The organism is Prevotella sp. MA2016 (assembly GCF_000619825.1).
GTDB lineage: Bacteria > Bacteroidota > Bacteroidia > Bacteroidales > Bacteroidaceae > Prevotella.
This window is the reverse complement of the sequence record NZ_JHUW01000007.1, coordinates 115,344-230,686: the sequence shown is the minus strand read 5'-3', so window position 1 is coordinate 230,686 and position 115,343 is coordinate 115,344. Positions and strand designations below refer to the sequence as shown.

Genomic DNA, 115,343 nt, shown 5'->3' with positions numbered 1-115,343 from the left:
CGGACTGTTGCGCTTTCGTCCACAAAAAAAAGGAGCGAACATCACTGTTGGCTCCTCTTCATCAGTTTCCTGTTTGCATGTTTGCCTGTTTGGGTTTTTCTGCGCTGGGAGCGACATTCTGTATGGGACTCTAAAGAATCTAAAGAAAATCGCAACCCTTCAAAAGGCCTTGCGATTTTTCTTTTATTGTCCTCCTTTTAGCATATTTTAGAGGAAAACCTTTGGCGGTTACATAATTTCTTCATATTTTTGCAGAAAGTTTTAACGACTATACTCTACCAATATGAAATATATAGCCTTACCTACTAACAAAAACCGCCAGCTTTCTTTCTATCTGGCCATGGAGGAGTATGTGGCCAAGCATCTGGATGAGCCCGACTGCTTCTTTATGTGGCAGGTGGCACCCAGCGTGATTTTTGGGCGCAACCAGGTGCTGGAGAACGAGGTGAACGTGGATTACTGCCGACAACATCATATAAATATGTACAGGCGCAAGAGTGGGGGTGGCTGTGTGTATGCCGATATGGACAACCTGATGCTATCCTATGTGAGCGATGGCGATAAGGTGGGCTTCACCTTTAACAAGTTTGTGCAGATGGTGCTGCTGGTGCTGCGCAAGATGGGGGTTGAGGCTACTGGTACCACGCATAACGACATCATGATAGGCGAACGGAAGGTGTGCGGCACGGCTTATTATCAGTTGCCAGGCAGGGCCATCGTGCATAGCACCATGCTCTATGATACAAATATGGAGCACATGCTCAATGCCATCACGCCCGGGCCTGAGAAGCTGGAGAAGAAAGGCATCCAGAGCGTGCGCCAGCGCATCACACTGCTGAAAGAGCACGTGAACCTGACGCTCGACGAGGTGAAGATGCTGATACGCAGCACGCTGTGCGATGGCGAACTGATGCTCACCGACGAGCAGGTGAGGGAGATAGAGGCGATAGAACAGGGCTATCTGAAATCAGAATTCATTCATTTGATACAATAACAATTCTAAAAACAACAATAATCTATGGCAATCAAACAAGAACTTGAAAAGAAAGAAAAGCGTACTTGCTTATACGACAAGCATCTGTCGCTAGGTGCTACGATGGTGACATTTGGCGGCTTCGATATGCCTCTGCTCTACCAGATGGCTGGTATCGCGCCTGAGCACATGGCTGTGAGAGAGCATGTAGGACTGTTCGACGTGAGTCACATGGGCGAGGTAACCGTGAAAGGGCCTGATGCCGAACGCTACGTACAGCACATCTTTACGAACGACATCGCTGGTGCGCCTGTGGGCAAGATCTACTACGGTATGATGTGCTACGAGAATGGTGGTACGGTGGATGACCTGCTGGTGTATAAGATGGGCGAGAACGATTTCTTCCTGGTGATCAACGCCGCCAATATCGATAAGGACTGGGCATGGATGCAACAGCATGCCGAGGGCTTTGATATCGACCTGCAGAACCGCTCTGACTATTACGGGCAGATAGCTGTTCAGGGGCCTGAGAGCGAGCATATCGTTGAAACGGTATTGGGCTTGCCTTGTGCTGAACTGGTATTCTATACTTGTAAGACTATTGGCGATGTTATCATCTCTCGTACAGGTTATACGGGCGAGGATGGATTTGAAATTTATGCCAATCACGACTATATCCGTGAGTGTTGGGACAAACTGATTGCTGCTGGTGTGCAGGCTTGTGGACTGGGATGTCGCGACACCCTGCGCTTCGAGGTGGGTCTGCCATTGTATGGCGACGAACTCTCGGAGGATATCACACCTATCATGGCTGGTCTGGGTATGTTCGTGAAGCTCGACAAAGCTGAGTTTATTGGTAAGGAGGCACTGGCCAAACAGAAGGCCGAGGGGCCTGCCAAGAAACTGGTTGGCATAGAACTCTTCGACAAGGCTATCCCCCGTCATGGCTACACGGTGCTGAATATGGCAGGCGAACCTATCGGTGAGGTGACAACAGGCTATCATACCATCTCTACTGATAAGAGTGTGTGCATGGCACTGGTGGATGCTGCGTATGCCAAGCTTGATACCGAAGTGCAGATTCAGATTCGCAAGAAGGTGTTCCCAGGCAAGGTGGTTAAAAAGCAATTCTATACTAAAAATTATAAGAAATAAATATTATGGCAAAAGTAATTGAAGGACTCTACTACTCAGAGTCTCACGAATATGTAAGAGTAGAAGGTGATTTTGGTTTTATCGGTATCACAGACTATGCACAGAATGCACTGGGTAATGTGGTTTATGTGGATATGCCTGATGTGGATGATGAGGTTGAGGCTGGTGAAGAGTTTGGCGCCGTAGAGAGCGTGAAGGCTGCCAGCGACCTGTATTCACCTGTTTCAGGAACAGTGGTAGAAGTGAACGAGGCCCTCGACGACCAGCCCGAACTGATCAATCAGGATGCCTTTGAGAACTGGATTATCAAGGTAGAGCTCAGCGACAAGACCGAACTCGACAACCTGATGGACGCCCAGGCCTATGCTGCCTTCTGCGAGAAATAATTATTAGGCACGGATTAACACGGCTTTATAAATAAAGACGCGGCTCTTTACAAAAAAACAGTGCCTCTCTAAAGAGAGCCGTGTAATCCGTGCCAAAAATATACTATCTATGGATTACAAATACTTTCCGCATACAACGGATGACTTGCAGGCGATGATGGAGAAGGTGGGGGTGAAAGACCTCGACGGACTCTATGCACAGATACCTGACAGCATCCGCTTTAAGGGCGACTACCAGTTGCCCTCGGAGATGAGCGAGCTGGAGGTGCGCCAACTGTTTGATAAGTTGGGCTCGCAGAACCACCAGCTCACCTGTTTTGCTGGCTATGGGGTCTATGACCACTATATGCCATCTGTTATCCCTAGTCTGTTGCAACGCTCTGAGTTCCTCACCTCGTACACGCCGTACCAGGCTGAGATCTCACAGGGCACACTGCATTATATCTTTGAGTATCAGAGCATGATGACCGAGCTGACAGGCATGGACATCTCTAATGCCTCGATGTATGATGGTACTACCGCTACTGCCGAGGCGATGATGATGGCCGTGGCTGCGGGTAAGAAACAGAACAAGGTACTGGTGTCAGCCGGTTTGAATTCCAAGACCCGACAGGTGCTTGATACCTATGCCCTGCATAAAGGTATCGAACTCGAAACCATCCCCCTGAAGGACGGCGTGACCGACCTCTCATCTCTCATCTCTCAACTCTCAACAGGGAGCGTTGCCGGTGTCATCGTTCAACAGCCTAACGTGTATGGTATCGTAGAGGACTTTACAGGTTTTGCTGAGGCTTGTCATGAGCAGAAGGCACTCTTCATCATGAATAGTGTGGCTGCCGACTTGGCTGTGCTGAAGACACCAGGCGAGTGGGGGGCTGATATTGCAGTAGGCGATGGTCAGAGCTTGGGCATCCCCATGCAGTTTGGTGGTCCTTACGTAGGTTATATGTGTTGCACCGAGAAACTCATCCGTAAGATGCCAGGACGTATCGTTGGTATGACCAAAGATAATCGCGGTCAGCGTGCCTTCGTACTGACGCTGCAGGCGCGCGAACAGCATATCCGGCGCCAGAAGGCCACTTCAAACATCTGTTCTAATCAGAGTCTGATGGCGCTCTTTGTAACTATCTATCTGTCGCTGATGGGTAAGCAAGGTGTGAAAGAGGCTGCCGAGCTGTCGTATGCTGGTGCTCACTATCTCTGTGATGAACTACTGAAGACGGGGCGTTTCTCGTTGGCGTATGAAAAGCCTTTCTTCAATGAGTTCCTGGTGAAGTATGATGGCGACATTGATACCCTCTACCAGCGTTTCATTGATGCGGGCTTCTTAGGTGGTGTGAAGTGCGAAGATGGTATTCTCTTTGCTGTCACTGAGAAGCGTACGAAAGAAGAAATTGATAACCTCGTAAAGATTGCTGCCCTATGAACAACCGACTATATGGAAATCTGATCTTTGAACTCTCCAAGGAGGGGCGCAAAGGCTATAGTCTGCCTAAGAATCACTTTGGCAGTTACGAGATACCGGCTGAGATGAAGCGCGCAGAAGAGGCACAGTTGCCTGAGTGCGACGAGCTTACTGTGGTGCGCCATTATACCAATCTCTCGAATAATAACTTCGGTGTGGACACGGGCTTCTATCCCCTGGGCTCTTGCACCATGAAGTATAATCCCAAAATCAACGAGGAGATGGCTGCCCTGACGCAGTTCCAAAATCTGCATCCAGAGCAACCTGCTGAGACGGTACGCGGTGCGCAGGCTTTGGTGACACTGCTGGAGAAGTCGCTCTGTGCACTGACAGGTTTGGCTCATTTTACCTTTAAGCCTTATGCTGGTGCGCATGGTGAACTGACGGGACTGATGACCATTGACAACTATCACCGCGGGCGTGGCGATATGCAGCGCAAGAAGGTGATCGTGCCTGATAGCGCTCATGGCACCAACCCAGCCTCGGCTGCTGTTTGTGGCTTGGAGATTATCGAGGTGAAATCGAATGCTGATGGTCTGGTGGATCTTGAAGACCTGGAGCGATTGGTTTCTCAAGAAGGTGATTCTATCGCCGCGATGATGATGACCAATCCCAATACCCTGGGACTTTTCGAAACCAGCATCCCTGAGATAGCCAAACTCATCCACGACTGTGGTGGATTGATGTACTATGATGGTGCTAACCTCAACCCCATGCTGGGCGCTTGTCGTCCTGGTGATATGGGCTTTGATGTGATGCATATCAACCTGCATAAGACGTTCTCAACGCCGCATGGCGGTGGTGGTCCTGGCAGTGGTCCTGTAGGTGTGCGTGAGGGATTGCAGGATTGCTTCCCCTTTGTGTCGCCCTATCAAGGCAACTATGGTGTGATGATGCGTGCTTATGCTTATATCCTCTCACTGGGTCGTGAGCATGTCAAGGAGGTTGGTCCGCTGGCTGTGCTCAACGCCAACTACATCAAGGAGTGCCTGAAGGATGTGTATGAGCTGCCTATCGAGGGCTTATGCTGCCATGAGTTTGTGTTCGATGGTTTGAAAGATAAGTCGACGGGTGTTACCACGATGGATGTGGCTAAGCGTCTGCTGGATTATGGCTATCATGCACCTACTATCTACTTCCCGTTGCTCTTCCATGAGAGCTTGATGGTGGAGCCTACGGAGAACGAGAGTAAGGAAACGCTGGATGGCTTTATCGCCGTGATGCGACAGATAGCTGAGGAAGCAAAGACTGATCCAGAACTGGTGAAGACAGCCCCTCACGACACCCCAATCGGTCGTGTGGATGATGTCCTCGCTGCTAAGCATCCTGTTGTGACGTTCCGTCAATTGAAAAATGAGAAAATGTAACAATGAACAAGTCTGATCTCATTATCATCGGTGCGGGCCCTGGTGGGTACCGCGCCGCTGAATATGCCGCCAAACAGGGTCTCAAGGTGGTTATCTTCGAAGGCTCTGAGGTAGGAGGCACCTGCTTGAATGTGGGTTGTATCCCCACCAAGACCTACGTGCATAGTGCTTCGTTTGCTGAGGCTCGCGAACGCATGGCAACAGTTGTTGGTCAGCTTCGTCAGGGTGTTGAGGGCATCCTTTCGCATCCCAATATCACGTTGGTTCGTGAGAAGGGTGTGTTTACAGATGCTCATACCGTTGGCGATTATACTGCCGATAACATCATCATTGCTACCGGCTCTGAAACCAAATGGTTGCCGATAAAAGGTGTTGATACAGATCCTCGTGTAGTCGACTCTACTGGCTTGCTGAATCTCGAAACCCAGCCCAAGCGCTTGGCAATTATTGGTGCCGGTGTGATAGGTATGGAGTTCGCCTCGGTGTTCAATCGCTTTGGTACTGAGGTAACGGTGATTGAGTATCTGAAGGAATGCTTGCCAGCCCTTGATAGCGATATTGCCAAGCGCCTGCGTAAGTATCTTGAAAGGCCACGGGTAGGCGACGGAACGTCGGGAATGAAAGGCGGTATTACTTTCAAGATGAAGACTGCTGTAGAAGATATCGCCGATATCGATGCCGATGTGATTCTGATGGCTACAGGTAGAAAACCTCGTGTGCAGGCTGACTTTGCCAATGCTGGTATTGAGTTCGATGAGCGCAAGGGCGTTACCGTAGATAATCACTTCAAGACTACCGTTAATGGCATCTTCGCTATTGGCGATGTAAATGGCAAGCAGATGCTGGCTCATGCCGCTGAGATGCAGGCCATCCATGTGGTGAATCAGATTATCGGCAAACCCGACAATATCCGTTTTGATATCATGCCTGCGGCCATCTTTACACAGCCCGAAGCCGCTTGTGTGGGTCCAACCGAAGACCAGCTCAAAGCCGAAGGTATTGCTTATGAGTGCAGAAAGTCGTTCTGGCGTGCCAATGGTAAGGCTTTGGCAATGGGCGAAACAGAGGGCATGCTGAAGTTGTTTGTGTCGCCTGAGGATAGTCTTATCCTTGGTTGTCATGCCTATGGCGCCCATGCTGCTGACATCGTGCAAGAAGTGAGCGTGCTGATGTGTAAAAACACCACCATCGCTGAACTGGCCGATATGGTGCATATCCATCCCACACTCTCCGAGATACTAAAAAACGCTGTAGATTGATTTCTACAGCGTTTTTGTTTTATTTGAGTTTTACTTCTATCTGTGCCGTGAAGATATAGGACGGGTCATTGCGTTCAAACAATGTCTGGCGCATGGTGCAGGCCTGTCTCTTTACCTTACCTTTAAAAAGCGTCTTGCCCTGATAGGTAACCGTGACGGGTTTGTCGAGATTCATCATCTTATCATTGAGCGACACGGTGAGTGTGGCATAGTCGCACTTACTGATATTGATGGTGTTACCCTCGTAGGTGGCAGTCACCTCCTTGCCGCGCTCTATCTCGTTGGCAGGTGCGCTGAGCCAGTAGAAATGAGGCTTGGTGACCTCTTCCTGGCGCCATACAATCTTCTTGGGATAGGGATTGCGCTGATACTGAGCCATCCAATCCACAGCTACGCTGTCCTGGCGCTCCATCCAGTGACCTTTGCCCTTTACGATATGACCCTCGTTGATGTAACCCTCTGGATCCTGACTGTGCAGGGTGGCCATCTCAGCGATGCGCTCCTTACAGCGCTGGTCGCGTTCGTAGGCAGTATCCAGTTCGCCGCACCAGATCATGAATGGCACGTTGCGCAGATTTACCAGCGACACGTCGCCTGGGTGTCCAGCCATCATCGAGGCAGCAGCCCAGTAGTCGGCCATGCGTGGTGCCAAGCGCCATACGCCATCGCCACCAGCCGAATAGCCCATCACATAAACCTTGTTGGGATTGACGTCGAACATCGCCTCGGCCATCATGATGATGTTACGATAGAACGCATCTGCCTCGGGAACGAAATGCAGGTTCCAGGTGTCGGTGATGGCACGAGGGCAAAGATATACGGCGTTCTTGGGGTGGTAGAGTCGCTTCTGGTTCTCCCACTGTCCGTCGTTCAGTTCACTGGGAGCACCGCCACCACCATGCAGCGAGATGTACAAGGCATAGCCATCGGCTGGTTTCTCGCCAAACACACTCCAATGCAGTGGCATGGTGTTTGAGCCGATAACCATCTTCTTGCTGTCGTACGTGCTGCTCAGTGCCTGGCGCACAGAGTCCTTCCATTCAGTCAGCAGCTCGCTCTCGTATTTTGCTACGTCGGCTGCTGTCATCTTCTTGCCAGCAAACGCTGATGTGGTTATGGCAGCAAGCAAGAGTGTAGTAAACAGTTTTCCTTTTTTCATAAAATTCTTTTAGTCTTTTCTATAGATTATTCAGTACCTCTTCTATCACTTTTGGATAATATTTCATTTCCAGTATGTGCTCTTTCTCTGCGATATCTTCTACAGTATCTTCGGGAGAGAGCGCCACTTTATATTGGGCGATGATCTCGCCTGAGTCGCACACAGGGGTCACCCAGTGTACGGTCATACCCGTCTCTGTCTCACCAGCCTCTTTCACGGCCTCATGCACATGGTGCCCCCACATACCCTTACCGCCATATTTGGGTAACAGGGCAGGGTGGATGTTGATGATGCGGCGAGGATAGGCATCGATGAGAAAACTGGGTACGATGGGCAGAAAACCTGCCAAGACGATGAAGTCGATGCTGTACTTCTTCAGGAGTGGCAGCATGACGTCGGGGTTATTCAGTTCGGCTTTAGGTGTAACAGCTGTTGGCACGCCTAAGCGCTCAGCGCGAACCAAGGCATAGGCATCAAACTTATTGCTGACCACGAGCGCGCAGTTCACGCGCTCGGAGCCAGCAAAATATTTAATCAGGTTTTCGCAGTTCGTACCGCTACCTGATACGAAAATCGCTATGTTCATTTATACGAGATGCTCAATAAGGTCGGCACGATCACCAGGCAGCATGTCGATAACAGGAATCTCTACCATGGTGTAGCATGCTGGTTCAAGACGCATAGAAGCACGAGCCACGTTTACCAGAACCTGACCAGTGAGGGCAGGGTTGTTGATGCTCATGTTGAACTCCAGACGCTGGTTCTGAGTCTTACCGCTCACACCCTTGCGTACCAGGTTTACACCATGGCCCATATCGCGTACATCATCCACGCTCTCTACCTCGAATACATGTGTCTCGTCGCTAGCGAAGTAAGGGTCAGCCTTGATGGCCTTGGTTACCTCCTCGAGATTAGCACCATCCTCAAGTTCTACATATACCATACGGCGGTGGATACCCTCGCCCAAGGGGATAGTCATGCTCAGAGCGTTCTTAACGCCCTCCTTAGAACGTACACATACGCTATGGCCCATTGACATACCAGGACCGAAGTTGGTGTAGCTCAGACCCTTTGGAGCCAAGCTCTGCATGAGTGTACGTACGATAGAATCTGAACCTGGGTCCCAACCAGCAGCAATCACACTGACAGTGTTGGTCTCCTTGTTCAATTTCATCAGACGCTCACGGTAGCCACGAATCTGGGTGTGGATATCGAATGAATCAACAGTGTTGATGCCCAAAGGCAGAATCTGATTAGCATACTCCTCGCAAGAGCGGGTAGGAGTGGCCAGGATAGCTACATCCACATCTTTCAGCTCGCGGATGTCTTTTACTACTTCATACTGTGCCAGTTCGGCAGGCTTGTTCTCAGCGCCATTACGACGTACGATACCTGCTACCTCAAAATCGGGAGCGGCTTCAAGAGCCTCAAGTGCATACTTACCGATGTTGCCGTATCCAACTACGGCTGCTCTGATTTTTTTCATATCTATCTTAATCTTTTGTTGATTTTTTCTCTGTTTGCGGTTGCAAAATTAATGTTTTTATCTTAAATGACATAACTATTTACCTTAAAAAATATCTTAAAACTTTTATTTTGTGGCGAATTGAAACTTTCTTGGTTAAAAATACAATAAAATGTAAGAACCGAACGTTTATTAAGGTGTATATATACAAAATAGTAAGTTATGATAGAATATATTAAGGGTGAACTGACCGAGTTAACCCCAGCTTTAGCAACCATCGAAGCGGCTGGAATCGGATATGGTTTGAACATTTCACTGAACACTTTCAGTGCCATTCAAGGGAAAAAAGAAGTGAAGCTCTATGTCTATGAGGCCATTCGCGAGGATGCACATCAGTTGTTTGGTTTTGTAAACAAGAAAGAGCGCGAGATGTTCCTCTTGTTGATAACGGTGAGTGGTGTGGGTGCCAACACAGCCCGCATGATGCTCTCGGGCATGAGTGTGGCCGAGCTTTGCAATGCCATCTCAACAGGCAATGCCAAGCTGATACAGAATGTGAAGGGCATCGGTAAAATGACGGCTCAGCGTATCATCGTTGACCTGAGGGATAAGATCGTGACGCTGGGTATCTCGGATGAGATTCCTGCTGGTGGACAGATAGCGGCACCAGTGAACAACCAGGTGAAGGACGAGGCTATTGCGGCCCTTACCATGCTTGGCTTTGCCCCAGCCCCCACCCAGAAAGTGGTGCTCCAGATTCTTCAGGCCCAGCCCGATGCTCCTGTAGAGCAGGTTGTAAAACTCGCCCTTAAGCAAATCAAGTGATAAATATAGGCACGAATTACACGAATTAACACGAATAATTATATTCGCGACATAAATTCGTGAAATTCGTGTAATTCGTGCCAATTATCTTTGGATATGAAGCGGATTGTTGGATTACTGATGGTGGCTTTGTTCGCGTGCGCGGGAGCGTATGCGCAGAGCAAGCACTACCTTCAGCAACCACCTAACCTCCGCGATACCGTAGAATACAACGACTCGCTGAATATCTATTATCTGGGAACCAAACTGGGCTCCTCGTATCTGAGTGTGCCACAACTGATGACACCTCAGGAATACCAGCAGTGGGTGGCTCAAAAGTCGCTGCGCGAATTCTTCAAGAAAAAGAACGATGAGAACACCCAGAATGGTGGTAAGGATAAGTTTGATATGATGGATATGCACTTCGACCTGGGACCTGCCGAAAAGATTTTTGGTCCTGGGGGCGTGCGCATCAAGACACAGGGTACAGCCGAACTGAAGGTGGGTGGCAACATCAAGAAAATAGATAATCCATCGCTGCCCATCCGTAACCGTAAGACGACTGCTTTCGATTTCGATGAGAAAGTGAATCTGAACCTGAATGGTAAGGTGGGCGATAAAGTGAACACGAACCTGAATTATAACACAGATGCCACTTTCGATTTCGATGCCCAGAACCTGAAACTGAAGTATGAGGGTAAGGAGGATGAGATTATCAAACTGGTTGAGGCTGGTAACATCTCGTTCCCATCTAACAATTCGCTGGTGAAAGGTGCCAGTAGCTTGTTTGGTGTGCGTACGGATATGCAGTTCGGACGACTGAAACTGCAGACTGTCCTCTCGCAAAAGAAATCCTCTTCTAAGAGTGTCTCGTCGAGAGGTGGCACGCAGACCACTGCTTTCGAGATGGATGTGGCCGACTACGAGGAAAACCGCCATTTCTTCCTGTCGCACTACTTCCGTAATCGCTACGATCAGGCCATGTCAACCCTGCCTAATCTCACTACTGGTATTGAAATCCAGCGTGTGGAAATCTGGGTGACCAACAAGACCGGTACCACCTCGAATACGCGTAATATCGTGGCTGTGGCTAATCTCGGTGAGAACGGCATGCGTGTGCCAGATAATAATGCCGATGGACTGTATAACGTGCTGACAACGCAATATGCCGGTGCGCGTGATATCGACCAGACCAACAGTGTGCTGGCTGGTGTGCTGGAGAGTGGTAGCGACTACGAGAAACTGTCGAGTGCCCGACTGCTCGCCCCATCCGAATACACCGTGAACAAAGCCTTAGGCTACGTGTCGTTGAAGAGTGGCCTGCAAACCGACCAGGTGCTGGCTGTGGCCTATGAGTTTACCTCGGGTGGTGTCACCTATAAGGTGGGTGAGTTTGCTGCCGATATCACTGATATCTCAAAGGCACTCTATGTCAAGGCGTTGAAGAATACCTCCAACAACCCCTCGCAGGTCAACTGGAAGCTGATGATGAAAAACGTGTACTACCTGGCTTCGAAGGTTGAAAAGACCAAGTTCCGTCTGGACATCAAATATCAGAGTGATACGGCGGGTGTTTATCTGACCTATATCCCCGATCAGCGTGTGAAAAACACCACGCTCTTGAAGATGCTGGGTTGCGACCGATTGGATAATAACAATAAACTGCATGCCAATGGCTACTTCGACTTTGTGGAAGGCTATACCGTGAGTGACGGACGTGTGTTCCTGCCTTCGGTAGAGCCGTTTGGCGCCTATCTGCGCCAGCAGCTTGTGAGTGGCGGTCTGCCAGCGTCAGAGGCTGAGAAATATGTGTTCAGTGAACTCTATGATTCCACCAAGACCGTGGCCCGACTGATAGCCGAGAAAGATAAGTATATGCTGGTGGGACAGTTTAAAGGCTCTGCCGCGAATGTGATCTCTCTTGGTGCCATGAATGTGCCCCGTGGCTCGGTGGTGGTCACTGCTGGTGGTGTGGTACTGACAGAGGGGTCCGACTATTCGGTGGATTACTCGGCAGGCGAGGTGACCATTCTCAATCAGAGTCTGATAGATGCAGGTACCAATGTCAACGTATCATTGGAGTCAGACACCGAGTATGGTATGCAGCGCAAAACCATGTTAGGCGTCAACTGGGAGTATGAATTCTCCAAAAGCCTGACCGTTGGTGGTACACTGATGCACCTGAGCGAGCAGGCACTCACCTCGAAGGTGGCGATGGGCGAGGAGCCATTGAGCAACACCATCTGGGGCTTGAATATCAACTGGAAACAGGAGAGCCAGTGGCTCACTTCTATGCTCAACAAGATTCCTTTCCTGCATGTCAAAGCGCCGTCGCATATCTCGTTTACCGGTGAGTTTGCCCAACTGATAGCCGGTCGTGCCCGTGGTACGCAGGACAATGCCTCGTATGTAGATGACTTCGAGAATACCAAGAGCTATCTCGATATGAGCAACCCCAAAGAGTGGACCCTGTCGAGTGTGCCTTCTATGTTTATGGAGAGTAGCGATAAGACGGGCGTGTCGAGTGGCTATAACCGTGCACTGCTGGCTTGGTATAATGTGGATCCTATTTTTACGCGTCGCAGTTCTACGCTGACGCCTGCTCATATCAAAAGCGACCTGGAACAACTGTCCAACCACTATGTGCGCGAGGTGTATGTGAAGGAGCTCTATCCCAACCGCGACCAGAGCACTTATAATGGTGCTACCTCTACACTGCCTGTCCTGAATCTGGCTTACTACCCTCAGGAGCGTGGTCCGTATAACCTCTCGCTCAATCTGAACAGTGATGGTACCCTGCAGCAGCCGGCTACCAAATGGGGCGGTATGATGCGCAAGATAGAGACGAATGATTTTGAACAGGCCAACATCGAGTATATCGAGTTCTGGTTGCTCGATCCGTTTATCTATACTCGTGAGAAAGGCACTGCCTCCGATTATGCCGGCGACCTGTATTTCAACTTAGGCGAGGTGAGCGAGGATATCCTGCGTGATGGTAAGAAATTCTATGAGAGTGGAATGCCTGTGGATGATAGTCAGAACTTCACTGCCACCCAGTGGGGAAAGATTCCCGTACAGGCCAGTCAGACCTATGCCTTTGCCACTACAACGGGATCGCGCAAGAAACAGGATACTGGCTATAACGGATTGACTGATGAGGAGGAACAGCAGTATGGTGCCTATCACGAGTGGTTGAATGCCGTGGGTGGTGTGGTGACCAATGATAGTACCCTGCAGTCATGGCGCCGCGACCCTGCTGGCGACGACTATCATTATTTCCGTGGCACTGATTTCGACAACGAACGTAAGAGTATTCTGGAGCGCTATAAGCGTATCAATAATCCCCAAGGTAACTCGCCCGAGACAGAAGATCAGACCGAATCTTACGATACCAGCTACAAGAGTGGGCCTGATGTGGAGGATATCAACCAGGACTATACCCTGAATGAGTACGAACGCTATTACCAGTACAAGGTGCGTATCAGTCCCGACATCTTAGAGGCCTATCGCAATGGTGCGCCTCCAGCCGACTGTTTTATCACCGATATGCGTACCAGCAGCGTGAAGTTGCGCAATGGCGACACTACCAGTGTGAACTGGTATCAGTTCCGCATCCCACTGACGGAGTATGAACGTAAGGTGGGCTCTATCAGCGATTTCACCAGTGTGCGCTTTATGCGTATGTTTATGACGGGTTTCCAGAAGCCCATCGTACTGCGATTCGGTTCGCTCGACCTGGTGCGTGGCGAGTGGCGCGTGTATAAGCAGAGCTTGGGCACAGGTGCTGATGGCGGTGTGCTCGAGGTGAGTGCAGTGAACATTGAGGAGAACAATGATAAAACACCTGTGAACTACGTGCTGCCACCAGGCATCAGTCGTGTCACCGACCCCTCGCAGCCCCAGCTGGTTGAGAACAACGAGCAGGCGCTGAATATGGTGGTGAAAGACCTGCAGCGTGGCGAGTCGAAGGCTGTATATCGTAATATGAATCTCGACCTGCGCCAGTATAAGCACATGCAGATGTTTGTGCATGCCAACCACCTGGTGCCCGATGCCACCCAACTGCGCGACGGACAGTTGGCTGTGTTTGTGCGCCTGGGTAGCGACTACAAGAATAACTACTATGAGTATGAGATTCCGCTTTCGCTTACCCCCGACCGTAGCGACTACAGCAAGTATGCTACAGCCGATCGCCGTATGGTGTGGCCAGAGGAGAATATGCTCGACATTAATCTGGATGTGTTTACCAAACTCAAGAAACAGCGAAATCAGGCCAAGGCGCAGGGCATTGGCAGCTTCAATCAGTTATATTCCGATATCGATCCGCGTCGCCCTGCTAATAAGGTGAGCGTGATGGGTAACCCCACACTGGGCGAAGTGAAAGTGATGATGATTGGTGTGCGCAATGTGTCAGACGAGATGAAGTCGGGCGAGGTATGGGTGAATGAGCTGCGCCTGATGGATGCCAACAACAACGGAGGTTGGGCTGCATCGGGCAATATGAACGTGCAACTCTCAGATTTTGGTACTGTCAATCTCTCTGGTCGTTATATCAGTGATGGATTTGGCGGACTGGAAGAGAGCGTGATGCAGCGTTCTACCGATACGCAGAAGGAGTATGCCTTCACAGCCCAACTTGAACTGGGCAAGTTCTTCCCTGACAAGGCAAAAGTCAGTGCACCCCTCTATTACTCTGTGAGCCATGAAGAAGTGCGACCACGTTATAACCCGCTCGATTCGGATATGCGCTTGGATGATGCCCTGGAGAGTGCATCTCGCCATGAGCGTGATAGTATTGAGAGTATTGCTGTGACCAAGACGCGCAATACCAACTTCTCGCTGTCTAACCTGCGCTGGGGCTTGAAGACCAAGCGTCACCCCATGCCTTACGACCCAGCCAACTTCTCGTTCTCCTATAGTCACTCGCATCGTAACACCTCAGGCAAGACCACCGTCTATGAGAAAGAAGACCAGTGGCGTGGCGCGCTCAACTACAGCTACTCGCCAGTCTATAAGACATGGGAGCCTTTCAAGAATCTCAAGGGAAAGTCGAAGTGGCTCAACTTCCCCAAGGCATTGGGCTTCAACTATCTGCCACAGAATGTTTCGTTTAATACTGAGATGACCCGTAATTACTACGAATTGCAGGAACGCGATCTGGAGAGTCTGGAGAACCAGAACCTGCCACTCACCTTCTCAGAGCAGTTCCTGTGGAATCGTGATTTCTCTTTACGTTGGGATTTTACAAAGAATCTGCATTTCACCTTCCAGTCGGCCACCCGTGCTGAGATTGAGGAACCCTATACACCTATCAATAAAGACCTCTATCCCGATCAGTATGTGGCTTGGAAAGACTCGGTTAAGCAGAGCATTCGCAACTGGGGTACGCCGCTCGACTACCAGCAGCAGGTATCAGCTTCGTATCAGTTGCCGCTCAACAAGTTGCCTATCTTCGATTGGGTGAATGCCGATGCTTCTTATACAGGTCGATATACATGGGTGCGAGGCACCGAATTGGAAGATGGCACCAGCTTGGGTAACACGATCACCAGCAACCGTCAGCTCAATCTTAATGTGGCGCTCAATCTCGTCACGCTCTATAACCATGTGAAGGCTCTGCAGAAAGCCAACAAAAACAATAAGGGCTTATTGCGGGTGCTGATGATGCTGCGCAGTGTGAACATCAGTTATCGCACCCAGTATGCCATGCTGCTGCCTGGTTTTATGCCCAATGTGGGCGATATGCTGGGTCAGAATAAGACGGGCAGCACGTTGGCACCAGGTCTCGATTTCGCCTTTGGACTGATGGGAGATGGCTATATCGATAAGGCCCTCAGTCGCAACTGGCTGCTGCAGGCAGATAGCGTCTCTACGCCTGCCAATATTAACCTCAGCAAGGACCTGCAGATAAAAGCATTGCTCGAACCTATCCGCGACCTGAAGATCGACCTCACAGCCTCACGTACTGATAACCGTGCCAAGAGCGTGCAGTATATGTATCCTGGTATGCCCACCACTCTGAGTGGCAGCTTTAATATGACCACCATCTCTTTGCGAGGGGCGCTGGCAGGTATGGGCAATGCCAATAACGGCTATCGCTCGGCAGCGTTTGATCATTTCCGCGAACTGATACCTGAGTTCCAACAGCGGGTAGGGCAGGAGTACTCGGCAGAGGTGTTGATTCCTGCTTTCCTGTCGGCTTATACCTCAGGAGCAGGTAAGTCGATGGCTATCTTCCCATCGCTTACCCGCTTGTTGCCCAACTGGAGCATCCGCTATGGTGGACTGTCTAAACTGTCATGGGTGAAGGAGCACCTTAAAAGCTTGAACTTGAATCATGCTTATAAGAGTGTTTATAGTGTTGGTAGCTATGTCAATACCAGCTATTCTACCGTGAGCATCAACGAGGCTTTCTCGCCGTTGTTGGGTGTTGATGCCACGTTCCAGAACGACCTTACTGCCAAGGTGGAGTATCGCACTACCCGTGTACTTAACCTCTCGATGACTAGCGTGCAGCTCAACGAGTCGCTCAGCAAGGACTGGGTCATAGGCCTGGCCTATAAGATCCGTGATTTTAATCTTTTTGGTGCCAAAGGCAATCGCCGAATAGCCAAAGCGCAGACCCCTAGGTCTGATAGGTCTGGCCGATCAGGCCTGTCCACCCAATCTAGCTCGGCTAGAAAAACCGGCGTCAACCACGATCTGAACTTGCGCATGGATGTATCGCTGCGCAAGCAGGCTGCCATCACCCGAGATATCGCCTCGGGTGTGTCTTCTGCTTCAAGTGGAAACTCTGCTTTTAAGTTCTCGTTTATGGCTGATTACACCTTGTCGCGCCTGCTTACGCTGACAGCCTATTTCGATAGTCAGACCAACACGCCATTGCTTGCTAGCAACAGCTATCCTACTACCACTTACGACTTCGGCTTGTCAATGAAATTCTCGCTGACGAGATAGCTTTCTTAGGGTTTCATAAATACGAAATACACTGCCATCACTAAGCAGAGCGCTGCTGCTGCGTGATTCCAATGCAGTTCTTCGTGCTGGAAACAGAAATTGGCGATAATGGCAAACACCACCAGCGAGATACACTCCTGAATCACCTTGAGCTGCACCAGGTTGAAAGGTCCGCCATTATCCACAAAACCGATGCGGTTGGCTGGCACCTGACAGCAATATTCGAAGAAGGCAATCACCCATGAAAAGGCGATGACCAGATAGAGAGGCCAGTTGGTAGATACGCCCGACTGCTGCAGGCGCAGGTGACCATACCAGGCAAATGTCATAAATACGTTACTCATGATGAGCAATAGTACAGTATATATTCCGTTTGTCATGATGTTTGTGATGTCTTTAGAATGCTTTCAGTTTAAATCCGAACACGAAGTAGGCATGCTCCGAACTGGGGTTGACAGCAATCTGTCCGAATACGGGGATGCTGAACGAGTCGGTAATCTTGATATCGCGGTCGGCTCTAAGTGATATGTTGTTTACACAGAAACCGTCGGTCTCATAATAAGTGGTGGTGTGAGGTACAGCGCCTAATGTAGCCAGCCAGTCGCAGCCTCCCAGTTTGAAGGGTACATTCGCTTCTACATAGCTGCTGTAGGCGCGTTTGCCTTTGCTTGTCAGTCCGTCGGCACCAGCAAAGTTGGTGTACCACTGCAGTGACAGTGGACCGAAGTCGTAACCGATGTTAGCCTCGAACACGTGGTTGGTAGAGTGTGCATTATAGCGCAGATAGCGATTCTCTGGGTCCAGACCATCTGTCATCCAGTAGTCGGTGATACCGATGTTCAGACCACCAGTGGTGTAACCCAGCGTGAGGTCAATCTCGCGATTGTCATCAGCGTTGGTCAGTCCTACGCTTCCCCATGCGCTCAGCGAGAATCCTTTATAACTAACACCCAGTGTAGGTTGGAGTGAAGCCTGTCCCATCTCCAGTCCACGCCAAACATAGTTGCTTACTACGTCTGCTTCTACCGTTGTCTCTACTTCATCTTGAGCTTGCGTAGCTGTTGCACCAAAAAGGCATGCAAAAGCAAAAATTATGTACTTTTTCATCATATTATATACATTTTTGGGTGCAAATTTACAACATTTTGCATAATAAAGCAACATTTTGCAGGTTTTTAATTGCACAATTTGCTTGATTTGTGCACATTTGGACTATTTTTGTGCATTTTATTTGGCTATCTGCTTAAAAAAGTGTATTTTTGCAGCCGATTTTTGAATATACATTATTAATAACATAAATATGGCTTTAAAGATTGTTGTGCTGGCCAAGCAAGTGCCAGACACCCGAAATGTGGGTAAGGACGCCATGACTGCCGAAGGCACCGTAAACCGCGCAGCCCTTCCCGCTATCTTCAATCCAGAAGATTTGAACGCCCTGGAGCAGGCCCTTCGCCTGAAGGAGCAGAATCCAGGCTCAACAGTAGGAATCCTCACGATGGGTCCTCCACGTGCAGGTGAGATTATTCGTCAGGGACTTTACCGTGGCGCCGACACTGGTTGGTTGCTTACCGACCGTCTGTTTGCTGGTGCTGATACCCTCGCTACCTCTTACGCTCTGGCTACTGCCATCAAGAAGATTGGTGATGTTGACATCGTGATTGGTGGTCGTCAGGCTATCGATGGTGATACCGCTCAGGTAGGTCCTCAGGTGGCTCAGAAGCTGGGCCTGAACCAGGTTACTTACGCTGAGGAGGTGCTTTCTGTCAAGGATGGTAAGGCTACTATCAAGCGTGTCATCGATGGTGGTGTGGAGACTGTTGAGGCTCCTCTGCCTGTTGTTATCACTGTAAACGGAAGTGCTGCTCCTTGTCGCCCACAGAATGCTAAGTTGGTGATGAAGTACAAGCGCGCTACCTGTCCTATGGAGCGTCCTGCCGAGGGTACTGCCTACGACTATCTGTACGAGCAGCGTCCTGAGCTCACACTCAACCAGTGGAGCGTGGCTGATGTAGACGGCGATGTAAACCAGTGCGGTCTGAATGGTTCGCCTACTAAGGTGAAGGCCATCAAGAACATCGTGTTCCAGGCTAAGGAGTCGAAGACTTTGACGGCTTCTGATGCTGATATCGAGGGAATGATCAAAGAATTGTTGGACGAAAAAATCATTGGATAACGAGATATGGCTAATAACGTATTTGTATATTGCGAAATTGAAGGTACTCAGGTACAGGAAGTATCTCAGGAGCTGCTGACCAAGGGTCGTAAGCTCGCCAATGAACTGAACGTAGAGCTCCACGCCATTGTTGCTGGTACTGGCATCAAGGGTAAGGTGGAGGATCAGATTCTGCCTTATGGTGTTGACAAGCTGTTTGTTTTCGACGCTAAGGACCTGTTCCCTTACACCTCAGCTCCTCACACAGATATTCTGGTTAACCTCTTCAAGGAGGAGCAGCCACAGATCTGCCTGATGGGTGCTACCGTTATCGGTCGCGACCTCGGTCCACGTGTATCATCATCACTGACCTCTGGTCTGACTGCCGACTGCACAGAGCTTGAGATTGGTCCTTTCGAGGATAAGAAGAATAATAAGGTATATGAGAATCTGCTCTATCAGATTCGTCCTGCTTTCGGTGGTAACATCGTTGCTACCATCGTAAACCCTGACCACCGTCCACAGATGGCTACTGTACGCTCTGGCGTAATGCAGAAGGCCCTGTACGAGGGTAAGGCTAAGAACGAGGTTGTTTACCCTGAGGTAAGCAAGTACGTAAGCCCCGAGGCTTTCGTAGTAAAGGTACTCGACCACCACGTAGAGGCTGCCAAGCACAACCTGAAGGGTGCTCCTATCGTAGTAGCCGGAGGTTATGGTGTAGGCTCAAAGGAGAACTTCGACATGCTGTTCGAGCTGGCTAAGGTGCTCCATGGTGAGGTTGGTGGTTCTCGTGCCGCTGTAGATGCTGGCTGGTTGGATCACGACCGTCAGATTGGTCAGACAGGTGTTACCGTTCACCCCAAGGTGTACATCGCCTGTGGTATCTCTGGACAGATTCAGCACATCGCTGGTATGCAGGATTCTGGTATCATCATCTCTGTTAATAGCGATCCCGATGCACCTATTAACCGCATCGCCGACTACGTCATCGTTGGCACCGTTGAGGAGGTTGTACCTAAGCTGATCAAATATTATAAGCAGAACTCCAAGTAAGATGAAAGCTTTAGATTACTTCCTCATCGTCTGCACCATCGTGCTGCTCGGAATCTCTTATTATCTGATGACGATCGACCAGCATGCAGCTTCTGCAATAGTGAATATCGCTGCTTATGCTTGCGGTGTTCCTCTTGGTGCACGAATCGGAGGTAGAATTTATAAGAAGAATCAAGAAAACAAATAAGGAATTATGGCAAACTATTATAGCGATCATCCTGAGATCGGGTTCTACTTGAACCACCCCCTGATGGCTCGTATCGTTGAGCTGAAGGAAAAAGGCTTTGCTGATGCAAAGGAATATGACTATGCCCCCGTTGACCTGGGCGATGCCATCGAGAACTACAAGCAGATTCTCGACATCACTGGCGATGTGGCTGCCAACATCATCGAACCTAACTCTGAGAGCGTTGACCTCGAAGGTCCACACCTCGAGAATGGCCGTATGATCTACGCCTCTAAGACTTACGAGAACCTTGACGCCACCCGCAAGGCTGGTCTGTGGGGTGTTTCTATGCCTCGTCGTTACGGCGGTCTGAATCTGCCTAACACCGTGTTCTCAATGCTGTCTGAGATGATTTCTTCTGCTGATGCCGGTTTCCAGAACATCTGGAGCTTGCAGAGCTGTATCGATACCCTCTATGAGTTCGGTAGCGAGGAGCAGCGTCAGAAGTATATCCCCCGCGTTTGCGCTGGTGAGGGTATGTCTATGGACCTGACTGAGCCTGATGCTGGTTCTGACCTGCAGCGCGTGATGCTGAAGGCCACTTTCGACGAGAAGGAGAACTGCTGGCGCCTGAATGGTGTGAAGCGCTTCATCACCAATGGTGATAGCGACATCCACCTTGTGCTGGCTCGTTCTGAGGAAGGCACCAAGGACGGACGTGGTCTGTCTATGTTCATCTACGACAAGCGCCAGGGCGGTGTTGACGTTCGTCACATCGAGCACAAGCTGGGTATCCATGGCTCACCTACCTGTGAGCTCACCTATAAGAACGCTAAGGCCGAGCTCTGCGGTAGCACTCGTCTGGGTCTGATCAAGTACGTGATGGCTCTGATGAACGGTGCCCGTCTGGGTATCGCTGCACAGAGTGTAGGTGTTGAGCAGGAGGCTTACAACGAGGGTCTGGCTTACGCTAAGGAGCGTCAGCAGTTTGGTGAGGCTATCATCAACTTCCCCGCTGTTTACGATATGCTCTCTCGCATGAAGGCTAAGCTCGATGCTGGTCGTTCACTGCTGTACGAGACAGCCGCTTATGTGGATATCTACAAGTGCCTCGAGGATATCGAGCGCGACCGCAAGCTTACACCAGAGGAGAAGCAGGAGTTGAAGAAGTACCAGCGCTTGGCTGATGCCTTCACACCACTGGCTAAGGGTATGAACTCTGAGTATGCTAACCAGAACGCCTACGATGCTATCAGCATCCACGGTGGTTCAGGTTTCATCATGGAGTATAAGAGCCAGCGCCTGTTCCGCGACGCACGTATCTTCTCTATCTACGAGGGTACCACTCAGTTGCAGGTTGTAGCTGCTATCCGTTACATCACTAACGGCACCATGCTCAACAACATCAAGGAGATGGCTGCTAACATCGAGTGCTGCGATTGTGTAGCTGGTCTGAAGGCTCGTGTTGAGAAGCTCATCCCCGTTTACGAGGAGGCTCTCGCTGCTGTAAAGGCGCTCGACAATCAGGATGCTCACGACTTCCTGGCTCGTCGTCTCTACGACATGACTGCCGAGTTGGTAATGAGTCTGCTCATCATCCGTGATGCCAGCAAGGCTCCTGAGCTCTTCAAGAAGAGTGCCAACGTATATGTTCGCATGACTGAGGAGGATGTACTTGGTAAGGCTGCTTACATCAAGAACTTCCAGGTAGAGGATCTCGCTAACTTCAAGGCTGCTGAGTCTGAGGCTGAGTAAGATTTTCCGAAATCTATATAAATGGAGCATCCTGCACAAGGGTGCTCCTTTTTTATTTGTTAATCTTCATTAACTATCGCCTGCCGCATTTTACTTTTTGCCTCTTCGGGTGTCAAACAAGTATAATAATAAACCTAACGCTTATTATAAACTTATGAAGAAAATTCTTTTATCAATGGCAGCTTTTGTAGCTGTTTCGGCAAGCGCCCAAGTAACTGAAGACTTTAAGCCTGCAAGTACTAATCAAGAGGGAAAACAGTATCCCATGGTCAATTCACAGCGCATGGTTCGCGCACAGATCTCGGCCCCCGAGGCTAACAGCGTCAAGCTCGATATCGGTGGTGTGAAGTACGAGATGAAGAAAGATGCTAACGGTGTGTGGACTGGTGAGTCGGCTCCTCAGGATGAGGGTTTCCACTACTATCAGCTCAACATCGATGGTGCTTCGGTGCCCGATCCAGGTAGCAAATACTATTATGGTGCCAGCCGTTGGGGTAGTGGTATCGATATCCCTGCTGCCGACGAGGACTTCTATACTGTAAAGAACGTGCCTCAGGGTTCCATCAATGAGGTTTACTATTATTCATCAGTCACTCAGCAGATGCGCCATGGCTACATCTATCTGCCTGCCGAGTATTATGCTAACCCCACCAAGAAGTTCCCAGTACTCTATCTGCAGCATGGTATGGGTGAGAACGAGACAGGATGGAGTGCACAGGGTAAGACAGGTATCATCATGGATAACCTCATTGCCGCTGGCAAGGCACAGCCTTTCATCATCTTTATGGATAACGGTCTGAATGCCCGCAAACCAGGCGAGCAGCCTATGGGCTTTGGTGGTCCTCGTCCAGGCGGTCCACGTCCACAGGGTGGCGCACGCCCACAGGGTGGTCAGCGTCCCCGCATGAGTGGTGCCGACTTTGCGAAGATGGCCCGTCGTATGGGTGGTGCATTCGAAGAGGTATTGATTAAGGATATCATCCCCATGGTTGAAAAGAACTATCGTGTGATTGCCGATGCCAATCATCGCGCTATGGCAGGTTTGTCAATGGGTGGTATGCAGACACATGGCATCACCCTCAATAATCCTAAGACCTTTGCTTATGTAGGTATCTTCAGTGGTGGCTCTATCAGTGCCGACGAGCTGACCGACATACCCGATTTCAAGGCAACCAACAAGGTGCTCTTTATGAGTGCTGGTGGCAAGGAGAAAGGCATGGCCGAAGGCGAGGGTAGTGTGATCAATGCTGCCGAGGGTTTGAAGAAAGTTGGTATCAACGCCCACTCATACATCTCACCCGAGACCGCTCACGAGTGGCAGACCTGGCGTCGCAGCCTCTACCAGTTCGCTCAGCTGCTGTTTAAATAAATTTCAGAATGTTTGATTGTTTGTTAGTAATCCCCTCAAAAACCTTGAGTTAACTCAAAACACTCATCGAATTAACTCGATGCTCTTTCTGACTTAACTCATCGCTAGAAATGAGCTTATATAAAAAATCGCAGCAGATTCCATTCTGTCGCGATTTTTTTATTTCCAATCCTTCAGCGTGCTGCAGATGTTAAGAAGGTGTTCGCGGCGGGCTGATACACGTTCCTTGAAAAGGCTCTGACATTGTTTGATGACTTCCTCGGGAAACGAGTCGCTGATGGCAAGCCAACTGTAGTTGCGTACGCATGCCACAGCTGCTATCTGCTCCTTTCGTAGTGCTACTATATCTGCAGGCAGACCTTCAAAATAGTAGTCGATGGCAAGATTCCAGAGTTGCTCACCTAACGCACGCGACAGACCGAGTGTAGCTTCATAATCGCCAATGAACAGAATCATCGCCGAGTAAGCATGAGCCAGGTCGAGCACAGGGTGACCGTAGCCCACCTCACCCATGTCAATCAACATGAGTTCGTCGCCCTGCACCATCGCATTCTTTGCCTGCAAGTCAAGATGCAGCAAACTGTTACCAGCAGGCACACTATCAAGAATCTGGAGTAGCAAGTCTATGTCCTCCTGTGCGAAGTATCGGCGAATGTGTATCACCTGTTGGCGTTCGTGTTCCAGGGCGTTGGGCACACCACTATCAGCTGGTACCTCGATGGCATGCAGTTGGCGGAATAGGTTGGCATACATGCGGGCAAACTCGTCGATGCGTTCCGGTTGGTGCATGATGAGCGAACTCAGCGTGTCGGCATTGAGCAACTCATAAACCAATCCGTACTGGGTGCCCACTTTCACGATATCAAACGATATGGCTGTTGGCATACCCATCACAAAGGCCTCCTTCGACATCGTTATCTCCTTACGCACCTCGTTGATGGTGGTGCCAGGTCGGAACACCTTTATGATCGTATCATCGTTGATACGATAAACCGTCCCCACGCCGCCAACACCGATGATCTGACAACCATCCACACTCATCTGGCGTAGTGCCCGCTCCACCTTCATAATCTTGACGAAGCCTGTCATATTCAGTACATCATACACCTCGGCATTCACTTCTATAAGTTTGAAGTCAGGATATTGTTTCGTCAACGTTAGCAGGATGCGCAAGCCCGAGCTTGATACGTACTCCAGTTGTGCAGCATCAATCGTAACGCTCTGGATAGGCGCATGGGATGCCAGAAACTGTTCAATGTCTGTTTTAGTCTGCATTGAGCACGACGTGTCGAGTCGTCCACAAAGTGTTATCATGACATGACCTTCGTTATTTGAGAATTGCACTTCCATAATATTTCGTTTTTAGTTATCACGTTGCAAAGATAATACAAAAACTCAAACAATCAAAAAGAATTGCCTGAAAAAAGCACTCTAATAAAAAATCTCATAAAAGTTTGTAAAGTTAGGATATTCTTCTTATTTTTGCAAAGTCAAAAGCAAAAGGAGGTTTAATTTCTGATAGAAAACCTGACAAAGAATCTGGTTTTCAGTCCTTTTGCGAAGATGACTTTCTGAAAAAATGAAGATGATGACAGATAAAGAATTAGATGAGCGCGTGGAGCGCGCAGTGGAGAATTTTATGGCCGGGTATGGCTGTTGCCAGAGTGTGGTGGCAGCGTTTGCCGACTTGTATGGACTTGATGATACGTTGGCCAAGAAGATAGCTGCCGGTTTTGGTGGCGGTGTGGGTCGCATGAGGATGATGTGCGGCGCTGTATCGGGCATTGTGATGCTGGTAGGTCTGGACTGCGGGCAGACTGAAGGTAGCGACCGTGAGGGTAAATCGGCCTGCTATAAGGTGGTGCAGGATTTGCTGGCCCAATCGAAAGCAGAGAATGGCAGTATCATCTGCGCAGAGATACTGGGATTAAAGGGCCATGAAAAGGCGGCAAGCAGCTATGTGGCTTCAGCCCGCACAGCCGAGTATTATAAAACCCGCCCATGCGCAGCTAAGGTGGAGAGTGCAGCAAGGATATTTGCTAATTATCTGAAGGCAAAAGGCTGCTGAGCAGTTTCTCAATCAATCGGGGCTTGGCGTAATCGTCGAGCTCCGATTCTTTTATCCATATATAATCAGCGGGTAGCTTCGGGCGCTCATCTACTTCTAAAAGATAGAAGTCGGCATAGAGCACTCGGTGGGTAAGCACATGCTTGACGTGCTGCCGAAGTGGGATGGCGGCAGGTGGAACTGCGGCTTCTGTTTCTACAAACCACGGCTCCCAAAGGCCTTGCCAGATATCGCCTGCGCCACGACGACGAATGGCTGTCTCACCATGACAACGCACATATACATATATGAGCTGGCGCTCGGTGACCTTGAGCGTCTTGAGTTTCACTGGTAGCTCGTTCACCTTACCATTGCGGAAAGCCTCGCAGGATTCTATCAGAGGACAGAACATACAGTTGGGTGCCTGTGGTGTGCATTGCAGAGCGCCAAAGTCCATGATGGCTTGGTTGTAGGTAGAGGTGATGGGTGTTGGGTGTTGGGTGTTGGGTAATAATTCTTGGGCCAGGGTGGCGAAGAGTTTCTTTCCCTCTGTGGTGTTGATGGGGGTGTCGATGCCGAAGTGGCGGGCGAGCACGCGATACACGTTGCCATCTACCACCGCTGCCGGGATGCCAAAGGCAAAGCTGGCGATGGCTGCTGCGGTGTAGTCGCCCACACCTTTGAGCTGCTTGATGCCCTCAAGGGTGTTTGGAAAACCACCCATGGCAACAATCTGCTTAGCAGCAAAATGCAAGTTGCGCGCACGACTGTAATAGCCCAGTCCCTGCCACTCGCGCAGCACCTCATCCTCGGTGGCTGCAGCCAGTGCATCTACAGTGGGCCAGCGGTGCATGAACCGCTCCCAGTAGGCCCAGCCTTGTTTCACCTGGGTTTGTTGCAGGATGATCTCTGAGAGCCAAATGGCATACGGGTCGCGTGTCTGCCGCCAAGGCAGATCGCGACCGTTTTCTTTATACCATTGTAATAATACTGATGAGAAATCCATTACATCACACCTTGATCACCAAGGTAAGAGTCTTTGAAACCTAAGAAGTAGAGCACGCCATCCAGTCCGATGGTGTTGATGCTCTGTTCTGCATTGGCCACCACACGTGGCTTGGCGTGGAAAGCAATACCAAGACCAGCCTCAGAAATCATTGGTAGGTCGTTGGCACCATCACCCACGGCAATCGTCTGTGCCAGGTTCACCTTCTCAACCTGTGCAATGAGCTTCAGCAGCTCGGCCTTGCGATGACCATCCACGATTTCGCCTACGTAGCGACCTGTCAGCTTGCCATCGTCGCCTATCTCCAGTTCGTTGGCATATACATAGTCGATACCATAACGGCGCTGCAGATACTCGCCGAAATAAGTGAATCCACCACTCAGGATGGCAATCTTATAACCATAACGCTTCAGGGTGGTCATCAGACGATCCACACCCTCGGTGATAGGCAGCTTTTCGGCTATCTCCTGCATCACACTCACGTCGAGACCCTTGAGCAGAGCCACACGACGGGTGAAGCTTTCCTTAAAGTCGATCTCGCCACGCATGGCGCTCTCAGTGATGGCGCGTACTTCTGCACCCACACCATTGCGCTCGGCCAGTTCGTCGATACACTCTGTCTGGATGAGTGTAGAGTCCATATCGAAACAGATGAGGCGACGCATACGGCGGAACATATCATCGCGCTGGAATGAGAAGTCGATCTCCATCTCGCTCGACAGGCGCATCAGCTTCGACTGCATATCTTGACGGTCGGCAGGCTCGCCGCGCAGTGAGAACTCGATGCAGGCACGTGTGTGCTTGGCTGGGTTCTTGATGCTCTTGCGACCTGTGAGGCGGATGATAGAGTCGATGTTCAGTCCTTGCTCGGCAATCACCGAGGTGGCAGCCTCTATCTGGCGTGCCTCAAGGGTGCGACCCATCACCGTGAGGATATAGCGGTTTTTGCCCTGATGGCCCACCCAGTCTTCGTACTCATCGTCGGTGATGGGTGAGAAACCAATCTGTACACCCAGTTCGGTAGCCTTGAAGAGTAGCTCCTTCATTACCTGACCTGAGTTTTTCTCTTCCATACGGATAAGGATACCCAATGAGAGGGTAGAGTGGATATCGGCCTGACCGATGTCGAGAATCTGTGCATCGTATTTTGCGAGGATGCCCATCACCGATGCTGTGAGTCCAGGGCGATCCTGACCTGTAATCCTAACTAATATCTGTTCTTCTTTCATGATAACTTTTAAATACTTAAAACTTCAATTCTTAAACTCTTTAATTCTTCAATTATTTACAAAGTGCCACGCACACCTTGTCCTGAAAATTGCGCCCATCAGCATTCTTCAGTACCCCCTGGTTGATGATGCTGAATGCCAGCACGTGGTTGTTGGCTGCTACAGCATAGCCTGCCAGCGATGAGATGCCTGTGAGTGTGCCCGTCTTGGCGCGCACATTAATCTGAGCGGGCGTATCCTTCATACGCTTCTTCAAGGTGCCGTCTTCGCCTGCTATCGGTAGCGATACGTAAAGATCGCGGTAGATGCGGTCATTACGATAGGCATAGACGAGCAGCTTGGTGAGCAGTTCGGCGCTCACGTAGTTGTAGAGCGACAAGCCGCTGCCATCAGCAATCTTATACTGAGAGCCCGTGATGCCAGCCTTGCTCAGCGTGCGTTTGATGAGCTGTCGGGCATGTGAGGCCTTGGCAGGGCGTGCACCTTGCGAGGCGCCTATCTGAAAAAACATTGATTCGGCGTAGAGGTTGTTGCTATCCTTCATCATGGGGTTGAGCACCTCTTGGATGCTATGGCTGCGCGAACACAGCATGAGCGCATCCTTAGGCAGCGTGCCCTCGCTGACGGGTGCATCAAGGGTGATGCTGTCGCCAACTAAAAGTTGGGTGAAGCGACTCACGAATTCGTCCTTGCCGTCGTAGAGCAGTGGGGTGAGGGTGGGGTTGTCATCATCCCAGCACCAGCCTTCGCCAAGCATCTCGGATTCCTTGAAATTGGTGACTGTCACCAGGCGTCCGCGAACGGTGTGTATGCCCAGAGCCTTGACACTTTCTACAAAGGCATACATGTCATTGCGCCCAAACAGAGGGTCCATGCCGCCCACGCAATACAGATCGCCTGTGAGCACGCTGTCCTTCACTTCACCGGTATAGTAGAGTGATGTGCGAAACTCGTATTTGGTGCCCAGTTGGTCGAGGGCTGCGATGGCGGTGAGCAACTTCATGGTAGAAGCAGGTCGGAGTACCTGCTTGGCCTGATACGTATAGAGCGTAGAGTCGGCAGTCAGGTCGTAAACCATCAGTCCGAGTTGGGTGCGCTCAAATAGCGTGTTATGTGTCAGTGTGTCAAGTCGTTCCTGCACGTTCTGTGGCCATGGCAGTTCATATGGCAGTTCAACAATGGAGTCAATTTCGCAGGTGTCTATATCAAGCGAATCGGCAGTTTGCGCTTGCATACTGCCTATCGAGCTAGCTAATAAGAAAGATAATATCCAATTCCTTATATTCGTCTTCATTTTAATCGTATTACCTAATCAGTTGCGCTGGTAGGTAGAAACCAGCTTGCGTATCGCTTTATCCAGCGACTCTGAGGGTTCAATAATATTGTAGTGCTCCCAATATTCGGGATCCATAAAGTATTCTACCTTGTCGTAGTACGAGTCGCGCGAGTCGAATGAGTTGCGGCTCACAATGGGCTGTACGCCCTCCGACTGACTATCGGTGACAGCCATCTCGCAGGTGGCGGTGAACGATGTGCTGAACAGGCGCTTCTTCCAGTCGCAGTTGAACTTGAAGGTGTTGCGCAGATAGCTGATGCGCGTGATGCCATCGTTATAACGGTAATCTACCACACACGACAGTTCGCGTGGTTTGAATCTCACACCGAGGGGCTTGCGCACCAGCATGGTGCGTGTGGCTTTATCCTTGTCGGTCATGTCGAGACTCAGTTCGATGCGTGTAAACGCCAGTCGCTCATTGTCGATATATAGCTTGCCATGATACAGCGCATAGTCCTTGGAGATAAGGGGCTCCATGAGTACCACCATCTGCAGGCGGTCGTTGATGTATTCGGGGGCTCCCCAGCTATAGCTGTAGGCATCCATATCTTCCTGATTCAGCAGTAGCTCATTGTTCTTCACCACGTCGAGCTGAACCGGCAGTACAGGGCCGCCCATCACCTTCAAGCCCAAGGTGTCGCCTTGCTTCTGACTGAGCAGTCGTCTGCCTTTGACGATAGCCACTCTGTCGCGACCGATGCCGCGTGTATAGCTCGTCTTATACATATCCTCCACACCTTCGGCCACGTAGATGAAGTGCTTGCGCTTCATGGCTGTCTCGCGGTAGAATGCCTTGAGCAGTTCTGGTTGGCGACTGTAGTTGTCGGGTATCTTGCGGATGGCTGTCTCAACCATTTCGCGTGGATTGCCTGTACGTATCACCACCTCGCGCAACTGGATGACTGTGGGCTGGAGCCTGATCTTCAGGTTCTCGGTATCGCCAGCATGCAGTGACACATGCTTGGTCTTATAGCCCAAGTGCGACACGACGATGTTTTTGGGCGCTTGGCCCAGTTTTAAGAGGAAGGCACCATCTTCATTAGTGACCACTGAGATGCGGCCTACTGAAACACTCACCTGGGGCAATGGGCGCCCCGTCTTCTCGTCAATCACGATTCCACCTACGGTAGCCTGTTGTGCCAGCATCACCATCGGAACCAATAACATGAATATAAGCGCTAGTCGTTTCATTTTGTTTGAAGTTTGGTGTCCTATTTGGTGCAAAGATACAAAAAAAACGCTAAGAAGCAAAGATTATTGGAAATTTTAAGTAATTTTGCAGCTGATTAGCGACAATTATTACAACTGTATGGTTTACAAATATGATTTCCTGGTGATAGGAGCTGGTGTGGCCGGTATGAGCTACGCCTTGAAGGTGGCACGTGCCAATAAGGGTAGGGTGTGCATGATTTGCAAGACTTCGCTCGACGAGGCCAACACATCGTTTGCCCAGGGAGGCGTGGCATCGGTAACAAATCTCGAACTGGATAACTTCGAGAAACACATAGAAGACACCATGATTGCGGGTGACTATATCAGCGACCCGAAGGCAGTGGAACAAGTGGTGAAGATGGCGCCTGAACAGATTCGCGAACTCGTGAACTGGGGCGTGAACTTCGATAAGAAAAGTGATGGCAACTTCGACCTGCATCGCGAGGGCGGACACTCTGAGTTCCGTATCTTGCACCATAAGGACGACACGGGTGCCGAGATTCAGCGCGGACTGATGGAGGCAGTGCGCAGTAATCCAAATATCGATATCAAGGAAAACCACTTTGCCGTAGAGATTATCACGCAGCACCATCTGGGAGCGCGCATCACACGTCGTTCACCCTATATCAACTGTTATGGTGCTTATGTGCTGAATCCTGATACGCAGAAGGTGGACACCTATTTGGCAAAGATGACGGTGATGTGTACGGGTGGTTGCGGTGCTGTATATCTCACCACCTCGAACCCCGTGATTGCCACTGGCGATGGTATTGCCATGGTGTATCGTGCTAAAGGAACGGTGGCCGACATGGAGTTCGTGCAGTTTCACCCCACCGTATTGCATAATCCTAACGAGACGCATCCTGCCTACCTCATTACCGAGGCTATGCGTGGCTATGGCGGCATCCTGAAGTTGCCCAATGGCGAGACGTTTATGGAGAAATACGACGATCGCCTCTCGCTGGCACCACGCGACATCGTGGCGCGTGCCATTGATAAGGAAATGAAGATTCACGGTCTGGACCACGTTTGTCTGGACGTTACACATAAAGACCCTGCTGAGACGCGCAAGCACTTCCCCAATATCTATCAGAAGTGCCTCTCGTTGGGTATCGACATCACTACCGACTATATCCCTGTTCGTCCTGCTGCCCACTATATGTGTGGTGGTATCAAAGTGGACCTGAACGGACAGACTTCTATCGAGCAGCTCTATGCCTTAGGCGAGTGCTCGTGCACAGGCTTGCATGGTGGTAACCGTCTGGCCAGCAACTCGCTGATTGAGGCTGTGGTGTATGCCGAGACAGCTGCCAAACACTCATTGGAGCATGTGGATTTCTACGACTTCAATGAGAAAGTGCCTGAGTGGAACGACGAGGGAACACTGACCAATGAGGAGAAGGTGCTCATCACACAGAGTGTGAAGGAGGTGAACCTCATCATGTCAAACTATGTGGGTATCGTGCGTAGCGACCTGCGCCTGCATCGCGCCTGGGACCGCCTGGATATGCTCTACGAGGAGACCGAGCGCCTTTTCAAGCGCGTGAAGGCATCAAAGGATATCTGCGAATTGCGTAATATGATCAACGTGGGCTATCTCATCACACGTTGGGCACTGGAGCGCAAGGAATGCCGCGGCTTGCATTATACTACGGATTACCCTGTTCACGCTTACGACAAGTAGGAGGCTGATGATAGACAGACAAACGATAGACAAGATTCTGGATGCCACGAACATTGTGGATGTGGTGGGTGAGTTTGTGACGCTCAGAAAATCGGGCGTCAACTACAAAGGACTGTGCCCATTCCACGATGATAAGACACCTTCGTTCATGGTGTCGCCAACCAAGCAGATATGTAAGTGCTTCTCGTGTGGTGAGGGTGGCACAGCCATCAACTTCCTGATGAAGCACGAGCAGATTACCTATCCAGAGGCATTGCGCTGGTTGGCTAAGAAATATAATATCGAGATACATGAAAAAGAGCTGACTGAGGAGGAGAAACGTGAGCAGAGTGACCGCGAGTCGATGTTTATCGTCAACGAGTGGGCCATGAACTACTTCAAGGATATCCTTCATAACGATCCCGATGGTGTGGCCATCGGTCGCCAGTATTTCCGCAGTCGTGGTGTGCGCGATGATATCGTAGAGAAGTTTAATCTCGGTTTCTCGCTCAGCAAGCGCGACGCCTTGGCTATGGCCGCTAAGAAGGCTGGCTATCAGGAGGAGTTCCTGCTGAAGACAGGACTCTGCATCAAAGGCGAGAAAGGCGTGTACGACCGCTATGCGGGGCGTGTCATCTTCCCTTGGTTCAATGTGAGTGGAAAGGTGGTGGCCTTTGGTGGCCGATTGCTTGATGCGCGTACCAAGGGCGTGCAGCAGAAATACGTCAACTCGCCCGACTCGGAAATCTATCACAAGGAGCGTGAGCTCTATGGCCTTTATCAAGGTAAGAAAGCGATTGCCAAGGAAGACTGCGTGTATATGGTTGAGGGCTATACCGATGTGATAGCGATGCACCAATGCGGACTGGAGAACGTGGTGGCCAACTCGGGTACGGCGCTCTCTAAACATCAGATCAAGCTGTTGCGCAGATTCACTCCCAACATTATTCTGCTGTATGATGGTGATGAGGCTGGTATCCATGCTGCCATGCGCGGTACAGATATGTTGCTGGCTGAAGGTATGAAGGTGAAAGTGCTCCTGCTGCCTGATGGCGACGACCCCGACTCATTCGCACGTAAGCATACGGCTCAGGAGTTCAAGGCGTATATCGAAGAACATGCCGAGGACTTTATCTCCTTTAAGACCAAACTGACCGTTGAAAACGTGAGCGATCCTGTGAAGCGTTCGGAGGCCATTGGTGGTATCGTGAAGAGCATCTCTGTGGTGGATGACAACCTGTTGCGAGATGAGTATCTCACCCAGTTGTCGCGCCGGTTGGGTATCAAGGAAGAAACGCTTCTCAACTCGATGAACACGCTGATTAGTCGTGACCGAGAGGAGAAAGAGAAAGAATATGATCGCGAACAGGCGCAGAACGCTCAGCAACTGGAGCGTGAGCAGCAAGGCAAGCCTATGGCGATTGGCTTGCACACCATCAACGACCAGATAAGTCAGGTGGAGGACTTGATCATAACGACCATCGTTCGTGATGGTGAGAAGGTGATCTACGAAGATGTAGAGACTGCTGATGGTGAGAAGATCAACCTCTCGGTGGCGCAGTTTATCGCCTATGATATGGGCGAGGATGGACTGAACTTCAGTAAGCCTGTATATAACAAGATACTGCAGGAGGTGGTGGCCCATTGTGGTGAGGAGGGCTTCAAAGCTGAGGAATATCTGACGCGCCATACTGACTATGAGATCAGTTCGGTGGCAGCCTCGATGGCGGTGGATTCCTATCAGCTCAGTAAGAGTTTCCAACCGAAAGAGCGTGAAGGCGGTCTCCGACAGCGTGTGGAGCACGTGGTGCTGGATTACCGCTACTACTGTCTGAAAGAAAAGGTGGCAGAACTGAATCAGGCCGTGAAGACCTGCAAGGACGACTTCATGACTGTGCTGACGGAACTGAAACGTGTGGATGGACTATTTAAGGAAGTAGCAAAGAAATTAGGACGATGAACTGGTTGAATCTCATATTCATAGTGTATCAGATCATTGCTATCATAGCGGTGGTACACGTGATTATGGACAACCGACAACCTGCTAAGACGATGGCTTGGGCACTGGTGATCTATTTCGTGCCAGTGGTGGGCATCGTCTTTTATCTTTTCTTTGGTATCAACCACCGCAAGGAGCGCTATGTGAGCGAACGCTCTATGAACCAGCTCACCAAGCGCTCTATGCTGGAGTTTGCCGAGCAGCAGAATCTGCGACTGCCTGAGCGCCACAAACCACTTATCGACTTGTTTATCAACCAAAATCTGGCATTGCCATTCAAAGATAATGTGGTGGAAATATGTACCGATGGCCATCAGTTCATTTCCAAGTTGCTGAACGATATCGGTAAAGCTCAAGACCATATTCATATCGATATGTATATCTTTGCCGACGACCCTCTGGGAATGTTGATCTCGGATGCCTTGATAGACAAGGCGCAAGCGGGTGTGTCGGTGAAGGTTATCTATGACGATGTGGGATGTTGGAACGTGCATCATCGCTTCTTCGAACGTATGCGCGAGGCTGGTATCGAGGTGCGCTCGTTTATGCCTGTCAGATTCCCGTCATTCACCAGTAAGGTGAACTATCGCAATCACCGCAAGATTATCGTGATTGATGGTAAGGTGGGCTATATAGGGGGTATGAATATTGCGCAGCGCTACGTGAAAGGTACTGGCGACATGCCTTGGCGCGACACGATGCTGAGAATCGAGGGTGGTAGTGTGCATGCTTTGCAACGCACCTTCCTGGTTGACTGGTATTTCGTGGATCGCACGCAGCTCACCGATCGCAGATACTATCCGCGCTGCGAAGATATCACCAACAACTGTTTGGCGCAGGTGGTCACCAGCGGACCAACCACACCTTATCCGGAGATCATGCAGGGCTATGTGCGCATCATCCTGGGTGCCAAGCGCTATCTGTATATCGAAACACCTTATTTCCTGCCTAATGAGTCGGTGCTCTTTGCCCTGAAGACAGCTGCCCTGGGGGGTGTTGATGTCAAGGTGATATGTCCGCGTCGCAGCGATGCTAAGTTTGTGGAATGGGCCAGCAGAAGTTATCTGCGCGAGGTGATGGATGCAGGCGTGCAGGTGGCACTTTATGAGGCGGGATTCCTGCACTCAAAGATGCTGATATGCGATGATGCCATCGCCACCTGCGGATCTACCAATTTTGATTTCCGTAGTTTGGAGAATAATTTTGAGGGCAACATCTTCTTCTTCGACGAAGGTGTGGCCGTGCGAATGAAAAACATTTTTTTGCGCGATCTTGAGCGTTCGGTATGGCTCAAGGATATCTGTGCCAAGACAACACGCAGTTTCCTGGTACGCTTGTGGGAGAGCGTTACAAGGATGCTGTCGCCTCTTTTCTGAAAATAGAGAAGTTTACGCTACCATAGTTGCGATGCTCAACGAAGTGTGGAGCATCCGAGAAGTCGTACTCCTTACCATGCTCAAACACCAGGATGCCGCCATCTTTCAGCAGGTTCTTCTCGAAAATCAAACCAGGGATGGTGGGCAGTTCTTTGAGGGCGTAAGGTGGGTCGGCAAAGATGAAATCAAACTGCTGCTTGCACGATTTGATATAGCGGAAAACATCACCTCTAATACATTGAACATTGTTTCCCTCGAGTTTGCGGAAACATTCCTGGATGAAGCGGTGGTGGTCGCGGTCCATCTCTATGCTTACCACCTGTTCGCAACCACGCGATACCAGTTCGAGCGAAATACTACCAGTACCCGAAAACAAGTCGAGGGCTTTGATACCTTCGAAGTCGATATAATTGTTCAGTACATTAAAAATGTTCTCCTTGGCAAAATCGGTAGTTGGTCGTGCCTTGAACGAGCGGGGGATATCAAAGTGTCGCCCCTTATAGATACCTGTAATAATTCTCATCGTCCGCGTGATATTAGGGTTACTAAGTCGTAGGGCATGCCCTTGATGCTGGTTGCCTTAGAGTCGGGAAACTCTGCTGCAGCATTGATGACGTAAGCATGATGCAAGAATCGCTTCAGCTCCTGCAATAGCCATTCTTCTTCAGGGATGTCGCCTAGGATGTGCAGTTCGTCGTGTTCTGGTTGCAGGCGCAACTGCTTCCACACATACAGCAAAAAGTAGAGTGCATCGTGTGCATGGGCTGCATCAAAACTGTTGCAGAACTTAAAACGGTTCTGCTGGAAACTGAAGATATGCAGTTGCTTGCTGTGGAAGTAGCCATACAGTTTGTTGCGATGCCCTGTAAAACTGCGCTGATGCAGTTGGCGCCACACGGGGGTAAGCGCATGTATGAAGTTGACGCCACCAGGAAAACGATCGTGGATAACCGTATCGAGATTCTTGTTGATAGCGAAGAGGCATACCGCCTTCAAGTCGGGCAGTACGTTGTACAGCATCACACGTTTCTCCTGACCAGGAGGGTACGAAAACGAGAATAGCTCTTCCATCTCCTTCTCGTCGAACTGCTCGATAGGTACTAGCAACGAGGGGGTGTCCACCATGATAAAAACCTTGGTGGTGTCTTCGTCCACGTTATCACCCGCCTTGAATGCTTCGCGCAGATTGGCCGACATCGAGATACCGCCACGAACTACATAAGGACGATAGTCGATGGGGTGCTCGGTGTTGGTTGCATCGAGGGCGGTGAATGAGAGCGTGTTGCGCCCTATGCGTATGATTGTTGTCTTCGCGTTCATCTACTTCACGTTCATCACACTGGCCACGCACAGCGCGAGCAAGCACGCAGCTATCACAGCCAGCAGGATATTCACTAATTTGTTGTTGATATGCATATCTGGCTGCAAAGTTAATAAAAATTCGTTTAATTCGTGTAATTCCTGCCTAAAAAAGTGTAACTTTGTGGCCGAAATGATAAGCGACGAGTTTAAATACCGTATCAGAGAGGCTCTAGGCATGGTGCCTACAGCTGAACAGGAACACGCCATCGACGTGTTCTCGCTCTTTATGACCGACCGCGACGACCGTGTGGTGATGATACTGCGTGGCTCGGCAGGAACGGGTAAGACCACCTTGGCTGGTGCTATCGTGAGGGCGATGAATGTGTTGAAACAGAAAATGATTCTGCTGGCGCCAACAGGGCGTGCGGCCAAGGTGTTTGCACTCAACGCTGAACATCCGGCTTACACCATTCATCGACGTATCTATCGACAGAAAAGTGCAGGTGATATCGCGGCCTTTAATCTGAACTATAATAACAACCGCGATACCTTGTTTATGATTGATGAGGCCTCGATGATTGCTAATCAGGGCTATGGCGACTCGTCGTTTGGTAGCGGTTGTTTGCTCGACGACCTGATGCAGTTTGTGTATAACGGTGCCAACTGCCGGATGGTGCTGGTGGGCGATAAGGCTCAGCTGCCACCAGTGGGCGAGGATGAGAGTCCGGCGCTGATGAGTGATGTGCTGCGGGCCTACGGTATGAAGGTGTATGAGTGCGACCTGAATCAGGTGCTGCGCCAGAAAGCCGATGAGGGTGCAGAATCGGGTATCCTGTGGAATGCCACCCGCATCAGAACGATGATTGACGACTGGATCCTGCCCAAAATCCGATTCCAGGGCTTTGCTGATATCGTGCGTGTGCCTGGTGATGAACTGATAGACTCGTTGGCCACCAGCTATAGTAGGGCAGGTATGGACGAGACCATCGTGATAACCCGCAGTAACAAGCGTGCCAACATCTATAATCAGGGCATCCGCAACATGGTGCTGGATCGCGAGGATGAACTGTGTCGTGGCGACCAGTTGATGATTGTGAAGAACAACTATTATTGGGCGAAAGGTGATGTCACCACCCCCCAACACCCCACACCTATCACCTTTATCGCCAACGGCGATGTGGCAGTGGTGCGCAGGGTGCGCAATGTGCACGAACTGTTTGGCTTCCGTTTTGCTGAGGTGACGATGGAGCTGCCTGATTACGACAACTACGAGCTGACGGCTACCGTGATTCTCGACTCGCTGGCAACAGAAGCACCAGCCCTTTCGCGCGATCAACAGGAACAACTGTATAATGCGGTGATGGAGGATTATGCCGATATCCCCCAGAAGGCCGAGCGTGTCAAGAAGCTGAAGACTGATAAATATTACAATGCCCTGCAGATCAAATTTGCCTATGCCGTCACCTGTCATAAGGCGCAGGGCGGACAGTGGGCCCATGTGTATTTGGACCAAGGCTATATGACCGACGACATGTTGTCGCCCGACTATATCCATTGGCTTTACACAGCGTTTACGCGTGCTACCGAAAAACTGTTCTTGGTAAACTGGCCCACCACTCAGATAGAGGAGAGCACAAACGTGACATGACAGCCAGGCAGATTCTTCTCTGCCAAATCCAACATACCACCTTGCTGTATCATCATGCGTCGGCTTAACGACAAGCCGATACCGCTACCGGTGCGCTTGGTGGTAAAGAAAGGTACAAACAGCGACTGACGGTTTTCGGCTGGGATAGGTGTACCATCGTTGCCGATAAGTAAGGTGATAGGTGATGGGTGATGGGTGTTGGTGGTTTCAATCATGATCTTGGTGGCCTCGGCCTCGATGGCGTTCTTGGTCAGGTTCATCAGTATCTGGCGCAGCATGCCTTTATCGGCATGCACGATGGTATCAGCAGGTACGTTGATGGTCCATGTCAGCTGCTGATAAGTTTTCTGCAGTTCGTCGAGCATGGGCCGCAGGGATACTTCAGCCAGCACAGGCTTTTCGAGTTCCGACATCTTGCGATAATTGGTGACGAAATCGCTCAGGTGGCGCGAGGTGTCGTAGATGGCTTTGATGCCATCTTCGAGTGGTGTGCCTTTCACATCCTGTCTGCTCAGCAGCGACTGACTGATGCTAGTGATAGGTGCTGTGGCGTTCATCATCTCGTGGGTGAGCACACGGGTGAGTCGTTCCCACGATTCCACCTCGTTCTTGTTCATCTGCTGTCGCACATTCTCGCCCAACTCATTGAGCGCTTCCTGCATGGCGCGCTCGCCAGGCAGCAGATCGTTGGTGGGCAGACGGAACGAGAAGTCCTGATTGCGTATAGCCTCCTTCATCAAGTGCGCACGCAACTTCAGTTTACGCTGATGTCTCCAAACGGCCATCCCCGCCCCCAAAATCACTACACCTATTATAATACCCCAAGTAATCATACCTCTCAATTCTCAGTTAACTCAGTCGTTTCATCTTATTATAAAGCGTCTGTCGCGTGATGCCAAGCAGTTGGGCTGCTTGGGTGAGATTGCCATGACAGTGGTCGATGGTGCGACGGATATGTTCCTGCTCTACTTCGTCGAGACTCACAATCTCGTTCTGCATGTCGAGCACATCCTTCAGCTTGCGCAGCAGTTCGTCGTTATCCCAAGGCTTGGTGATAAAGTCGGCAGCGCCGTTCTTCAGTCCCTTTACGGCCAGGTTGATATCGGCATAGGCAGTGAGCAGTACCACGGGTGTTTGTGGGTGCTGCTTGCGGATGGCGCGCAACCAGAACAGTCCCTCGTTGCCATTGTTTACGCCAAGAGTAAAATTCATGTCGAGTACCACGATGTCGATGGTTTGCTGAGCCATCTTTTTCAGAATGTCTTCGGGGTTAGTGGTTGTCAGCACTTGCTCGAAAGTGCCGTCAAGCAGATAGCGCATAGCGGTAAGGATGGCCGCGTTGTCATCTACGATTAATATAGTTCCGTACTTATTCATATCATGTAATTTTTGGTGCAAAGATACGAAGAAATGTATAAAAGTCATACAAATGGGTGTATAAATTTTAGACAATCCGCCCTCTGAGGTGTCTTTTTGCTTGGCTAGTAATAGATATTACCCTATCTTTGCATCAGAAAAAAATGATAAAGCGTATGAAAGCATTATGGATGATATGTTTGGCAATGGCCGTCCAGCAGACTTCGGCTCAGAATGATTGGACGATGCAGCAGTGCATGCAGTATGCGGTGCAGCATAACCACGAGGTGAAGCAGGCTGAATTGGAACTCGATAACTATAAGGCATCGAAGACCAGTGCTATCGGTAAGTTTCTGCCCGAGGTGGATGGTTATATCGGTGCCCAATACAACTTTGGTCGTGCCATCGACCCGGAGACCAATGGCTATACCGATGTAAGTACCTTTTATAATGGTTATCAGCTCTCGGCCTCGTTGCCTATCTTTGATGGTTTCAGTAGGTTGCATGCCCTCAAGGCTGCCAAGGCCAGCGAACTGATGGGGCGTGCCAGTCTGCGCCAGCGCCAGGATCTGACAGCGCTCGACGTGCTGCAGGCCTATACCAATGTGGCCTATTACGATGGACTGGTGAAAATGGCGAATGAGAAAGTTGAAGAAACGTTGTTGTTGCTCAAGCAGGTGAAAGTGCTTGAAGAGGTGGGGCGAAAGAGTGCTGCTGATGTGGCTCAGGTAGAATCGCAGAAGGCTGAAGCCGACTACGAGCTGACGCGCCAGCAGAATCTTTATGCCTCGGCCCTGTTGGAACTGAAAAAGGCCATGAACTATCCGTTGGGGGATAGTCTGAGGGTGATAGGTGATGGGTGTTTGGTGATAGGTGATGGTAATAACCAACCCCTAACACCCATCACCCAACACCCCGAACTGCTGGCAGCCCGTTATCGCATGCAGACATCGAAACATGAGTGGCATCAGGCTCGCGCTTCTCTTTATCCATCACTCTCTCTCAGTGCGGGCCTGAGCACCACTTATTACAAAACACTGCATAACGATGCTGCTGAGACCTTCCGCAACCAGATGAAGAACAACATGGGTGAGTACCTGGGTGTATCACTCAATATCCCTCTGTTCAACCGTCTGCAGACGCTCACCAGCATTCGTAAGGCCAAGAACAACTACCGTATCGCTCAGGAGGCTTACGACCAGAAACAACTGGAGCTGACCAAACTGAGCACTGAGGCGTGGAACGACTGGCAGGGTTATCAGAAGCAGACTATCCAGATGCAGAAGAAGGTGCAGGCCGACTCGCTGAGCTACCAGCTCACCCGTCGCCAGTTTGAAGAAGGTCTCTCGACAGCTATCGACGTGCACACCACATCGGCACAGCTGCTCAACTCGAAAGCCACCCTGCTGCAGTGCCAGCTGATGGCCATGGTGAAAGAACAATTAGTGAGATATTATAAAGGTGAAACAATATGGACAGAGTAATCGAAAAAACTAAAAGTCAGCAATTGCTGAAGAAGTGGCCCTATGCGCTTGGTGCATGCATCATGCTGGTCATCGTGTTGTGGGTGATATTCGGCAACCATGCCTCGACATTGAAAGTCAACAAGGACGAGATGACCATCAACGACGTGCAGCGCGCTGAGTTTAAGGACTATGTGCGTACCAACGGTCAGGTGCTGCCCATCCAGGTGGTACAGATATCGCCCGAAGAGGGTGGTATCGTGATGGAGAAGGTGGTTGAGGAAGGTACGATGGTGCACAAGGGTGATGTCATCGTTCGCTTGTCGAACTCGAACCTCGACCTGCAGATCCTGAATGCCGAGGCTGAGTTGGCCGAGAAGCAGAACCTGCTGCGCAACACCCAGGTGGCCATGCAACAGGATCGACTGAACAACCAAACCGAGCAGGCGCAGTTGGATATGGATACCCACCGCAAGCAGCGTACCTACGATCAGAACAAGCGTCTGTATCAGGAAAAGCTGATTAGCAAGGAGGATTACATCAAGTCGCAGGAGGACTATCAGCTCTCTGCCAAGAAGCGTTCGCTCATCACCAAGCGCCTGAAGCAGGACTCTATCTATCGTACCGTTCAGATGGACCAGATGGAGGACAACCTGCAGAACATGCGTAAGAACGTGGTTCTGGTGCGCCAGCGCAAGGATAAGCTCGAGATACGCTCGGCTATCGACGGCGAACTGGGACTGCTCGATGTAGAACTGGGTCAGAGCATCCAACCCGGCCAGAAGATTGGACAGCTGAACGACCTCTCGGACTACAAGGTTCAGGCCAGCATTGATGAGCATTATATCGACCGCGTTCGTCCAGGTCTTACTGCCACCTTTACCCGTGGCGACAAGCAGTACCAGTTGCAGGTACGCAAGGTGTATCCCGAAGTGCGCGATGGCAAGTTCCGCTGCGATTTCATCTTCAAAGGTGCGCGCCCTGAGAATATCCGTTCGGGTCAGACCTATTATATCGACCTGGAACTGGGGCAGCCTGAGCAGGCCATCATCATCCCTCGTGGTACCTTCTTCCAGACCACAGGAGGACAGTGGATATTCGTACTCGACAAGAGTGGCTCGAAAGCCTATCGCCGTCAGATTCGCGTAGGTCGTCAGAACCCTCAGTACTACGAGATTCTCGAAGGTCTGGAGCCTGGCGAGCGTGTTGTGACCAGCGGTTACGAAGCATTTAAAGATAACGAAGTGTTAGTGATTAAGTAAAACGAGATGAAAAGCTATTTTAAGTTTCTGAGTCGCCATAGACTCTTCACCATCATCAATATCGTAGGTCTGTGCCTCTCGATGGCCTTCCTGCTGTTATTGGGCGACCTTATCTATCGTCAGACATCGGTAGAAAACTTCCAGACCCGTGGTGAGCGTATCTTCGCATTGGGCAACGAGGAGTTTACCATGTCGCACTTCCGTGTGGGACAGAAACTGCAGGACCGTTTCCCTGAAATCGAAGCCTGGTGCGCTGTCTCAGGTTATGATGCTATTTTCGATATCCGAGGCATGGAGGCCAAAACCAAAATCCTGGTGGTGGCGCCTAACTTCTTTGAGTTTTTCGACTACCCGTTGCTGACAGGTGACAAGCACAAGGTGCTGCAGGCTCCCAACCAGATGGTGGTGAGCAAGAGCTTTGCCGAGCGCTATTGGCCCGAGGGCGATGCCGTAGGCAAGGAGGTGGTGCTGGGTGATAAGAACGATCCCGACGGGCATGTCACCTATACCATCAGCGGTGTGATGGACGATTTCGACCGCTCTGTCATCCCCAGCAGTCATGAGTGTGTGGTAAACATCGAGAGTCATAAGCATTTTAACTATTCGGCTTATACCGAGGAGATGACCAATGCCGGCAGTACGGTGCTGTTTCTGATGCAGCGCGAGGGTGCCGACCTGCGCAGTAAGGCCGATGCCATGCGCGAGTATATGAAGACTTTCTTCTGGCTCTATCGCATGGAGGCTGTTAAGAAGGTGGTGCTTACATCGCTGACCAATCTGTATTACGACGCCAAGAACTGCAGTTTCCAGTCGGGCGACCTCGAGCATGGCAATCGCGATATGGCTCACCTCTATGTGGTGATAGCCCTGCTGGTGCTGGTGTTTGCTATTTTTAATTATGTCAACCTGAGTGTGTCGCTCACTACGGAGCGCTCGAAGGAGATGGCCACCCGACGCTTGTTGGGCCTCTCGCGCCTGCAGGTGTTCCTCAAACTGATTGGCGAGAGCATCTTCTTTACCGCCATCGCTTTTGCTGTGGCCTATCTGTTAGCCCTGGCTTTGCAGGATAAGGCAGTAGAGATGGCTGCCTGTCAGATAGATCTGCTCAAGGATACTGGCATCCTGACCATCGTTGGCTTTGTGGTGATGGTAGCTCTGGTGGGTGCGTTGGCAGGTTTCGTGCCAGCTTCGATACTCAGCGGTTATCAGCCTATCGATATCGTTCGCGGCACTTTCCGCCGTCGTGTGCGCCAGCGCTGGAGCCATGTGCTGATGGTGATTCAGGCTGTGTTTGCCATCGTGATGCTCACTGTAACCTTGTTGCTCAGTAGCAATATCCGCGAAAAGATGCATCAGCCTCTGGGTTACGATTACGAGAATATTCTGGAAACCTGGGGTCTTCATAACCTGAGTCTGACACAGCGTCAGAGCTACCGCCAGCAGCTGTTGCAACTGTCTGAGGTTGATGCTGTGGGCTTTGGCTATGGTACACCGCTCGATTTTCTGGAGAACAACACCACCCAGGCCGACGATGGTACGGTGGTAAGTATGCGCTACCTGATGGGCGACAGCTGTTTCTTCAATATCCTGAACCTGCATCCTGAGAAGACTTATTCGGATAATGGAGTAGGTGTGAACCACCAGTTACTGCGCCAGTTTGGTAAGAGCGATGATACCCGAGAGATAGTGAGCACCAGTGGTCACTTCAATATGACTATTTCGGCTGTTTATCCCGATATTATCTATCAGACCGTGATGAACGAGGAGATGCATCCCACACCTATCATGATGTTGAAAACGGATGAATATGTTAACGACACCACCAGTTTTGTGCAGCGTATGTACGGCTCGCCACGTATGACGATTGTGAAATATCATGGCGATCGCGAGCGGGTAGAGGCAAAGATGAAAACCTTGTTCCAGGAGCTGACTGGTCATGAGGCTTCCGAGGTTCATTCGCTGAGTCAGAAGCATCAGGAATGGTATGAGGATTACGAGCGATTCCTGAGTGTGCTCACCGTGTTTACGTTTGTGGCTATGCTGATTGCCATCCTCGGACTGATGGCTATGAACAGCTACTTTGTGAGTCAGCGCCGCCGTGAGATAGCTGTGCGCCGCGTGTTTGGAGCTGAGCTCAGCAGCATCACCCTCCGACTATTGCGCACGGTGGTTGTACAGTCGCTGGTAGCTGCCGTCATCGCCATCCCGTTGGCCTATTGGTTGGCACCTGCCGCAGGCAGTATCTCTGGTTTGCATGTCGAGATGCAGTTCATGCCGCTGTTGCTCTCGCTGCTTATCGTGCTGGTGGTCAATGTGCTCACCGCCGCCCTGCAAGGCTGGCGCGCTGCTACCGAGAATCCTGTCAACAGTATAAAAAACGAATAACCCATAAAACCGCATGAAAAGTTATTTCCGCTTCCTATCGCGCAACAAGCTCTACACATTAATTAATGTGGTAGGGCTTGTAGTGTCGTTAATGTTTATCATCCTGCTGGGCGACTACACCTGGCGCCAGTACAGCATCGACTCGTGGCACAAGAATGCCGATCGTATTTATCTGGTGGGTCATCAGGAGGCTTTTGCCATGTGGCCCGAGGCTGTGAAGAGCATCAAGGATATGTGCCCGGAGGTGGAACAGACCTGCTGTGTGCTCAGTCAGAAGGGTAGAGTAAAGTACGGACAGCAAGAGGTGACCGAGGCTGATGACGAGAATGCCATCATTATGCTGACCGACTCTGCTTTCTTTAAGTTCTTCGACTTCCCTTTGCTGGCAGGCGACAGACTCTCGGCGCTTGATGCACCTGATAAATGTGTGATTACAGAGCGACTGGCCAAGCGCTTGTTTGGTGCGAAAGACCCGATAGGCGAATCGTTGCAGCTTGTAGGCGAGTGTTCGAGCGACTATGCAAAAGAAGATTTCGACACGACGCTGGTTTATACCATCAGCGCAGTAGTGAAGGACTTCGACCATACGGTATTGCCTAACGAGACACAGGTGATAGCCAATATGGCACGTTATCCACAGTTGTTAGGTTATCATTTCCAGAATTATAATTTCGCCAGTACTGCGTTTGGTAGCTGCAAGGCTTTCTTTATGCTCCGTCCTGGCATGACACTCGACAGCAAAACCAAAAACATCGACAACTATATCTCCAAGAACTACCATCCCCTGATGGGTGAGTTCAAAACAAGTATCACCCCCTTGAAGGGTGTGCTGTTTGCACCGCAGAATGGTGGTAAGGATCTGGTGAAGGGCGATAAACAGCGCCTGCACATCTTGTTGGCGGCAGTATTGATTCTGCTATTCTTTGCGATTACCAACTACATTAATCTGACGGTAGCCAACACAGGTTTCCGTGCCAAGGAGATGGCCACCCGGAAGCTGTTTGGAAGTAGTCAGATGCGTGTGTCGCTCAAGCTGATTGTTGAGTCGACATTGATGGTGGCACTCTCGTTTGTGATAGGTCTGTTCCTGGCGGTAAGTCTGCAGGACGATGCTGCTAACCTGTTTCGTGGAAAGATAGCCCTCTTAGAGGATATCAATGTGGTGAGTGTAAGTGTTAGTCTGGCCTTTATCCTGCTAACGGGCATTGTGTCGGGCATCCTGCCATCTATGCAACTCTCGCGCTATCAGCCTATCGACATAGTGAAAGGTAACTTCCGCTACCACTCAAAAATGGTGCTGGGACGTTTGTTTATCATCCTGCAGAGCGTGATTACGATAACCATGCTTACTGCCACACTCGTTGTATGGTTGCAACTGAACCATCTGATACATGCACCACGCGGTTTCGATGCCGAGAACCTGTATTGTATTATGAGTCCTGATGGTAAGAGTCAGACCATCGGAAAACAACTGGCCGAGATGCCGTTTGTAGAGAAGGTTGGTACCTACGAGGGAGGACTGTTTAATTACACCTTCCCTGCGGCTATGGGTATCATGCGGGGCGACAGTTTCATGATGCTGTTCTGCACCACCATGGACCAGGCCTCTTTCGACCTGTTGGGACTGAAGATTATCAAGGATCATGGCTCGAGCAATGGTAGTTATTATCTTACCGAGAATGCGCTGCACCAGCTGGGTTATAATAATGAGACGCGCGTGTTGGATTTTGGTACCGGTAGCACCGCTCCGATAGGTGGTGTGTTGAACGAGATCAAGCTGGCCAATGTGCTCGAAGGCGAAGTGCCGCCTTTTGCTATCTGTATAGATAAGCATAAGACGTTCCCTTATTTCCTGGTAAAGACCAATGGCGATAAGAAGGCCAAGGCTGTTTTCCTGGAGATGGTTAAGAAACTCGAAGATCCTAATGCCCCCAAAGTATTTGGTCTGGAACGTGTGCAGAGCGTTGAAGAAACGATAGCCAAAGCTTTCGAGAACGAGCGTAATACCCTGCGCATCGTGTCGCTCTTCACGATGATTGCCGTTATCATCTCAATCTTGGGCACCATCGGCATGTCGCTCTTCTTCATCCGTCAGCGACAGAAAGAGATCTCTATACGTAAAGTGATGGGCTCTACTTCGGCCGAAGTTCTGTTGTTAATGCTCCGTATCTTCTCAATACCATTGCTGATTGCGTTTGTCGTTGCTGTACCCCTCTCGTGGTATGTGATGACCGACTGGCTCAGCAATTTCAGTTATCGCATCGCGCTCAGTGCCTGGATATTCGTAGCGGCTGGGTTTACCTGCTTCATCATCTCGCTGCTTACCGTTGTTTTCCAGAGCTGGCGCGCTGCATCTGAGAACCCTGTGAACAATATCAAAACCGAATAATAGATTTAGGATATTTAACGTGGCCCCATGCAGGATTCTCCTTCATGGGGCGTTTTTATTGGTGGAATTATCAATATAAAACGTAAAAACATGAATAGATTACTCAAAGTTTCGTTGGGCGTTGTGCTGGCTGTTCTGCCTCTTGCAACCAGTGCGCAGGACATCCATTGGCAGGCAAGAGGTGGTATTGGTCAATCAACATTGTTTGGCGGTGTGTCGAATATCGATGCCCGTACAGGTTTTCATATTGGTGGTGGCGCTGACATCGGACTGTCGAAGAATGGTGTGTGGCGCTTTCAACCTGCCCTCCAGTTTGCTCAGAAAGGATGGAAGTTTGATGGCTATTATGGTAATGAACAGATTATGCCAGCCAAATTCAGTACGCGTCTTAACTATCTGCAGTTGCCCTTGCAGATAGCTGCCCGCCTGAATCTGGGAAAGGAGTGGTATCTCACTTTCAGAACTGGCGCCTATGTGGCTTATGGTTTGAGTGCGAAGACGAGGATGGAAATTCTGGATACCGATTATGATGAGACTTTCGATGTCAACCATTTTAACAAGGCTTTTGATTTTCGTCAGGCTGCCTATGATGAGGAGAAGCACAGCGTGGAATATCCTAAATTCAAGCGCTGGGATGTTGGTGCCATTGGAGGTATCGATCTGACCTATCGCCATTTTATCTTCGGCTATCAGGTAGCGATGGGATTCACCAAGCTCTGCGATGCCGGTTTTATTGGCAACCCCGTTGCTAACATCCTGTCGGCAGCCCTGCTCGGAGGGCATCCCAAAAACATTTCTGCCGAAATATCCGTTGGCTATCAGTTCTGATAGGATGAAGTGTCTAAGAATTATACGAAGGTGTGTATAAAGATTAGACGAACGGCCTCTTGGCACTCAAAAAAGCTTGCATTGAACTAGGAATGATCGTAACTTTGCAATGTGAAAAGAAAAAAGGAAAGTATTAACAATTTAAATAAGTACGATTATGAAAAAGTTTATGATTAGCTCGATGATGTGCCTGATGGCTATGACCTCAAATGCACAAGTAATGACATCTGCAACTGTGGATAAGGTTTACAACACAGTCTCTCAGACTCCCGATGCAGAGTTCGTGTATAACGCTGATCGTGATGCTGATGGAAACATTGCTGAGATGGTGGTTTATCAGGAACAGCCCCAGCGCAAGGGCAGCTTCACCCTGAAGCCCGTACACCGCTACCAGTACACCTATGCTGCCGATGGTATGCTCACCAGTCGTACGAAGTATGTATGGCACAAGAACCAGTGGCAGTGCGCTGGTCGCCACAACTACTCACTCGATGCCGGATTGTTTATCGCTACCTATAGTCGTTGGAACAAGAAAAAGGCGCAGTTTGATGAGCCTGTAGGACAGATTACCTACACCCTGCTGCCCGATGAGAGCATCGCCAGCGTGGCTTGCTATAGTCGCGAGCGCGGTCATGCCGACTTGCAACTTGAGTGGCAAGCATCTGTAGAAAGTCATACGATGAACATGGACCATTATCTGACACAGAAATAACTGCGAAGTGCACTTGTTGTTTAAAAAATGATAAGATGTGGCGTGGAAGCGGATTGGTTTCGGAAAGATTGTTTATCTTTGTGGCGGAATTGATCAATTACTGAAAGATGAAACAGAAATATGCCGTTGTGATATTGTTGGCCCTGATCTTAGCATCAGGGCTGACGAGTTTCAAGAGTTTTCGTGCTACGGAGAGAGTTGTGGCCGAGGATATGGCTTGTGCGCTGACAAAAGCGTTGGACCAGCAGCATAGCGATGTGATTAGTTCTGATACTATCCGCGTGTTTAACAGCTATCTCAAGTTGGACGAGTTGCGTGGCAATGCTGTATTGGCTGTGACCACCCGACAGGATGGTCTGCGCTGCGAACCTAAATGCGCTGCCGCCACCATCTTTGCAATGTCCGATCAGCGTCCGGCTTCTGTCCTGTGGACTATGGCGTTGTTGTGGGCTTTCTTCTGTTTCTGGCATTATCGCAAGCAGGTGTCCCTCGTGGCGTTTGGCGGTCTGGCTTATGCTGAGGCTGAAGGTCGTTTCTACGATGCAAAGGGTCAGCAAGTGAAACTTACGCCCATGCAGCAGCAACTCATGGAGATGTTCTTTCGTAGCGAGTCGCATCAACTCTCGAAAACAGAAATCTGTGAGGCTCTCTGGCCCAAGAAAGATGATGCTAACGACACGCTCTACACCCTGATTCGTCGCTTGAAACCTATCATCGAGGCTCATTCCGACTTGAAAATAGAGTCAGATAGAGGTCGTGCTTACGAGCTGAAAGTCAAATAGTTAGGTGCTTGTCAGTTAATTGTCAGATAAATGTCAGACAAATAATTCGTTATAATAGGAATCTCTTCATACCTTTGCACGAAAAAAGCAAGTATGAGGAGATTTTTGTTTCTTTCTATGTTGGTTTTTATCACAGTCATGGCATGGGTGTCGGTTTATGAGAAGGAAGATGACTCGCCGTTGTCGCAGAAGTTGGAACGTGCGATGAGTCTTACCACGATGAAGGCGTATCATGATGACGATTACGACTATACGGTGCGCTATCCATCGTTTTTTGAACAGACGCCCGACTCGTTATTGGATAAAGGATGCTGTCGATTCAGTTTCTGGCAAGATAGTATCGAGATTGTTCAGACAGCATTTGTAGAGAAGAATCCAGATGATCTCTCGCTCGATCAAGGGATGACTAAATATGCTTCAGAACTTCATGCCACATCCCAGCGAAAAGGGCATGATAGTTTCATTCTTTCAGGTCATATTCTCGATGATAAAGGCCGACTGACAGCCCGTTGCTTTCATGCCAAGTTTGTGAAACATCGTAAACTATGGTTCGTGCAGTCGCTTACTTATCCAGAGGACAGCAAACCATCTCTCAAGCGTCTCATGACAGAAATAGATAACTGGAAAGTGTGGTGAAAGAGTTAAGTTGCGTTAAAATAAGTTTGACTTTGATATGTTTTTGTGTCTTATAGATGTACAGCAGAAATAAAAGATGGACAGAATAGCATTTGAACACCAAGTCCGCACGTGGCGACAGAAAGCGCTGAGCGTTAGCATCAGCTGCGGAGCGGGTCAAGACGAAGCAGAAGACATCGCTCAGGATGTGATGCTTCGCCTGTGGCAGATGCACGACGAACTGGAACAGTATCGTTCGATAGAAGCTATCGTCGCCCTCATGGCCCGGCACATGCTGAGCAACCATCAGCGACGAAAACCTATGGAAGCGCTGGACGAGACCATCACCGTCAGTCTGAACACCAATCCGCACGACGAGTTGGAGATGAGAGAAGACGAAGCATGGTTGACAACCAAAGTCCAGCAGTTGCCCACCACCCAGCGCACCTTATTATATATGCGACAAGTGGAACGGCGCAGTCACGAGGAGATAGCCCAGTTATTGGGTATCGAAACCACATCGGTAAGTACCTTGCTGGCAAGAGCCCGACGAACATTATTAGAAGAAATAAAACAGCGAAACAAACAATGATACAGTACACGAAAGAGGTTATCGAGAAGTTGCTCCAGAAATACATGGACGGCACTTCAACACTCGACGAGGAGGCCATCCTTGCCCAGTATTTTCAGGGCAAGAACATCCCCGAGGAATGGCTCTGCTATCAGCAGATGTTCCAGGAGATTGAAGCGATGAAACCCCAGCCAAAGACTCATCGCCGTTGGCGCGTATGGAGCATCGCTACTGCAGCTGTTGTTGCAGGCGTGCTGTATCTGGCTGTCTCACCGCGTCAAACCGAGCTTGCGCCCACAGCAGCCCTCACAGCTCAGGTTGATACCGTAGCTCAACAGTCTGTTGAGTCTGATGTCCAGTCGGAAACGCGTATTGATACAGTTGCTGCTCATCCCGTAATGCCTGTTGAAACCCCACAGCAACCTGTAAAAAAGGCCAAGAAGCGCAGTATGCGTAAGGCCGAGCCTACGATTCACGACTACGACAAGGCTTATGTGCTGATGGCGGAAGCCGAGCAGGCTAAGACTCGGATGGTGGAGGCCACGGCCCAAGTCGAGCAAGCCAAAGCAAAGATGGAAATCTTTAATGCTCAGATGGCAGCTTACGGCTATGTCCCAGTGATGCAAGAAGATGGTACCATAGTATATATTAACGAACAAGAAAAATTAATTGCATATGAAGAGTAAATATTTTATCCTCGCAGCCCTGTTGTTGGCCATGCCTTCAACGATGATGGCGCAGCAGAATATCAAGAAAGCATTTGATGCACTGCTGAATGAAAAGATCACTGAGTCGAAAACTCAGCACATTTTTGAACGCGATCCTCAAACAGGGCGTAAGTCAGCCCAAGCCGACGTGTACGACTTTGTGATTACTGCTCCCTCTGCGCTTGAGCGCCTGAAGGATATCCGTAAGGCATTCGATAAGGATAAGGAGGCTGCCTATTCGCTCAATTCTGGCAGTCGAAAACGTGCCGACCAGACTGATAGTGATGAAAGCATGTTTAGTATTGTAGAGACTATCCGTAGTCTCGCACCTATCACGCTGGCTGTTGGCGATGGTACAGCTCAGTCGGTATCTATTGGTAGTATGCAGGGCTCCGATTATATCTATGCCTGTTTTACCGATAAGGACGATCCTGACAGCCGTTATCGCTACGCTTATGCTATGGAGTGGGTCGAGAAGTCGAAGAAAACTCATGTTCGCCTGGCTGTCACATATGCTTTGCGTCCAGAAGCACGCGATAACAGCAAAGACAAAAAGAAGAGTAAGATAAATCGCATAATTGTTAATGGCAAAGATGTCAGTGTAGATGAACCTTCTGGGATGTTGGATAATATTTTCAGTAGCGTACTTAATTATAGTACCGATTCGTTATTATTTAATCGCGAGAAAACCCCTGAGTCATGGCTCAGCGAGTTCAACAACTACAAGCGTTTGTTCCTGAAGAACCCTGATGGCGCTACTGCCACACATTACGCCACCTCTATCTACAGCCTCTGCAAGAAATCGGCCATGCTCGAGCCCGAGGAGAAGAAACTCGTCATCAGCGAACTGACAAAACTCAAGGCTGCAGCAAAGGATGAACTCATCCAGAACATCTTTGAAATGAGTATCAAGAAACTAAAATAATAGTTCAGCATAAATATTCTCTCTCTCTTAATAATCTCTTCATACCTTTGTAGCCAAGCACAACTGGTATGAAGAGATCTTTTAAAACAAACATCTTATTAAAAAATGAAGAGTGTAAACGTGATTTTTACATTCCTGCTATTTGTGTGCCCAAATGTAACTATGGCCCAGCAGGATTCAACCTCAGTAAACAGCGATTCCATCACATGGAACAAGGAGTTAGACGGTGTTGTAGTTAAGGCCCAGCGCCAGTTAGTAAAACAAGATATCGACCGCATCGGATACGATGTGCAGGCCGATGAAGAGTCGAAGACGCAGACTGTGATGGATATGCTGCGCAAGGTGCCCATGGTGACAGTCGATGGGCAGGATAACATTCAGGTAAAAGGCAATAGTAATTTTAAGGTATATAAGAATGGTCATCTGGACCCCAGTCTCACCAAAAACGCCAAAGAAGTATTCAAGGCGATGCCAGCTTCTGCTGTAAAGCGCATCGAGGTGATTACTGATCCTGGTGCTCGCGAAGATGCCGAGGGTGTAGATGCCATTCTCAATATCGTTACACTTGCAAATACCAGCATGCAAGGTGTTACTGGCGTTCTTTCAAGCTCTATCAATACCCTTGGTCATTCCAATTTCTATTCCTCACTCACCAGTCAGTTGGGTAAACTGATGCTCTCTGTCGACTATGGTTATAATGGCATGACCAGACATGATAGCTATAATCGTGTTGAGAATTCACGTACCTATCTTGATACAGGAAACACCATGCTTTCTGGCTCTGAGGGCTCTAATCCTGGCGATATTCATTTTGCCGATATCGATGCCAGCTACGATATCGACTCGCTCAATCTGCTCTCAGTCTCGTTTGGCGGCTATTTCTATAAGCTAAACGTGCAGGGCGATGGTTATAACAATATGTATAATCCTGCTGGTCAGCAGCTATACAGCTATAACAACAGCTACTGGATGCCTGGCTACAACCACCACTCATGGAATGGTCGATTCGACTATCAGCATAAAACCCACCTCGATGGTGAGCGGCTCACACTGTCGTATATGCTTGCCCTCACTCGTCAGCATACCGATCAGGAGAGCGCCTACACCGAGTTGCAGAACGTGTCGTTTCCCTATACAGGTTGGTTGATGAACGAACGCGAACGATTCACTGAGCATACCTTTCAGATAGATTGGTTGCGCCCATTAAGCCGCGGACATCAGCTTGAGGTTGGCGCCAAATACATCGATCGTAATAACAACAGCCACAGCGCCCAAACCTTCTTTGGCATCGACGCCGATACCTCTGATGAGTTCCAGCATACCACACGTGTGCTTGCAGGCTATGCCGACTATATCTTCCGTGTTGCTAAATTCTCTGCTCGTGCAGGCTTGCGCTATGAGTACAGTTACATGCGAGGTAGCTATCCCGATGGCAAAAGTGCTGCGTTCGATAAGCATCTGGGCGACTGGGTGCCACAGGCCACACTGAAATATCAACTCACCGATGCACAGTCGTTGAAACTCAACTACACCACCAGCATCAATCGCCCTGGTATCTCTTATCTTAATCCTGCTGTCACCACGTCGCCAACATCCGTCAGTCAGGGTAATCCACAGCTCTCCAGCTCGCACACCCAGCGCATCAGTCTGGTCTATACCTATATCATGCCCAACCTTACGCTACAACTGGCTCCAAGCTATAACGCTTACAACAGCGGCATCAGCTCAATAGTTACGGCAAAGAATGATGTGCGATACTCTACTTACGATAACATCCTGCGCTATCGCCGCTTCTCTGTAGAGCAGTATGTGCAGTGGAAGCCTTTTGATGCCACAACACTTGTGTTCAACAATAACGTGCGTTACGAGCATTACGAGCATCCCAGTCTGTGTTATAGCAACCATGGTTGGAGCGATAACTACAATGTCAGTCTGCAGCAGCGTCTACCACTCAAGCTGCGTCTCAGTTTGAGCGCCTATGGAAAGATTGGTCATAGTCCGTCGAGCGTTTATTATGTTCAGCACGACTATTTCGACTATTACGCCTCGCTGCAGCGCTCGTTCCTCAAGGGAGATCGGCTCACAGTGCGCATCACGGCCAATGCACCATTCAATAAGTATTGGACTATGGAGGCCGAGACCGTTAATGGTGACTTCAAAGGCTATGAACGTTCGTGGAATCGCAACCGCTCGTTCGCCATCTCTGCCTCTTGGCGCTTTGGATCTCTTAAATCAAGCGTCAAGAAGACCGATCACACGATCGACAACAGCGATGTAGTAGGCGGTATCTCGAAAGGAAAATAACACCAACAGACCGTTGGTGTCAAGTAATCATACGCCGAGGTGTCTAATTATTAGACAATCCACATCCGCCAAGGTGAAAAGCCTTGGCGGATTCGTTTTTTAGATGTATTTTTGCATCAGAAATCATAAATTGAATAATGATATGAAGAGTTTTTTCCGTTTCCTGTCGCGCAACAAGCTATATACCTTTATAAATATAGCCGGACTGGTGGTGTCGCTGATGTTCATCATTCTGATGGGCGACTACACCTGGCGCCAGTTCACGATCGACTCGTGGCACAAGAATGCCGACCGGATTGTGCTGGTAGGCGATGAGAGCAATTTCTTTATGTGGCCACAGGCTGCCGACGATATTAAGGCGATGTGCCCTGAGGTGGAGCAGAAGTGCTGCGTGATGAGCCAGAGTGGAAAAATCAAATATGGCGACCGAGTGGTGGAAGATGGCGACGACAAGAGCACCATCTTGCTGGCCGACTCTACTTTCTTCAACTTCTTCGACTATGAACTCACGCTGGGCAACAGGCGTACAGCTCTTGACAAGCCTGATAAGTGTGTTATCACCGAGCGACTGGCCAAGCGCTTGTTTGGCGATAAGAACCCTATGGGTGAGTCGATTCAGATTACTGGCGAACGCCATGTACGTATCGGGCATGACGACCCTTACGACAGTACGCTGGTATATACCGTTAGTGCGATAGCAAAGGATTTCGATCATACGGTACTGCCCAACGAGACGCAGATTATCGTGAACATGCAGCGCTATCCGCAGGTGATGGGCTATCAGCTTGAGAATTACACAGCGGCCTATGGCCCCAATGGTTGTAGTAAAGCGTTCTTCATGCTGCGTCCAGGCACCAGTCTCGATAGCAAAAAGGCTGTTATCGCTGATTATCTGGACAAGAATTACTATGGTAAGTGGGAGGGTGAAAAACTGACTTTTACGTCACTCAAAGACGTGATGTTTGCGCCACAGAACAGTGGATCCGGCATGCAGAAAGGTGATAAGTCGCGACTTCATATCCTGTTGGCTGCCGTGCTGGCCATCCTCTTCTTTGCCATCAGCAACTATATCAACCTGACGGTTGCCAACACCGGTTTCCGTGCTAAGGAGATGGCCACCCGTAAACTCTTTGGTAGTAGTCAGAACGATATCTCGCTGAAACTGATAGCTGAGTCAACCCTGATGGTAGCTGTATCGTTTGTCATTGGATTGGCATTGGCCTTTGCCTTTCAGGAGGATGCTGTAGAATTGTTTAAGGGTAAGATCGACCTCTATGGCGACATCAGTCTGGGTACAGTCAGTGTCTGCATCGCTTTTATCCTGATGGTAGGCGTCATCTCGGGCGTTATGCCTTCGTGGCAGCTCTCGCGCTTCCAGCCCATCGATATTGTAAAGGGCAGCTTCCGTTATCGCTCCAAAATGGTGCTGGGCAAGATATTCATCATTCTACAGAATGTGGTAACTGTGGTGATGCTTACGTCGGCGCTTGTCATCTGGATGCAACTGCATCATTTGATTCATGCGCCGCTGGGCTACAATACAGAGAATCTGTTTGTAATCAACGCTCCCGATGGGAAAGGACAGACGGTGAGAAACCTCTTGGAGAAGATGCCATTTGTAGAGAAAATAGGTATGTTCGAGAAAACCTCGTTGGCCACTGGTAGCTGTAGCATGCAGAGCGTTACGCGCAACGATAAAGTGATCACTCTCTTCTTGTTGGACCTTGACAAGACAGCCTATGAGCTGTATGACTTGAAAAAGAAGAAAGACTATGGACAGACCAGCGACGGCTACTATCTGACGGAGGAGGCTATGCGCCAGATGGAATATACCGACACCACCACACAGACTGTCTGGAATAAGCCTATCGCAGGTGTGCTTTTCGATATCCATCGTACCAATGTGTTGAACGGCGTAGAACCTTTTGTTATCCAAATCAAGGATTCGTTCAACTATCCTTCGTACTTGGTGAAGACCAGTGGCGACAAGCAGGCCAAGGCGGCTTTCATCAACATGATGAAGGAACAAGGTGTGCCAGATATCGATATGGAATGGTATGTGCAGCCGCTGGAGGAAAATATTGCCAAAACCTTCGAGGACCAGCAGAACACGCTGAAGATTATCTCGCTCTTTACCATCATCGCCATCGTGATCTCTATCATGGGCTATGTCGGCATGTCGCTCTTCTTCATCCGTCAGCGACAGAAGGAGATTGCCATCCGCAAGGTGATGGGCTCTACGTCGCGCGAGGTGTTGCTGCTGATGCTGCGCACGTTCTCTATCCCCATACTGATTTCGTTTGTCATCGCTGTGCCTATCTCATGGTACATCATGCGCGACTGGCTCTCAAACTTCAGTTATCGAATCGCGCTTAGCCCCTGGATCTTCGCTGTAGCTGGGTTTACCTGCTTCATCATTTCCATGCTCACCGTCATCATCCAGAGCTGGCGCGCTGCTTCTGAGAATCCGATTAATAATATTAAAACTGAATAAAGCATTGCAAGTATGAACGTATTAAAATCTCTCAATCAGCGTGGTCAGCACAACTGGATCAAGATCCTCTGTCTGGCTGTTGGTCTGGCAACTGGTATCGTGCTGATAGGCAAGGCTGGTTTCGAGCAGTCGTGGGATAAGTACTTTGACACGAGCGACCGTATCTACGTGCTCTATGAGGATGTGATTCGCGACGGCGAATATCAGCATTACTCGCAAACATCGGGTGCTATTGCTCATGGCTTGAAGCGCTACTGTCCCCAGGTTGAGGCTGCCACCCGCTACACTGGCTTTGGTTGGGACCTGCCGTTGGTTACCGAAGAGGATAAGCGCATACGTACCAACTTCTTTTTTACCGATAGCTGTTTCTTCGATGTGTTCCCCTTCCGCATCCTGGCGGGTAATGCCAAGAAGACGCTCAGTCAGCCTAACTACTGCATGATTCCACAGTCGATAGCCGAGAAACTGGGTGGCGACGTGATTGGCAAGAAGGTGTATTATAATAAGCGTGGCAATCTGGCGCTGACCATCGGTGGTATCTACGAGGATATCCCGTTGAATAGCCGCCTGCACGATCTGGAGGTACTGGTATCGATGCCTACACTGCCTCAGGTGACCTGGGACGGTCGCGACAACTGGGTGGGCAACGATCGCTACTTCGGTTATGTGCGCCTGGCCAAGGGTATCATCCCCGACGACCTGAAACCACAGATTGCGAAGATGCGACGCGACAATCTGCCAGCCGACGAACTGAAGAAGGCCGGTGTGGATCTCGACTACTCGCTGCGCCCATTGGTTGACTATCACACGCAGGACGATGCTACACGCCGCATGATATGGATTATCTCGTTGTTGGCTGCGGTGCTGATTGGCTGTGCTGTGATGAACTATCTGTTGCTGGTGATTGGTGGCATTAGTCGCCGCGCTCGCGAGATGGCTGTACACCGTTGCTATGGTGCCGAGGCACGTAACATCTACGGCAGGGTGATGGCAGAAAGTGTGCTGCACTTGCTATTGTCGCTGACATTGGCTGCTATCCTGCTGCTCATCTTCCAGGATACCATTCAGGAGCTTACAGGCACACCGCTCACAGTGATGCTTACCACGGGGCATAATATCTGGTTTATCGCCCTTACCTGTCTGGTGGTGCTGGCTATCACCGGTGTGGTACCTGGTTGGGCTTACACCCACATCCCCATGACTGCTGCCTTTAAGCATTACAATCATTCGCACCGCGTGTGGAAACTGCTGTTGCTGGGGTTGCAGTTTGCTTCGGCCACCTTCCTGTTCGTACTGCTGCTGGTGGTAGGTCGCCAGTATCAGCTGATGGTGAACGATAATCCGGGCTACGACTATTCGACCTTAGCCGACCTGAATACCGACGAACTCTCGCTGACGCAGACCCGACTGGTGGTTGACGAACTGAAGAAACTGTCGGGGGTGAAAGGTGTTACCGCATCTTATGCCTATCTGCCCGAAATGCAGAGTGGTGATAACATCTTCCTGCCAGGCGATGATAAGGAATACATGAATGTGGCCGACCTGTTTGATGTGGGCGACGACTACTTCGAAGTTATGGGTATCCCCGTGATTGCAGGTCGTACCTTTACGCAGCAGACCGACACCATGCGCGAGGCGATGGTAAGCCGTAAGTTCGAGGAGAAGATGAAACAGTTGGCTGGTTGGGATCAGGCCGTGGGCAAGCAGGTCATCTGCACATCTTATAATGGTCCTTACACCATTGTGGGTGTTTATGATGACCCACGCATTGGTAGTATCACCTATCCCGACACGCGTCCAAGTATCTGCTTCTATAACCAGAGCCTGAAGTACACCCATCATATCACCGTGCGCTTTCATGATATGGAGGCACTCGATGCCGCCAACCAGCGCTTGCACCAATTGGTGCCTGAGACACCGGAACTTGCGCTTCGTCCATACACCATGTTGATGACGCAGCTTTATACCGATGCCCATCGCTTCCGCAGTACGGTGATGATTGGTGGCTTGGTAGCACTCATCATCGCTCTGATAGGTCTGATTGGTTACTTGGCTGGCGAGATGGCTCGCCGACAGAAGGAGATAGCCATCCGCAAGGTGAATGGTGCTCATATCATCGATGTGCTGCAGCTGTTTATCACCGACATTCTGCGCTTGGCGCTGCCTGCTGTGGTTATCGGTGCTATCGGTGGTTGGTATGTATCGCGCCTATGGTTGGAGCAGTTCAGTGAGAAGGCTGCCTTGTCGCCAGTGCTCTTCGGTCTTTGTGCCCTGGCAGTAGTGCTGGTTATCCTCTCGGTGGTTTGTGTGGGCTGCTATCGTGTGGCTTGCAGCAATCCTATTGATTATCTCAAAAACGAATAATAATTTTTAAAACGCTATAATATTATGATTAAGCTTGAAAACATTCAGAAGGTGTTCCGTACCGAAGAGGTGGAGACCGTTGCATTGGGCGGCGTATCGCTCGAAGTGAAGAAAGGTGAGTTCGTGGCCATCATGGGTCCATCGGGCTGTGGTAAGTCAACCTTGCTCAACATCCTGGGACTGCTCGATAATCCTACCAGTGGCCAGTATCTGCTGGATGGTCAGGATGTGGGTTCGCTCAAGGAGAGCCAGCGTACCAAGGTGCGCAAAGGCCAGATTGGTTTTGTGTTCCAGAGCTTTAACCTGATTGATGAATTGAATGTGGAAGAGAATGTAGAGTTGCCTTTGACTTATCTGGGTGTGCCCAAGAAGGAGCGTAAGGAGCGTGTAGAGGAGGTGCTGCGCCGCATGGCCATCAGTCATCGTGCCCACCATTTCCCTCAGCAGCTTTCAGGAGGTCAGCAGCAGCGTGTGGCTATCGCCCGTGCCGTGGTGATGAATCCTAAGATCATCCTCGCCGACGAGCCCACTGGTAACCTCGATTCGAAGAACGGACTGGAGGTGATGCAACTGCTCACCCAGCTGAACCAAGAGGGTACCACTGTAGTAATGGTAACCCACTCGGAACGCGATGCTGGTTACGCTCAGCGCACTATCAACCTGCTTGATGGTCAGGTAGTGCCTGAGGTAACCTTGTAAAAAAATAGTCTTAATAAGCTTGTTCATGGACCCCTTTGACTGCTCGGCCAGAGGGGTCGTTTAGGTTTTTAAAGGCCTCGTCCCATTCCAGGGCGATGGCAGTAGAGCAGGCCACGCTGGCCTCGCTGGGCACGCTGAGTGCAGCTGAGTCGCTGGGGAAATGCTCGGCAAAAATAGAGCGGTAGTAGTACTCCTCTTTGTTTTTAGGCGGGTTGATGGGGAATCGCTCGGCGGCATGGGCCATCTGTTCGTCAGTAACCGCTGCAGCAGTCATCTCTTTCAGTGTGTCGATCCATGAGTAGCCTACACCATCGCTGAACTGCTCCTTCTGTCGCCAAACCACGGCTTCGGGCAGCATGTCGGCAAAGGCTTCGCGCACAATCTTCTTCTCCATCGTCTTGCCCGGACACATCTTGGCTTCGGGGTTGGTGCGCATAGCCACATCCAGAAACTCCTTGTCGAGGAAAGGCACACGGCCTTCAACACCCCAGGCAGAGAGACTCTTGTTGGCGCGCAGACAGTCGTAGAGATGCAGTTTGGAGAGTTTGCGAACCGTCTCTTCGTGAAAATCCTTGGCTGTAGGGGCTTTGTGGAAATAGAGATAGCCACCGAAAATCTCGTCGGCTCCCTCGCCGCTGAGCACCATCTTGATACCCATCGACTTGATGACGCGTGCCAGCAGATACATCGGGGTAGAGGCGCGCACAGTGGTCACGTCGTAAGTCTCGATAAAGTAGATGACATCGCGGATGGCGTCGAGACCCTCCTGGATGGTGTAGTTGATTTCGTGGTGAACAGTACCGATGTGATCGGCCACCATCTTAGCCTTGGCCAGATCGGGCGCACCTTTCAGTCCTACAGCAAACGAGTGCAGACGGGGCCAGTAAGCTTTTGTCTTTGAGTCGTCCTCAATGCGATTTTCTGAGAATTTCTCGGCGATGGCTGAGATAACGCTTGAGTCGAGTCCGCCCGAGAGCAGTACGCCATAGGGCACATCGCTCATTAGCTGGCGCTTGACAGCAGCTTCGAGTGCATCGTGGATAGCCTCGACGCTAGCCTCATTGTTCTTAACGGCATCGTACTCAAACCAATCGCGCTGGTAATACCTTTTTAAGTTGTAGGGTTTAAGAGTTGAAGAGTTGAAGTTTTCTTCAATTTTTCCACTTTTCAATTCTTCAATTCTTCCATGAACGTAGTGGCCGGGAAGGAAGGGCTCGTAATGATCGCACTGTCCTTCTAGGGCTTTCAGCTCAGAAGCCACATAGACCGTGCCGTCGGCATCGTAGCCGATGTAGAGGGGGATGACGCCGATAGGGTCGCGAGCAATGAGGAATTCGTTGGAATCTTCGTCGTAAAGGGTAAAGGCAAAAATACCGTTTAGTTCTTCAAGAAAGTTGATGCCTTTATCACGATACAGTGCCAGAATGACTTCGCAATCGCTGCCCGTCTGGAATTCGTATTTGCCGGCATAACGGCGACGTATCTCCTGATGGTTATAGATTTCACCATTAACGGCGAGCACCTGTTTGCGGTCGGGTGAGAATAGTGGTTGGCCACCACTTTCTGGATCGACAATACTCAATCTCTCGTGTGCCAATATAGCCGATCCACCGCAGTAGATACCGCTCCAGTCGGGACCGCGATGACGGATTTTCTGACTCATCTTAAGCGCCTTTTCACGTAGAGCAGGCGTTTGCTCCTTTACATTTAAAATTCCAACGATTCCACACATAATGCTTTTTTATTTTATTGAATTGTAAATCCAAACACGAAGTATGCTTTCTGAGAAGCAGGGTTTGCTGCTATCTGACCGAACACGGGGATACTGAACGAGTCGGTAATCTTGATGTCCTTAGTGGCCTTTAATGCCAGGTTGGTGACTGCAAACCCGTTAACACCGTAGTAGTCGGTGGCATAGGGTACAGCACCCGCTGTGGCGGTCCAGTCACAAGTGGCCAGTTTGAAGGGCACATTCAGTTCAACATAAGAACTGTAGGCGCGCTTGCCGTCTTTGTTCAGTCCGTCATTACCAGCAAAGTTGGTAAACCACTGGATGCTGGCAGCACCAAAGTCGTAGCCTACGTTGGCCTCGAAGATATGACTGGTTTTGTGAGCATCATAGAGGAAATAGCGCTCCTCCGGTGTGTTAAACCAGTAGTCGGTGATGCCGATATTGAATCCGCCTGTGGCATAAGCCAGTGTCAGGTCTAACTCCTTGGCGTCGTTAGTGTCAACCAGTCCGTAACTGCCCCAGGCAGTGAGCGACAGACCTTTGTAGTCGATACCCAGTGTTGGCTGTATGGCTGCACTTCCGCAGTCTAAACCACGCCAAATATACGAGCTTACTACATCGGCAGATACGGTTGTGTTTACTTCGTTATCTTGTGCACTTGCACTCATCGCTGCGATGAACATCATCGCCATTAAAACAATCTTTTTCATAATTCGTTCACTTTTAAATGTTCAATCTTCAATCTTCAATCTTCAATGTTCAATGTTAGTTATAGCACAGCTCACCATGCTCGTAAACATCGAGACCTTCTTCCTCAATGCGCTTGTTGACACGCAGACCATGCAACTTCTTGATGCCGAAGAACAGTACTACTCCACAAACAGCAGCCCAGAGGTCGATGACAAGGATACCAAACAGTTCTGCACCGAAGAATCCCCAACCGAAACCATAGAAAGCACCATTGGTGGTAGAGAGCAGACCTGTCATCAGGGTGCCAAGGATACCACATACGCCATGTACTGAAGAAGCACCTACGGGATCGTCGATGTGCAAACGGTGGTCGATGAACTCGATGGCATATACCAGAACGATACCGCATACAAGACCGATGATGATAGCACCTAAAGGTGAAACAAGATCACAGCCAGCTGTGATACCTACAAGACCTGCCAGTACACCATTCAGAGTGAGTGAGAGTGAAGGCTTGCCATACTTGATGTAGGTGAGGAACATGGTGGCTACACCACCTGCAGCAGCTGCCAGGTTAGTAGTAAGGAATACGTGACTGATGGCAATGCGGTTCACCTCGCCACTGGCTGCCAACTGAGAACCGGGGTTGAATCCGAACCAGCCCAACCAGAGGATGAATACACCAAGCGCAGCCATAGCCAGGTTGTGACCAGGAATAGCACGACTCTTACCGTCCTCACCATATTTGCCCACACGAGGACCAAGTGCGATAGCACCGATCAAGGCCAACACACCACCTACGCTGTGCACGATGGCAGAACCTGCAAAATCGTGGAACACATCACCAAAGGTGGTCATCATAAAGCTGTCGGCAGCATCGTTGCAGAGCCAACCGCCTCCCCAGGTCCAGTGACCCTCGATGGGGTAGATGAACAGTGAGATAACAGCACTGTAAACCAGATACATAGAAAACTTGGTACGCTCGGCCATAGCACCGCTCACGATGGTAGCTGAAGTGGCACAGAAAACTGTCTCGAAAATCAAGAAGCCCTCAACAGGCAGGTCGCTCTCGTAGAAGCTCAGATCGCCCCAGTTGGGCATACCAATAAAACCGCCCAGCGTATCGCTGCCAAACATAAAGCCGAAGCCTAAGAAGAAGAACAGCAATGAGCCAAACATGAAATCTACAAAGTTCTTCATCAGGATGTTTGCGGTGTTCTTACCGCGTGTAAAACCAGCCTCACAGAGTGCGAAACCAGGCTGCATCCAAAACACAAGCATCGCAGCCAACAACATCCATACAGTATCGAGTGATAATCCTATTTCGTTCATAATCCAGAAAATCTTAATGTTTAATTTTTAATGTTTCGCTCGACATCCCAAAGGGTGGCGCTTGCTACCGAAGGGACGCAAGAATGTCGAACTATTTTTTGTCTCTCAGTACGGTATCGCCGTTCTCGCCTGTACGTATTGACCAGGTGTCGATAACGTCGCTTACAAAGATGCGACCATCACCAATTTCACCTGTATGGGCTACTTGTAGAATGACCTTCACCGTTGGATCGAGAAACATGTCGCGGCACACGATGGTGATGGCGACACGCTCGATCACGTCGGTACTGTACTGTACACCACGATAGATACGCTCCTGACGGCTCTGACCGATACCGTGGACGTCGTGGTACTCAAACCAGTCGATGTCGGATGACAGCAAAGCAGCTTTCACCTCCTCGAACTTAGTCTTTCGGATAATCGCTTCAATCTTTTTCATACCTTAAAACTTTTACCTATTAATAATAAAAACCATTTAAAAAATAACAATCTGATGTTTATGGGTGCAAAGTTACGACAAAATGAAAGTAAAACAATACTTTTTGTTTCAATTTGAATAAAATGTTTACTTTTTGTTATCTTTTTGTAATCTAATGTCATATTTTGCTTTTAGATTGAAAGTTATGAGCGTTAAAATACTTACAGATTGTTACTTTTAAATAAATCGAAGATGATTATGTTAAGTGATATGTGGTTTTTCGTGTAATTTGTATTACCTTTGCACTCGTAATTAAAATGGTTTATATTTTATGGCATTAGTTAACGACCACTTCTTGAAACTGCCGAACAATTATCTGTTCGCCGATATTGCTAAAAAGGTAAACGCCTTTAAGGCCATGCATCCCAAGGTGGATGTGATTTCGCTGGGTATAGGCGATGTGACACAACCATTGGCTCCAGCTGTTATCGAGGCTATCCATAAGGCTGCCGACGAGATGGCCACCCGTCAGGGGTTCAGGGGTTACGGTCCCGAGCAGGGCTACGATTTCTTGCGTGATGCTATCTTGAAGAACGATTTCCTGCCACGTGGCATACATTTGGACCGCGACGAGGTGTTTATCAACGATGGAGCCAAGAGCGATACGGGTAACATTCAGGAGTTGGTGCGCTGGGATAACTCTATCGGTGTTACCGATCCTATCTATCCGGTTTATATTGATTCGAACGTGATGATTGGTCGTGCCGGTGTGCAAGAGGATGGCCGTTGGTCTAATGTTCTGTATATGCCTTGTAATGCTGAGAACGGTTTTGTGCCTCAGTTGCCCGACCGTCGTGTGGATGTGATCTATCTGTGCTACCCTAACAATCCAACGGGTACAGTGATTTCAAAGGCTGAGTTGCGCAAGTGGGTTAACTATGCGTTGAAGAATGATACGCTTATCTTCTACGATGCAGCTTATCAGGCATATATCCAGGATGATGAGATTCCTCATTCAATCTATGAGATTCGTGGTGCGCGTAAATGCGCTATCGAGTTCCACTCGTATTCAAAAACGGCTGGTTTCACAGGTATCCGTTGTGGCTACACCATCGTTCCTAAGGAGGTAACGGCTGCTACGCTTACTGGCGAGCGTATTCCGCTCAATCCGCTGTGGAACCGTCGCCAGTGCACCAAGTTCAATGGTACCAGCTACATCTCGCAGCGTGCTGCAGAGGCTATCTACACGCCTGAGGGAAAACAACAAGTTAAAGAGACGATTGATTACTATATGGCTAATGCCAAGAAAATGCTCACCACCCTGCGCGGCTTGGGATTTGAGTGCTATGGTGGTGAGAATGCACCTTACATCTGGGCCAAGACGCCCGAAACTTCCGGATCATGGAAGTTCTTCGAAGAGATGCTCTACGGTGCCCATGTGGTTTGTACACCGGGTGTAGGTTTCGGTCCTTCGGGCGAAGGGTATGTGAGATTCACTGCCTTTGGCAGTCATGAACAAACCGATGAGGCGCTGCACCGAATCGAAAAATGGTTGAAGAAGTAAACCCCAAAAAAGTAGGTCATCTCGACCTACTTTTTTGTTATCTTATCGATGTAATTGATGAATGCCTGGTTGACCAGTCGCGTACCACCGGGAGTGGGGTAGTGACCGGTGAAGTACCAGTCGCCTGGGTGGTTGGGGCAAGCCTTGTGCAGGCCTTCGATGCTCTGGAATACCAGTTCGATGGGAGCCTGCATGTCGGCTGGTCGCAACATCTCAACAATTTTCTTGTTTATCTCATCTACTGTAAACGGCTCGTAAACCGCGCGCACGCAGTTTTGCATTTGCTCCTTCGGCTTCTCCAACTTGCGCTTGCAGGCCAGGTAGGTGTCGTTCACCAGTTGCCACATGCCGCGCTCTTCAATCAATGCCATGGTGGCACGGAAGGCACAGAACTCCTCCAGTCGGGCCATGTCGATGCCGTAGTAATCGGGGTAGCGAATCTGTGGCGAGCTTGATACCATCACAATCTTCTTGGGGTGCAAGCGGTCCAGAATCTTAAAGATACTCTCCTTGAGCGTGGTGCCACGCACGATACTGTCGTCGATAATCACCAGGTTGTCAACGCCGGCCTGCAAACTGCCATAGCTGATGTCGTAAACATGGGCAGCCAGGTCGTTGCGCTCGCTGTTGTCGGTGATAAAGGTGCGCAGTTTGATATCCTTCCATACCACCTTCTCGGTGCGCACGTCGCCGTGCAGCTTACGGAAGCCATCTGTCATCCCATAAAAGGCCACCTCGGCGGTGTTAGGGATGTAGGAAAAAACTGAATGGGATACATCGCCGTCGATGGCCTTTAAGATGGGGTGCGTGAGCTGTTCGCCCAGACGTTTGCGCTCCTGGTAGATGTCGCAGTCAGAACCGCGACTGAAATAGATGCGCTCGAACGAGCAGGCGCTCAGCTTCTGGGCAGGCATGATCTGCTCCAGTTGGCTTTCGCCGTTCTTATGTACTATCAGTGCCTGACCTGGCAGCAGTTCGTGCACGTCGGTACTGTCAATATCAAATGTGGTTTGCAGCACAGGGCGCTCGCTGGCCAGTGCTATGATTTCATCGTTGCGATAGTAGAAGGCTGGACGGATGCCCCATGGGTCGCGCACTGAGAACATCTCGCCGCTACCCGTCAGTCCGCACATCACGTAACCGCCATCGTAGTGCTGCATGGTAGTGCGTAGCACGTTGGCCATCTCTACGTGGTCGTCGATGTAGTTGGTGATGTCGGTACCAGTCAGTCCTTGTGCGGTGGCCTCCTGATAGAGACGCTCTACCTCGCGATCCAGGCGGTGTCCCATCAACTCGAGTGTGATGTATGAGTCGCCATAGATGCGAGGGCTCTGTCCCTGTGCGGTGAGGAATTGGAATACCTCGTCTATATTGGTCATGTTGAAGTTTCCGCACAAACACAAGTTTTTGGCGCGCCAATTATTGCGTCGCAAGAAGGGGTGTACGAATGTTAGTCCGCTCTTACCGGTGGTAGAGTATCGCAGGTGGCCCATCAGTAGCTCGCCCTTCATCTCCTCGGTGACGCGACTGAATATCTCGGTGATGGCATTCTTGCCTTCTGCCTTTTCGCGAAACATATATTCGGTGCCGGGCTTGTTGCTCAGGTTCACGCTGGCTATGCCGGCGCCCTCCTGTCCACGGTTGTGCTGTTTCTCCATCATCAGGTACAGCTTGTTAAAACCGTAGGCCCAGCTGTCGTATTTCTTCTCATAGTAGTCAAGCGGTTTCAACAAGCGAATCATCGCCACGCCGCACTCGTGCTTTAATTGCTCCATCAATTCTTCAATTTTCAATTCTTCAATTTTTCAATTTTTACATTCTCCAATGAAACTCATAAAGAGCGGGTGTGGGTTGAGTACCGTTGATGAGTATTCCGGGTGGAACTGGGTACCGATGTACCAGCGCTTCTCGGGTATCTCTACAATCTCTACCAGGTTGGCGTCGGGGTTGATACCCACGCACTTCATGCCGGCAGCCTCGTACTCCTCCTGATACTGGTTGTTAAACTCGTAACGGTGGCGGTGGCGCTCCTTGATCAGTGTCTCCTCACCATAAGCCTCGTAGGCACGGCTGCCCTTAACCAGTTCGCACTCATAGGCGCCCAGGCGCATGGTACCGCCCATCTCGGTGATGGTTTTCTGCTCCTCCATCATGTCGATTACTGGGTGTTGGGTGTTGGTGGCGAACTCCATGCTGTTGGCATCGGTGTAGCCCAGCACGTTACGGGCAAACTCGATGACCATCATCTGCATACCCAGACAGATACCGAAGGTGGGTATATTGTTCGTACGTGTGTATTCTGCGGCGATAATCTTGCCTTCGATACCGCGACTGCCGAAGCCTGGGCAGACCACGATGCCTGCCAGTCCTTTCAGTTTCTCGGCTACGTTCTGCTTGGTTATCTCCTCGCTGTTCACAAAATGCAGACGGGCTTTCACGTCGTTGTAGATACTAGCCAGGTTCAAGCTCTCGCGAATACTCTTGTAGGCATCCTGTAGGTCGTATTTGCCTACCAGTCCGATGTGGACCTCACGGGTCGCGTTACGCTGCTTGTCGAGGAAGTTGCGCCAAGGCTTCATGGCTGGAGTCTCGCCAACGGGGATGCCAATCTTACGCATGATGGCTGCATCCAGTCCTTGGTGCTGCATGTTTACTGGTACCTCGTAGATGCTGGGCAGATCCTCGCTCTGTACCACGCACTCCAGATCCACATTGCAGAACGAGGCTACCTTCATACGCATAGCGTCGTCGAGATGTTGCTCGGTGCGCAGTACCAGTATGTCGGGCTGGATACCCATACCCTGCAGCTCTTTCACGCTGTGCTGAGTGGGCTTGGTCTTCAGCTCGTCGGCTGCTTTTAAATAAGGTACGTACGTGAGGTGAACGCATACGGCGTTGCGGCCCAGCTGGTAGCGCAACTGTCGGATGGCCTCCATAAAGGGCGCGCTCTCGATATCGCCGATGGTGCCTCCCACCTCGGTGATGATAAAGTCGAAGCCCTCGTTGAGCTCCTGGCGAAGCATGCGTCGTTTGATTTCGTCGGTGATATGCGGTACTACCTGGATCGTTTTACCCAGGTAGTCGCCATGACGCTCGCGATCTATCACCGTCTTGTAGATGCGACCTGTTGTTATAGAGTTGTTTCGTGTTGTGTGTATGCCTGTAAATCGTTCGTAGTGTCCCAGATCGAGGTCGGTCTCAAAACCGTCAGCTGTTACATAGCACTCGCCGTGCTCGTAGGGGTTCAGCGTGCCCGGATCGATGTTGATATACGGGTCGAACTTCTGGATGGTAACTTTGTAGCCGCGTGCCTGCAGCAGTTTGCCAATGCTGGCCGATATGATTCCCTTGCCTAGTGATGAAACCACACCTCCTGTTACGAATATGTACTTTGTTTCCATAAAACCTGTTTATTTTATGGACTGCAAAGGTAGGCATTTTACGGATATGAGTCAATAGTTATGGCTGTATTTAAATCTACATTTTACCTCAAACTATCAACTTGAAAGAAAAAGGTTTCATTTTGCTTTCAGATTATAATTAGTATAACTATCATATGTCAATGATTAGTTTTTTTAATGAATATCAAGTTTTTGCGAGAATTGTGATTTTTACAAAAATATTTGTTGTACCTTTGCAGGCATGAAACCAGCTCAAATTTTTAATCAGTATATCTGGATTATCAATACGCTCAGGGCCTATAAACAGTTGACGTTTGAGGAACTGGCACGTAAATGGCGCAACGACGAAGTGGCCGATGGTAATCCATTGGTACGATCATCGTTCAACCGTCATCGCGATGCCATTGCCGATATGTTTGGTATCGACATTCGTTGTACACCTAAAACATATAAGTATTATATCGAGAACCCTGAAACATTGGGTAATGATAGTTTGGAGCGATGGCTTTTCTCGTCGCTGGCTGTGCATGGCGTGCTGAGCGATAGTGTGTCGATCAAAGACCGTGTGGTGCTTGAGAGTGTGCCTGCTGGCGTAGAGCATTTGGGTACGATCATTCAAGCCATAAAATCGGGTAAGAAGATACTGATACGCTATCAGCGTTTTGGTGGTGAGGCTTATGATAAGGTGGTGGCGCCTTATGCTATCAAACTGTTTTGTCAGCGCTGGTATCTGTTGTCGTTCACTGGTAGGCACTATGCTAACTATGCGCTCGACCGCATGCAGAGTGTGAAGCTTACTGATGAGAACTTTGAGCTGCCTGAGGGTTTCAGTCCGCAGGATTATTTTAGTGAGTACTATGGGGTGATGACTACCGACGAGCCGCTGACACACATGGTGGTAAGGGCACACAGTTGGGCTCCCAACTATCTGCGCACGTTGCCGCTACATCATTCTCAACGCGAACTGCGCTCAGGCAAGTTGCCTTCGGGTAGCGAATATACCGACTTCTCGTTTGATATCCGTCCTACGATAGATTTTCTGAGTCAACTGCTGTCGCATGGCGATGGTATTGAGGTGCTTGAGCCAAAGGAGGTACGCCAGCAAATGCTGAAAATGATTGATGATACCCGCAATCGCTATTAAGAGCTGTTAAATTCGCAACTATAATCTTAATTTTGTTTAACCAATGAGGTGGTGTCCTGACTTATGGGACACCACCTCATTTACTTTGCAGTCAAAATCAAATCATAAATAACTAATAAAAAAAGAAAAAGATTATGGCAAGTTTATTTTTTGTAACCGTTCTGATTGTGGCTCTCAATGAGCTGGTTTCAGATATCATTAAAATTCAAAAGTAATTAATTTAAGTAAAATCTGATTTCAATCTGTAAGCAAAACGCGAGTTATTGCTTACAGATTGTTATTTTTGATAAAAACGAAGATAAAAATGTTAGTAATATAAGTCGGTTTAATATCAAAACGTCATACCTTTGCATCCGAAATCAGACAAACTGTTAGAATAATAAAGGATAATATGACAAAAAGTAATCAACAAGGACTCTATCGGAACAGCTACGAGCATGATGCTTGCGGTGTGGGTATGGTGGTAAATATCCACGGTGGTAAAAGTCATGATCTGGTTGACAATGCACTGAAAGTGCTTGAGAATATGGAACACCGTGGTGCTGAGACACGCGATAAGACCGGTGATGGTGCGGGTATCATGGTACAGATACCCCACGAGTTTATATTGCTTCAAGGTATTCCCGTGCCTGAAAAAGGTAAGTACGGCACAGGTCTGGTTTTTCTTCCTAAGTCAGAACTGGCTCAGCAGCAGATACTGAGTGTGATGATTGAGGAGATTGAGCGTGAGGGCTTGCAGCTGATGCATCTGCGCACGGTGCCCACCAATCCTGAGGTGCTGGGTGTGGCTGCCCGTGAGGTGGAACCCGATATCAAGCAGATTTTTGTAACGGGCGTATCCGAGGATCATGTGCCCGTTTTCGAACGTATATTATATAAGGTACGCAAGCGCATTGAGAATCGTGTTGCCAACGACGATTTCTATCTGTGCTCGCTCTCAAGCAAGAATATTATCTACAAGGGCATGCTGACCAGCGGACAGCTGCGACGCTATTTCCCCGACCTATCGAACGACTATTTTACAAGCGGACTGGCCTTGGTTCACTCACGCTTCTCAACCAATACTTTCCCCAAATGGAAGCTGGCACAGCCTTTCCGACTGCTGGCCCACAATGGTGAGATTAATACTATTCGTGGAAACAGAGGATGGATGAAGGCAAGAGAGAGTGTGCTGAGCAGTGAGGCGCTGGGCGATATCAAGGACCTGCGTCCGATTGTTCAGGATGGCATGAGCGATTCGGCCAGTCTTGACAACGTGTTCGAGTTCCTGATGATGAGCGGACTCTCGTTGCCACAGGCTATGGCTATCCTGGTGCCTGAGAGCTTTAATGACAAGAATCCTATTAGCGAAGATTTGAAAGCCTTCTACGAATATCACTCTATCCTGATGGAACCGTGGGACGGTCCGGCAGCCCTGTTGTTCAGCGATGGTCGCTACGCAGGTGGTATGCTCGATCGTAACGGTCTGCGCCCCAGTCGCTATACCATCACCAAGCAAGGTATGATGGTAGTAGCTTCTGAGGTTGGCGTGATGGACTTTGAACCTGGTGATGTGGTTTCGAAAGGTCGCCTTCAGCCTGGAAAGATATTGCTGATTGATACCCAAGAAGGAAAGATATATTACGATGGCGAGATTAAGGAGCAGTTGGCTAAAGCACATCCTTATCGCGAGTGGCTCTCGGAGAACCGTGTCCAGTTGGAGAAGTTGAAGAGTGGTCGTAAGGTTGATAACGGCGTGGCTGACCTGCAGCGCAAGTTAGTGCAGTTTGGATATGGACAGGAGGATATCGACAAGACCATCATTCCGATGGCTACTGCAGGACAAGAGCCTGTGGCTGCCATGGGTAACGACACACCATTGGCTGTGATCTCAGACCGTCCACAGGTGTTCTTCAACTATTTCCGTCAGCAGTTTGCACAGGTCACCAACCCCGCTATCGACCCTATACGTGAGGAGCTGGTGATGAGTCTTACAGAGTATATCGGAGCTGTGGGAACAAACATCCTCACCCCCGATGCCTCTAACTGTAAGATGGTGCGCCTGCCGCAGCCTGTTTTGACCAATACACAGCTTGATATATTGTGTAACATCCGCTATAAAGGTTTTAATACCAAGAAACTGCCCATCCTTTTTGAGAAGGCCAAGGGTGAGGAAGGCTTGCGCCAGGCACTGGACAATCTGTGCCACCAGGCCGAAGCCAGCGTAGATGAGGGCGTGAACTATATTATTCTGAGCGATCGCGACCTGGACGAGGCGCATGCCGCTATCCCATCGCTGTTGGCTGTTAGTGCTGTTCACCACTACCTGATTAGTGTGGGTAAGCGTGTGCAGACAGCTCTTATCGTGGAGAGTGGTGAGATTCGTGAGACAATGCATGCTGCCCTGCTGTTGGGCTATGGTGCCAGTGCATTGTGTCCCTATATGACTTTTGCCATCCTCGACGACCTTGTGAAGCGTGGTAAGATTCAGGAGGCCTACGAAACGGCTGAGAAGAATTATATCAAGGCAGTGGATAAGGGCTTAAAGAAGATTATGAGTAAGATGGGTATCTCTACCATCCGCAGCTACCGAGGCGCTAAGATCTTTGAGAGCATCGGACTGAGTGAAGACCTGCTGCGCCGCTACTTCGGTACCGAGGTGAGCACCATTGGTGGAGTGGGCCTGAAGGAGATTGCCCGCGATGCCATCCGTCTTAGCGACACTCAACACTCATCACTCAATACTCAACTGCCCAACCAGGGTCAGTTTGCTTGGCGCAAGGACGGCATCAAGCATGCTTGGAACCCAGAAACCATCGCTAAGCTGCAGTTGGCTACCAGAAAGGGCGACTATGAGGGATTTAAGAAATGGGCACAGCTGGTAGATGAAGGGCCACGGGTAGGCGACGGAACGTCGGGGATGAAGGAATCGCCCATCTTTATCCGCGACTTCTTCGGATTTAAGAAGGCCGCTGAGCCTACACCTATCGACGAGGTGGAGAGCGTAGAAAGCATTGTAAAGCACTTTGTGACAGGTGCTATGAGTTTTGGTGCATTGAGCATCGAAGCCCACGAGGCATTGGCCTTAGCGATGAATAAGTTGGGTGCTCGCTCTAACACTGGTGAGGGTGGTGAAGATAATGCCCGCTACCATGCTAAAATAGATGGTGTAAGCCTCTCAAGTAAGACCAAACAGATAGCCAGTGGACGTTTTGGTGTGACTGCCGAATACCTGGTGAATGCTGAAGAAATACAGATTAAGGTGGCACAGGGTGCTAAACCTGGTGAAGGTGGACAGTTGCCCGGTTTCAAAGTGAACGACATCATCGCCAAGACGCGTAATGCCATCCCTGGCATCTCGCTCATCTCGCCACCACCACATCATGATATCTATAGTATCGAAGATTTGGCACAACTTATCTTCGACCTCAAGAATATTAACCCCACAGCTGCTGTAAGTGTGAAACTGGTGGCTGAGAGTGGCGTGGGTACCATTGCCGCTGGTGTGGCTAAGGCTAAGGCCGACCTAATTGTTATCAGTGGTGCCGAAGGTGGTACAGGCGCTTCTCCAGCTTCGAGCATGCGCTTCGCTGGTATCTCGCCTGAGATAGGATTGGCAGAAACCCAGCAGACATTGGTGATCAACGGCCTGCGCAACCAGGTACGCCTGCAGACCGACGGACAGTTGAAGACCGCCAAAGATGTGATTATCATGGCGATGCTGGGTGCCGACGAGTTCTCGTTTGGTACACTGCCTCTGATCGTGCTGGGTTGTGTGATGATGCGAAAGTGTAACACCAATACCTGTCCGATGGGTGTGGCCACCCAGAACCCTGAGTTGCGCAAGCATTTTGAGGGTAGGGCTGAATATGTGGTTAACTATTTCACCTTCTTGGCACAGCAGGTGCGTGAATACCTGGCCGAAATAGGTGTGAAGAGTTTGAAGGAGATTATCGGACATACCGAACTGATTGAGGTGAATACCGCTAATGCTACCGACAAGCAAAAGACCATCGACTTTGGACGCTTGTTGCACAAGCCTGAGACAGACAAAGCCCTCTATTGGGATCGCGGTGCCTACACCAAGGTAACAGGTGTAAAGGACGAGGAGATAATTCGTGCCGCTCAAAAGGCTATCAACGACCAGGAAGAGGTGACGCTCGACTATGCTATAAAAAATACCGACCGTGCTGTAGGTACGATGCTCTCGGGTGCAATTGCTCTGAAATATGGTGAAGAGGGACTGCCCGATGGTACTATCAAGATCAAGTTCAAGGGATCGGCTGGTCAGAGCTTCGGTGCCTTTGCTGTGAAGGGTGTTGATATCCGTCTGGAAGGTGAGACCAACGACTATTTCGGTAAGGGTCTCTCGGGTGGACGTATCTCTATCTTGCCTCCTGCTCGTCGTAGTAACGACTTCAAGGCTGAAGACAATATCATTGCTGGTAACACCGGTCTGTATGGTGCTACTAGTGGCGAACTCTATATTAATGGTAAGGTGGGTGAGCGCTTTGGTGTGCGCAACTCTGGTGCCATTGCTGTGATAGAAGGTGCTGGCGACCACTGCTGTGAGTATATGACTGGCGGTCGTGTGGTAGTATTAGGAAAGACGGGTCGTAACTTCGCTGCTGGTATGAGTGGTGGTGTGGCCTATGTCTATGACCCTGAACACACCTTCGACTACTTCTGTAATATGGATATGGTGGAGCTCTCGCTGGTTGAGGACTCAGTATCGCGCAAAGAACTGCTCGAACTGATCCGTCAGCACTACCTGCATACGGGCTCAGCTCTTGCAGGACGCATGCTTGATGACTGGCATCGCTATATCGAGGACTTTATACAGGTAGTGCCTATCGAGTACAAACGCGTGCTCGAAGAAGAGAAGATGGCGCGCCTGCACGAAAAGATCGCCGATATCCAGCGAGACTATTGAGAATAATGTAAAAATGTAAAAATGAAATAATGTAAAAATGAATTGTTACATTTTTTAATTTTATAATTTTTAAATTTTAAATAAGATGGGAAATCCAAAAGCATTTTTAGAGATACATCGTCAGGAGGCTGGTTACCGCCCCATTCATGATAGAATTCACGACTTTGGCGAGGTGGAGCAGACGCTCAACACGCGCGAACGTAAGTTGCAGGCCTCACGCTGCATGGACTGTGGCGTGCCCTTCTGCCATTGGGCTTGTCCACTAGGCAACAAAGCTCCCGAGTGGAATGATGCCCTGTATAAAGGCGACTGGGAGTTGGCTTATAGACTGCTGAACAGCACAAACCCCTTCCCAGAGTTCACTGGTCGTATCTGTCCTGCACTGTGCGAGAAGGCTTGTGTACTCAACCGTTTTAACCACGAGCCAACCACCAACCGCGAAGATGAGTGTGCTATCACCGAGATGGCCTTTCAGGAGGGTGTCATCCAGCCCAACACCGATATCAAGCGTAATGGTAAGAAGGTGGCTGTGATTGGTGCTGGTCCTGCCGGACTGGCTGCCGCCAACGACCTGAACCACATGGGCTACGAGGTGACCGTATTTGAGAAGAACGAGGCTGCAGGTGGCTTGCTGCGCTATGGTATCCCCAACTTCAAGCTCAACAAGGCTGTCATCGACCGCCGCATCGCCCTGCTGGAGGCTGAAGGCATCGAGTTTAAATATGGACAAGAAATAATGTTCAATGTTCAATGTTCAATGTTCAATGATTACGACGCTGTCGTAATCGCCTCCGGCACGCCTACCGCCCGCGATCTTAAGGCCCCTGGTCGCGAACTGAAAGGTGTGCACTTCGCCCTCGAGCTGCTGTCGCAGCAGAACCGTGTGCTGGCAGGCATCGAGTTTGCAAAGGATGAACGCATCAGCGCCAAGGGCAAGGATGTGCTCGTGATTGGTGGTGGCGACACTGGTTCTGACTGTATTGGTACAGCCCACCGTCAGGGTTGCAAAAGCGTTACCCAGATTGAGATTATGCCCCGTCCGGTAGAAGGTCCCGACGACCCTCAGAACCCCTGGCCCAACTGGCCACGTACCCTTAAGACCACCTCTTCGCACGAAGAAGGCTGCACCCGTCGCTGGAATATCAACACCCTTGAGTTCTTGGGTAAGGATGGAAAGCTGACAGGCGTGAAAGTACAGGAGATAGACTGGAAACCAAATCCCGAAGGTGGTCGTCCTATCATGGTAGAGAAAGGTAAACCCGAGATAATTAAAGCCGAACTTTGCTTGCTGGCTATGGGATTCCTCAAGCCTGAGCATCCTAGTTATTCTAATAATGTGTTTGTTTGTGGCGATGCGGCCAATGGCGCGTCACTTGTGGTGCGCGCCTTGGCCAGCGGTCGCGAAACAGCAGCAAAGGTTCATGCTTTCTTATCAGCATAAGTGGACTATTGCCATCTTTATGCCTACTCAAACTCGCAGATGTAAGCCATCTGCGAGTTTTTTTTACGGATTATTACAAAATAGGCTATTTTGCTTTTAATCTATAACAAATTGTAAGTAAAATAACGCTGTTTGCTTACAGAATGGTAATTTGCATATATTTCTGCAAACAAATCGTTAATAGTTTTTGTGGTATATGGCATTTTGTGTTAACTTTGCACTCAAATAATAATCATTAGGATTGCTTAGGGTATGACAAACAATAAACAAAGCAGAAAGATTCATTTCACCAAGATGCATGGCGCTGGAAATGATTACATCTATGTTAATACCATAGAGTATCCTATCAGCGACCCAGCTCGGGCTGCTATCGCCTGGAGCGATCGCCATAAGGGCATTGGCTCCGACGGTCTGGTGCTGATTGGCACCCCCTCGACACCTGATGCTGACTTCTCGATGCGAATTTTTAATGCCGATGGTAGTGAGGCCATGATGTGTGGCAATGCATCGCGATGTATCGGAAAATACCTCTTTGAGTGTGGGTGGACAGATAAGACAGAGATTAAGCTCGAAACACTTTCTGGCATCAAAACGCTGCAACTACATATAGAAGGTAAGGTGGTAACTTCGGTTACTGTGGATATGCTCGAACCCGTATTGGAGAACGATGCGCAGTTTATCCCTACGCGCTGCTCTGGAAACGGTACTTTTGTATCGATGGGTAATCCCCACTATGTGATTTTTACCGATGATGTGGATCAGGTAGGCGAAAGGGGGCATGTGCTTGAGCATCACCCCGCTTTTCCCCAGCGCTGTAATATCGAGTTTGCCCGCGTGGAGGCCGATGGCAGTATCCGTACCCGTGTGTGGGAGCGTGGAAGTGGCATCACCCAAGCTTGTGGTACAGGTGCTTGCGCCACCGCTGTGGCAGCCGTGTTGACAGGTCGTGCACCTCGCATTTCGCTGATTGTGATGGATGGCGGTACGCTCACCATCGAGTGGCGTGAGAGCGACAATCATGTCTATATGACGGGGCCTGCAACATTCGTGTTCGAAGGAGAAATAGAATATGAAAACGATCATTAAATAAGTTAAATCAACGCAATTATGGAAGCATTAAGATTTCAGGTTGTCGGTGAGGCTTTCAAGAAAAAGCCACTCGACGTAAAAGTACCAAGTGAGAGACCTTGTGAGTATTTCGGTAAGAAGGTCTTCAATCGTGAGAAAATGTACAAGTATCTGCCTAAGGACGTGTACGAGAAGATGATCGATGTGATCGACAATGGTGCCCGTCTGGACCGTACCGTAGCTGATGCTGTGGCTGCCGGTATGAAGCAGTGGGCCACCGAGAATGGTGTCACTCACTACACTCACTGGTTCCAGCCCCTTACTGAAGGTACTGCCGAGAAGCACGACTCGTTTATCGAGCACGATGGCAAGGGTGGTATGGTAGAGGAGTTTACTGGCAAGTTGCTTGTACAGCAGGAACCTGATGCTTCTTCATTCCCTTCTGGTGGCATCCGCTCTACATTCGAGGCTCGTGGTTATTCTGCATGGGATCCCACGTCTCCAGTTTTCATTATAGATGATACATTGTGTATCCCCACTGTCTTTATCAGTTATAGTGGTGAGGCGCTCGACTACAAGGCACCATTGCTGCGTGCCCTGCATGCCGTCAACGTTGCTGCTACTGATGTTTGCCATTATTTCGATCCCACAGTGAAGAAAGTAACCTCTAACCTCGGATGGGAGCAGGAGTATTTCCTGGTGGATGAGGGTCTCTATGCAGCTCGTCCCGACCTGTTGCTCACCGGTCGCACCCTGATGGGTCATGATTCTGCTAAGAACCAGCAGATGGACGACCACTACTTCGGTGCAATCCCCGAGCGTGTTCAGGCTTTCATGAAGAACCTGGAGTTTGAGGCACTGGAGCTGGGTATCCCCGTAAAAACCCGTCATAACGAGGTGGCACCAAACCAGTTTGAGCTGGCACCAATTTTTGAAGAAACTAACCTTGCTGTCGATCATAATATGCTGTTGATGTCGGTGATGAAGCGCATTGCCCGTAAGCACGGATTCCGTGTGCTGCTGCATGAGAAGCCATTCGCTGGCATCAATGGCTCTGGTAAGCACAACAACTGGAGCTTGAGTACCGACAATGGTGTGCTGCTGCATGCACCTGGTAAGACCCCCGAGGCTAACCTGCGCTTTGCCACCTTCATCGTTGAGACACTGATGGGTGTATATCGCCACAACGGTCTGCTCAAGGCCTCTATCATGAGCGCAACCAACGCCCACCGTCTGGGTGCCAACGAGGCTCCCCCAGCCATCGTTTCAAGCTTCCTTGGTAAGCAGGTAAGCGAACTGCTCGACCATATTGAGAAGGCTGATGTTGATGATGTACTGGCTATGGCTGGTAAGCAGGGCTTGAAGATGGATATTCCTGAGATTCCTGAGCTGCTCATCGATAATACCGACCGCAACCGTACTTCTCCATTCGCCTTCACCGGCAACCGCTTTGAGTTCCGTGCTGTAGGTAGCGAGGCCAACTGCGCCAGTGCTATGATTGCTCTGAATGCTGCTGTTGCTGAGGCATTGGTTGACTTCAAGAAGCGTGTGGATGCCCTCATCCCAGCATATACTGAGAAACTGAAGGGCACAGAGCACAGCGCTACCTATCACGCCATCATCGACGTGCTGCGTGAAGATATCAAGACTTGTAAGCCCATCCGCTTTGATGGCAACGGCTACAGCGATGAGTGGGTAGCAGAGGCTGAGAAGCGTGGTCTTGATGTAGAGAAGAGCTGTCCAAAGATCTTTGAGCGCTATCTCGACGATGCCAGCATCCAGATGTTTGAGAGCCTGGGTGTGATGACCAAGAAGGAGCTAGAGGCTCGCAATGAGGTGAAGTGGGAGACCTACACCAAGAAGATTCAGATTGAGGCCCGTGTGCTGGGCGACATCTCGATGAACCATATCATCCCAGTGGCTACACGTTACCAGAGCGAGCTGCTCAGCAACTTGAACCACATGGCTGTGGTATTCCCCATCGATACTGCCGATAAGCTCTCGGCCCGTAACAAGAAGATTATCCAGGAGATTGCCGAGCGCACCTTTGCTATTGAGAAGGGCGTAGAGGAGCTCGTAGAGGCCCGTAAGAAGGCTAATAAGATAGAGTGCGAACGCGAGAAGGCCATTGCCTATCACGATCAGGTAGAGCCTAAGCTCGATGAGATTCGTTATCAGATTGACAAACTTGAGCTGATAGTAGATGACGCTCTCTGGCCATTGCCAAAGTACAGAGAGCTGTTGTTCATCCGATAATAATAAGGACAAGAACACTAAAAATGAAGGAGCCTGCAGTGATGCAGGCTCCTTTTCGTGTTATTCCTGGTAATCAATCATTTTGGAACTACTAATTACTAACTAATATCAACTATATGTGTACCTAAAATTTAAAAATAACGTATGAATCTAATTCAGCTGGAATGTGCATTTGGTTGGGAGCTGATCAGAGGCTGTGCCGATGAGCGCCTCATACTTGCCAGGCTCTGCACACCAGTTGCTTGTTGCCTCGTCATAATAGTTCAAGGCATCGGCACCGATGGTCAGTGTCACCTGCTTTGTCTCACCTGGTTGCAGATAAACCTTCTGGAAGGCCTTGAGTTCCTTCACAGGGCGATCTATCTTGCTCTGTTTGGCTGCGATGTACAGCTGCACTGTCTCGCTGCCAGCACACTTTCCTGTGTTAGTGACGGGCACGGTGAAGGTGATCTGAGTGTTGGGTGTCAGGTGTTGGGTGTTAGCGGTGGCCTTGCCCAGCTTGAAGGTGGTGTAGCTCAGTCCGTGACCGAAAGCGAAGAGAGGCTTCAGCTTCTTGGCATCGGTGTAACGATAGCCTACGTAGATACCCTCCTTATATTCCTCGTCGATAATCTTATAATCCTCGCGCCATGTGCCAGGATAGCTGCCTGTGGCGTGTGCACCACATTGGTCGAGTGAAGCATACCAGGTGAATGGCAGCTTGCCCGATGGGTTTACGTCGCCTGCCAGTACTGATGCGATGGCCTCGCCAGCCTCAGAACCGATGAACCAAGCCTGTACCACTGCAGGCACCTTCTTGATCCAGGGTAGGGTAGCACCGTTGCCCGAGATGTTGACATATACCAGACGTGGGTTCACCTTCAGGATAGCCTCTATCACCTCGTTCTGTGTGTAAGGCAGATCATAGCTCTTGCGGTCGTGACCCTCACAATCCTGATAGTCGCTCTTGTTCAGTCCGCCCACGAAGATCACCACGTCGGCCTCCTTAGCCTTGGCCACAGCCTCGGCAGTAAGCTCTGCCTGCGAACGGGTCTCATACAGTGAGCGTCCTACCTTCACGCCGTTGTAGCTCTGAACGGTGTCGCCCACGTAACCGCGAACGTAATCCACCTCGGCATCAGCAAAGCGTGCCTTGATACCATCGAGAGGCAGAATCTCCTTCTGGGCTTTGAGCGATGAAGAACCACCACCCACAGTCATCATCTTGATGGCGTTCTCGCCCACTACGAGGATGCGTGATGGCTGTTGCAATGGCAGCAAACTTCCACCTTTCAACTCTTTCATTTTTTCATTCTTAAGCAGTACGATACCCTCCTGAGCAATCTTAAGCGCTGTCTGATAGTGGCTCTCGCTGCACAGGAATCCGTAAGGCTTGTTGCGGTTCATCGTGGTGCGATAGAACAGGCGCAACACGCGGCGCACCTTCTCGTCGAGCTCCTTGGTGGTATATTTGCCCTGCTGTATCAGTTTCTTGTAGGGCACTGCCAGATAGTAGTTGTCGTAGGCATTAGAGGTGCCCTCGCTCAGACCGTTGGTCCATGAGCCGAACTCCAGGTCGAGACCGTTGTTGATGGCCTCCTCAGTGTCGTGGCAACCACCCCAGTCGCTGATCACCACACCGTCGAAGCCCCAGTCCTTCTTCAGGATCTTGTTCAGCATCGTGGCGTTGTGACAGTTGTGCACACCCTGATACAGGTTGTAGGCACCCATGATGCTCCAGGCACCACCCTCCTGCACGGCAGCCTTGAAGGCAGGCAGATAAATCTCGTGCAGCGCACGGTCGCTTACAATCACGTTCACCTGATGGCGATACTCCTCGTCGTTGTTCAGCGCATAGTGCTTTACGCAGGCAGCCACACCTTTCGACTGCAGTCCCTGTACGTAGGGCACTACCATGCGTGAGGCCAACCATGGGTCTTCGCCCATATACTCGAAATTACGTCCGCCCAGTGGGGTGCGATAGATATTCACGCCAGGACCCAGCATCACGCTCTTGTTGCGATAGAGTGCCTCTTCGGCCAGATTCTCTCCATAGAGGCGTGCCAGCTGTGGATTCCAGGTGGCAGCCAGACAGGTGAGGGCAGGGAAGGCCACGCACGAGTCGTTGGTCTGTCCGGCCTGTTCCCACTCGTCCCAAAGCACATCGGGGCGCACGCCGTGAGGACCGTCGTCGGTCCACAGGTCAGGGAATCCCAGGCGCTTTACACCAGGACTTGAAAACTTACTCTGCGCGTGTATCACGGCAATCTTCTCTTCGAGTGTCATACGGCTGAGTGCATCGTCGATGCGCTGCTCAATGGGTTTACTCTCGTCGAGATATACCGGCAGGCTCTGTGCCTGCGCCATAGTTGTAGCGCCAATCACGAGTGCTGACATGATAAATTTCTTCATTGCTAATATTCGTTGTTTTCTATGTTATTCACTTCTCAGTTGTCACTTCTCAGTTTTTCTCATTCCCATGCTTAGGATGTATTCTTGTTGAGGAGTGCAGTTCTCAATGCGACAGTTCTCGGCAAACTGCTTCAGTAGCTGGCGGAACTTGGCCTGGTCGGGACGTGCCTCGCGCCATTCTTGATAGGTGTTGCGCGATGTCTCGGCATATTTCACCACGATGCTGTCCCATCCCTCAGGGCGCTGTATGCCCATCATGCACTGGTTGTCCACCTTCTTATATGGCCAGAAGGTGTAGCCGATGTTGTTATCCTTCAGCACCTTCACAAAGTCGCGCTGCCACTCCATGGTGTTATGCCCGAACTCACCCATGTACATCGGACGGTTCACTGAGTCACGGAAGTTGATATAGTGACTGATAGCCTCCTTGGTGGCAGGTCCGCCATAGCGATGACAGGTGTACATCAGTTTGTCGTCGTAGGTGGTGTCGTCCAGCATCCAGAAGAAGCTGTTCCAGTGTGCACCACCCAGCAGGATGATGTGGTTTCTGTCCACCTGACGGATGGCCTTTACTGCCTTTTTATATACCGGCTGCAACAATTGGTAGAGTGAGTCTTTGTTCTCAAAATAGTGGGCGATGGGCTCGTTCATCAGTTCGTAGCCCAGAATGGTAGTCTCGCTACGATAGCGATAGGCTATCTCGCGCCATATCTTGCAGAACAACTGCTGACTCTGCTCGCTCTCGAACAGCCAGGGGTAGCCATGTCCGTCGTCGATGTTGTCGCCCGTTTGTCCGCCTGGACAGTCGTGCATATCCAGAATCAGATACAGTTTGTTGGCCTTGCACCAGGTGATGACCGAGTCGATGCGTGCGTAGCCATCCTTCTTGCCTGTCTGTCCCATGTAATCCTCGTCGCAGAACAGCTTGTAGTTGAAAGGCAGACGAATGGTGTTGGCACCCTGATTGGCAATGAAGTCGATATCCTTACGTGTCACGTAGTTATCCTTGAACTGCTGCCAGAACTCGGCAGTGGCGTCGGGACCCACGGCCTCCTTCATCATCAGGTCGATCATCCACGCCGAGTTGGTACGTCCGAAGCCGAACATATAACCCTCCGGGTTCAACCAGTTGCCCAGGTTGGTGCCCTGAATCAGAAGCTTCTCACCGTTAGGCTTGATGAGGTCGTGCCCCTTGATGGTGACGAAACCATTGGCATCGTTCTGCTTGCCCACGTTGCAGGCCATCAGCAGGAGTGCAAAGAGATAAACGAATGCTTTCTTCATTGTTTTGTTATGATTTGTCTGTTCTGGATGTATATTCCTTTTTTATTGGGTTGCTGCACCTTTCGGCCCTGCAGGTCGTAGAGGGTGCTGCTGTTCTTTTCTGTTGTCTTGGCATGTGTGATACCGGTGGCACTCAACTTCTGGGCGAAGGCCTCCTGCAGATAGGGGATATGAGTGTTCACAAACGCCTTCAGATCGCTGATGTAGCTGTCGTAGTCGTTGTGGTACTTGTGCTTCTCGAAGCTGTACACCTGCTGGTTGATGGGCCACACCTTGAAATTCTGAGCCTGTGTCTGCCAGATGGCACCACGCAAACTGTCGATAGATGCTATCAGGTGCTGCTGTAGTCCGGCTTCTACCAGTGCGTTCAGACGGTCGTTGCAAGCCTTGGCAAACCAAGGGTCGAGCCACAGGCGCTGCAGAATTTTTTCGAATGGACGGTTCCACAAGCCTAAGTAGGCCTCCATCTGTCGCAGCAGACTCTTTTCCGAGCTATTGTCGTAGCCCAAGTCAAGGTCCCACAGCGGTCCGAAGTGCATCTTCTGTTCGTCGGCCTCCTTGTACATGTAGATGCTGTAAAGTGCATCGATGTTGCCCGTGAGCTCAGCGCCTACGTACCAGTTAATAAAATCGGTCTCATCGATATAGGCGCGATAACCTTTCTCGGGGTCGCGGTAGTCATCACTGGCCACTGCTTTCTCGAATGCCTCCAGCCACTGTCCGATGGCGATGCGCTTATCCATGGTGAGCAGCTCGTCATCAGGATTCTTGATGTTGTACATGATGCCGTAGCGGGTGGATGTGATGTAGGGCTCCTCTCGTGAGTTCTCGTTGGCCACCTCCAGCAGCCAACCGTTGTCCTCATCTACCTCAACGCGCTTTTTGTGCACCTGCACCTGGTCGCTAATCTGGTAGGTTCCGCGGTATTTGCCATTAAGATAAAGATCGATGAACTTGGCAGCCGGACAGAACTTCATGCCGATGAAACGTCCGAGTTGATAAGTCAGGGCATTGCGAATCATGGTCTTGTCGCCGTGATTGGCCAGCAAGGTCCAACTTTTGGCTTTCGCAAAGTCCTCACCTAACAGTGTTTGCTTTTTGTCGAACTTAACTCGGTAGGGTTTCTTGTCAGAGTTCCACCACGATGAGTTGCCTCGTCCTCTTATCTGGGTGTTCTCGATGCGGGTGGTGTTGTCGCCGTCCACCATCGTGAAGGTACACTTCAGGTAATTCTCCTTGCTGGTGATGTCCTGAGCGTTCTCCGTCTCGATATACACCGTTGGCACGTCGGTAAGTTGTTTATATTGCTGGGCCGGCGCTGAGCCGACCGCAGCAATAAACAACAAAGTTGAGAGTACTGTTTTTGGTTTCATTTATTTCTTTTGGAATACACGCACGTAATCTACTTCCATCGTGGCGGGCAGTGCACTCTCGTCCACGCCTTGAGCGCCACCCCAGTCGCCACCCCAAGCCAGGTTGAGGATCACGTAGAACGGATCATCGTAGGGCCAGTCGTCGCGACCCAGTCCACGGTTGTCGTAGCTCAGCTGAACCTTACCATCCACATAGGTGGTGATGTTCTTGGCTGTCCACAGGATAGCGTAGGTGTGGAATTCGCCTTCGGCACCATCGCATTTCATCTCGTGGGTCACCTGGGTGTTGTTAGAGTGTACGTGTGCATTGGCATGCAGACTTGATGATACGTAGTTGGGGTGATAGCCCACCTCTTCCATGATATCAATCTCGCCATCAGCAGGCCACGACTTGAAGTTCACTGGCATCATCCAGAAGGCAGGCCATGTGCCCTTGCCCTTTGGCAGTTTGATGCTGGCCTCGATATAACCGTAGGTCCAGCCCTCTTTTACCTTGGCATACACACGACCAGAGTAGATTTTTCCGTTCTCCTTGCGTGCGGTGATGCGCAGGGTGCCGTTCTTAACCTCGGTCACCAACCGGCCCTCTGGCGTTTTTTGGTTCACATAGTTCTGCAGTTCGTGGTTCACCCAACCTGAGTTCTTCACCTCGTGGGTCCAGTCGGCGGCATTCAGCTGATTGCTGGTGCCTTCGAACTCGTCTTGCCAAACCAGTGTGTAGCCATCGGGGGCGTTGTAGGCAGGCTTTGCAGCAGCGGCCTGCGTCACAGTGATATTCTTACGGGCAGTACCCGACATAATGATGACGTTACCTGTACGCTCCGTGGTATTAGGGTTCTCGTCGATGGTCACAGCCACCGCATTGTTAGCATACTGAGCCGTGGCCTTCACAAAGTCGCCCTCGGCATAAACACCCCACTCTTTTCCAGTGGTGGTAACGTTAATTGTGTAGCTGCCTCCTTCGGCAGGTGCATTGATGCTCTCCTGCGATACGGTGATCGTTGGAGCAGCGGGCTGTGGGTCATCGCTGCCCCCACCGCAGCCAGTAAAGACTGCGGTGAGTGCGAGCAATAGAGTGTTAAACATGTAACGTTTCATTAATTATTCAATTTTTTTATTTGTTATGCCTCCTTGAAGACAATCTTACTAATCTTCACCTTTGCGCCAGGTGTTGATCCTCCGAAGTCGAAGAACAGACGGATAGCCGATGCATCGGTTCCCTCTTTCAATGTAGCATTCTTCAGTGTGAATGTGTATGGCTCGTCGGCCTTGATGTCGTGACGACCCTCGCAGAAGAAGTTGCTATCGCCGCTGTCGGTGAGCTTGATAGTTACGCCTGGGCAGTCGGCATCAGCTGTTACTACTACCTGGAAGTGATACTCCTTGTTGGCCTTAGCTGTCAGGTCGGTGTCGATATGGAACTGACCCTGCCACTGGCTGCCACCCATACCCTCAGGGAGTGTGAGCTCAACAGTGTCGCCGTTGCGAGTAGCTACAGGCTGGTTGCCCAGCTCTGTCCAAGCGTCGTTGGCGAACCAGTAGGCGAATGTGCTCTTTACTGAACCATCGTCAACACCCTTCCACAGGTTTGAAGGATCGTCGTAGTTCAGTACTACAGCCTCTTCGAGATAGATCTTGCTGATCTTCACGTGAGTGCCAGCAGGTGTACCACCAAAGTCGAAGAACATGCGCAGAACATCAGCATCAGCGCCCTCCTTCAGTGTCAGACCCTCGCGCTTCACGATGAGTGGCTCGTCGGCCTTAACAGGGATGCGCTCCTCGAGCAGGAAGTTGCTGTCGCCACCGTCGGTGAGCTTGAATGTGATACCGGCACAATCATTGTCGGCCTCTACTACACAGTAGAAGTTGTAGGCCTTCGAAGCACTTGCCTTAAGCTGGGTGTCAATATGGAACTGGCCCTGCCACTGGCTGCCACCGATACCGTCAGGCATGGTGAGTTCGTAGGTGTCGCCACTGTGTGTACATACTGGGCTTGTAATCTGTGTCCAGCTGTCATCAGCAAACCAGTAAGCGAACTCGCTGGCTACTGTACCATCGTCAACAGCCTTCCAGAGGTTGGCTCCGCTCTCATAGTTCCAGTCCATCACAGGCTTCTCTACTTCGCCACCTTCCTTTACGATGGTGCCGTCGTCGTTAGCGTGATCTTTGATAACCACATTGCTTACGTTGATCTTGGTAGCACCGGTAGCATGACCGAAGTCGAATACCAACTTCACCTTAGAAAGGTCTTTACCTGCTATGTCGCTCTGCCAGAATACGATATCCTGACCAGCCTTGAGGTTCACGTCGGCTACGTCGATGATAGCATCGGCATCTGCCTCGTCGGTGAGCTTAACAGTCACACCGTCGATATCCTTATCAGCATTGAAGATAACAGAGAAGTCGTAGTTGGTTCCAGCCTTCAGATTCAGGTCGGTGTGGAGGTGGAACTGAGCCTGCCAGCGGTCTGAGCAAGCATCGGGAACTGTCACGGTGTAGTCGTTGTTTCCACCAGTGTAGCCAGCTTCCATCTCGCCTGTGCGCTCTGTGCCCCAACCTGGGTTGAAGTAGAAGGTAGCGTTAGGCGTGATGCCCTTCCAGAGGTTGAAGTCGCTGTTGGCATCGAATCCCTGCTCCTCTACCAGACGCTCATCGGGAGCGCTTGTCAGGATGTAGCGCCATGCGATACCACGATCAGGAGCATCGTAAACCAGCACCAGCTTGGTGGCTGTGAGAGTCTCGATACGGAACTTAGGATTCTCGTACTGAGCGTCGCTCGAGATGTAGGGGAATGCGGTGTTGTTGGCCAGCTGGATGTAGGTCTGCTTGGTCACGTTGCCCTCAGCATCCTCCCAGTCGTAGATCTCGAAGCTCCAGCTTGAAGTCTGGTTGCCCACTGCTACATCTACGTCGGCATTGTCGTTCTGGGTGTTCCATTTGGTTACGCCCTTATTCACATAGGTGTTACCGTCGGCACCAGCATTGTAGGTATAGCTACCGCCCTTGCGAGTGGTGGCTGTGAAGGTGATGCGGTCGTCGTAAACACCGAAGTCTTTCTTATCATTTGGAGCAGCACTCCACCACTCAGTGGCAGCAGTTCCAGCAGGGCCGCAGCCCAGGTGTCCCTGCTCCTTGTTGGCTATACGTCACTCCTTGTCGCAGATACGACGGAAGTCGGCAGAATAGTCAATCTTAGTTTCGTTGAAGGTGAATGTCTTGCTGATCACACCCTGACTGAAACCATTGCGGTTGCCCAGTTTCATGTCGATGGTATAGGTGCCAGCCTCAGGATTTTGGAATCCCACCTCCTGCAGTGTAGAGTAGGTGTTGCCGTTGATAATCCAGATGGGATATGTGCCAGGCTGTGGTGTGTAGTTGGCAATCATCTGGTTGGTCTCCTGGTCAACGCTGATGCTGAAATCAACACCGCTTACCGAGGGAATGCCGTTGGGGTCAGCGCCGTCGAAGCTGTCGGGCGAGCAGGCTGTCATCAGTGTGCCTGCTACTAGCGCTCCCATTGTATATTTAAACAGATTCTTCATAATCTTCAATTTTTACATTTTTGCATTTTTGCATTTTTACATTTTTGCATTTTTACATTTTAGTAGTTGTTCTGCACCAGTGTTGGGTCAGCATCCAGCTCACTCTGAGAGAGAGGAATGTGCTTCTTGCTTGGTGTCCAGGTGTTAGTGCGATAGCCGTAGGCATCGGGCACGAGCTTCAAGCTGGCCTTCTCAGTGGCACCGCTGATGCCCTCGGCACGTACCAGGTCGAAGTAGCGCTTACCCTCGCCGCAGAACTCCAGGTGACGCTCGTTCAGAATGTCGTCGATGGTCACATTGCTCAGAGCAGCCAGACCGGCACGCTCACGAACCTCGTTTACATAGCCTGTAGCCTCGGCAGCGTTTCCGCCAGTCTGCAGCAGCAGCTCAGCAGCGTTGAGCAGTGTCTCGGCATAGCGATAGATGCGCTTATTGTTGTTGTAGTTCAGGTTCTTTGATGTTGGGCAGTCCTGATTGTTGGCGCTCTGTGGACGATACTTACCGTGCCAGATGTGGGTGTCCTGATAACGCTCGGTGTAGCTGTAGCCACGAACATCCCAGCAGGTCACGTCGCGACGCTTGTCGTTTTCGGCATACATATTGTAAGCCTCGAGTCGCATAGGTAGGAAGCCCCAACCATCGTTACCGCCGTCCCAGCCTTCGCCACCGGCCCAGCCGTTAGGTGAGCAGAGTGTGGGGAATACGGTACCACCAGCGTGCATAGATGTGCCCCAGTCGCGCTGAGCATTGTCATCGTCGTAGGTGATCTCGAAAATGCTCTCTGAGCACATCTCTCCGCTCTCTGCAAACAGATCGGCAAAGTCGGGGTTCAGCTTATAGTTGCTGTCGCCGATAATCTGCTTCATGTAGCTCAGGGCAGTAGGATAGCGTGCAGAGTCGTTCTGATACATTACCATCTCGGCGTAGAGCATGTAGGCCATAGCCTGGCTTACACGACCCTCGTTAGAGGCATCCCAGCGCATGGGCAGTACATTTGAGGCAATGATATCCTCGAGCTCAGGCAGCAGCTGGTTGTAAATCTCGTCGGCTGTGAGCTGAGGGGCCGTGTAAGGCTCGCTCAGGTTCTCCAGATAGAAGGGAACATTGCCGTAGTAGTGCCACAGGATGTTGTAGTAATACACACGGAGCAGACGCGCCTGCATCTCATAGCTCTTGCGGTTGGCCTCGTTGCCGCCACCCCATGAGCAGTACTTAATCACGTCGTTGCAACGCTTGATACCACTGTAGAAGTCGCCCCAAAGGGTACCCAGGGTGTTGTTGCCGTCGCCCTCAAAGTTGAAGAGCTTGTGCCAGTGCTGGTTGTCGCTGATGCTTGAACCACCTACCCAGAAGTCGTCGCCCATAATCTCGGCGTCGCAAGTCAGGTCGTTGTAGGCTGTTCCGTCCCAGTCGGGCCAGTGCAGTGGTGCATAGGCCGAGGTGCAGGCCTCGCTCAGATGAGCATCGGTCATATAGTATTCCTCCAGAGGCTCACCAGTGGGGTTTTGTACCTCCAGGAAGTCGTCGCTGCAAGCGGTCATCGAGATGGCCACCACGCCAGCGCACATCATTTTATATATCTTCGTATTCATAATACTTCAATTCTTTAATTTTTAAATTCTTTAATTTTTCAATTCTTAAAGCGAGAGGTTGCAACCAATAGTGAAGATGCGAGCCTGTGGATATACACCGTAGTCAACACCCATTGATGTGCTGCCAGAACCGATTTCAGGATCGAATCCCCAGTACTTGGTCCAGGTGAAGAGGTTCTCGGCGCGTACATACATGCGGAAACGCTCGATGTTCACCTTCTTGGTGATGTTGCGTGGCAGTGTGTAGCCCAGTGAGATGTTCTTCAGGCGCAGGTAGCTACCGTCCTGTACGTAGATGTCGCTAACAACCCAGTTCTTTGAGTCGCCCAGCTTCAGCATAGGCAGCTTGTTTGAGGTGCCCTCGCCAGTCCAGCGCTGCAGCACCCAAGTGGGGTAGTTACCCGATGCGATATCCTGGCGCCAGGTAGCGTCGAAGATGTCGGCACCTGCTACACCCTGGAAGAAGAGGTTCAGGTCGAAGCCCTTCCAGTCGGCATTGAAGTTCAAACCGAAGGTCCAGTCGGGAGTTGGCTTACCAATCTTGGTACGGTCGTCGCTGGTAATCTTGTTGTCGCCGTTTGTATCAACGAAGATCAGGTCGCCAGGATTAGAGCTTGTGCCATACTTGGCATTGTAGGCGTCGGCCTCATTCTGGTTCTGCAGCACGCCAGCGGTCTTGTAACCATAGAAGTATGGGAAAGGCTGACCGTTCTCGGCACGTGTACCACCATCGCTGAACTGAGAGATACCATAGTTCAGGAAGCCGGTGTCGTTACCCAGGTTCTTCAGCTTGTTCTTCAGATAAGAGGCATTGCCCTTGATAGAGAAGTGAGCATCGCTGATGTTCCACTTGTAACCAAGTTCGAACTCGATACCGCTGTTCTCCATGTCACCTACGTTACCGATAGGCTTGGTCTCACCTACGTATGATGGGATAGGCATGGTCATCAGCATGCCGTTGGTCTTCTTGATATAGTAGTCAACGGTGAATGTCAGCTTGTTGTTCCAGAAACCGAAGTCGATACCCAGGTCGGTCTGCTCTGATTCCTCCCACTTCAGGTTCTCGTTGGCCAGTCCGTTGGCCTTTGAACCGTAGTCCATCACAGCCTGACGACCGAAGTAGTAGTTGCTGGTGCCACCAGTAGTGGTGAGCACTGTGTAGCGGAAGTCACCGATGTTCTCGTTACCGTTCTTACCCCAGCTGGCGCGAAGCTTCAGATTGTTCAGCCAGCTCTTAGTGCTCTCCATGAACTGCTCGTTCATGATGTTCCATCCCAGTGAGAATGATGGGAACACACCATATTTATTATTAGAACCGAAGCGGCTTGAACCGTCGCGACGGATTGTGCCCTGGAACATGTACTTCTCGTCGTAGTTATAGCTCAGACGTGCGAAGAGAGATGCCAGGTGGTGCTCAACGTATGGACCAGCCCAACCGTTAACGAGGCTCTTCACGCCAGTAATTTTACCATCAGCGTCGAGTGTTGTCTCAATGGCGCCGCCAGTAGTGTAGTCAACGTATGGCTTGTTGACATTGATCAGATTCCAGTGCGATGCACCAACATAGTTACCCTTGTACTTCAGTGCGCTCTGACCCAGAACAACACCGATAGAGTGCTTACCAAACTCCTTGTCGTAGGTCAGCGTGTTCTCCACCTGCCACTGTGTGGCCTTGGCCTGCTCGGCAGAAGCCTGAGTGTGGTCGCTGTTGTTGTTACCAGAGAAGTAGAACTTTTCGGTGGTAGCACCTTCGCTGCCCCAGAAGCTCTGCTCGGCGCTCCATGCAAAATGGTACTTCAGGTTGTCCCACAGCTGCAGGTCGATGCTGAACTTAGGCATGAACTTGTGGCTCCAGCCCTTGCTGGGGCGCTGCTGCATCATAGCAATGGGGTTGTTCTGCTCCTGATAGCTGCCCAGATAGCCGGGGATGGTGTAAGGATCGCCGTTGGCATCACGATACAGGTCGTAAGCCGAGTAGCGGTCGATCATATCCTGACCTACAGTGCCAGTCAGTGTTACAGGCAGTGTGGGAGCCAGGTAGAGTGCAGAACCCAGAGGTGAACCCCATGTTGAGTTAGTATCGATACCTGTGCTATGTGTGCGCATATAAGAGAGGTTAGCGCTGATGTCCAGTTTGTTGAGGAAAGAGCGCTCCTTTGAGTCGTCGAATACATTAAACTGGTTGTTAGAGCGGATGGTCAAGCGGTCGTAGTTCGACTTACCGTAGTTACCACCCACGATACCGTCCTGAGTGTAGTAACCCAGCGACAGGTAGTAGTTCACCTTCTCTGTAGCGCCGCTCACCGATACGTCGTGCTGCACTACAGGTGCGTTGTCGTTGAACAGCAGCTCCTGCCAATCGGTACCAAAACCGGTAATCTTGTTGCCGTTGGCATCTGTCAGGTTGTATGGGTCGGCATAGAGAGGAGCCTGACCGCCGTTCACGTATTTCTCGTTCTGCAGGATGGCATAGTCGGTGGCACTGGTCACGTCGCGGTGCTTCCAGGCGCTCTGCCAGCCATAGCTGAAGTTATAGTTGATTTGAGCCTTACCCACCTTACCTTTCTTGGTGGTAACGAGGATAACACCGTTGGCAGCACGTGCACCGTAGATGGCACCTGATGCAGCATCCTTCAGCACCTCGATACTCTCGATATCATTGGGGTTTACGCTCTCCAGACCGTACTGGTCGGCAGGCATACCGTCGATGATATACAGCGGGTTGGTATCATTAATAGTACCCGTACCGCGCACGCGAATCATCGACTGTGAACCAGGCTGTCCGTTGGCCGAAGTAACGTTCACACCAGCAGCCAGACCCTTCAGGGCGTCGTCGGCGCGCAGGCGGGTCTTGCCTTCCAGATCGTCGGCGCTCACCTTGGCGATAGCAGCAGTAACCACGCTCTTCTTCTGCACACCGTAGCCGATCACAACCACGTCCTGCAGTGTCTGAGCATCTTCACGCAAGGTCACGCGCATGTTGCTGGTGGCCTTCACTTCCTGAGTAAGATAGCCAATGTAGCTAATCACGATTGTGGTACCCTCTTTCACGTTGATGGTGAACTGACCATTAAAGTCGGTAATGGTACCGTTCTGAGGATTACCTTTTTCAACGACTGAGGCACCGATTACGGTTTCGCCTTGGTCGTCAATCACAGTGCCCACGATTCCCTGGGCCCAAGATGTCATGGTCACCATAAGTGCCAGTAACATCATTACTAACCTGCTTTTCTTCATACTTTGGTTTTATTAAATGTTAATTATGAGTTAGAATATACCCTTTTTAGGATTTCCGCCGCAAAGTTAGTTAATTTTAATGCACGCGCCCGGCTGCACAAACCGAAAAGTGGACAATGTGACATGTCTCAAAAACTTAAATCGCTGAAAATCAAACGATTAGACAATGTCATGAAACGTAAAAGAGTGGACGAGATATAGAGGTGTAAAAGATACATTTTACCGAGAAACTGCCCAAAAACACCTATAAATTAGCCAAAAACGCCTCCCGCTTTTTTCAGCGAGAGGCGCCATCCGTCAGCTGATGTCTTCGACTAGCGAAGCGGCGTTAACCGATTTGAACACCTGCAGCAGTAGCTCGCGCTGCTCCTAACAAGGCGGTGATCACTGCCACCACGATCTTTGCAATCGTCTTCCAGTCTTTCCACATACTTCCTCCTTTCTTTCGTTAAATGTTTCTTTTTCTTTCGCATTGAAGTCGGCTGCACTGTCGGCGCCCTCGCCTCGATGAGCTCGGTGATAACAGCCACGATATCGGCCTTCTTCAGCGTACAGTTGCGCTGCATGATAGTGGCCAGCATATTAAAAAATACTGTTTTATGGAAAAAGAAGAAATGATGCAATGAGCATGGTGCGGGGAGTGGCTGCCCCGCAGCAAATTAGAACGCATGAAAACCGGCACATACCGCCGGGCGTGCAACCACTGCAAATGGCTCTATTATGTGAAGCCCAGTCGCGAGCGCCGTATTCTGCGCGAACTGGAGTAAAGGAAAAAACTGTGTACGAAAACAACAGTTGATTTGGTTAAACAAGGTTAAAACGTAGTAGAAAATTATGTAAAAGGCTTGTTTGGTCGATTAAAATGCGTATATTTGCACTGAACAAAATTTTTAAACACTCTAGGACAATCTGATCTATTCAGACCTTGGTAACTACTAATATGACTGACACACAAAGTTTAATGTGCACGCATTGAGGATGTAAATTCCAATGTGTGCACAACTTTTTTGTTGCATGATTAAATTTCATCGTGAAGGTTGATACGGTTTTCACGGAAAATGTTTAATTTTGCAGCAAAAATAAAAGAGTAGCGTGATGATAGTACTTTATATCCTGATAGGAATAGCAGTGGGCGCCGTGGTGCTCTATCTGCTGATGGACCGACGTATGGACGCCCTGCGCATAGAGGGTGGCAAGACTGATATGGAACTGAAGCTGAAGAGTGAGCAGTTGGCCGAGAGCACAAGTAGGGTGCGCCATCTGGAGGGTGAGAACCGCGACCTGCACGCCCGTGCCGAGGCACAGATGCGTGAGCTGCAGCTACTGCATCAGCAGATGGCCGACGAGGCACAGCGCCACGAGGAGCGCTTTAAGAACATGGCTCAGCAACTGCTGGAGCAGAGCGCACAGAAGCTCAAGCAGAGTAACACCGAGACCATCTCGGGTATCACACAGCCCCTGAAGGATGCCATCGCCAACATGCAGAAGGCTATCAGCGACAACCAGAAGGAGAATGCGGCCCATTCGGCATCGTTCCGAGAGCAGATGCTCATGATGATGCAGCAGACGCAACAACTGGGTGAGAAGGCTGAGAGCTTGACCAACGTGCTGCGCCGCGACAACAAGGTGAGCGGAAACATGGGCGAGATTATCCTGGGCGACCTGTTGAACAGTCAGGGACTCACTGAAGGTATCCACTATGAGGTGCAGGCACGCCTGCGCGATGAGTTGGGACGCCCGATAAAGCACGACGAGACGGGACGTGAGATGCAGCCCGACGTGATACTGCACTATCCTCAGGGGCAGGATGCCATCATCGACTCGAAGGTGTCGCTCGTGGCCTATGAGAAATACGTGAATGCTGAGACGCCCGAGGACAAGGAGCGCTATCTGCAAGAGCATATCAAGAGCGTGCGCAGCCACGTCAACGAGTTGGCGCGCAAGGACTACTCGAAATATGTGAAAAACGGGCGCGACGTGGTGGATTTCGTTATTATGTTTGTGCCCTTTGAGTCGTCGTTGCAGTTGGCACTGGCCAGCGACCCCACTCTCTGGCGTGAGGCCTTCGAGAAGAAGGTGTTTGTCACCGGCGAACAGAATCTCTTGGGCATCCTGCACATGATACACATCGCATGGGTGCAGAACCAACAGGCCGAGAACCAAGAAAAAGTGTTTGGACTGGCCGAGCAGTTGCTCGATCGCTTGGGCGACTTCGTACAGCGCTATAACGATCTGGGTTCGAAGATTGAGGCCGTGCAGAAGGCTTACGACAATACAAACAACAAACTGATCACCGGTAGGCAGAGCGTCACCCAAAAGGCTCAGGAGCTCATCACCCTTGGTGCTAAAGAAAATCCCAATAGGCGAATTCCTACGCCAGAATTAACAATTGAAAGTTGAGAACTGAGAGGTGAGAACTGAGAGGTATGATTACTCTGATTAGTGAACATATTTGGGATTTCGATTTGCAGGTAGCGCTTGGGGAGATTTCTGAGCAGCGCAGGCAGCAGGCTCTGGCTTTTAAGTTTGAGTTGGGGCAGCGGCAGTGTGTGTTGGCCTACCAGCTGTTGAAGCAGGGGTTGCGTGAGGCGTATGGCATCACTGAGAATCCTATCTTCGTATACAACGAACACGGCAAACCCTCTATTGTGGGGCATCCCGAGATACATTTTAATTTAAGTCACTGCAAGGAGGCTGTAGCATGCGTCATCGATAGCAGTCCCGTGGGCGTAGATGTAGAGAGCATCCGTGAGTATAAGGATGGTCTGGCGTCATACACGATGAATGAGGCAGAGTTGGATGAGATAGCGCAGGCCAGCGATACAGCGGCAGCTTTCATTCGTCTCTGGACGATGAAAGAAGCCACCGTAAAGCTCACAGGCACTGGTATCACCGATAACATCAAGGGGCTTATCAACACCGGTAGGTATAGATACGCTACTGTTTCAAAACAGAAGTATATCTATACTGTTGCAACTTATTTATAAATTCCTTCCTTTTAAATTGTCCTTATATATCTGTCCTTTTCTTCGGCGCGAAGAAAAGAACTAAAAGAAGCATCCACCCTCCCCAAGCCCCTCCCTATATAGAGGGGATGTAGTTGACTACGAGGGAAAACCCTCTCCGTCAAAGTTTTGGTATGGCTCTCCAGCCTTTGCCCTAAATAAGGGTTGGCTTCGCCCACCCATATTTAGGGTTCGCCATATATTGCTTAATGGGGGCAAGACCCCAAACCCCCAAGGCCCCAAACCCCCAGCACTTCGTGCTTCATGTTTTTCGTGAACAATCACTCGAAAACATTCCGCACGAGGAGGTCTTTAGAGGAATGCAAATTCTTTGAATCGATATTGAGTCTCTGATTGCGGAACGCAATCTGAGGAACGAAATACGAGAAGCTGTTTGAGCGAAGCGAGTTCTTCGAGTGATTTGAAGAATTTGTGTTCCGGCCTCCGAGCTCAGGACGTTTTCGCACTCTTTCTTTTGCTTCTGTTTTCTTTCTGGTGACAGAAAGAAAATGAAGGGACATTATTTAATGAGATTCCCGAGGATATCACGGGTGAGCTCCTTGGTGATGGTGCGGGTGGCAGCACTGGTGGCATTCTTCACCACACGACCGGTGCCAGAAGTGCGACGTTTCGTCTTCTTCCCCGTCACCTTGTCACTGATGTAGGTGCCTAACATGGCGGCCAACGTAGAGGTGATGGCCGTCAGGATGGCCTTGCCCACCTTGCCCAGGATGCCTGGCTTCTTCTTGCCTTCGGCTTTGCTCTCTGCAGCAACAGAAGCATCGTCGGCTGTTTCTGCAGACTCTGTAGCCGCCATTAGCACTTCGAAGGCACTCTCACGATCTACAGGGGTGTCGTACTTGCCATAGATGCGACTCTGCTTGATGATGTCGAGACGCTGACCTTCGGTGATGGCACCTATCTGCGACAGCGGGAACAGTATCTTAGCACGCTCTACAACGGCAGGTGCACCCTTCTCATCGAGAAAGCTCACCAGTGCTTCGCCCGTCTCCAGGTTCATGATGGCTTCGTCGGTCTTAAACGCAGGGTTGGCACGGAAGGTGTCGGCAGCCGTCTTAACGGCTTTCTGATCCTTTGGCGTATAGGCGCGCAGTGCATGCTGCACACGGTTGCCCAACTGGCCCAGGATATTCTCAGGGATGTCTGTAGGACTCTGGGTGATAAAGTAGATACCCACGCCCTTGGAACGGATGAGACGTATCACCTGTTCAATCTTGTCGAGCAGTGCCTTTGAGGTGCCGTCGAACAGCATGTGGGCTTCGTCGAAGAAGAACACCAGCTTGGGCAGCGGCATGTCGCCCACCTCGGGGAGGGTGGAGTAGAGCTCGCTTAGCAACCACAGCAGGAAGGTAGAGTAGAGCTTGGGCTGCATCATCAGCTTGTCAGCTGCCAGCACGTTCATAATACCTTTGCCTCCCTCTGTCTGCATCAGGTCGAAGATGTCGAACGAGGGTTCGCCAAAGAATTTGTTGGCCCCTTGGTTCTCCAGCTGTAGTAGGGCGCGCTGGATGGCGCCTACCGAGGCCGAAGAGATATTGCCGTATTTGGTGGTATATTCCTTGGCATGCTGCGACACATAGTCGAGCATGGCGCGCAGGTCTTTCAGGTCGAGGATGAGCAGACCGCGCTCATCGGCGATGCGGAACACGATGTTGAGCACACCATCCTGTGTTTCGTTGAGATCCAGCAATCTACTGAGCAGCTGTGGGCCCATCTGTGAAACCGTGGCGCGCATGGGGTGTCCTTGTTCGCCAAACACATCGAAGAAACGTACGGGACAGCTCTGGAACTCTGGGTTCTCGATACCAAATTCAGGCAGGCGCTTCTCGATAAAGCCAGTCAGCTTGCCAGGTTGCGAGATGCCCGACAGGTCGCCCTTCATATCAGCCATAAAGCACGGCACACCAGCCTGACAGAATGTCTCGGCCATCACCTGCAGGGTGACGGTTTTTCCAGTGCCTGTAGCGCCTGCAATAAGTCCGTGGCGGTTGGCCATCTTACCTGTGATACTCAGTGCGCCGTTAGCGCAGTGGGCGATATACAGCCCTCTCTCCTTGTCGTACATAGCTTCTATTGTTTTTAGGTTAAACCTTTGTTTTTGCAAAGGTACAAAAAAATCCCGTCGGCGTGACGGGATTTCTTATTTTTTTTTAGTTGTATTTCAAAATTTGTCCGGGTCGCAAGCGTATGTTCTTGCCGATATGATTCAGCTTACACAACTTGTCGATGGTGGTGTGGTGTTTGCGGGCGATGGCCTGCAGCGTGTCACCCTTCTTCACCTTGTGGAAGTGTACAGGTGCTGATGTGCGAGGTGCTGTGGCAATCTCCAGCTCGTCGTCCTGATCGCTATCGTTGCTGCTGCTGCCTACACCACGCAGGCGTGTAGCCATAGCCGACTCAGAAGCGTACTTGTTGCGGCGGAACATATAGAAATCGCCTACTACATCCTGATTGCGGAAGTCGAACATCAGAGCAGGGTTGAGGGCAACGCCGCAAAGACGTGTCTCAAAGTGCAGGTGCGAACCTGTGCTGCGACCAGTGTTACCACCCAGTCCGATGGCCTCACCAGCCTTAACCTCCTGATTCTCTACTACCAGCTGCTTTGACATGTGACCGTAGATGGTTTCCAGTCCGTTGTGGTGGCGGATAACCACGTATTTACCATAGCCTCTTGGCTCGTATTTTACGATGCGAATCTTACCGCTGAATGCAGCGCGAATGGTGTCACCAATATAAACCTTGATGTCCAGACCCTTGTGCTGGCGTCCCCAACGGGCACCGAAGTTAGATGTGAGCACACGACTGTCAGTAGGCATGTGGAAACCACGCAGGTCAATACGGAAAGAGTCGGGGAGTGCGGTCTCCTGGTGAGCATATACGTTGTTCCAGTCTTCGTAGAGGTCGGCTGCAGGATTGTAACGCTCTTCCTGCTCGATAATCTTCTTGAGAATCATCGAATCTACAGCTTTCATCTTGCGATCTACTGGGGCCTGTTTTGCCAACAGATCCTGTGCAGACACTGACGTCGACACACAAAACGAGATGGCCAAAACAGATATTTTTTTTAGAAAACTAATGTTCATAAAATAAGCTGGGTTAATACTAATAAAAAAAGATTCGCTGCAAAGGTAAGCAAAATGCATGAAAATCCACAATTTATTGCAGGTTCTTAGACTCTTTTAACACCTTTTTACTCTTCTGGCGCCCACATATCTGCGTGCGTAACCTTGGTCGGTAGAGCTATTGATAACCACACCATTATTGGTGCTGGCATGGATAAACGTGAACGTATCGCTGATGGGATCTACATCTACAACGATGCCTACATGACCCACTCCGCGGCCTGAACGTGGACTGGTGAAGAACACCAGATCGCCACTCTGCAGCTCTTTGCGGCTGATGGGGGTGTTGCGGGCGTACTGATCTCTAGATGATGCACCGATAAACATGTCAGCCTGCTGCTTAAACACGTAACTGGTGAATCCAGAGCAGTCGAAGGCGCTGGGACCCTTGCCACCAGAACGGTAGCGGGCGCCAAGGTGTGAGAATGCCTCACTCATGAGCATCTCGGTTTGTTCGAAGGCCTCGTTCAGATTAGCTTGCTTTCCGTAAATAAAATCGAAATTGCCAATCTCGGCCTCCTCATTCTGGTCAGGAGCCTGGTCAGGGTTAACCTTTCCAAGAGCAAAATCGCTCATAGAAAGCATCAACATCAGGGCAAAAATAAACAATTTCTTCATAATTTCACACTCTAGAAAAAGATCTATGTTGCAAATATACGAAAAAAATACGAACAATGTGCTCGATAACAGCACATGTTAACATAGTTTTAGGAAATAGCCGCCCAATTAATATTTGTTTTACGTAATTGGCGCAATCTGTGCCATAACAGGGCAAACCGTTCAGACTTGCATTCGGGGTCTTCGTCGATAATTTTCTGTGCTTCGTCGCGCGCAAGCTGTACTATCTGTCCATCGCGGGCGATGTCGGCTATCTTCAAATCGAAGGCCATACCGCTTTGTTGGGTGCCCTCAAGATCGCCAGGACCACGCAGTTTTAGGTCGGCTTCGGCTATGCGGAAACCATCGTTGGTTTCGCACATGATGTCGATACGCTTGCGGGTGTCTTCGCTCAGTTTTAATGGTGTGACAAGGATGCAGTACGACTGATCGGCACCACGACCCACACGACCGCGCAGCTGATGCAACTGGGCCAGTCCGAAGCGCTGGGCCTCGAGAATCACCATCACCGAGGCGTTGGGTACATTCACGCCTACCTCGATGACCGTGGTGGCCACCAGTATCTGGGTTTCATTGCGCACAAACTTCTGCATCTCTTCCTCTTTGTCCTTGGGCTTCATGCGTCCGTGCACCTTACTGAGGCGGAACTCGGGGAAGGACTCCTTGAGCACCTCAAAACCGTCTTCCAGGTTCTTAAGGTCGCTCTTGGCACTCTCTTCGATGAGGGGGAACACGATATAAACTTGTCGGCCCTCGTGTATCTGACGACGGATGCCATCGTAGAGCGATGTCATACGGGTGTCGATGATATGGGTGGTTTGTACGGGTTTGCGACCAGGTGGCAGTTCGTCGATGACACTCACGTCGAGGTCGCCGTAGAGTGTCATGGCCAGGGTGCGCGGGATGGGGGTAGCGGTCATCACCAGTACGTGGGGTGGGTTGGCACTCTTGCTCCACAACTTGGCGCGCTGGGCCACACCAAAGCGGTGCTGCTCATCCACGACCACAAAGCCCAGACGGGCAAACTGTACGGTATCTTCAATCACGGCATGGGTGCCCACCAGGATGTTGATGGTGCCATCCAGCAAGCCGTCGAGCACCTCTTGTCGGCGTTTGCCTTTCACGATGCCCGTGAGCAGTGCTACACGTAGGTTCATGTCCTTCAGAAAGCCCATGATGGTTTGCAGATGCTGTTCGGCCAGTATCTCGGTGGGGGCCATGATACAGGCCTGATAACCGTTGTCGATGGCGATGAGCATCGACATCAGTGCCACCAGAGTCTTACCGCTACCTACGTCGCCTTGCAACAGTCGGTTCATCTGTCTTCCAGAGCCCATGTCCTTGCGTATCTCCTTGATGACGCGCTTCTGGGCACCTGTGAGTGGGAAGGGGAGATATTGGTTGTAGAAGGTGTTGAACACATCTCCTACAGTAGAGAATACGTAACCACGGTATTTGCGGCGCTGGTCGCTGGCATACCTCAGGATATTGAGCTGGATGTAGAAGAGTTCCTCAAACTTCAGTCTGAGTCGTGCGTGCTCCAGGTCCTTGGCATTCTGAGGATAATGCACTGTTCTCAGTGCTTCGTCGCGCTCCATCAGGTGCTGCGCGTTGCAGATGAAAGGGGGTAGCGTTTCGGGTAGGGGCGGCAGCTTCTCGATGAGTGTTTTGGTGAGGCGCTCGATGGCACGCGAGTTGAGACCACTCTTCTTCATCTTATCGGTGGTGTTGTAATAGGGCTGCATCCTCAATAGTCCACTGTCCACTGTCAACTGTCCATTCTCCACTCTCCACTGTTCACTGTCCACTTTATCAAGGTCGGGGTGCGTGAAGTTGATGCGATTGTTGAACACAGTCGGCTTGCCAAACACTAGGTACTGTGTACCAATCTTATAGTTCTGTTTGGCATATTTGCCACCATTAAACCAGGTGAGGTCGCAGATGCCTGTGCCATCAGTGAAATGGGCTACCACGCGCTCTTTGCGCGGTCCCATGGCGAAAGTTTCGAAACTCAGGATATGGCCTACTACCTGTACAAACGGCATGTCGCCCGACAGTTCGTGGATAGTATAGACCTTTGAACGATCCACGTATTTGTAGGGGTAGTATTCCAGCAGGTCGCCATACGTCTCAATGCCAAGTTCGTTGCTCAGCATTTTTTTACGCGTAGGGCCCACACCGGGCAGATATTTTATATCCTGATCGAGTATGTCCATTAGAGGAGTATTTCAGCCACTTTCATATCGTAGGGAGTGGTGATCTTGATGTTTTCGCGGTTGCCTTCGACAAGGGTGATAGGGTGACCGTAGGCCTCTACTACCGAAGCGTCGTCAGTGAAACCATCGTTATAAGGCTGGCGGTTGGCAGCCTTGAGCAGTTGGATATCGAATGTTTGTGGTGTCTGTACCAGGCGGTAGCTATCTCGGGGCACCGTGTGCGAGCCATCGGGTACGAGCTCTCTCACCGTCTCTACTACAGGGATGACGGGGATGACGGCTTTTTTGGTGCGGGCCGTCTCGTAGCAGTTGCGTATCACCTCGATGCTGGGGAAGGGGCGCACACCATCGTGCACGCCTACCACACCAATGGCATCGTCGGGCACCTTGGACAGTCCGTTCTGCACGGAGTGGAAGCGCGTCTGTCCGCCATTAGCTAACGTATATTCCACGTCGAAGTGATACTGCTGGCACAGTTCGTGCCAGTAAGCTTGCTGGGCCTCAGGCAGAACCAGAATGATCTGCAACTGGGCCGAATAAGCGCGAAAGCGCTCCAAAGTGCGCATCAGTACGGGCTTGCCACCAATAGGCAGAAACTGCTTGGGGATATCACTCCCCATGCGCAAACCCTTACCGCCTGCTACTATAATTATATAATCCATTATTTCTCCATCAGATGTTTGAATCGCATGCCTTCGGCTATCTGGTCGGCGGTCTGCTTATCCACCAACTGGGTCAACAGCTCGTAGGCATAAGGGAAGGCTGCAGCAGGTCCCTCGGCAGTGGTTACGTTGCCATCCACCGTCACAAGGTCGGCAGTATAGGTGGCACCACCCTCGGCTAAGGCTTTCTCAAAACCGGGATAGCAGGTGGCTTTTTTGCCGTTGAGGATACCAAGTGGGGCCAGCACCACGCCAGGAGCAGCGCAGATGGCACCAACCTTCTTGCCTGCAGCAAACTGAGCCTTGACGGCCTCACGCACACCAGCGTGTGCATACAGGTTGCTGGCACCAGGCATGCCACCAGGCAGCATCAGCAGGTCGGCATCGTCATAATCGCCTTGCTCAAAGATGATGTCAGCCTCGATGTTCACACCGTGGGACGACTGCACCAATGGAAACTCTGAGATGCTCACGGTTGTGACGTTAACACCTCCACGACGCAATACGTCGATAGGAATCAGTGCTTCTACATCCTCGAAGCCTTCTGCCAAGAAAACATAAACTTTAGCCATAATAAATATATTTTCAGATTAATTCTGAGTGCAAAGATAAGTTTTTTTTTCGACCTATATGTCGTTTATGGGAGAATTTTTATAAATTTGCACCCAAAACAACGATTATGGCACGCAGAAAACTAAGATTCGCTCTGTTGGGCAATATTTATCAGGCTCGAAAGTCGGCCAGCATACAGAAGGTGCTGGCATGTATCGAAAATTATAAAGCTGAGCTCTATGTGGACATGGAGTACTACTATTTCCTGAAGGACAATCAGCGTCTGGAGGTGAATGCCACTAAGGTGTTTCAGGATGATGACTTTGATGCCGACTTCGTAATCTCGATGGGTGGCGACGGTACTTTCCTGAAAGCGGCTTGTAGGGTGGGTAAGAAGAATATACCCATCCTGGGCGTCAACTTCGGGCGATTGGGCTTTCTGGCCGATATCAGTCCTGATGACATCGAGAAATGCCTGAAGGCACTGCACAACGACGACTATGCCGTGGAGTCGCGCGCACTGATACAGGTGGAAGCCGACGGTAAACCATTGGGCGAATGCAGCTGTGCACTCAACGATGTGGCGATACTGAAGCGCGATACTGCATCAATGATTTCTATACGTGCCAACGTGAACGGACAGTATCTGAACACCTATCAAGCCGACGGATTGGTGGTATCTACACCTACCGGTTCTACAGCCTACAGTCTGTCGAACGGCGGACCCATCATCGTGCCTGGAACAAAGGTGTTCTCGATGACGGCGGTAGCGCCACATTCGCTCAACGTGCGCCCCATAGTGCTGGCCGACTCATCGGTGATCGAACTCGATGTGGAGAGTCGTTCGCACAACTTCCTGGTGGCTATCGACGGTCGATCTGAGAAATGCAAAGAGGGCACTCGGATTACGCTCCGTCGTGCCCCCTATGATATCAAGGTTGTGAAAAAGTCAGATCATCGTTATTTCAATACCCTACGTGAAAAAATGATGTGGGGTAAGGATGTCAGATAACCACAAAATCAATAGCTTTCAGGTCCTTATCTTGTGATGAGGTGCCGTAGAGTATCTGGTAGCGACCTGCCTTTGTTGACAGTTCGTCGATGCTCTCGTCATAGTACTCGAATGCCTCACCATCCAGTGTGATGGTGGCTTTCTGTGTCTCACCAGCCTTCAGACTCAGTTTCTGGAAGCCCTTCAGTGCTTTGATTGGTGCACCAGCATCGTCGAGTGCCTTCACATACACCTGAACAGTCTCAGTACCCTCACGCTTACCGGTATTGGTTACAGGCACGGTGAGTGTTACCTTACCATCCTTCTTCATCTGCTTAGCTGAAATCTTGGCATTGCCGAGCGCAAAAGTGGTGTAGCTCAGTCCGTAGCCGAAGGCATACTGAGGCACGCCTGTAAAGTAACGATAGGTGCGGTTCTTCATCGAGTAGTCGAGGAAATCGGGCAGGTCGTTGTTCGAACGATAGAAGGTGACGGGCAGTTTGCCACCAGGGTTGTAGTCGCCAAACAGTACCTCGGCCAAAGCCTTAGCGCCACCCTGACCTGCATACCAAGCCTGCAACAGAGCATCGTACTCGCCCTCAACACTACCAAAGGCAATGGCCGAACCTGAGCAGTTTACAAAGATAACAGGCTTGCCGGTCTTGTGCATAGCCTTTACTAACATCTGCTGAACTTTTGGCAGTTCGATGTCCTGCTTGTCGCCACCTTCGCCTTCCATCTGGGCTGAGATTCCACCGATAATCATGATAGCATCGGCCTCCTTAACCTGGTTGGCCAGATCGGTGAAGTCGACGAGGTTGCGCTCGCAGATGTCGCCACGCAGCATGGCAAACTGTCCGTTGCCGTGTTTGTATTCAATCACGATGTCGTAGGTCTTTCCAGCCTCTACAGGGAATGATTTATACTGCGGCTTGCGACCAAATCCGAAGAATCCGCGACGACCACCACCTTGGGCCTCTTCTACTACCTCGCCGTTCACCTTCAGCACGTAGCCGTTGTCGGTAGTCAGGGTGTACTTCATCTCGCCAGTAAAGGTTGAGGTGTACTTACCGCTGATGCGGACGCTGAGAGTATCGCGGTTCACGCCCTGAGCAAAGCCCCATGCACCGAAGGTTGAGAAGTTCAACTCGTTGTAGTAGTCAGTCTTGGCAGGTTCGCCTGCTAATTCCTTATTATTATAGAACTCTACCTTCACACCCTTGCCATCGTTAAAGTCCTGCAGATGGTGGATAGTGGTATATTCGTCGTTCAGTTCGCAGGCCTTGTTATAGATGATCTTGGCACCAGGAACTGCGGCCTTGATGCCCGAGAGCAGCGAGTGCTGGTGGGCAGCGGTAGGTGTACCACCATAGTTACCATTCAGCAGATTCACATCGTCGGCATTAGGACCAAGCACTGCCAGTGTCTTGATGCTCTTCGAGAGTGGTAGTACGGCACCCTTGTTATCCAGAAGTACCATCGATTCGCGTGCAGCCTGAACTGCCATTGCATCGTTCTTCTCGCTGCTAATCACATCGGCACCCAGTTTGGCCCAAGGCAGCATGTCGGCAGGGTCGAACATACCCAACTCAAAGCGGCCCATTAGGGTTTTACGCAGGTGGTTGTCAAGGTCGCTCTCCTTAATCAGACCCTTCTTCAGGCCCTCAACCAGGCTCATGAATACCTTTCCACACTCCAGGTCGGTACCGTTCAGCACAGCATCAACAGATGCCGAAAGTCCGTCCTTATGTGTCTCGTGCTGTCCGCGATTAAAAAAGTTGTTGATAGCGTCGCAGTCGGTCAGTACGATAGCATCGTAGCCCCACTTGTTGCGCAGGATGTCAATCAGCAAACGGTCGCTGGTGCAGCAGGGCTTACCCTCGAAACGCTGGTAGGCGCACATCACCTCGCGCACGTTACCTTTCTTTACCAGAGCCTTAAAGGCGGGCAGGTAGGTTTCCCACAGATCGCGATTGGTAGGCTCTACGTTCATAGAGTGGCGCAAGGGCTCTGGACCGCTGTGCACGGCATAGTGCTTGGCGCAGGCGTGGGTTTTAAAGTATTTGTCGTTGTTACCCTGCATACCCAATACAGTCTGTACGCCTAATACGGCATTCAGATAAGGGTCCTCGCCGCAGGTTTCCTGTCCGCGTCCCCAGCGAGGGTCACGGAAGATGTTGACGTTAGGGCACCAGAAGGTAAGCTCAGGGTTGCCAGGATAGTAGGTTACACCCATGGGTACGTTAAACAGCTTAGGATCATTGTGATCGGTACGGTTCCAGTTGGCACGGGCTTCGTCGGACACTTGTGAGAATACATCGTAGAACAGCTGTGCATTAAAGGCTGCTGCCATGCCGATGGGTTGTGGATAAACCGTATAGCCATCCTGGCGCACACCATGGCAAGCCTCGCTCCACCAGTTGTAGCTGGGGATGCCCAAACGGTCGATGGAGATTGACTTGTTCATCATCAGTCCCACCTTTTCCTCGGGTGTGAGCAGACTTAATAGGTTTTCAACGCGCTCTTTGTTTGATAACTTTGTATCCAAGTAGGGATACTTAACTTGGGCAAACCCACTTGCCCCCATCATCGCAGCGATGGTTAAAGTTAAAAGCCTTTTCATGTTAACTGTTTGTTTGATATAGTTGTGATTGTTAGATATCGTTATATTTGTTAGATGCTGTAATCGATTGAAAGTTTAACGATGCGGATGATTTTTGTCGCAAAGATATCTTTATTAATTAGGTACACGCGAGAATAGTAGTGCTAAATAGTGTTAAGAAATGGCGGTTTTTTGATGAAAAGCTTGGAGCGTATTCAGATTTATCCTACTTTTGCAGTGTACTATTAAAGTGGTACACTATAACGCGTAACATTGAACATTAAAATTAAATAGAATTATGATCGAGGTAAACAACATCAGTTTTAAGTACGCAGGTGGTAAGAACCTGGTATTCGATGATTTCAGTCTGGAACTGAAGCAGGATAATATTTATGGTCTGTTGGGTAAGAACGGTACAGGTAAGAGTACACTACTTTACCTGATTGCTGGACTGCTGCGCCCCAAGAAGGGTACTGTTAGCTTTGATGGTATTGAGACCAAGCTGCGCCGCCCTGAAACACTGCAGGATATCTTTATTGTTCCTGAGGAGTTCGACCTGCCTGCTATGTCGCTCGATGAGTATGTAAAAATCAACCGTCCATTCTATCCTTTGTTCAGCACCACCGTACTGGAGGGCTGTTTGAAGGATTTTGAACTGACCACCGACCTGAAACTGAATGCCCTGTCGATGGGACAGAAGAAAAAGGTGTTTATGGCCTTTGCCTTGGCTACAAACACTCGTGTGCTGCTGATGGACGAGCCTACCAACGGACTGGATATTCCTTCGAAGAGCCAGTTCCGTAAGGTGGTTACCCAGTATATGACAGGCGATCGCACACTGATAATCTCAACCCATCAGGTGCACGATGTGGAATCGCTGTTGGATCATATCCTGATTCTCTCGCCACAGAAGCTGTTGCTGAATGCCAGTGTGGCTGATATCCAGGAGAAGTTTACCTTTGAGTATCGTACGCCTGCCGAGATGGACGATGTGCTTTATGCCGAGCCTTCGCTTCAGGGTAATGCTGTGATTGCCCCTCGTAAGGAGGGTTACGCTGAGACTCAGGTGAATCTGGAACTGCTGTTTAATGCTGTAAACGAAGGTAAAATTTAAGAAGCTATGATACAGTTTAATATACATAGGTTTGCCAAGGTGGCTCGTTGGTCGCTCACTAACGACAAGAGCTACTACATGCGCACGCTGCTCCAGATGTTTGTGGTGTTGACATTGATATTCCTATTTTTCACCACGAGCTTTTACTGGCTGAAAGGCGCTGATACGGGCTATCGACCCTGTTGCGTGGTTGTGGTGATGATGTTTTTTATTCAAGTAGCCTTAGGCCCATCGATGATGTTTAACAGCATGAAAGGGAAACACGATATGCAGGCTCTGTTGTTGTTGCCAGCCTCGAATTTCGAGAAATACCTGATGCGCTACACCACTTGGATATATGTATTGGGTCTTACGTTTGTAGCTTTCTTAGGTGCCGACTTGGTGCAGTATGTGATTAACTGGCTGATAGGTAATAATCCGCAGTTTGTCACAGGCGCTCTGTTCGGTCGCTTAAATCCTTTCACAGTTAATTGGGAAGCCATTGGCTCAAAGAAGGTTACGGTTATTAATGCCCTGATTATTATGTTTCTTTGGCTTCAGTCGTGTTTCGCCCTTGGTGCCACCTTTTTCCGTTCGCACAAGTACTCGTGGATTCTCACCTTATTGGTGCTCATTTTCTTGTCGATGGTACAAACATGGTTGTTCCCTATTTCTTACGAAAATCAGTTTGATATGCTTCACGGTGATGCTATGACGCTGCTTTATATCTCTGATGCAGTTTACGGTATTTGGGGTATTGTTAACTACTGGCTGTCGTACAAGATCTTCTGCAGAACTCAGAACATTGGCAAATTTGTGAATCTGTGATGAATTGAAGAATTTAATAGTTGAAAAATTGGAGTTATGAACAGTTTCGATATTCATAGATTTGGAAAGGCCTTGCGCTGGATGATCGGTGTAAACATGCACTCGATGCTGATGTGGACCTTGGGACTCATATTGGGTGTATTCATGGGCGAGATGATGGTGCGCTTTATGATGCATGCTACTACGCCCCAGGAGATGAATCATAGTACTGACGTCTTGGCAGGATTCTTTGTGATTTACGTGATAATTGGTGTTGCGGTAAGTGTTTGTAATCTGTTTGTTGAGTTGGATAAGAAACCTCAGCGACAGGCATTCCTGATGCTTCCTGCTACTAATTTGGAGAAGTATCTGGCAGCTATCGTTTTTGCTGCTGTATCAGGATTCGTAATGATGCACCTGTCGTTTATCGTTGGCGATACGCTGCGTGTGGCATTCCGTGCCGTGTTCTACGGTGATTCATGGAATTCTTTCGTGGTTTCAGAGTTTGTAAAGATGATGACGTTTGATGGTATAGGGGTGCACCACACCTTGGGCTATCGCCTGATGGGACTGGTATTCTTGGTATGCGGTCTTACTTGGGTGCACTCTTTCTACACCCTTGGTGGCACACTGTTTCGCAAGTATGCGTTCGTCATCAGCAGTATTGCGCTGGTAGTTGGTGTTACGCTGTTGGTTTGGTTTTCAAAGAATCACGAAGTCAGATTGTTTGTCACCAACTACGAAAAAGGTGTGATAGTAACCGAACAGATCGGTATCATCACCTATATGCTTACAGCATTCTTTGCAGTGTTCTCTGTCGTCAATTACTGGGCATCGTTCCATATCTTCAAAGGATTTGAATTAATAACTAATAAGTGGTTGAATTATGACTTTTACAAATGATAAACCGATCTACATCCAGATGGCCGATCGCCTGTGCGACGAGATATTATCTGGTGTATATAAAGATGATGATCGCATCCCAAGCGTACGTGAGTATGCGGTGCTGCTGGAGGTGAATACCAACACAGCCGTAAAAGCCTACGAACAGTTGGCACGCGAGGAAATCATCTACAACAAGCGCGGACTGGGCTACTTCGTAACCCCAGGCGCTAAGAAGCAGATCCTGAAGGCACGCAAGCAGGAGTTTATGAAAGAACGTCTGCCAGAGCTGTTCCGACAGATGCAACTGTTGGGAATAACGTTAGAGGATGTTAAATCAGCCTACGATGCAACTTCGGTTGAGTAGTATCCGTCTAACAATCAAAAACTAAGGTAAAAAATAATATTTATGATACATTTAAAAGACATCAACAAGACTTATCAAGGTGCTCAGCCATTGCATGTGCTGAAAGGTATCTCGCTTGATATCGAGAAAGGTGAGTTCGTCAGCATCATGGGAGCTTCAGGCTCAGGTAAATCCACATTGCTTAATATATTAGGTATATTGGATAACTACGACTCGGGAAGCTATGAGTTGGCAGGTGTACCCATCTGGAACCTCTCAGAGACACGTGCTGCTGAGTATCGCAACAAGATGATAGGTTTTATTTTCCAGAGCTTTAATCTCATCTCTTTCAAAACCGCCGTGGAAAACGTTGAGTTGCCGTTATTCTATCAGGGGGTGTCTAGAAAAAAGCGCCATCAGATGGCCTTGGAATATCTGGACCGTTTAGGCCTGCTAGACTGGGCCGATCACTACCCCAATGAGCTGTCGGGAGGACAGAAACAGCGCGTGGCTATAGCCCGAGCTCTCATCACCAAGCCACAGATTATTCTGGCCGACGAGCCTACAGGTGCACTCGACTCGAAGACATCTGTGGAGGTGATGCAGCTGCTGAAGAGTCTGAACCAGGATGAAGGCATGACCATCGTAGTGGTAACTCACGAGAGCGGTGTGGCCAATGAGACCAACAAGATTGTACACATCAAGGATGGTATCATCGGCAATATTGAGGAGAATCTCGACCATAACTCGAGTCCATTTGGTATTAATGGTATGATGAAATAATAAGCTATGCACGATATAATAACTGAAATATGGCAGACAGCAAGGCGCAATAAGCTGCGCACTTCGCTCACAGGCTTTGCTGTGGCGTGGGGCATCTTTATGCTCATCGTGCTGTTGGGAGCCGGCAACGGACTCATCAATGCCAACATGCAGCAGGCCGGCAACTGGCTCACTAACTCGATGGAGCTCTATGGTGGGCGTACCTCGAAAGCCTATAAGGGATTGACCGAGGGCCGCAACATCGAGCTGAACACGCAAGACCTGGCTGCTACCGAGACAGAGTTCTCAAAGCATATCGATGCTGTAGGAGCCGTCTATTACCATAATGTGACCGTGAACTACGGTGAGCAGTTTCTCACCAATCTGCAGATCATGGGTGTCTATCCCATCCACAGCAGTATTCTGAAGCGCGATCTGATTTGTGGTCGTCATATCAATGACATTGACATGAAGGAGAAGCGCAAGGTGCTCGTGCTGAGTCACAAACAGGCCGAGGAGCTCGAACCCAAGGATATGAAGACCATGCTGGGTAAGACGGTGAAGGTGGGCGACCTGTCGTTCAAGGTGGTGGGCATCTACAAGACACCTGAAGATGGTGAGAGCTCGGCCTATGCCGCTTATTCTACCATTAAGAGTATCTTTGGCTCCAAGAACAATAGTATCGGTAATATTGAGTTCACCTTCCATGGCCTGAAGACCGAAAAGGATAATGATGCCTTTGAGAATACGCTTCGTCGCCGTCTGAACAGTAACCACACAGCACATCCTGAGGATGAGCGTGCCATCTGGATATGGAACGGCTATACCCAGAGTATGCAGATGGAGAATGCACTCGGCATCATCCGTACTGCCCTGTGGGTGGTAGGATTGTTCACCCTGCTCTCTGGTATCGTTGGCGTGAGCAATATCATGCTGATCACCGTGAAGGAGCGTACCCATGAGTTCGGTATCCGCAAGGCTATAGGTGCCAAGCCCTGGAGCGTCCTCAGAATGATTATCGTAGAGAGTATCATCATCACCACCTTCTTTGGTTATGTGGGTATGGTGCTGGGCGTGCTGGCCAATGAATATATGGATGCCACGCTAGGTCATGAGACCATCGATACAGGCTTGTTCCAGGCCACTATGTTTCTCAATCCTACTGTAGGCCTCGATGTATGTATAGAAGCTACGATGGTGATGGTGATAGCTGGTACCTTTGCAGGACTCATCCCCGCCTATAAAGCCAGTCGTATTCGTCCTATAGAGGCCCTTCGTGCCGATTAAACATTGAAAAATGAATATTGACAATGAGAATAGATTTAGATAGTTATAGAGAAATCATCGACACGTTGACACGCAACAAGTCACGGTCGTTTCTTACTGGCTTCGGCGTGTTCTGGGGCGTGTTCATGCTCGTGGCCCTGATGGGTGGCGGACAGGGACTGAAGGAGATGCTCGAGAAGAACTTCGAAGGCTTTGCCCAGAACACTGTTGTGATTGGTGCACAAGAAACCTCAAAGCCTTTTAAAGGTTTCAAGAAGGGACGCCACTGGTATATGGAATATAAGGATGTGGAGCGCCTGAAGCAGATGGTGCCAGAGTTGGATGCGGTAGCCCCGATCCTGATGGGACGTGGCTCGACAGCCTACTATGGCGATCAGAAGACAACGCCCAATATGCAAGGTGCCGTGCCTGAGATGGTGAACATTGTGACACCGAAGATGTACTATGGTCGTTTCATCAATGATATGGACATCGCTGAACATCGCAAGGTGTGCGTGATTGGTAAGAAGATATACAAAGATCTGTTTAAGGAGGGTGGCGACCCCTGTGGTAAGAAGATCCGCGTGGACTCTACTTATTATGAGGTGATAGGCGTGGACTACAGCTCGGGTGGTGTATCCCTGGGTGGGCGCTCTGAAGAGCGTATTACACTGCCTCTGACACTGATGCAGGCTGCCTTTAACCGTGGTAATGCTGTTGACATGATTGCAGCCACCGGTAGGCCTGGTGTCGTGATGAGTTCGATTACCGACCGTATCCGCGAGACCATCGCCAGAGCGCATTATATCGATCCTACCGACGAACAGGGCATCATCACATTCAATACCGAGGTGCTCTTCCAGTTGCTTGACAACCTCTTTAGGGGTGTCAACTTCCTCATCTGGCTGGTAGGTCTTGGAACCTTGTTGGCAGGTGCCATCGGCGTGTCTAATATTATGATGGTGACCGTGCGTGAACGAACCACTGAGATAGGCATCCGACGTGCCATCGGTGCTACACCAAAGATGATACTGTCGCAGATTATCTCTGAGAGTATCGTACTGACTCTGGTGGCGGGTATGAGTGGCATCCTCTTCGGAGTGATGATACTGCAGATGCTGGAGATGGCAAATACCGAGGATGGTATTGTTGCAGCACATTTCCAGATAGGATTCTGGACAGCCATCTTCTGCGCCTTCGTTGTAAGTTCGCTGGGTGTGATGGCAGGTCTGGCCCCTGCTGCAAGAGCGATGAGCATCAAACCCGTTGACGCCATGCGCGATGAGTAACATTAAATAATAGAATATAAAAATTAAAAACTAAAAGATATGAAAAAGTACAGCAAACTGATTATCGTCGCTATCGTAGCGCTGATTTTCATCGGAACCTTCGTGTTCCTCTGGCAGAAGAGCCAACCCAAGGAAGTTGTTTACAACGAGTTTACTCCAAAGCTCGACAGCATCCAGAAAACAACCATTATCACCGGTAAGATTGAGCCACGCAATGAGGTGAACATCAAACCCCAGATTTCGGGTATCATCAGTGAACTGCTGAAGGAGCCAGGCGACTATGTGAATGCCGGCGACGTGATAGCCAAGGTGAAGGTGATTCCTGACATGGCTCAGCTGTCGAGTGCCGAGATGCGTGTGCGTCTTGCTGAGATCAACCTGAAACAGGCCGAGACCGACTTCCAGCGCGAGGAGAACCTCTTCAAGCAGAATCTTGTATCGGCAGATGAGTTTGATAAGGTGAAAATCAACCTGAGTCAGGCCAAGCACGAGAAACTGGCTGCACAGGATGCGCTTGAGGTGGTGCGCGACGGTGTGTCGAAGTCGAATGCCAAGGCGTCATCTACGCTCATCCGCTCAACCATCAGCGGTGTTATCCTCGATATTCCTGTGAAGGTGGGTAACTCGGTCATCCTCTCTAACACCTTTAATGATGGTACTACAATTGCCACTGTGGCTAACATGAACGACCTTATTTTCCGTGGTAATATCGACGAGACAGAGGTTGGACAGCTGGTGAACGGCATGAACATGAAGATTACCATCGGTGCCCTGCAGGACCTGAAGTTTGATGCTGCACTGGAGTATGTATCGCCAAAGGCTGTGGAGAGCAATGGTGCCAACCAGTTTGAGATCAAGGCAGCCGTGAAATTGGTTGAGGGTGGGAAGATCCGCTCTGGCTACAGCGCTAATGCCGAAATCGTGTTGGCTAGAGCCGATAAGGTGCTCAGCATCCCTGAAAGCGCTATCGAGTTTAGCGGCGACAGCACCTTTGTATATGTCGTGAAGGGCGAGGGTAAGAATAAGACTTACGATCGTACTTATGTTGAGACTGGTCTCTCTGATGGTGTGAATATCGAAATCAAGAAGGGCATCACAGCCAAGGAAAAGGTACGTGGCCCTGAGATTGTAGCAGATGACAAAGAAAAATAAACGGTTATGAAAAAGAATATAATTCTAGCATGCCTTGTATTAGTAGGGCAAGACATGCTGGCCCAGAAGAATCCTTGGTCTTTGCGTGAATGCTGCGACTATGCTATTGAGCATAATATCAGCATCAAGCAGCAGCAGAACCAGTGCCGCCAGCAGGAGGTACAGCTGTCGTCAGCCAAAAACTCAAGACTGCCAGACTTGAGTGCCAGTTTGGGACAGAACTTCTCATTCGGTCGTGGTTTGACGGCTCAGAATACTTATACCAATACCAACACTAGCAGCACGTCGCTGCAGTTGGGAGCCAGTGTACCTTTGTTTACTGGTTTCGAGATTCCTAACCAGATCAAGCTGAGTCAGTTGAACCTGGAGGCTGCTACAGCTGATTTGGAGAAGGCTAAAGATGATATCCGTATGCAGGTGG

General features: G+C 50.1%; 86 protein-coding genes (1 of these 86 only partly in view). 51 read left to right on the top strand and 35 right to left on the bottom strand.

Annotated elements, in window-relative coordinates; translation table 11 throughout:
- Positions 1-283 precede the first annotated feature (283 nt).
- From T360_RS0103420 to T360_RS0103395, 6 genes are all read left to right on the top strand, one after another.
- The gene (locus tag T360_RS0103420) at positions 284-994 is read left to right on the top strand and encodes a lipoate--protein ligase family protein (protein ID WP_028911559.1); all 711 of its coding nucleotides are present in this window, start codon (positions 284-286) and stop codon (positions 992-994) included.
- A 24-nt stretch (positions 995-1,018) separates the two neighbouring features.
- Positions 1,019-2,128: a glycine cleavage system aminomethyltransferase GcvT gene (gene gcvT / locus T360_RS0103415; protein WP_028911558.1), complete on the top strand. Its 1,110-nt coding sequence runs from the start codon at positions 1,019-1,021 to the stop codon at positions 2,126-2,128.
- 5 nt (positions 2,129-2,133) lie between these two features.
- Positions 2,134-2,514 carry a glycine cleavage system protein GcvH gene (gene gcvH / locus T360_RS0103410; protein ID WP_028911557.1) on the top strand — a complete coding sequence of 127 codons (381 nt, stop codon included), beginning with the start codon at positions 2,134-2,136 and terminating at the stop codon, positions 2,512-2,514.
- Positions 2,515-2,623: 109 nt separating this feature from the next.
- Positions 2,624-3,940, top strand: a complete 1,317-nt coding sequence (gene gcvPA, locus T360_RS0103405; protein WP_028911556.1) for an aminomethyl-transferring glycine dehydrogenase subunit GcvPA — start codon at positions 2,624-2,626, stop codon at positions 3,938-3,940.
- Positions 3,937-5,346 (top strand): aminomethyl-transferring glycine dehydrogenase subunit GcvPB, encoded by a 1,410-nt coding sequence (gene gcvPB, locus T360_RS0103400; protein WP_028911555.1) that lies wholly within the window; start codon positions 3,937-3,939, stop codon positions 5,344-5,346. The genes gcvPA and gcvPB overlap by 4 nt, the downstream gene beginning before the upstream one ends.
- 2 nt (positions 5,347-5,348) lie before the next feature.
- A complete protein-coding gene (locus T360_RS0103395) occupies positions 5,349-6,605 on the top strand; it encodes an NAD(P)/FAD-dependent oxidoreductase (RefSeq protein ID WP_028911554.1) in 1,257 nt (418 codons plus the stop codon).
- A gap of 19 nt (positions 6,606-6,624) precedes the next feature.
- On the opposite strand, the gene T360_RS14515 is transcribed toward T360_RS0103395, so the two are convergent.
- From T360_RS14515 to T360_RS0103380, 3 genes are read right to left on the bottom strand one after another with little or no spacing between them, the layout of a single operon-like run.
- A complete protein-coding gene (locus T360_RS14515; protein ID WP_051523320.1) occupies positions 6,625-7,764 on the bottom strand; it encodes a hypothetical protein in 1,140 nt (379 codons plus the stop codon).
- Between the two features lie 19 nt (positions 7,765-7,783).
- On the bottom strand, positions 7,784-8,350 hold the full coding sequence (locus tag T360_RS0103385; protein WP_028911553.1) for a phosphoribosylglycinamide formyltransferase: 567 nt from the start codon (positions 8,348-8,350) through the stop codon (positions 7,784-7,786).
- A complete protein-coding gene (locus tag T360_RS0103380) occupies positions 8,351-9,250 on the bottom strand; it encodes a diaminopimelate dehydrogenase (RefSeq protein ID WP_028911552.1) in 900 nt (299 codons plus the stop codon). It lies immediately after the preceding gene.
- Between the two features lie 201 nt (positions 9,251-9,451).
- Between T360_RS0103380 and ruvA the strand changes: the two genes are divergently transcribed.
- Together ruvA and sprA are read left to right on the top strand one after the other, a co-directional pair.
- Positions 9,452-10,054 (top strand): Holliday junction branch migration protein RuvA, encoded by a 603-nt coding sequence (gene ruvA / locus T360_RS0103375; RefSeq protein WP_028911551.1) that lies wholly within the window; start codon positions 9,452-9,454, stop codon positions 10,052-10,054.
- A gap of 120 nt (positions 10,055-10,174) precedes the next feature.
- Complete coding sequence (gene sprA, locus T360_RS0103370) at positions 10,175-16,990, top strand: cell surface protein SprA (RefSeq protein WP_081772676.1); 6,816 nt, start codon at positions 10,175-10,177, stop codon at positions 16,988-16,990.
- A 5-nt stretch (positions 16,991-16,995) separates the two neighbouring features.
- On the opposite strand, the gene T360_RS0103365 is transcribed toward sprA, so the two are convergent.
- Together T360_RS0103365 and T360_RS0103360 are read right to left on the bottom strand one after the other, a co-directional pair.
- A complete protein-coding gene (locus T360_RS0103365; protein ID WP_028911549.1) occupies positions 16,996-17,370 on the bottom strand; it encodes a DMT family protein in 375 nt (124 codons plus the stop codon).
- Between the two features lie 16 nt (positions 17,371-17,386).
- Positions 17,387-18,097 carry a TorF family putative porin gene (locus T360_RS0103360; RefSeq protein ID WP_028911548.1) on the bottom strand — a complete coding sequence of 237 codons (711 nt, stop codon included), beginning with the start codon at positions 18,095-18,097 and terminating at the stop codon, positions 17,387-17,389.
- A 193-nt stretch (positions 18,098-18,290) separates the two neighbouring features.
- Here T360_RS0103360 and T360_RS0103355 point away from each other — a divergent pair, with 193 nt between their 5' ends.
- The 5 genes from T360_RS0103355 (at position 18,291) to T360_RS0103335 (ending at position 23,485) form a co-directional block, all read left to right on the top strand.
- A complete protein-coding gene (locus tag T360_RS0103355) occupies positions 18,291-19,163 on the top strand; it encodes an electron transfer flavoprotein subunit beta/FixA family protein (RefSeq protein ID WP_028911547.1) in 873 nt (290 codons plus the stop codon).
- A gap of 6 nt (positions 19,164-19,169) precedes the next feature.
- Positions 19,170-20,195: an electron transfer flavoprotein subunit alpha/FixB family protein gene (locus T360_RS0103350; RefSeq protein ID WP_028911546.1), complete on the top strand. Its 1,026-nt coding sequence runs from the start codon at positions 19,170-19,172 to the stop codon at positions 20,193-20,195.
- Position 20,196: 1 nt separating this feature from the next.
- Positions 20,197-20,382: a hypothetical protein gene (locus T360_RS0103345; RefSeq protein WP_028911545.1), complete on the top strand. Its 186-nt coding sequence runs from the start codon at positions 20,197-20,199 to the stop codon at positions 20,380-20,382.
- A 6-nt stretch (positions 20,383-20,388) separates the two neighbouring features.
- On the top strand, positions 20,389-22,116 hold the full coding sequence (locus T360_RS0103340) for an acyl-CoA dehydrogenase family protein (protein WP_028911544.1): 1,728 nt from the start codon (positions 20,389-20,391) through the stop codon (positions 22,114-22,116).
- Between the two features lie 154 nt (positions 22,117-22,270).
- On the top strand, positions 22,271-23,485 hold the full coding sequence (locus tag T360_RS0103335) for an esterase family protein (RefSeq protein ID WP_028911543.1): 1,215 nt from the start codon (positions 22,271-22,273) through the stop codon (positions 23,483-23,485).
- A gap of 159 nt (positions 23,486-23,644) precedes the next feature.
- Here the strand turns inward: T360_RS0103335 and T360_RS0103330 are convergent, their stop codons facing one another.
- Positions 23,645-24,835, bottom strand: a complete 1,191-nt coding sequence (locus T360_RS0103330) for a phosphotransferase (protein WP_028911542.1) — start codon at positions 24,833-24,835, stop codon at positions 23,645-23,647.
- 229 nt (positions 24,836-25,064) lie between these two features.
- Here T360_RS0103330 and T360_RS0103325 point away from each other — a divergent pair, with 229 nt between their 5' ends.
- Positions 25,065-25,553, top strand: a complete 489-nt coding sequence (locus T360_RS0103325; RefSeq protein ID WP_369793482.1) for a C-GCAxxG-C-C family protein — start codon at positions 25,065-25,067, stop codon at positions 25,551-25,553.
- On the opposite strand, the gene mutY is transcribed toward T360_RS0103325, so the two are convergent.
- The 4 genes from mutY to T360_RS0103305 all read right to left on the bottom strand — a co-directional run bounded on the left by mutY (position 25,525) and on the right by T360_RS0103305 (position 30,294).
- Positions 25,525-26,538, bottom strand: a complete 1,014-nt coding sequence (mutY, locus tag T360_RS0103320; RefSeq protein ID WP_028911540.1) for an A/G-specific adenine glycosylase — start codon at positions 26,536-26,538, stop codon at positions 25,525-25,527. The genes T360_RS0103325 and mutY overlap by 29 nt on opposite strands.
- Positions 26,538-27,767, bottom strand: coding sequence for a phosphoserine phosphatase SerB (gene serB, locus T360_RS0103315; RefSeq protein ID WP_028911539.1), 1,230 nt, complete (start codon positions 27,765-27,767; stop codon positions 26,538-26,540). Before serB ends, mutY begins: the two co-directional genes overlap by 1 nt.
- A 52-nt stretch (positions 27,768-27,819) precedes the next feature.
- On the bottom strand, positions 27,820-29,001 hold the full coding sequence (gene dacB, locus T360_RS0103310; protein ID WP_231488057.1) for a D-alanyl-D-alanine carboxypeptidase/D-alanyl-D-alanine-endopeptidase: 1,182 nt from the start codon (positions 28,999-29,001) through the stop codon (positions 27,820-27,822).
- Between the two features lie 78 nt (positions 29,002-29,079).
- Positions 29,080-30,294, bottom strand: coding sequence for a carboxypeptidase-like regulatory domain-containing protein (locus T360_RS0103305; RefSeq protein ID WP_036928701.1), 1,215 nt, complete (start codon positions 30,292-30,294; stop codon positions 29,080-29,082).
- A 118-nt stretch (positions 30,295-30,412) separates the two neighbouring features.
- Between T360_RS0103305 and nadB the strand changes: the two genes are divergently transcribed.
- Genes nadB through cls form a run of 3 tightly spaced genes read left to right on the top strand, consistent with a single transcriptional unit; the run spans position 30,413 to position 35,353 of the window.
- Positions 30,413-31,999, top strand: coding sequence for an L-aspartate oxidase (gene nadB, locus T360_RS0103300; RefSeq protein WP_028911536.1), 1,587 nt, complete (start codon positions 30,413-30,415; stop codon positions 31,997-31,999).
- A gap of 7 nt (positions 32,000-32,006) precedes the next feature.
- Complete coding sequence (gene dnaG, locus T360_RS0103295; protein WP_028911535.1) at positions 32,007-33,938, top strand: DNA primase; 1,932 nt, start codon at positions 32,007-32,009, stop codon at positions 33,936-33,938.
- Entirely contained in the window at positions 33,935-35,353 is a 1,419-nt protein-coding gene (gene cls / locus T360_RS0103290) for a cardiolipin synthase (RefSeq protein ID WP_028911534.1), read from the top strand. The genes dnaG and cls overlap by 4 nt, the downstream gene beginning before the upstream one ends.
- On the opposite strand, the gene T360_RS0103285 is transcribed toward cls, so the two are convergent.
- Both T360_RS0103285 and T360_RS0103280 read right to left on the bottom strand, forming a co-directional pair.
- Positions 35,325-35,876, bottom strand: coding sequence for an RsmD family RNA methyltransferase (locus T360_RS0103285; RefSeq protein ID WP_028911533.1), 552 nt, complete (start codon positions 35,874-35,876; stop codon positions 35,325-35,327). The genes cls and T360_RS0103285 overlap by 29 nt on opposite strands.
- On the bottom strand, positions 35,873-36,673 hold the full coding sequence (locus T360_RS0103280; RefSeq protein ID WP_028911532.1) for a DUF3822 family protein: 801 nt from the start codon (positions 36,671-36,673) through the stop codon (positions 35,873-35,875). Before T360_RS0103280 ends, T360_RS0103285 begins: the two co-directional genes overlap by 4 nt.
- A gap of 172 nt (positions 36,674-36,845) precedes the next feature.
- Between T360_RS0103280 and T360_RS0103270 the strand changes: the two genes are divergently transcribed.
- On the top strand, positions 36,846-38,303 hold the full coding sequence (locus T360_RS0103270) for an ATP-dependent RecD-like DNA helicase (RefSeq protein WP_028911531.1): 1,458 nt from the start codon (positions 36,846-36,848) through the stop codon (positions 38,301-38,303).
- Here T360_RS0103270 and T360_RS0103265 read toward each other — a convergent pair.
- Both T360_RS0103265 and T360_RS0103260 read right to left on the bottom strand, forming a co-directional pair.
- Entirely contained in the window at positions 38,273-39,088 is an 816-nt protein-coding gene (locus T360_RS0103265) for a PAS domain-containing sensor histidine kinase (protein WP_081772675.1), read from the bottom strand. The genes T360_RS0103270 and T360_RS0103265 overlap by 31 nt on opposite strands.
- 64 nt (positions 39,089-39,152) lie before the next feature.
- Positions 39,153-39,680, bottom strand: a complete 528-nt coding sequence (locus T360_RS0103260; RefSeq protein ID WP_028911529.1) for a response regulator transcription factor — start codon at positions 39,678-39,680, stop codon at positions 39,153-39,155.
- A 155-nt stretch (positions 39,681-39,835) separates the two neighbouring features.
- On the opposite strand from T360_RS0103260, the gene T360_RS0103255 reads away from it, so the two are divergent.
- From T360_RS0103255 to T360_RS0103185, 15 genes are all read left to right on the top strand, one after another.
- Entirely contained in the window at positions 39,836-41,143 is a 1,308-nt protein-coding gene (locus T360_RS0103255) for a TolC family protein (RefSeq protein ID WP_197019261.1), read from the top strand.
- Positions 41,131-42,384 (top strand): efflux RND transporter periplasmic adaptor subunit, encoded by a 1,254-nt coding sequence (locus tag T360_RS0103250; RefSeq protein WP_028911527.1) that lies wholly within the window; start codon positions 41,131-41,133, stop codon positions 42,382-42,384. Before T360_RS0103255 ends, T360_RS0103250 begins: the two co-directional genes overlap by 13 nt.
- Positions 42,385-42,390: 6 nt before the next feature.
- The gene (locus tag T360_RS0103245) at positions 42,391-44,769 is read left to right on the top strand and encodes an ABC transporter permease (RefSeq protein ID WP_028911526.1); all 2,379 of its coding nucleotides are present in this window, start codon (positions 42,391-42,393) and stop codon (positions 44,767-44,769) included.
- A gap of 13 nt (positions 44,770-44,782) precedes the next feature.
- Complete coding sequence (locus tag T360_RS0103240; RefSeq protein WP_081772674.1) at positions 44,783-47,158, top strand: ABC transporter permease; 2,376 nt, start codon at positions 44,783-44,785, stop codon at positions 47,156-47,158.
- Positions 47,159-47,248: 90 nt separating this feature from the next.
- Positions 47,249-47,986, top strand: coding sequence for a porin family protein (locus T360_RS15645; protein ID WP_197019260.1), 738 nt, complete (start codon positions 47,249-47,251; stop codon positions 47,984-47,986).
- A 157-nt stretch (positions 47,987-48,143) separates the two neighbouring features.
- Positions 48,144-48,698 (top strand): DUF3836 domain-containing protein, encoded by a 555-nt coding sequence (locus T360_RS0103230; RefSeq protein WP_028911524.1) that lies wholly within the window; start codon positions 48,144-48,146, stop codon positions 48,696-48,698.
- 107 nt (positions 48,699-48,805) lie between these two features.
- Complete coding sequence (locus tag T360_RS0103225) at positions 48,806-49,480, top strand: helix-turn-helix domain-containing protein (protein ID WP_028911523.1); 675 nt, start codon at positions 48,806-48,808, stop codon at positions 49,478-49,480.
- Positions 49,481-49,573: 93 nt separating this feature from the next.
- Positions 49,574-50,116 (top strand): hypothetical protein, encoded by a 543-nt coding sequence (locus tag T360_RS0103220; protein ID WP_028911522.1) that lies wholly within the window; start codon positions 49,574-49,576, stop codon positions 50,114-50,116.
- Between the two features lie 76 nt (positions 50,117-50,192).
- Positions 50,193-50,687, top strand: a complete 495-nt coding sequence (locus T360_RS0103215) for an RNA polymerase sigma factor (protein ID WP_028911521.1) — start codon at positions 50,193-50,195, stop codon at positions 50,685-50,687.
- Complete coding sequence (locus tag T360_RS0103210; RefSeq protein WP_028911520.1) at positions 50,684-51,352, top strand: hypothetical protein; 669 nt, start codon at positions 50,684-50,686, stop codon at positions 51,350-51,352. Before T360_RS0103215 ends, T360_RS0103210 begins: the two co-directional genes overlap by 4 nt.
- Complete coding sequence (locus tag T360_RS0103205; RefSeq protein ID WP_028911519.1) at positions 51,342-52,298, top strand: hypothetical protein; 957 nt, start codon at positions 51,342-51,344, stop codon at positions 52,296-52,298. The genes T360_RS0103210 and T360_RS0103205 overlap by 11 nt, the downstream gene beginning before the upstream one ends.
- 105 nt (positions 52,299-52,403) lie before the next feature.
- Positions 52,404-54,602, top strand: coding sequence for an outer membrane beta-barrel family protein (locus T360_RS0103200; protein WP_028911518.1), 2,199 nt, complete (start codon positions 52,404-52,406; stop codon positions 54,600-54,602).
- 142 nt (positions 54,603-54,744) lie between these two features.
- Positions 54,745-57,096 (top strand): ABC transporter permease, encoded by a 2,352-nt coding sequence (locus tag T360_RS0103195; RefSeq protein WP_028911517.1) that lies wholly within the window; start codon positions 54,745-54,747, stop codon positions 57,094-57,096.
- Between the two features lie 12 nt (positions 57,097-57,108).
- Positions 57,109-59,460 carry an ABC transporter permease gene (locus T360_RS0103190; RefSeq protein WP_036928698.1) on the top strand — a complete coding sequence of 784 codons (2,352 nt, stop codon included), beginning with the start codon at positions 57,109-57,111 and terminating at the stop codon, positions 59,458-59,460.
- A 24-nt stretch (positions 59,461-59,484) separates the two neighbouring features.
- A complete protein-coding gene (locus T360_RS0103185) occupies positions 59,485-60,159 on the top strand; it encodes an ABC transporter ATP-binding protein (RefSeq protein ID WP_028911515.1) in 675 nt (224 codons plus the stop codon).
- Positions 60,160-60,169: 10 nt separating this feature from the next.
- Here T360_RS0103185 and asnB read toward each other — a convergent pair whose 3' ends face one another.
- The 4 genes from asnB to T360_RS0103165 all read right to left on the bottom strand — a co-directional run bounded on the left by asnB (position 60,170) and on the right by T360_RS0103165 (position 64,352).
- On the bottom strand, positions 60,170-61,891 hold the full coding sequence (gene asnB / locus T360_RS0103180; protein ID WP_028911514.1) for an asparagine synthase B: 1,722 nt from the start codon (positions 61,889-61,891) through the stop codon (positions 60,170-60,172).
- A gap of 14 nt (positions 61,892-61,905) precedes the next feature.
- A complete protein-coding gene (locus tag T360_RS0103175; RefSeq protein WP_028911513.1) occupies positions 61,906-62,601 on the bottom strand; it encodes a hypothetical protein in 696 nt (231 codons plus the stop codon).
- A gap of 55 nt (positions 62,602-62,656) precedes the next feature.
- Positions 62,657-63,913, bottom strand: a complete 1,257-nt coding sequence (locus T360_RS0103170; RefSeq protein ID WP_028911512.1) for an ammonium transporter — start codon at positions 63,911-63,913, stop codon at positions 62,657-62,659.
- Between the two features lie 91 nt (positions 63,914-64,004).
- Positions 64,005-64,352 carry a P-II family nitrogen regulator gene (locus T360_RS0103165; RefSeq protein WP_028907009.1) on the bottom strand — a complete coding sequence of 116 codons (348 nt, stop codon included), beginning with the start codon at positions 64,350-64,352 and terminating at the stop codon, positions 64,005-64,007.
- Between the two features lie 310 nt (positions 64,353-64,662).
- Between T360_RS0103165 and T360_RS0103160 the strand changes: the two genes are divergently transcribed.
- Entirely contained in the window at positions 64,663-65,895 is a 1,233-nt protein-coding gene (locus T360_RS0103160; protein WP_028911511.1) for an LL-diaminopimelate aminotransferase, read from the top strand.
- Between the two features lie 26 nt (positions 65,896-65,921).
- Here the strand turns inward: T360_RS0103160 and T360_RS0103155 are convergent, their stop codons facing one another.
- A complete protein-coding gene (locus T360_RS0103155; RefSeq protein ID WP_028911510.1) occupies positions 65,922-67,670 on the bottom strand; it encodes an amidophosphoribosyltransferase in 1,749 nt (582 codons plus the stop codon).
- A gap of 30 nt (positions 67,671-67,700) precedes the next feature.
- A complete protein-coding gene (locus tag T360_RS0103150) occupies positions 67,701-69,296 on the bottom strand; it encodes a CTP synthase (RefSeq protein ID WP_028911509.1) in 1,596 nt (531 codons plus the stop codon).
- Positions 69,297-69,537: 241 nt separating this feature from the next.
- Here T360_RS0103150 and T360_RS14505 point away from each other — a divergent pair, with 241 nt between their 5' ends.
- From T360_RS14505 to T360_RS0103125, 5 genes are all read left to right on the top strand, one after another.
- Entirely contained in the window at positions 69,538-70,440 is a 903-nt protein-coding gene (locus T360_RS14505; protein WP_051523316.1) for a YafY family protein, read from the top strand.
- Positions 70,441-70,831: 391 nt separating this feature from the next.
- Positions 70,832-75,352, top strand: a complete 4,521-nt coding sequence (gene gltB / locus T360_RS0103140) for a glutamate synthase large subunit (RefSeq protein WP_028911508.1) — start codon at positions 70,832-70,834, stop codon at positions 75,350-75,352.
- A gap of 85 nt (positions 75,353-75,437) precedes the next feature.
- A complete protein-coding gene (locus T360_RS0103135; protein ID WP_028911507.1) occupies positions 75,438-76,793 on the top strand; it encodes a glutamate synthase subunit beta in 1,356 nt (451 codons plus the stop codon).
- A gap of 252 nt (positions 76,794-77,045) precedes the next feature.
- A complete protein-coding gene (gene dapF / locus T360_RS0103130; RefSeq protein ID WP_028911506.1) occupies positions 77,046-77,879 on the top strand; it encodes a diaminopimelate epimerase in 834 nt (277 codons plus the stop codon).
- 21 nt (positions 77,880-77,900) lie between these two features.
- Positions 77,901-80,117: a glutamine synthetase III gene (locus tag T360_RS0103125; RefSeq protein WP_028911505.1), complete on the top strand. Its 2,217-nt coding sequence runs from the start codon at positions 77,901-77,903 to the stop codon at positions 80,115-80,117.
- Positions 80,118-80,267: 150 nt separating this feature from the next.
- On the opposite strand, the gene T360_RS0103120 is transcribed toward T360_RS0103125, so the two are convergent.
- The 8 genes from T360_RS0103120 to T360_RS0103085 form a co-directional block, all read right to left on the bottom strand.
- The gene (locus tag T360_RS0103120; protein ID WP_028911504.1) at positions 80,268-82,508 is read right to left on the bottom strand and encodes a glycoside hydrolase family 3 C-terminal domain-containing protein; all 2,241 of its coding nucleotides are present in this window, start codon (positions 82,506-82,508) and stop codon (positions 80,268-80,270) included.
- A gap of 42 nt (positions 82,509-82,550) precedes the next feature.
- The gene (locus T360_RS0103115; protein ID WP_028911503.1) at positions 82,551-83,792 is read right to left on the bottom strand and encodes a glycoside hydrolase family 5 protein; all 1,242 of its coding nucleotides are present in this window, start codon (positions 83,790-83,792) and stop codon (positions 82,551-82,553) included.
- The gene (locus tag T360_RS0103110) at positions 83,789-85,165 is read right to left on the bottom strand and encodes a CotH kinase family protein (RefSeq protein WP_028911502.1); all 1,377 of its coding nucleotides are present in this window, start codon (positions 85,163-85,165) and stop codon (positions 83,789-83,791) included. The genes T360_RS0103115 and T360_RS0103110 overlap by 4 nt, the downstream gene beginning before the upstream one ends.
- The gene (locus T360_RS0103105; protein WP_028911501.1) at positions 85,166-86,263 is read right to left on the bottom strand and encodes a family 16 glycosylhydrolase; all 1,098 of its coding nucleotides are present in this window, start codon (positions 86,261-86,263) and stop codon (positions 85,166-85,168) included.
- A gap of 23 nt (positions 86,264-86,286) precedes the next feature.
- Complete coding sequence (locus tag T360_RS0103100; protein WP_028911500.1) at positions 86,287-88,122, bottom strand: hypothetical protein; 1,836 nt, start codon at positions 88,120-88,122, stop codon at positions 86,287-86,289.
- Positions 88,123-88,311: 189 nt separating this feature from the next.
- Positions 88,312-88,707 (bottom strand): hypothetical protein, encoded by a 396-nt coding sequence (locus tag T360_RS0103095; RefSeq protein ID WP_028911499.1) that lies wholly within the window; start codon positions 88,705-88,707, stop codon positions 88,312-88,314.
- Positions 88,708-88,766: 59 nt separating this feature from the next.
- A complete protein-coding gene (locus tag T360_RS0103090; RefSeq protein ID WP_051523315.1) occupies positions 88,767-90,299 on the bottom strand; it encodes a RagB/SusD family nutrient uptake outer membrane protein in 1,533 nt (510 codons plus the stop codon).
- A 45-nt stretch (positions 90,300-90,344) separates the two neighbouring features.
- Positions 90,345-93,536 carry a TonB-dependent receptor gene (locus T360_RS0103085; protein WP_028911497.1) on the bottom strand — a complete coding sequence of 1,064 codons (3,192 nt, stop codon included), beginning with the start codon at positions 93,534-93,536 and terminating at the stop codon, positions 90,345-90,347.
- A 1,095-nt stretch (positions 93,537-94,631) separates the two neighbouring features.
- Here T360_RS0103085 and rmuC point away from each other — a divergent pair.
- The gene (gene rmuC, locus T360_RS0103070; RefSeq protein ID WP_028911495.1) at positions 94,632-95,936 is read left to right on the top strand and encodes a DNA recombination protein RmuC; all 1,305 of its coding nucleotides are present in this window, start codon (positions 94,632-94,634) and stop codon (positions 95,934-95,936) included.
- 26 nt (positions 95,937-95,962) lie between these two features.
- The gene (locus T360_RS15640) at positions 95,963-96,523 is read left to right on the top strand and encodes a 4'-phosphopantetheinyl transferase superfamily protein (RefSeq protein WP_051523314.1); all 561 of its coding nucleotides are present in this window, start codon (positions 95,963-95,965) and stop codon (positions 96,521-96,523) included.
- A 538-nt stretch (positions 96,524-97,061) separates the two neighbouring features.
- Here the strand turns inward: T360_RS15640 and T360_RS0103060 are convergent.
- From T360_RS0103060 to T360_RS0103035, 6 genes are all read right to left on the bottom strand, one after another.
- Positions 97,062-98,627, bottom strand: a complete 1,566-nt coding sequence (locus tag T360_RS0103060; RefSeq protein WP_036928689.1) for a helicase HerA-like domain-containing protein — start codon at positions 98,625-98,627, stop codon at positions 97,062-97,064.
- An 85-nt stretch (positions 98,628-98,712) separates the two neighbouring features.
- Positions 98,713-99,645 (bottom strand): M23 family metallopeptidase, encoded by a 933-nt coding sequence (locus T360_RS0103055; RefSeq protein WP_028911493.1) that lies wholly within the window; start codon positions 99,643-99,645, stop codon positions 98,713-98,715.
- A 96-nt stretch (positions 99,646-99,741) separates the two neighbouring features.
- A complete protein-coding gene (locus tag T360_RS14495) occupies positions 99,742-100,302 on the bottom strand; it encodes a C40 family peptidase (protein WP_051523313.1) in 561 nt (186 codons plus the stop codon).
- Positions 100,303-100,391: 89 nt separating this feature from the next.
- Complete coding sequence (recG, locus tag T360_RS0103045; RefSeq protein WP_028911492.1) at positions 100,392-102,518, bottom strand: ATP-dependent DNA helicase RecG; 2,127 nt, start codon at positions 102,516-102,518, stop codon at positions 100,392-100,394.
- Positions 102,518-103,180, bottom strand: a complete 663-nt coding sequence (locus T360_RS0103040; RefSeq protein WP_028911491.1) for a 2-C-methyl-D-erythritol 4-phosphate cytidylyltransferase — start codon at positions 103,178-103,180, stop codon at positions 102,518-102,520. Before T360_RS0103040 ends, recG begins: the two co-directional genes overlap by 1 nt.
- Positions 103,180-103,752 carry a DJ-1 family glyoxalase III gene (locus T360_RS0103035; protein WP_028911490.1) on the bottom strand — a complete coding sequence of 191 codons (573 nt, stop codon included), beginning with the start codon at positions 103,750-103,752 and terminating at the stop codon, positions 103,180-103,182. The genes T360_RS0103040 and T360_RS0103035 overlap by 1 nt, the downstream gene beginning before the upstream one ends.
- 107 nt (positions 103,753-103,859) lie before the next feature.
- Here T360_RS0103035 and T360_RS0103030 point away from each other — a divergent pair, with 107 nt between their 5' ends.
- Positions 103,860-104,744, top strand: coding sequence for an NAD kinase (locus T360_RS0103030; protein WP_028911489.1), 885 nt, complete (start codon positions 103,860-103,862; stop codon positions 104,742-104,744).
- Here the strand turns inward: T360_RS0103030 and T360_RS0103025 are convergent.
- Positions 104,737-107,346: a glycoside hydrolase family 3 C-terminal domain-containing protein gene (locus tag T360_RS0103025; protein ID WP_028911488.1), complete on the bottom strand. Its 2,610-nt coding sequence runs from the start codon at positions 107,344-107,346 to the stop codon at positions 104,737-104,739. The two genes, T360_RS0103030 and T360_RS0103025, sit on opposite strands and share 8 nt — an antisense overlap.
- A 277-nt stretch (positions 107,347-107,623) precedes the next feature.
- On the opposite strand from T360_RS0103025, the gene T360_RS0103020 reads away from it, so the two are divergent.
- The 9 genes in view from T360_RS0103020 to T360_RS0102980 are tightly spaced (at most 42 nt apart) and all read left to right on the top strand, a layout consistent with a single transcriptional unit that may run on beyond the window.
- Complete coding sequence (locus tag T360_RS0103020; protein WP_028911487.1) at positions 107,624-108,439, top strand: ATP-binding cassette domain-containing protein; 816 nt, start codon at positions 107,624-107,626, stop codon at positions 108,437-108,439.
- A gap of 6 nt (positions 108,440-108,445) precedes the next feature.
- Positions 108,446-109,246, top strand: a complete 801-nt coding sequence (locus T360_RS0103015; RefSeq protein ID WP_036928686.1) for a hypothetical protein — start codon at positions 108,446-108,448, stop codon at positions 109,244-109,246.
- 36 nt (positions 109,247-109,282) lie between these two features.
- Positions 109,283-110,128, top strand: coding sequence for a hypothetical protein (locus tag T360_RS0103010; RefSeq protein ID WP_028911485.1), 846 nt, complete (start codon positions 109,283-109,285; stop codon positions 110,126-110,128).
- A complete protein-coding gene (locus tag T360_RS0103005; protein ID WP_028911484.1) occupies positions 110,112-110,474 on the top strand; it encodes a GntR family transcriptional regulator in 363 nt (120 codons plus the stop codon). The genes T360_RS0103010 and T360_RS0103005 overlap by 17 nt, the downstream gene beginning before the upstream one ends.
- A 42-nt stretch (positions 110,475-110,516) precedes the next feature.
- Entirely contained in the window at positions 110,517-111,236 is a 720-nt protein-coding gene (locus T360_RS0103000; RefSeq protein WP_028911483.1) for an ABC transporter ATP-binding protein, read from the top strand.
- A gap of 6 nt (positions 111,237-111,242) precedes the next feature.
- A complete protein-coding gene (locus T360_RS0102995; protein ID WP_028911482.1) occupies positions 111,243-112,502 on the top strand; it encodes an ABC transporter permease in 1,260 nt (419 codons plus the stop codon).
- A 23-nt stretch (positions 112,503-112,525) separates the two neighbouring features.
- Positions 112,526-113,770 (top strand): ABC transporter permease, encoded by a 1,245-nt coding sequence (locus T360_RS0102990; protein ID WP_028911481.1) that lies wholly within the window; start codon positions 112,526-112,528, stop codon positions 113,768-113,770.
- Positions 113,771-113,809: 39 nt separating this feature from the next.
- On the top strand, positions 113,810-114,922 hold the full coding sequence (locus T360_RS0102985) for an efflux RND transporter periplasmic adaptor subunit (protein ID WP_028911480.1): 1,113 nt from the start codon (positions 113,810-113,812) through the stop codon (positions 114,920-114,922).
- Positions 114,923-114,928: 6 nt separating this feature from the next.
- Positions 114,929-115,343 carry the beginning of a TolC family protein gene (locus T360_RS0102980; protein ID WP_028911479.1) on the top strand. It continues 917 nt past the right edge of the window, so 415 of the gene's 1,332 nt are visible here — the first part of the coding sequence; the start codon lies at positions 114,929-114,931; its stop codon lies off the right edge, out of view.

Coding starts and splice junctions, on each gene's coding strand:
- gcvPA (WP_028911556.1), top strand. CDS start 2,624: ATGGATTACAAATACTTTCCGCATACAACGGATGACTTGCAGGCGATG.
- T360_RS0103120 (WP_028911504.1), bottom strand. CDS start 82,508: ATGAAGAAATTTATCATGTCAGCACTCGTGATTGGCGCTACAACTATG.
- T360_RS0103230 (WP_028911524.1), top strand. CDS start 48,144: ATGAAAAAGTTTATGATTAGCTCGATGATGTGCCTGATGGCTATGACC.
- T360_RS0103160 (WP_028911511.1), top strand. CDS start 64,663: ATGGCATTAGTTAACGACCACTTCTTGAAACTGCCGAACAATTATCTG.
- T360_RS0103350 (WP_028911546.1), top strand. CDS start 19,170: ATGGCTAATAACGTATTTGTATATTGCGAAATTGAAGGTACTCAGGTA.
- T360_RS0103385 (WP_028911553.1), bottom strand. CDS start 8,350: ATGAACATAGCGATTTTCGTATCAGGTAGCGGTACGAACTGCGAAAAC.
- T360_RS0103420 (WP_028911559.1), top strand. CDS start 284: ATGAAATATATAGCCTTACCTACTAACAAAAACCGCCAGCTTTCTTTC.
- T360_RS0103165 (WP_028907009.1), bottom strand. CDS start 64,352: ATGAAAAAGATTGAAGCGATTATCCGAAAGACTAAGTTCGAGGAGGTG.
- dacB (WP_231488057.1), bottom strand. CDS start 29,001: ATGCAAGCGCAAACTGCCGATTCGCTTGATATAGACACCTGCGAAATT.
- T360_RS0103355 (WP_028911547.1), top strand. CDS start 18,291: ATGGCTTTAAAGATTGTTGTGCTGGCCAAGCAAGTGCCAGACACCCGA.
- T360_RS15645 (WP_197019260.1), top strand. CDS start 47,249: ATGAATAGATTACTCAAAGTTTCGTTGGGCGTTGTGCTGGCTGTTCTG.
- T360_RS0103380 (WP_028911552.1), bottom strand. CDS start 9,250: ATGAAAAAAATCAGAGCAGCCGTAGTTGGATACGGCAACATCGGTAAG.
- T360_RS0103250 (WP_028911527.1), top strand. CDS start 41,131: ATGGACAGAGTAATCGAAAAAACTAAAAGTCAGCAATTGCTGAAGAAG.
- mutY (WP_028911540.1), bottom strand. CDS start 26,538: ATGGATTTCTCATCAGTATTATTACAATGGTATAAAGAAAACGGTCGC.
- asnB (WP_028911514.1), bottom strand. CDS start 61,891: ATGTGTGGAATCGTTGGAATTTTAAATGTAAAGGAGCAAACGCCTGCT.
- T360_RS0103210 (WP_028911520.1), top strand. CDS start 50,684: ATGATACAGTACACGAAAGAGGTTATCGAGAAGTTGCTCCAGAAATAC.
- T360_RS0103200 (WP_028911518.1), top strand. CDS start 52,404: ATGAAGAGTGTAAACGTGATTTTTACATTCCTGCTATTTGTGTGCCCA.
- T360_RS0103095 (WP_028911499.1), bottom strand. CDS start 88,707: ATGAAGAATCTGTTTAAATATACAATGGGAGCGCTAGTAGCAGGCACA.
- gcvH (WP_028911557.1), top strand. CDS start 2,134: ATGGCAAAAGTAATTGAAGGACTCTACTACTCAGAGTCTCACGAATAT.
- T360_RS0103245 (WP_028911526.1), top strand. CDS start 42,391: ATGAAAAGCTATTTTAAGTTTCTGAGTCGCCATAGACTCTTCACCATC.
- T360_RS0103265 (WP_081772675.1), bottom strand. CDS start 39,088: ATGGCCGTTTGGAGACATCAGCGTAAACTGAAGTTGCGTGCGCACTTG.
- T360_RS0103185 (WP_028911515.1), top strand. CDS start 59,485: ATGATTAAGCTTGAAAACATTCAGAAGGTGTTCCGTACCGAAGAGGTG.
- T360_RS0102995 (WP_028911482.1), top strand. CDS start 111,243: ATGCACGATATAATAACTGAAATATGGCAGACAGCAAGGCGCAATAAG.
- T360_RS0103000 (WP_028911483.1), top strand. CDS start 110,517: ATGATACATTTAAAAGACATCAACAAGACTTATCAAGGTGCTCAGCCA.
- T360_RS0103005 (WP_028911484.1), top strand. CDS start 110,112: ATGACTTTTACAAATGATAAACCGATCTACATCCAGATGGCCGATCGC.
- T360_RS0103035 (WP_028911490.1), bottom strand. CDS start 103,752: ATGGCTAAAGTTTATGTTTTCTTGGCAGAAGGCTTCGAGGATGTAGAA.
- ruvA (WP_028911551.1), top strand. CDS start 9,452: ATGATAGAATATATTAAGGGTGAACTGACCGAGTTAACCCCAGCTTTA.
- T360_RS0103260 (WP_028911529.1), bottom strand. CDS start 39,680: ATGAATAAGTACGGAACTATATTAATCGTAGATGACAACGCGGCCATC.
- T360_RS0103305 (WP_036928701.1), bottom strand. CDS start 30,294: ATGAAACGACTAGCGCTTATATTCATGTTATTGGTTCCGATGGTGATG.
- T360_RS0103280 (WP_028911532.1), bottom strand. CDS start 36,673: ATGAACGCGAAGACAACAATCATACGCATAGGGCGCAACACGCTCTCA.
- T360_RS0103170 (WP_028911512.1), bottom strand. CDS start 63,913: ATGAACGAAATAGGATTATCACTCGATACTGTATGGATGTTGTTGGCT.
- T360_RS0103105 (WP_028911501.1), bottom strand. CDS start 86,263: ATGAAACGTTACATGTTTAACACTCTATTGCTCGCACTCACCGCAGTC.
- T360_RS0103175 (WP_028911513.1), bottom strand. CDS start 62,601: ATGAAAAAGATTGTTTTAATGGCGATGATGTTCATCGCAGCGATGAGT.
- T360_RS0102985 (WP_028911480.1), top strand. CDS start 113,810: ATGAAAAAGTACAGCAAACTGATTATCGTCGCTATCGTAGCGCTGATT.
- T360_RS0103015 (WP_036928686.1), top strand. CDS start 108,446: ATGATACAGTTTAATATACATAGGTTTGCCAAGGTGGCTCGTTGGTCG.
- dnaG (WP_028911535.1), top strand. CDS start 32,007: ATGATAGACAGACAAACGATAGACAAGATTCTGGATGCCACGAACATT.
- T360_RS0103270 (WP_028911531.1), top strand. CDS start 36,846: ATGATAAGCGACGAGTTTAAATACCGTATCAGAGAGGCTCTAGGCATG.
- T360_RS0103360 (WP_028911548.1), bottom strand. CDS start 18,097: ATGAAAAAGTACATAATTTTTGCTTTTGCATGCCTTTTTGGTGCAACA.
- T360_RS15640 (WP_051523314.1), top strand. CDS start 95,963: ATGATTACTCTGATTAGTGAACATATTTGGGATTTCGATTTGCAGGTA.
- T360_RS0103115 (WP_028911503.1), bottom strand. CDS start 83,792: ATGAAGAAAGCATTCGTTTATCTCTTTGCACTCCTGCTGATGGCCTGC.
- T360_RS0103155 (WP_028911510.1), bottom strand. CDS start 67,670: ATGGAGCAATTAAAGCACGAGTGCGGCGTGGCGATGATTCGCTTGTTG.
- sprA (WP_081772676.1), top strand. CDS start 10,175: ATGGTGGCTTTGTTCGCGTGCGCGGGAGCGTATGCGCAGAGCAAGCAC.
- T360_RS0103365 (WP_028911549.1), bottom strand. CDS start 17,370: ATGACAAACGGAATATATACTGTACTATTGCTCATCATGAGTAACGTA.
- T360_RS0103020 (WP_028911487.1), top strand. CDS start 107,624: ATGATCGAGGTAAACAACATCAGTTTTAAGTACGCAGGTGGTAAGAAC.
- T360_RS14515 (WP_051523320.1), bottom strand. CDS start 7,764: ATGAAAAAAGGAAAACTGTTTACTACACTCTTGCTTGCTGCCATAACC.
- T360_RS0103395 (WP_028911554.1), top strand. CDS start 5,349: ATGAACAAGTCTGATCTCATTATCATCGGTGCGGGCCCTGGTGGGTAC.
- T360_RS0103135 (WP_028911507.1), top strand. CDS start 75,438: ATGGGAAATCCAAAAGCATTTTTAGAGATACATCGTCAGGAGGCTGGT.
- T360_RS14495 (WP_051523313.1), bottom strand. CDS start 100,302: ATGAAGAAATTGTTTATTTTTGCCCTGATGTTGATGCTTTCTATGAGC.
- gcvPB (WP_028911555.1), top strand. CDS start 3,937: ATGAACAACCGACTATATGGAAATCTGATCTTTGAACTCTCCAAGGAG.
- dapF (WP_028911506.1), top strand. CDS start 77,046: ATGACAAACAATAAACAAAGCAGAAAGATTCATTTCACCAAGATGCAT.
- T360_RS0103225 (WP_028911523.1), top strand. CDS start 48,806: ATGAAACAGAAATATGCCGTTGTGATATTGTTGGCCCTGATCTTAGCA.
- recG (WP_028911492.1), bottom strand. CDS start 102,518: ATGGACATACTCGATCAGGATATAAAATATCTGCCCGGTGTGGGCCCT.
- T360_RS0103345 (WP_028911545.1), top strand. CDS start 20,197: ATGAAAGCTTTAGATTACTTCCTCATCGTCTGCACCATCGTGCTGCTC.
- T360_RS0103195 (WP_028911517.1), top strand. CDS start 54,745: ATGAAGAGTTTTTTCCGTTTCCTGTCGCGCAACAAGCTATATACCTTT.
- T360_RS0103150 (WP_028911509.1), bottom strand. CDS start 69,296: ATGGAAACAAAGTACATATTCGTAACAGGAGGTGTGGTTTCATCACTA.
- serB (WP_028911539.1), bottom strand. CDS start 27,767: ATGAAAGAAGAACAGATATTAGTTAGGATTACAGGTCAGGATCGCCCT.
- T360_RS0103240 (WP_081772674.1), top strand. CDS start 44,783: ATGAAAAGTTATTTCCGCTTCCTATCGCGCAACAAGCTCTACACATTA.
- T360_RS0103090 (WP_051523315.1), bottom strand. CDS start 90,299: ATGAATACGAAGATATATAAAATGATGTGCGCTGGCGTGGTGGCCATC.
- T360_RS0103040 (WP_028911491.1), bottom strand. CDS start 103,180: ATGGATTATATAATTATAGTAGCAGGCGGTAAGGGTTTGCGCATGGGG.
- T360_RS0103255 (WP_197019261.1), top strand. CDS start 39,836: ATGAAAGCATTATGGATGATATGTTTGGCAATGGCCGTCCAGCAGACT.
- T360_RS0103220 (WP_028911522.1), top strand. CDS start 49,574: ATGAGGAGATTTTTGTTTCTTTCTATGTTGGTTTTTATCACAGTCATG.
- T360_RS0103340 (WP_028911544.1), top strand. CDS start 20,389: ATGGCAAACTATTATAGCGATCATCCTGAGATCGGGTTCTACTTGAAC.
- T360_RS0103055 (WP_028911493.1), bottom strand. CDS start 99,645: ATGAACATTAGTTTTCTAAAAAAAATATCTGTTTTGGCCATCTCGTTT.
- T360_RS0102990 (WP_028911481.1), top strand. CDS start 112,526: ATGAGAATAGATTTAGATAGTTATAGAGAAATCATCGACACGTTGACA.
- T360_RS0103030 (WP_028911489.1), top strand. CDS start 103,860: ATGGCACGCAGAAAACTAAGATTCGCTCTGTTGGGCAATATTTATCAG.
- T360_RS0103010 (WP_028911485.1), top strand. CDS start 109,283: ATGAACAGTTTCGATATTCATAGATTTGGAAAGGCCTTGCGCTGGATG.
- nadB (WP_028911536.1), top strand. CDS start 30,413: ATGGTTTACAAATATGATTTCCTGGTGATAGGAGCTGGTGTGGCCGGT.
- T360_RS0103330 (WP_028911542.1), bottom strand. CDS start 24,835: ATGGAAGTGCAATTCTCAAATAACGAAGGTCATGTCATGATAACACTT.
- T360_RS0103110 (WP_028911502.1), bottom strand. CDS start 85,165: ATGAAACCAAAAACAGTACTCTCAACTTTGTTGTTTATTGCTGCGGTC.
- T360_RS14505 (WP_051523316.1), top strand. CDS start 69,538: ATGAAACCAGCTCAAATTTTTAATCAGTATATCTGGATTATCAATACG.
- T360_RS0103085 (WP_028911497.1), bottom strand. CDS start 93,536: ATGAAGAAAAGCAGGTTAGTAATGATGTTACTGGCACTTATGGTGACC.
- T360_RS0103060 (WP_036928689.1), bottom strand. CDS start 98,627: ATGTACGACAAGGAGAGAGGGCTGTATATCGCCCACTGCGCTAACGGC.
- T360_RS0103125 (WP_028911505.1), top strand. CDS start 77,901: ATGGAAGCATTAAGATTTCAGGTTGTCGGTGAGGCTTTCAAGAAAAAG.
- rmuC (WP_028911495.1), top strand. CDS start 94,632: ATGATAGTACTTTATATCCTGATAGGAATAGCAGTGGGCGCCGTGGTG.
- T360_RS0103325 (WP_369793482.1), top strand. CDS start 25,065: ATGAAGATGATGACAGATAAAGAATTAGATGAGCGCGTGGAGCGCGCA.
- cls (WP_028911534.1), top strand. CDS start 33,935: ATGAACTGGTTGAATCTCATATTCATAGTGTATCAGATCATTGCTATC.
- T360_RS0103215 (WP_028911521.1), top strand. CDS start 50,193: ATGGACAGAATAGCATTTGAACACCAAGTCCGCACGTGGCGACAGAAA.
- T360_RS0103335 (WP_028911543.1), top strand. CDS start 22,271: ATGAAGAAAATTCTTTTATCAATGGCAGCTTTTGTAGCTGTTTCGGCA.
- T360_RS0103190 (WP_036928698.1), top strand. CDS start 57,109: ATGAACGTATTAAAATCTCTCAATCAGCGTGGTCAGCACAACTGGATC.
- gltB (WP_028911508.1), top strand. CDS start 70,832: ATGACAAAAAGTAATCAACAAGGACTCTATCGGAACAGCTACGAGCAT.
- gcvT (WP_028911558.1), top strand. CDS start 1,019: ATGGCAATCAAACAAGAACTTGAAAAGAAAGAAAAGCGTACTTGCTTA.
- T360_RS0103025 (WP_028911488.1), bottom strand. CDS start 107,346: ATGAAAAGGCTTTTAACTTTAACCATCGCTGCGATGATGGGGGCAAGT.
- T360_RS0103285 (WP_028911533.1), bottom strand. CDS start 35,876: ATGAGAATTATTACAGGTATCTATAAGGGGCGACACTTTGATATCCCC.
- T360_RS0103205 (WP_028911519.1), top strand. CDS start 51,342: ATGAAGAGTAAATATTTTATCCTCGCAGCCCTGTTGTTGGCCATGCCT.